Source organism: Cupriavidus sp. P-10 (genome assembly GCF_003402535.2).
GTDB lineage: Bacteria > Pseudomonadota > Gammaproteobacteria > Burkholderiales > Burkholderiaceae > Cupriavidus.
In genome coordinates this window covers 1,552,318-1,635,938 of sequence record NZ_AP025172.1, presented here as the reverse complement: position 1 = coordinate 1,635,938, position 83,621 = coordinate 1,552,318, and the positions used below count along the sequence as shown (strand labels likewise).

Here is an 83,621-nt window from a genome sequence, read left to right as displayed (position 1 = left end):
ACTCGTCTTCCCGCTCGTTTTGTGCTCGGGCACTCTAGCATGTGATGGTGAGGTCCTGTCAACACAACAAACCTCACCATCAAGTGTTGCCCTCTCGGCATCGGTCAAACGGAGTCAGCGCGCACAACGAACCTCACCGACGGCACAACCAACCTCACCTATCTCGGCTGCGCGCCGGACCCTGGCCCTTGATCAGACTAAGCCCCGCGGACTTGTGCACAGGTCCCGCACAATACATCTCACCTTGCTGGTAGCAGCACAAAGAATCTCACCTTGTTGCTAAATAGACCTCACCCTTCTCGCACAGTAAACCGCACCATCGGAGCACATAGCACCTCACCTTTGACACAATGCACCTCACCTTGTCTAGCCTAAGTCGTTGAAGAGTAAGGCGTTTGGGGTGCCTTGTTTGTAGGTTCGGTGGTTTACTTCAAAAAAAACCAAACCAACACAGACCCCCGCGACACGAAGCCGAGTACTGCGCACGGGCCGCCGTCTACAGATATGCGTACCCATTTCTGCGGGCAGCCATCTCCAAGCCACTGGCGTTAGAGCGTCGCCATAAGGTCACCACTGGCGCAATGGAATGAGCCCAACTAAGTGTGAGGTCGATTAAGTGGTTGCACGCAGTCGCTGGGATCGCGCCTTCCGGCAAACGCATGGCGGTCATGGTGAGGTTATTTGTGCATCGAATTGAAGGTGAGGTTTTTTGTGCGGAAGGTTATTGAGATCCCTGCCATCCTTGCCTCGCACAAGGAACCTCACCCTCGGCGCATGTGATTGGATGTTCGCCCAGGTGAGGCTTGTTGTGCAGCGCTGCCTTAAGGCTTTGGCGAGATGACGTGCCGCCTCGTAGACCCCCCGGCAGCGCCGGAGGCAAGACGCCGTACCGCACATAGAACCTCACCTTCCTCGAATCTCCCAGCGGCTACCCAAGCCTCACGTGTCGGGAAGGTGAGGTTGATTGTGCGACGCCGGGCCCAATGCCAACCAGCGGAGATGAAGGTGAGGTTCGTTGTGCCCAAGTAGCCGGGCGGCATTGTTCCAGTTGTGCCGAACTGCACAAATGACCTCACCTTCGCATTGCCTACCCTATCCAACGCCGATGAAGGTGAGGTCATTTGTGCCAACTCTTGAAGGCGCTATCGGCGGAGTGGTGACGCTTTCCTATACAAAGGGCACCAGGTGTACCTGAATACCCTTCGGCTCTGCCTAAAAATTAGGCAGAACTGTTGTTTTCGAATAAACTTTTGTTAGAAAACAACCATTTATGAGGCATTGCTCAAGCATTTCCTGTATTCTGAACTTTATCGATTTTTCTGGATAAACCTCAGAATGGTGAGAACAAGCCAACTTCCTGCAGTCGACCGAACTGTACCGCTGGAACAGATATCCCAGTTCGCGGAAAAGGTTTCCATTTTTACCGACGAACTTCGAGAGACGATCCTCGCGCCACGGCCCCGAAAGACGGCGCCAATCTTCAAAACGGGGGAGATTGCGGAGATGTGCAACATCTCTCACTCTCAAGTCCAGTACCTGGCGACCAAAGGCGACGGTGAGTTACCACCCGGGACCGCCGCGGGAACGGGGCGTACCCGAACCTTCACGCTGCAAGAAGCGCGTGTCTGGGTTCAAAGGGTATCCGACATTTATCAGACCCCCCTGGTCACCGGGACCAGAGAGCCCGAGGGGAAAATCGTCATCACCGCCCAACTGAAGGGTGGGTCGGCCAAGACCACGACGACCATGTGTCTCGCGCAGGGGCTGACTTTGCGCGGGCGAAAAGTTTTGGTAGTCGATCTGGACCCTCAAGCTTCCTTATCTGAGCTGTGCGGGCTGTACGCAGAAAAGGACGTGGCCCCGGAAGACACGGTTCTGCCGTATATCTACGACCAGCAGATCGAAGGCGGGCTCCTGGCACAAGCTCAGTCGACCTATTGGGACGGCCTTGACCTGATCCCGGCGCACACCGAGTTAATTGGCGCAGAGTTTCATCTGCCTGCCATGCAGAAGATCAAGCCTGGCTTCCGGTTCTGGACCGTGTTGAGGGAAGGGTTGGAGCCGCTGCGCAAGCATTACGACTACATCCTCATGGATACGTCGCCATCGCTTTCCTACCTGAACCTGAACGCGTTGCTGGCAGCAGACGCGATGGTCATGCCGATGGTCCCGGAGAACCTGGATTTCATCAGTTCGCTGTCATTCTGGCGTCTGTTCTCGGACGTTTCCAAAAGCTTCATCAAATACGAAGCGGACAAAAAATACGATTTTGTCTCGCTGCTGCTTTCCAAAGTCGACTACGGGCGTACTTCATCAGCACCGATCGTGCGCGCCTGGGCGCAGAGCGCCTATGAGAGTTGGTTGCATTCGATCGAGGTGCCGGCGAGTTCAGTGATGAGCAACGGCGCTCTGGCGTTTTCGACAGTGTTTGACGTGAGCAGCACGCATAGCGCAGCCAAGTCGCTGCAGCGAGTGCGCCAACCGATTATCGATTATTGCCGATGGTTGGATGAAATCTATGCAGAGAAGTGGAGGAACGCCCAATGAGCAATATGCGAGATCAGCTACTGGCCAAGACGGCGGGCATCCGCAAGACGTCGGCAATCCAACAGGACGAGGTCAAGCGCAACGATCGTACTCAGACGGCACCGGGTCTCACCGGCGCGCTGGCCGTGGCGCAACTCCGCGTCCAGGAACTTGAAGCAGCAGGCGTTGCGTCGCAACTGTCAGTTTCAGATGTTGTCCCGAATCCATGGCAGCCCCGGCGCGTCTTCAACGAAGGCAAGCTTTCCGAACTGGCAGAGTCGATTCGTGAAGTCGGACTCATGCAGCCAATCGTGGTGCGCCGCGCTGAAACCGGCTACCAGATTGTGGCGGGTGAACGCCGGTGGCGGGTCCATAAGATGCTTGGACTTGATACTGTCAAGGCGGTCGTCGCGGATTGCTCCGATGCGGACATGGCCGTCCTCGCTATGGTCGAAAATATCAGTCGCGATGATTTGGCCGACTATGAAATCGCCCTGTCCATTCGGCAGACCGAGAAGGAATTTCCGTCGCGTGTGCGGCTGGCGGAGGCGCTGGGCCTTTCCAAAAGCGGTCTCTACCGGTTTCTCAGCTTCGCGCAATTGCCAGAGTTTGTCGTGAAGGACCTGGACCTGCAGCCCCGATTGCTTGGGGGAAGTGCTGCGGAAGCGATCGTGACGACGATCCGCAAATATGGGGAAGCCGGGAGCGATGCGGCGAAGGAGATCTGGCCGCTCGTGGCGTCGGGCAGGATGGATCAAGGTAAAGCCGCCGGTGCCATCAAAGCCCTGGCAACACGACGGGCCTCGGAGCCGAGCGCCGCCAGTGAGCGAAGCATTGACAAGTTTTTTTCCGGCAAGGAACAGGCCGGGTCCATTACTAAGGACGTCAATGGCTTCACCGTGAAGATCAAGGTGGGGGCCATGTCGGAGGCTCTGGAGACGCAGATTCGACAGCTCATCAGCGAAACATTCCACCACCAACCAAAGTAAGATCGAGTTTCCAAAACAGCCCGCTTCCCTAAGCGGGTTTTTTTTGCCCTTGAGACGGTACCTCGACTCTGTGCCAAACCTTCCCAACTTGGGACGGTACTCGAGTGGGTGCCAAACCTTCCCAACTTGGGACGGTACTCGAGTGGGTGCCAAACCTTCCCAACTTGGGACGGCATCTCGCGTGGACACCAAACTTTCCCAACTTGGGACGGTACCTCGAGTGGGCGCCAAACTTTCCCAACTTGGGACGGTACCTCGACTGGGGTGCCAACCTTCCCAACTTGGGACGGTACCTCGACGGGGCGCCACACCTTCCCAACTTGGGACGGTACCTCGACTGGGGTGCCAACCTTCCCAACTTGGGACGGTACCTCGACTGGGGTGCCAACCTTCCCAACTTGGGACGGTACCTCGACTGGAGTGCCAACCTTCCCAACTTGGGACGGTGCCTCGACGGGGCGCCACATCTTCCCAACTTGGGACGGAATCTCGAGTGGGCGCCAAACCTTCCCAACTTGGGTCGGTACCTCGACTGGAGTGCCAACCTTCCCAACCTGGAACGGTTATCGAGTGGGCGCCAAACCTTCCCAACTTGGACGGTAGCTCGACTGGGCGCCAAACTTTCCCAACTTGGGACGGTACCTCGGCTGGGGGGCCAACCTTCCCAACTTGGGAGGTACCTCGAGTGGGCGCCCAAACCTCCCAACTTGCGACGGTACTCGAGACTGCGTGCCAGACCTTCCCAACGCGAAGTGCCACGACCGGGTGGGAGACCTTTCCCAACTTGGGACGGTGCGTTGAGACTGGTCGCCCGGACTACGCTTGAGCTGGCCCCTCGAGACTAAGTGCCAGATTTTCCCAACTTGGGACGGTCGTGGGCTGACTTGCCAGCCCTTACAACCTTGGGAGATGCCCGGACTCCTTACCGACCTTTTATCTTGTGACAATGTCGGGGGGCACCATCCCTGACCTTCGCGGCCTGGGATGGTGCCTTCATTTGCTGCCTAACCTTTCTGCCGTGGGCCAGTAGCCAGACTGCGTGCCCCGTGCCCGACCTTGCCGGATGGGAATGATGTCGAGACGCGGTTGCTCGACCTTCCCAACTTGGGACGGTCTCCATCAGTTGGTTGTTTGATGTTCCCAACTTGGGATCGCCTGCGTGCGAGCTGCGAATTGTCACCGTAGACACTGCCTTTGCAGGTAGCGGGTGGTCATTCCAATCTGGCTTCCCAGACCTCGCTGGGCATACTCCCCGGATTACGTGAGGGGCCGTCGCTGGCTCCCCCCACTCGAGGGACCTGCTGTTGGGCGCTACAACGCCCGGGCGATGTCAGTGCTGGTAACGGACATTTCGAACTATCGAGCGCACAGGGATTGGAGCCCGACTTTCCCAAGTTGGGACGGTGTCGCTCCTGCGCTGTCTGGAATGCGGGTGCCGCCGAGGGCCGGTGCAGCTCTCAGCGCTCTGACCGTAAGAGGGCTTGTCGACCTCTCAGCAAGGGATGGGGCATCGCATCCGCTAGCCGTCTCGACCGGTGCGAGCTTATGTGCCGCTGGAAATCTTTCCAGCCAAGGCACGCGCAACGTCTTCAAGCGCTTCGTGGGCGTACCTGCGGGTCGTGTTGATATCGCGATGCCTTAGTGCGCGCTGCACGTCGGTAACGGGTACGCCGGCTCGAAGCAGATGGGTAGCATGCGAATGGCGCAGCCAGTGGGTCGACGCCGCGCGAAGCCGAGCCGCATCATCTGCCCGATTTTCGGAAGTCAGGCGGTCAGCTGCCTCGTCAAACGCAATACGAACGATCGCATAAATCCCCTGGCGGGTACCCAATTGGCGGCTTAGCTTTCTTTGGTGGTCAGCAGGATTGGGACCTGGGAGCCTTGCGGGCTGTCGTCCACCGCCGAGGGCTGGGATGACAGCCATGCTATCCGCCGGGCTAGGCGTTGGGGGTAGTCCAACAAGGAGCCGAAAGCGTGCCAGTTCGCCCATCACGTTGTCGCACGGCACCAGCTGATCCTCGCCTCCTTTAACGTGCCGGATCCGTACCGTCCAGAAGGGACCTGATCGCCCAACCTGGCATTCGAAGTCCGACCACGTCAGCGCGGTTACTTCGGACGCACGCAATCCGGTCAGGAATAGCAGCGCTACGAGCCAGCGGTCCCGAGCCCTATGCAGGAGTGCCCACTCCGTAGTTGCGGCGCGACGTTCGATAGCCGCGAATACGGCATCGATCTGGTCGAACTCCAGGAAGCGTCGCTGAGAACCACGCCCCGCCGCGACACGCTCTCGCGGCACCGTGGCAAACGGATTGATGCGCAGCGCACCAACCCGCACCAGCCAGTCGAACAAGGTGCCGACAATGACCGCACTCTGGCGCCTTGAAGCCTCAGAAAGTGGCCCATGCAGCGGCCGCCAGTTCGGGCTCGTCCTGCGTGCCCGCTCCGTGCTGATTGCCGACGTTGGCGGGTTACCGAGGAAGGCAAGGTAGTCGCTGGCATGTGTCACCTGCCACGTTGCCAGCGGCCGCCCGATTGCCTTCGCGTACCAGAGCAGGCGCAGCCCCTCGAGTTCGTACTGGCTAAGCGTGGTACCCCGGAGTCCCACGCCCGGGGCCGATTTTGCATCGAGCCAGGCCCGGACCCACTGCGCATCGGAGAACTCGGCGGGAAGCACGGGGCTAGCTAGTGCGTTCGGTCCACGAGGCGCCCTTGGCGGCAAGGCGGGTGGAGCGGATCGGGCGGATGTCATGCAGAGCAAACGCGAAAAAGAGGGGCGGCTGGGCACAGTCGTGCGGCCGTCAGCATAAACGTCAGCAAGCGAACAAACGGAAGCCATTATATTCGCTTTTACTACCATTATTCGGATAATGGTAAATCATAAGAGGCGGCTATGTGCCGTTCAAACAGACCAGGATTGCAGGCCCGAAAGGCTGGAGTCGGCGTCCCGCGTCAGTGATTGAGGGCCTTAGGGGCCCGGGTGCGAAGCTGTCCGGGTGCAAAGCCTTCCGAGGGTCGTTCGCACTGATCGCAGAAGCGCCGCCACAAAGCACGCAGCATCTGATCCAGGCCGCTGGCGGAATAGCCGGCCGCCACGCCCGCAAGCTGCTTATTACGCCCGCGCGCCGTGGCCGGCTGTGCCGTCGGGGCTAATAGCGCCGCGTGTGCCGGTGGCATCATGTCTGGCCAACCGCGGTCGGCCCAATGCGCCTGTAAGGCCTGTTGGACGGTGGTATCAAGGCTCACCACCTGTTGGCGCGAACCCTGGCGGTGCAATACCGTGCCGTTGGCACTGGTCTGCACGCTGGCGCAGCGCAGCACCGCCAGCTCGCTCAGTGGCAAGCCTGCGCTGCGCATTAGTTGGGCTGCAACCAGCGCAGCACGATGTCGCGGACCGTGCCGTGCTTCCCCCAGCCAGGCAAGGAAGGCCTCCACGTCGGGTTGGCTGGACGGTGCGCGCAGCGCAGAGGGCGCAGCGGCGGGGGCTTGCCTTGGGATGAGCGGGGCGCACGGCAGGTGGCCGGCCTTGACCAATGCGCGAAGCAGCGCTCGAACCACCCGTAGGGCGGCCGCCACCGAGCTGGTCCCCAGCGGGCCTTCGAAAGGCCGCCAGTGCATTCTGTCGCGCGCCCCGCTCGGGCCGCACCAGAACGCCGCCGGCTGGGGATCCGCAAGAAACTCCTCATATGACTCAAGATCGCAGGCCTCCAACGCCGTCAACCCCTTCTTGCGCGCCGCATTCCACAACAACAGCCGCTCGGCCTCGCGCCGATAGCTGTTGCGGGTATGTGGCGCCCGGTCCTCTAGCCAGGCGCGTACGAACGCCAGATCGGCGGCGAGCGCCGGCCCTGCCGGGGTATTTGGGGCTGGCACCAGCATATGCTCGAGGGGCACCGGATACGGCATCCCGGGGGCCAAGGTCAACGGCACCAGCGCGTCGCGGTGGGCATGGGCGGCAGGCGGCAGCACATAGGCATTGACCGCCGCAGCGCCCATGACCGGGCGCTGGCGCACCAGCCAGTGCGTGATGACCTCGGCCGACTGCGCGCCGATGCGTGGTACCGCGCGCCACCAACTGCTGCCGCGCCGATTCGCCAGGGACGTGAGGTCCTCAATCCGCCGGATATTGGCCGCTACCAGCCGGCGTGCCAGACTCGGCTTGAACCAAAGCGACACATCGTGCTGTGGCTGGGGGTAGCTCTGTCCAAGCTGCTCAAGCGCCGAGACGGCGTCTACCCGCCGGGTCATGCCAACATCCGAACGCGCGCGCAGTGCTTCGAACATGCTCGCGATCTCGGGCTGGCCATGCTGCAGGGCGAACTGCACGAGGCGGTCGCGCAAGGCCAGGATGCGCTGGACCGCCTGGGCCTCGCTCAGGTGCTCGTCCTCATCCGGATCTACCAGGTAGCGGTTGGCGATGTCCACTGGCCGCATGCCTTGCGCATAGGCACGGACCACGGCAAATTCGGTGCGGGTGAGTTTGGTGACGGCGTGGGTAGTGGGATCCTGAGCCATGGAGGCGGCGCTAAGTGCTTGACCTATAACAATATTCAGCACACTCGCTCTGGAGCCGGGCGGAAATGCTGACTAAAGCGCAATGTAAATTATTTTTGTGCGGAACGCTACGCCTACCGAAGCCTGGGCTCCTGTCCCGCCTTAAGCCGCCACATGGCCGCGTGACTGCACGCCGCGGCATATCTATGACGTATCCGAGTGACGGTAGGACAGGCGAGGTGGGCCCCAGTGGCGGAATCGGCGCGCCCTGCGCACTCGAATCTCGTTCCTAAAGGCAGGTAACGGTGGGCGCCAAGTGAGCATCCCACGCTCATAGCGACGGGACAGCGGTCAGGACTGCAATCAGCAAGCCCAGCGCGATGCGATACCAGGCAAACACTCGCAGAGAATGTCGCGCCACAAGGCGAATCATCGCATTGACAACGAACAGCGCCGAGATGAAGGCAGCAATAGAGCCAGCGGCAATCGCCCAGAGGTCCTCCGTCCTGAGTAAGTGGTAGTGCCGCATCGCGTCGTAGGTTGCGGCGCCCAGCATAGTGGGGATTGCCAGGAAAAAGGAGAATTCGGTTGCGGCTTGTCGGGACACGCCAGACAGCATTCCTCCCACGATGGTGGCTCCCGAGCGGGACGTGCCGGGAATCATGGCCACGCACTGCGCGAAACCGATACCGATGGCTTGCTTCCAGCCGAAATCTTCGATGGTGTGAATGCGAGGGACTGCCTTGCGCCGCTCTACCCAGAGGATAATCAGGCCACCCACGATCAATGCCGTCGCGACGACAGCGGGATCGAAGAGTCGGTGCTTGATGGGCCCGATGAACAGTGCGCCGATGACTGCTGCAGGCAGGAAGGCGGCCAGAACCGCAGTGGCAAAGCGTAGCGCTTCCGGATCCCTCCGGACGACTCCCGCGCACAGGTGCATGATCTTGGCACGATACAGCCAGCAGACGGCCAGGATTGCGCCGAGCTGGATCACCACGTCGAACACGCGCGCCTCATGGGACGCGAAGTCGATCCAACCTCCGATCAGGATCAGGTGCCCTGTGCTTGAGATCGGCAGGAATTCTGTCAAGCCTTCAAGGATGCCGAGAAAAAACGCCTTGCCCAGGTGTATCCAGTCAATCATGTGGCTTGTACCTTTTTGGTTGCCTTGCTGTTCGGAAGGGAAGCGGTCAGCGCGCTTGAGAACCGAGAACCTGGCTCACGTCAGCGAGACGCACCTGACCTCCCACGGCATACGCGCGCACCCCGCGACGGCGAGGCCTCGAATGGGCGGCTAGAGTGGCCAGCTAGAGTGGCCAGGGCGGCCTTGACTGGCCCTCAACGGGCATCTGGCTTATGAGCGAGCGAACGAGCCACTGACGCCATAAGCAAACAATTGATCAGGCCGAACCGTCTCGTAGTCGCGAATGCGCATCGCGATGCTGGTGTACTCGTAGACGAATTCTGCGAACACCGCCTTTCGGTCCCTGCCGATCACATCGTAGATGGCTTCCTCGAACTCGGAGTCGGTCCAAACCGTACCAGCGTGGGCAATGACCTCAGCCATCGCGCGGTAGAACCTGCCCTCGTCGACGGGGTGCGCGCTGTACCAGGAGTTGTGAACGAGCCATTGCTTGAGGGCTTTGGCAATCTCGCTTTGTGCCGACATCCAGGGGTCTCCGGTACGCTCTAGGCAATCACGCTGTCAGACAGGTGATAGCCACGCTCCTCCAGGTAGCTGCGGAAATTTGCACCTGTTTCCTGGTGCTTAAGCGCATACTCGACGGTCGCTTTCAAGTAGCCCAGCTTGCTGCCGCAGTCGTAGCGCGTGCCCTGGTAGCGATAGGCCAGCACCTGTTCCTGACTCAGCAGCGACCCGATCGCGTCGGTCAGTTGTAACTCACCGCCGGCGCCGGGCTTCAGTGCGCGCAGGTGGTCAAAGATACGCGGCGTCAGGATATAGCGGCCAACCACGCCGAGGTTCGAGGGTGCCTCTTCCGGTGCGGGCTTTTCCACGATGCCAGACACCTTGATCACGCCTTCGCCCCACTCGCGCCCCTCGACCACGCCGTAGGATCGGCTCTGCTCCGGCGAGATCTCTTCTACCCCAAGCACAGAGCAGTTGTAGTGGTTGTAGGCGTCCACCATCTGCTTCATCACCGGCGGCTCGCCATCGATGAGGTCATCGGCCAGCATGATCGCGAACGGCGTGTCGCCAACCAGTTTGGCCGCACACAGCACGGCATGGCCCAAGCCGAGCGCTTCGGACTGGCGCACGTAGTAGCACTCGACGTTGGCCGGCTTGATCGAGCGCACGACGTCCAGCAGTGCCCGCTTGTTCTTGGCCTCGAGTTCCACTTCCAGTTCGAACGCCTTGTCAAAATGGTCCTCGATGGCGCGCTTGGAGCGGCCGGTGACGAAGATCATTTCGGTGATGCCCGCGGCGATCGCCTCTTCCACGGCGTACTGGATCAGCGGCTTGTCTACCACCGGCAGCATTTCTTTTGGGCTGGCCTTGGTGGCGGGCAGGAAGCGGGTTCCCAGGCCCGCCACCGGGAAGACGGCTTTGCTAACGCGACTCGTCATTTCAGTTGCTCCCTTCTAAAAATTTGAAAAAGCTGAGACGGCCTTGAAACGATGAAGCACTCCGGCAGTGCGGATGCGCATGCCTGGTTTCGACGCTGAGGGACTTCCCCGTTCCGAGCCGTTCAGATTTTCGGACTTAAAACATACTCACTTCTGGGTTAAACAAGCGTGCTGCGTCTCTCGCACACCGGCACCGTCAGGCATTTGTCTGACGGCAAAGAAAGAGGGTGTAGGCGCAACAGGGAATCGCCTACACCCTTAAGCGGCAACGGGGTGCCGCTCGGAATTGTGCTGCGTCGCAGCATCCGCGGTACCCCCCACGCGTTGGGACTGCATGCGGCAAAAGACGTGGTTGCAGGCGAAAAGGGGATCGCCAGCTTGATCAGTTCCGTCACGACCAACTCCGGTGCCGCCAAAACAGCGCAACGTTTGGCGCTTGCGAAATCGCGGTAGCAATTAGCGCAGACCATCGCGCACGCCGAACCTTCCCCATTTCGTTTCCACTCTGATGGGGGGATAGGAAACTTGCTAAAAACGCCGGTTCCGCCTTGAAGATGTAGTCCCACGCGCCATAAACTTCGCCGGTCATTGGCGAAATGACGCAGTGCAAAAAGAGCGCACCTTCGCGCCAGGTAACACGAAGCTAAAACCGCCAGGTTCAAGTCCGCAGGCAACGCCAACAAGCGGAAAGGCACCTACGTGTGCCATGTCGAACAGCGGAATCACCGCGACTCAACCCGCTAAGGAGACGGCGGGGAATGCGGATCTTCTTGCAAACAAGGGAATCATCGAGACGTGCTAAAGCTTTCAAGCAGCTTGAGGTTTGGCAGGGCCGCCATGTGCCTGGGGATCGTTCCGTTGCTGGCTTCCTGCGCACTCGCGCCGGGAATGCGCTTCGACCCACAGCGCCCACTCGATCCGGAGGACCCCGAATCGGTGCCTAAAGTCACGCAGATCACACCGGCGCTGGTGCGCACGCTAAAGGCCGCCACACCACCAGCAAACGCCGGGGTGGAGGAGCTATTCGCCGAGCCGAAGCCCTATACCGTAGGCGTCGGTGACATTCTCTCGATCGTTGTGTGGGACCACCCGGAGCTGGTATTCCCCACGCAAACCTACTCGATCGGGACCGCCTACGAGATTCCGAGCTACAGCGGGGCTGCCAACATACCGGGCTACGTCGTCAGTCCCGCCGGCACCATCCAGTTTCCTTATGCCGGTGTGCTCAAGGTTCTCGGTCAGACCCCGGACCAAATCCGCGGGCAACTGAGCACCCAGCTCAAGCCTGTCGTCACCTTGCCACAGGTCACCGTACGCGTGCTCGCCTTTCGCAGCAAGCGTGTCTACCTCGACGGCGAGGTCAAGACGCCGGGTCCGCAGAATATCGACGATGTGCCCATGACGCTGGTCGAAGCGCTCAACCGCGCTGGTGGCGTGAACGTCTTGACTGGTGACAACAGCCGCATTCGCATCGCCCGGGACGGCAAGACTTACTTCGTCAGCCTGCCTGCGCTGTTGCAGCAAGGCATCGACCCGGCCCGCATCCTGCTGCGCAACGGTGACATCGTGCGCGTGGAGCAACGTGAGGACAGCAAGGTCTTCGTGACCGGCGAAGTCGTGAAGCCGACTCCGGTGATGCCGCGAAACGGCCGGCTCACGCTGAGTGAAGCCATTGGTGAAGCTGGCGGCCTGAACCCCAACTCGGCTAACGCCAGGGAACTTTACGTGATCCGCAAGAGCACGGACGGACAAGCCGAGGTGTTCCACCTGGACGGCAAGTCCCCTGTTGCCTTTGCCCTCGCCGAAGCGTTCGAATTGCAGCCGCGGGACGTTGTCTACGTGGATGCCGCAGGCGTAGTTCGCTGGAGCCGCGTGATCAACCAACTGCTGCCGAGCGGAAACTTCTTTACGTCCACGGCGAACGCAGTCAAATGATCAAGACCGTACTCGTCGTCTGCATCGGCAATATTTGCCGCAGCCCGATGGCAGAGGGGCTGCTCAAGCGGGCGTTGCCCGAGGGCAACGTTGCCTCCGCCGGGCTGGGGGCGCTTACCGGACAGGCTGCCGATCGAGAAGCGGTGGACCTCATGACTGATCAGGGGGTGGATATTTCCGGACATCGGGCCCAGCAGCTCAGTTACGTCATGGTCAGGCGCGCCGATCTGATACTGGTCATGGACGGTGCCCAGCGGCAAGAGATTCAGCGCTTGCACCCCGCTACCACAGGACGGGTCTTCCGCTTGGGCGAACTGGGCAAGTTTGATGTGCCTGATCCCTATCGCCGGCCACGTCCGGCATTCGAGAACGCGCTGCAGCTGATCCAGCGCGGTGTGGAGTCCTGGGTGCCCCGCATCCGTGCCTTGGGTTAAACCGATACTGTCCTGCCTCCAATGAACCATTCCACTTACGTTCCTGTCGCGGCGCCCAGTCAGTCGGAAGAGATCGCACTCGTTCGCTATCTGGACGTACTCGTGGCAAGCCGCTGGCTCATTGCGGCGATCGGCCTTGCCATCCTTGCGCTTGGCGTCGCCTACGCGTTCCTGGCCCGGCCGATTTACGAGGCGAACATCCTCGTGCAGGTTGAGGACAGCCAGAACAGCCCCAATGGCCTGCTGGGCGACGTTTCCTCGCTATTCGACGTCAAGACGCAGGCGACCGCGGAAATCGAGATCTTGCGCTCGCGCATGATTGTCGGCAAGGCAGTGGACAATCTGCGACTCTATATCGATGCGAAGCCGAAGTATTTCCCTCTGCTCGGGGCCTGGATCGCAAGCCAGTCGAAGGGGCTTTCCGATCCGGGCCTGTTTGGCATGGGGGGATACGCCTGGGGTTCGGAATCCATCGCGGTTTCCACCTTCGACATACCCGAGGAGCTGCAAGGCGAGAACTTCATACTGGTGAGCCTGGGTGATGGGCGCTACAGGCTGGAGCAGGGCAGTCTTGACAAGCCTGTCGAGGGCCGTGTGGGGGAAACCGTCGAGGCCGAGCATGGCGTTGGCAAGCTCCGGCTGCTGGTGAGCGCACTGAAGGCGAAGCCCGGCATTGCCTTCAACCTTGTGCGCAACTCCCGCCTGAAGACGCTGGAGCAGTTGCAGCTTCAGTTGAATATCGCGGAGAAGGGCAAGCAGAGCGGCATGATCGGCGCCTCGCTCGAAGGCAATGACGCCAAGTTGACCGCGGCCATTCTGAACGAGATCGGTGACGCATACGTGGCGCAGAACATCAATCGCAAGGCGGCGGAAGCGGAAAAATCCCTGATCTTCCTGAACAACCTGCTGCCGCAGTTGAAGGGCGAGCTCGAACGTGCCGAAGTCAAATACAACGCCATGCGCAATGAGCGGGGTACCTTCAATCTCAGCGAAGAAGGCAAGGCATTCCTGCAGGAGAGCGTGACGGCCGAAACCTCGCTGCTGGAACTCAAGCAAAAGCGCGCCGAGCTTGTGACCCGCTTTGCGCCAGGCCATCCTTCCATGCAGGCCATCGACCAGCAGATCGCCGCGCTCGGCGCGAAGGTGGGATCGATCGCCAGCCGTGTGAAAGCCTTGCCCAATCTGGAGCAGGATACCTTGCGCCTGATGCGCGACGTCCAGGTCAACAATGACCTCTACGTTGGCATGCTGAACAATATGCAACAGCTCAAGCTGGTGAAGGCCGGCAAGGTTGGCAGTGTGCGCCTCGTTGATAGCTCGCCGGTGCCCGAAGAGCCAGTCAAGCCCAAGAAGGCCCTCGTCATCGTCCTGGCTGCGATGCTTGGCGTGCTGGCTGGCGCGGTGGTGGCCTTTGTCCGCAACGCCCTGTTCGGCGGGATTACCGATCCCAAGGATATCGAGGAGCATACCGGTCTCAATGTGTATGCCACCGTTCCCCAGTCCGAGCACCAGATAACCCTCAGCAAGGAAATCCATTCGCGTAAGCGAGGCCAGTATCTTCTGGCGGATCGCTATCCGAACGAGCCATCAGTGGAAAGCCTGCGCAGCCTGCGGACCTCGCTGCAGTTTGCCATGCTGGATGCGACCAACAACCGCGTGCTGCTGACCGGCGCGACCGCCGGGGTGGGCAAGTCCTTCGTCTCGGTCAATCTTGCGGCCTTGATGGCGTCGGGCGGCAAGCGCGTTTTGCTGGTGGACGCCGATCTGCGCAAGGGCTACCTGAATCAATATTTTGGCAAGGACCGGGACCCCGGCTTGTCCGACGTGCTGGCCGGGAAGCTTACTCTGGAAGAGGTCATTCACCGAGACGTCGTCCAGGGGCTCGACTTCATCGGCACGGGGACGATACCTCCCAATCCAGCTGAGCTCATGCTCAACGAGCGCATGGTCAAGTTGCTCGAAGGCCTCAGCGACCGCTATGACTTGCTCATGATCGACACGCCTCCGGTGCTGGCCGTCGCCGATGCGGCAATCCTGGCTGAGCGGTGCGGCACGGTCTTCCTGGTCACGCGCTTTGGCAAGAGTTCGATTGGGGAGATATCGGAGTGTGCCAAGCAACTGGGGCAGGTCAATGTGAGCGTGAAGGGGGTGATCTTCAACGGACTCGATGCCAATGCCTTCCGCTATGGCTACGGCTCCAAATATGGGCGCTACCGCTATGCCTACTACGGCTACTCCCAGAGCGAGAAATCGTGAAACCTTAACGCATTGGCCATCGGGACACTCCGATAGCAAGAGATCGAAATGCACGCCACGAAACTGGATCGCGATTGGGTGCTTGCGGAGCGTGGGCTGGCCACCGTCGCCAGCATGCTGTTGAGCCTTCTCTATCTGACGATCTATTTTTTCGGTCGCGAATCGCTTCCTGAAAAGTGGGTGACCGATTCGAACAAGATGCTGGAATTCCTCGTCACCGGCTCGTCCAACTTCGACGATTCCTTCGCCGCCACCGCAAGGGTGTTTTCCTTCTTTGGCCTGGAGTACGTGAACGTCGTCGCCGCCAGCGTTGGGGTTGCCTACCTCGTGGTGGCATCGAGCCGCGTCGCGGGCTTGCGTGACCTGGCCGCGCGCTGGCTCTTCGTCCTGCCCTGCATGCTGCTGAACCTGCTCGCACCTGGCAAGGAGACCGTCGTGATCGCCATGACGATCATTCTTGTCGCAGGCGGCATGGCCCGCTCGGTGTCTTCCCGCGGCCTCGTCGTCACGAGCATCGTGCTCTACGGATGCTATGCCCTATTCATCCGGAACTACTACGCAATGATCCTGGTGCTCGCGCTCGGCATCCGCGCGTCGGCACGGCTTACACCGGCATGGAAAGGCGTCGTGCTGGTCTGCCTGCTGGGCGCGATATTGGTAGCGCCCTCCGAGATCCTGTACATCCTCCAGTCGCCCAGGGACATCTCCAACAATTACGCGCTGAGCATCGGTAGCGACAACAGGACGATGATCTGGAACCTGTATCCGCCTACCTCGGGTGTCAACTTCATCGTCAACTACCTGTATGCCACCGCCATGTTTGTGTTGCCGGTGATCAGCTTTCGCGCGCCGGTCGATCTTGCCATGATGCTGATGCACTTTGCGATCATCCGCGTAGCCCTGCACGGCTTGTCCGGGACGCCACCTGCGGGTGAGGAATACCGCAAACGCCGCTGGTTTGCCACGCTGATTGTGGCGCATATCCTGGTGCAGTTCATATTCGAGCCGGACCTGGGAAGCTACGTTCGCCATCTCACGTCGGTCAGCTTGTTCCTCATTCCTCTGCTAGCTTTGCCCTCGGCCAATCAAGATGAAGCACGTCGTCATATGCGCGGTGCCGTTCAGTGACAACCTCGGCGATGCCGTGATCGCCGAAACACTGGGCTTCCTGATCCGTCAGACCTTGCCGGGTTGCCGCATCAGTTACCTCGACATCGCGGGGCGCACCCAGCTCGGTGAGAGCTCACTGAAGAAGGGACGCCTGATGCGAGTGTTCTCCCGGTTGCCTGGCTGGGCACGGACTCCTGCGTTGACCCTTGCCATCTGGATGAAATACCGGCGGCTGTGGCGCGCCAGATGGAAGCAGCAACTGGCCGATGCGGATATCGTCGTGATTGGCGGCGGTCAACTGCTGTGCGATGTAGACCTGAATTTCCCCTTAAAGCTCTACCTTCTGGCCCAGTGTCTCGGGAAGAACGCGAAGGTCGCCCTGGTATCGGTAGGCGTGGCGGGCAGCTGGTCCAAGGTCGGGAGGTATCTCCTCTCAAAATTCATCAGGCAGGCGGCGCCGCAATTCATCTCCGTCAGGGACGAGAATTCCCGTCGCAATCTTGTCCGCGTCGCCGGGGGCACGTGTTCCGACGTCACCATCATTCCCGACCCCGCCATCCTGAGTTCCGCCCTCTATGCAGACAAGGGGCTGGAAAAGCGCTGGGATGTGGGAATCTGTGTGTCGGACGTCGAATCACTGAACTACAACGCGGATCTTGCCACCGTATCGGAGCAGGGCCGGGGCATGGGCATGTTCGTGGAGCTGGTGACCAAACTGCGGCGTAGCGGCCAAAGTGTTGTGCTGTTCACCAACGGCGCAGAGGAAGACAATATCGCCGCGACTTCGGTCCGCGACCGGCTCGGCGCTGATGGTGTTGACTTCATCCTGCCCAGATCCCCGGCGGAACTGGTCTCGATCATCGCGGGATGCCAGAGCATGGTTGGCCACAGAATGCATGCGAACATCATCGCATTCAGTTTCGGCGTGCCGTCCGTTGGCATAGTCTGGGACACCAAGGTCGCGTCGTTCTTCAGGCTGAGCGGGCGCGGTGATTTCGCGGTGCGGCAGACGGCCTGCGCTGAGGACCTGATCGAAAGGCTGGCGTACGCTCGATCCCTGGGCGCAGCACAGTTCAAGAGATCGGCGCGGCTCGGCCACGACATTACGCAGGGCTTGTCCCTGCTTTTCGGTCAGACCCTGGCGATGCCAAGCCCATCGTCGGCGCTGCAGGCAGGGATCAAGGCGGCGCCTTCGCTTGAGGGAGGGCAATAATGCGCCGCATGCTGTCAGCGCTTGGCGCGGTGTTCGAACAGGCCGCGTACACGGCAGTGCAGTTCGGCATTAACGTGGCGCTCGCCCGGTCCATGGACGTGGCAGGCTACGGCCTGGTTGCGGTTGTGCTGTCCCTGGTGGTGTTTATCAATATCTTCTATGTCTCCTTCCTTCACGAGCCGGCCCTGATCGAGGGGGTAAAGTTCCGCGTGGGCTTCTCGATGGAGGTTGCCGTGCTAACCGTGTTTCCGGTTACTGCGGGCTCGATCCTCTACCTGTACGGGCATGGCCTGAGCACGTCGGCCTGTGCGGCGGCCGCCGTGCTGTTCGCCAGCTACACCGCATACTGGGTGCTCCGGACCGCAGGCGCGAAGGCGAGAGGCTATACCGGGCTGCTGGTTTGCCACACGCTGATCGGTGGCGGCGTTGCCATGATTGGCCTGGCGTCCGACATACAGCAGGCGCCCGCGGCGATGCTGATGCTGGCCGCTGCGATCCTGCTCCCCACGTTGCTCGGGGCCGGTGCCATCCAGCGCGATGGGCGGATCGAAATTGTCTCGGGAAGGCCGGCCTCTCCGCGGACGTGGTTGGCATTTGGTGCAAGTTCAGCGAGCGCACAGTTGATGAGCTGGCTGGTCGGCCCGGGCCTGGTCGTGCTGCTGGGCTCGCTGGGACACTTTGCCGACTCGGCAAAATTCCGGATTCTGCTGACGGTTCTGCTGCCAGCCCAATATATCCTGATGGCGCTTGGCTATCACTTGATGCCGAGGTTTGCGGCCTCATTCAAGCAGGACGACACCCTGACGCTGGCCAAGACGTCTGTCATATTCGTGCTGGGCGGCGTCGCGCTGGCCGGTGTGCTGAGCGTGCTGTTGCTGCTGTACGGCGATCACCTCGTCGTCATGCTGTTCGGCGCGGCATATGGGGATCTCGATGTGCGCTTCTTTTCGCTGTTCCCGATCGTGTTCGCCGTCGTCATGTGCCTGAGAACCTTGTTGAAATCCTTCGGCATGGCCCGCGCCATTTTTCTTGCTGCGAGCATCGGCCTGCTGGCAGGAATTGGCCTGGGGGCATGGCGCTATCCTCAGCTCGACTACCTCGTGGCAGCGCAGATCATGCTGGTGTCATTCCTCACCATTGCGCTGATCCAGACTGGTGCGCTTGCAATGGGCGTGCTTCGCAGGCATGGCCTCGATTAGGGGCTTGCCCGTGCGCGGCCGTGCGTGGGCGCGCGCGCTGGCCCTGGCGGCGCACGTGGCGGTGTCTGGTCTGTCGCTTTGCCAGCAGGCGCACGCCGAACTGCACGAGGCGCCGAGGCGGATTGCGTCGATGCCGGCCTTTGCCGTGCAGATCGATCCCGCCACGGTGTCTTATCGCGACCTGGCCACGATCAAGAGCATGGGATTCTCGCTTGTGCGCTTCGGCGTGCGGCCCGAGGTGGTCCGGGGCCATTTGACGCCGCAGCGCTACTTGCAGGTCATTGGCCAGGCGCGCCAGGCCGGCCTGCACCTGCTGGTCACGCTTTACGGCGGACGGTTTATCTGGGGGGATACTGGCGAAGACGGTTCGAGTGACGCGAATGAGGCGAGGTTCGCCGAGTTCGCGGTCCAGTTCATGCGGCGCAACAACGGGCCGGATCTGTCGTACGAGTTCTGGAACGAGCCGGACAACCGGACCTTCCTGCATCCCTCGGTACCCATCTCACGGCTGATCTCGACCGCCGGCAGGATTTGCGACGTGCTGGCGCAGCAGGGCATCGCTCCGCTGCCATCTCTTTACCTGTTCGGTCTTGCGCGCCTGCCGAAGCCAGAGAACCCGGCCGCGGAGCTGTCGTTCTCCCGCTGGCTGACAGATCCGCGCTTGAGCTGCTTTAAGGGCTTGAGCATTCACCCATACCGGGCCATGCCCGAGACGCTCGTGCAGGACTATCGGCAACTGAGCGGCCGGGTCCGCAACTCAACACGTCCGTCTGCCGAGCTGATTGTCAGCGAATGGGGCTATGCCTCGTACCTTCCGGTGCGCAGTGAGGCAACGCAGGCCGCGTTGATCGCCAGGCAGGTGCTTTCCGGCGTCATTGCCGAAGTACCCATGCTGGGCATCTACGCGTGGCGCGATCGGGGCGAGGCCCGGTGGGACCGAGAGGCAAATTTCGGCCTGCTACGGGCGGATGGGTCGGAAAAGCCCGTCATCGCCATGCTGCGCGATTTGCTGGGCGTCCTTGTTGGTGCGAAGGATGCGGAGTGGCGCGAGCGTAACGGAAGCTTCGTCCTGTCCTTGCGCAAGGAGGACGCGGTCCACCGCATCTATTGGGGACCACAAAGCAAGGCCATGATGCTTGAGGAACTGGACAAAGGAAGGGCGGAGGGGTGCAAGGTCCGGGCCTTGGGGACGTCCACCGGGGCGCGGCCTTGCCCGGCGGTGCGGCAGGCCGATGCTGAGCTTCCCAATGGGGCGATTCTGCTGGTCAGTTTGCCAGGCGGCGCGGTGCCGCCCTGACCAGCAGAGTCGGTGGCCGCGCTAGGCAAGGACTTCGCGTGAATAGAAGGATTCGAATTTCCTGGCCTGGGTCACGATATTGAATTCGGACGTCGCACGAGACGCGGCTCGCTCGGACATGGTTTGCCAGAGCCTGGCGTCCCCGACGATGGCATCAATGCAGCTTGCCATGGAGGGGGCGTCGTCAGCCGGAACGATGAAGCCGTTGCTGCCATCGACGATGATGTCCTTGATGCCGTCGACGTCGGTGCCGACCACCGGGATGGCCAGGGCATTGGCCTCCGCCAGCACGTAGCCGAAGCTTTCGTAGTGCGAGGTCAGCACCACGACTGCGGCGGAACCCATCAACGCCAGCAGATCGGAGCGGCTCATCCACGCGATGGTCGTCACATCCTTGCCCTCGACCAGGCGGCGCTCTTGCAGCAGTGCATCGAGCGTAGCCCGGTCATCCTCATAGTGGCCGTAGCCAACCAGCATGAACTCGATATCCGCGCGTCCCTGGAACAGCTTGGCCACGTCGAGGAACATGGGAATGTTCTTCTGCCGGCTGATGCGCGCCACCATGATCACGCGCTTGACGCCGGGAGCCAGCCGCCTGTCGGCCGGCGGCAGTCGTGGCTCCACGGCATTCAGTATCGAATGTGCGCGTTCTTGCGGCAGCCCAACCTCGTGGATGGCCCGATGGCGCTCCGACGGCGAGGTCGCCAGTACCGCGTCCGTCAGACGATGCAGCAACCGCTCCGCCATCAGGAACACGCGCCGCTTGATCCCGCTCAGACCGAGGTAGTAATAGGCATGGGGAGTATAGACAACGCGCACGTTCAATCCGACGCACGCCAGCCGACCCACCAGTCCCGCTTTCGAGCTGTGCAGGTGAACAATCTGCGGCGCAACGCTTTTGACCAGCGCCCGCAACCTGAGCGCCGCCTTCAAGTCGTTCACCGGCTCGAGCTTGCGGGGAATCGGCACGTAGCTGACTCCAAAGTTGCGCGCTTCTGCAATGGCCGAGATGGAGCATTGCTTCGGCAGGGCAAAGTGGAAGCTGATGTTCTCGACATTGATATGGGATGCCAGCAGGTGGAGGTAAGTCTCGACACCGCCCAGGCACTCGGTCACATGCAGGACTTTGATCATTGGGTTGCGTATTAAGGTGCGTCTTAGGGTGTGTATCAAGGTGCGTTTCAGGGGCGCATCGGATTGCGCATAGGCTTGCCTGTCCGGGATGTGGTCGCTGGCCTCAGTAAGCGTTGCTTCCCACCCAGCCCCGGAACGCGGTCCAGAAGATGATTCGCAGGTCCAGCCAGAATGACCAGTTGCGTATGTAGAAGATGTCGTGCTCCACCCGCTTGGCCATCTTGTCCAGGGTGTCGGTCTCGCCGCGATAGCCGTTGACCTGGGCCCAGCCCGTGATGCCGGGCTTGACGCGGTGGCGCAGCATGTAGAAGTCCAGCTGTTCCTTGTACATGTTGTTATGCGCCATGGCGTGGGGCCGGGGGCCTACCACGCTCATTTCTCCCTTCAGCACGTTGATGAACTGTGGCAGTTCATCCAGGCTGGTACGGCGCAGGAAGGCGCCGATTGGCGTCACGCGGCTGTCGCCTTTGGTGGCCTGCGTGACCACGCCGTGCTCGCTATGCACCTTCATGCTGCGGAACTTATAGACGTGGATCACGCGCCCATCCATGCCGAGGCGTTCCTGCTTGAAGAAGACTGGCCCCGGCGAGTCGCGCTTGATCAGAATGGCGATGAGCAGGAACAGCGGCGACAGCGCGATGAGCACCAGCGCGGAAAAGGTTCGATCGAAGATCGCCTTGATGGTGCCCCGCACGCCGAGCGAGGGTGGCTTGTTCATTTCCACCGCGGGCATGCCCAGGAAATTGCCGACGTTGTGGTTGAGCAGGTCAAAGTCGAGCACGCTCGGCATCCACTTGATGTCGATGAAGTCGTTGCGCAACGAGAAGGCGATTTCCTGCATCAGGCGATACTCACTCATCGGCAGGGTGAGCCAGATCTCGGCAATCCCGCGCTCGCGCGCGAAATCGGCGATGTGGGCGCTGTCGGTGATGCGGTGCCGTCCTTCTGGCGTGGATTCGCCTTCCGGGGCATAGATGCCGCTGATCTTGAATCCGGTGGTGTGGCTGGCGGTCGCGCGGCGGTACATCTCCTGACCGGTACGGCCGAAACCCACGATGATCACACGCTTGTTGTTGGCACCGGCAACGCGCAGCAGGTTGAGCACGGCACGGCTGACGACACGCAAGCCCAGCAGGCCGGCCAGCGAGAACGCGTACCAGTACACCATCCACAAGCGGGACAGGGAATCGGCCTGGTGAAGCAGGTAGGTCAGCAGCAGGCTCACCAGCCAGACCAGGCTCCATGCAGACAGCAGGCGCGCAGCGAGCGAGATCAGGCTGCGGCCACGCCAGGACGTGTAGACGTCGAACCCGGGCAGCACGATGAAGGCGATCGCACAGCCAAAGTACTGGATGAACTGGTGGATCGGCGCGTGCGCAGTGGCAAACCGCACTTCACTGGCCAGGATTGCCGCAAGCCAGATGGCGCCGGCGTCGAGCAGGCGAGCCATCAGCGCGAGCTGATCGTGGTGCCTGGCAAACATATCGCGATAGATACCCAATTGCTTCCCCCAGAAGCGTTCGAGTAATGGGCGCTCAAGCGAGTGCCCATGCCCTTGTTGTCTCCTCCGAACTTGCAGTCCGCGCATCGTGGCGGCCAGGCTCGTCACGTTGGCATGCATCGTCGTTGCGCATGCTCATGGTGTGAACAGAGCAGAGTCGTGCGGGACTGCTTCGCGGCAGCCGGTTCCATGGCGTGGCAGCGGTCAGCTGCTGACCGGCCACTGGCCGCATCCTTGAGGGCCGTCCATGGAATTGCAACGCTCTCTTACTGCCGGTGCGCTGATGGCCCCGGCGTGCTCCGTGTTTTCAGGAGCGAATAGTGCGGTGCAGCGAAATGCGTCGGTACCCTTCGTCAGAAGGGAAAGCGCGGGCTTGGTCGGGTTGCCTTTGGGTTGAAGCTGTCCCCTGCCATTCGCGATGGCCCTCGTCGATTTTCGCGCGCGAAGATGCCGTGCAACTGACTTGAGCGTTACCCCGCTCAAGGAGGGAAGCGAGAGGGCAGCGCACCCCTCGCACTGGGGGTGAGAATAAAAAAGTTCGCGAGCAGATTCGGGACCGCCGACGTTCGTGGGATGCGCATGGCAAGTTGATGCGGCTCGGCATCCGGGCATCCTTCACTCAACCGCGGTAAAGAAATGAGAAAGAAGACAGTGCCACATACGGTATTCACGCGGGAGCAGCTGGATTCTTATTTCGCGTCGTACGTAGGGATGGAAGGCGGGAACCCGGGCGCTGCAGTGTGGTTCTGCGATAGCGCCCCGCATCAAAGCGGGCCGTCGCTATTGGCCCCGTTGGTTCCGCATGCTCACCCTGGCGCGTGGGATGCTGCATACCGCTACAAGTATCGCCATCACATGGAGCGCTGGCAATCACACCAGAAGATTGCCAGGATCATGTCGGCAGCGCGCGCACAGGTCTTCAAGAAGACCATAGGCGAGCAGGACTGGAGGCATTACTTCGATCATCATCTGTACGCGCCGCACGGCGCCGAGTTCAAGCTCAGTCTGTTTCCGCTGCCCACGCGCCTGATCAACCAGACGTCGTGGTCGAAGGCGTTTCGCGGCCAGCCGGAGCTCTTGCCCAGGCAGCGTTACCTTGACCTCTGCCGCGATGGTCGGCGCTTCGCCTTCATCGATGCGATGCGCCGACGCTGGAAGCCAAAGGTGGTGATTTGCCTGGGCGAGCGGCACGCCGACGACTTCGTGCAGGCGTTCGCCCTTGCGAAGGCGCGCGCGACCGACCACGTGCTGCAGCCCGCCGATCAGCCCAAGACCTTGCGCGTGCTTGAGCGAGACGGCACCACATGGCTCATCTGTCCGCCCCTGGCAGGCGCAGCGGGACTGATGTCCGATGTGTTGCTTGACGCGATGGGGCAGTACATCACGCGCTGGCTGCTGCCGGACGATTTTCCCGGGCGCTCCACTGGCGAAGTCGAACCGGTAGCGAGGCCGTCATGAGTCATGGCGAGCGTGGGTCGTTGATCGCGCCGGCCTGTCAGCGGGATCTGCGCCGGCAACGGATTGGCTTTCCCCCGCCAAGTAGGGGTGACACGGTTTGGTGGATGCGTTTATCTGCGTGCTGCCGCGATTTGCAAGCGGCTGCTGCAGGATCCGCTCACAAATTCGTGCGTGGCACCAGAGGCAGCGTAGGTCGCTGGAGGCTGTGCGCGGGAGTATCCCGTCACAGGATTCCCCACCATGTTTCGTTGTATCGAAGTATCGATCTCAGGAGAGCAGCGTGCAAACCAAAACCCGGAACATCTTCATCCTTGGCATCATGGCAGGCGCCGCAGCAACGCTGGTTGCATGCGGTGGCGGCGGTGACGATCCGCCTCCCCCTTCCCAGCCTTCTGCGACCGTGAGTGGCAAGGCCGTGGACTTCTACCTGTCCGGCTCGACTGTCACCTTCCTCGATTGCGACAACAAGACCGTGGCCACGAATGCAACCGGAGACTTTACCTTCCCGGCAGGTTGCACCAAGAGCGCGCTGAGAGTGACCGGCGGCACCGATATCGGTACCAACCAGCCGTTCACCGGGGTGCTGCAGGCACAAGCGCTGGATTATAGGGAGGGCGTGATTCAGGTGGTCTCGCCGCTGACCACGCTGGCGGTCCAACTCGGCTCGGGCCAGGCCGTACCGCTCGCGACGGGGCTCGGCCTGGCAGGCAAGGATCTGGCTACGCTCGACCCGATGCAGGACGCCACCGCGCTGCGGGCGGCGGTCGTGGTTCAGCAACTGGTCGACCACGTCGCCAAGACACTGACGGGTCTGGGCACTGGCGGAACGCTTACTCCCGCGGATACGGCCGCAGCGGCCTCCAAGGCGGTCGCCGGCGCCGTGGCCAGCGCGTCGGGCACAGCTGATCTGACCAGTAGCGCGTTAGTTACGAACGTGGTGTCCAGCGCTGTACAAAACGCCCAATCCGGCCTGCCCGCCAGCCTGCAGTCGGACATTGGCGCCGTGGCAGCCAATGTGGCCGCACTGGCCGCCCCGGTGATCACGAGCCAGGTAACAAGCGTGAGCACGGCGCTGGAGGCCGTCGATCTGAGCAGCAGCCCCGCCGAGACGTTGTCGGCCCTGACGGAGAGCGGATCGCTCAATATCGTGAGCACAAGCGCCCAGTCGACGACGACCACGGCGCTGGTCCAGGCAGTGACGACTGACGGGCTGACGGATGCATCTAACACGACCAGGCTGGCTGAACTCGGCGATGCCGTGTCGACCGGCAATACCGCCGAGATCCAGCAGGCGGCCGTGGGCCTGGGCAGCGCGGTGAGTGTCGGCGCAATCAACAACGTGGCAAATGCTGTCAGGCTGAACAACTCCCTGCTGCTGTCAAACCTGACGATCAACGGCGTGGCTTACCCGATCACCGACACGATCTCGGCCACGGGTGGCACGCTGGGCGCGATCCAGGTCGCGCTGACGCAGAATGGTGATGCGTTCAACGGCGGCCCGTCGCAAGTGCGCGCCGGGCTTAGCTATACCTACGGCGGCAATCAGGTCGATGTCATCATCGAGAACGTGACGCTGACGTTTAACGGGTCGCAACTGGTGGATGCGGTGGTGCCGGCCAACACCGCGTATTCGTTCCGGATCAGCGGCAACCTGTCGGCCGCGGCAAGCCTGACCAATAGCGTCGCCGACAATCTGTTCTCCAGCGCCAACGGCGGCTCGCTGAACCTGCCGTTCACGGTGTTCCTCGGCAAGCTCCGGTCTGCTGGCGCGCTGAGCCAGGCGCAGGTTGACGCGCTCACGCCAAAGGCGGTCAGCACGTTCCCCGTGACGTTTGCGACAACTGCCGGTGTCAACGGCAGGGATGTGAGGCTGGGCATGCTGGTCAACGGCGGCGTGGAGTTCGCCAAGACGGCGTTGGTGAAGACTGACTCCGAGATGGTGGTCGGCGACGGCCTCAAGACGACGGTTACGCTCAACCCGTGACCGGCGAGTAGTGGCGCCGGGGTGCCTTCCGCCCGGATGGGGAAGGGCCCGGCCCCCGGGCATCCGAACACGTGTCTCAAGGCCGTGCCGCGGGTGACCGGGTTCCTTTTGTGTCTGCGTCGAGCGCCTCCGCGGAGCGCGCCACGCATGAGGCTTGCCCAGTGGCCTCGGAGTTTCCTATGCAGCTGATACGCAAGCGCCGGTTTGACCACGCCTGCGCCCTCGTGCTGGGCCTGTCGTGCGCGGGTGCGGCCAGTGCGGCCCCGGACGATGTGTTCATGCAAGCCGAGCCCACCACCGGCGAATTCACCTCGGTGCGGGTGGAGGCCAGCTACGACATGGTCGATCGCACGGTAGATGTCTTCAACCTGCGCGGGCGGCAGGGGCCTGTGTCGGAGAACGCCGGCGATTATCGCGGTGGCAAACTGATGCTGGGCTATAAATTCTCGCCGCACTGGTCGGGGTCGGCCACCTACTGGCGCCGTGGCATCGACTACGGGCAAGACCACAACCAGATCGATACCTGGATGCTGGCGATGCACTACGACCCGCTGGCCGAGCCCGGTGCTCGCGATCGCATCATGCTGCGCTTCTCGCTATGGGGCGACCACTCCGGCAGCCTGAACCGCTCGTCGCCAGTGCTGGTTCGCAATACGACGTTCAACAGCCTCACTGTGAATAACGCGAATGATGTCCAGGCCCAGGCGGACGTCATCTTCTCCGGCGAGTTGACCGAGCGCAACCAGCTCACCGGCTTTATCGGGCTCGGCATCAGCCGCGTGACGATCGGCAGCATCAATACGCGCCTGCAGCGAGGCAATTGCAATTTCAATGTTGCCATCGGCTCCGACAATCTCGCCAATGGCCAACTGGCCGCGCCGTGCAACGTGGGCAACGCTACCCTGCAGTCGGCGTCCTTCGCGGTCGACGCCAGCCAGTTCGGGCTGAATTTCAACGACGATTTCAACTACACGGCCGGCTATCTGAACCTGGGCGGCTCATGGCGCTGGAGGTACGAGCGATTTTCGGCGCGGCTTGGATACCAGTTCCAGTACCTGCTGCGCAGCAATGTCGATAGCCGCACGCAAACCTATGGCAACTCGCCGATCCGCTCCAACCATACGCTGGGCCTGGAACTATCGTATGCGGTAGTGAAGAACGTGGAGGTGTTCCTGCGCGGCCAGGCGTCGATGTACAACTTCGTCGGCACTATCCCATTCCTCTATAACGCGACGACCGCAGGCAAGCTGGATCGGAACTACGGCTATGGCTCGATCGGCATCCGCTTCTCCGGGTTCTGAATTTGAGATCCTGAAGGTCTTTGCAGCACTGATGCAGCTTGCGCCCCAGGGCCTGTGGGCACATTTCGATCCCCTCTGGTGAGGGGATCGAAAACAGAAATTCCCCAAAATATTGCATCGCAGCAAGACCACTTATGTCAGACCTTAGAAGATTGAAATTCCTAAATCAGGAAGATTTGGTTAGAATTAATTCAATCGAAAAAAGATATAGGTAGTTATATTAGTGGAATGAAAGTCGCGGATCTGCACGTTTGGATGAATATTAACTTCATCGTTAGCGGCAATCGTCGCTGAGCGTGCAATGCCAAGGAAGGCGGTTTTTTCCATGGCAAAGTTCAAATAAGGGAAAGAATTATCCTGATTACAGGATAACGCCGGCTCGCAGTTTCCTCTCGCGTCTTGGTTGTACTCCGCCGCGCCATGACTGGATTTTCATGTCAGGCGGGGCCGCATGCGAGTACGAGTCTAGCCCCGTCATTCAAGCGGGCAGTTCCGGGCATTTGAAAAGACCCGATCGGCGCATGGATGCCGCCCTGGTGGCGCATTGAATCCTTCGCACCCTGCCTGCGCAATAAAGACTTGTGAAAGACCACAGCAGCACGTTCGCCCCCGAGGCGACGGCATGCCGTGGCATTGATTATCGGGGGTCCCACCAAGCAGCAAGGGATAATATGCAGCATTCACAGGTGTTCGCGCGCCAGGAACTGGACCGTTATTTTGCCTCCTACGTTGGCATGGAAGGAGGCAATCCAAGGGCTCCCGTCTGGATATGCGACCGAAGCCCTGCGTGGTCGGAGGCACTCGTGGCACCGCTGGAGCCGCGTATGGCACCACCCGCCTGGGACGCCGTGTTCCGCCACCAGCACCGGGAAGACATGGGCAAGTGGTTCGGCCATCAGTGCGTGGCACGCATCATGGCCGCAGCGCGCGCCGAAGCGCTGCGCGTCCGGCTCGGGGACAACGACTGGGAACAATACTACTGGCGCCATCTCTACTCGCCACGGGGTGCCGAGTTCAGGCTCAGCCTGTTTCCACTGCCTGCCCATGTCGACGGGCGAACGACGTGGTCCAAGGCGTTCCGCGGCCAGCCTGAACTTATCCCACAGTCGCGCTACCTGAATCTGTGCCGAGATGGGGAGCGCTTCCGGTTCCTCGGCAAGACTCGCGCCCGCTGGCGCCCGAAGGCGGTCATTTGCCTGAGCCATCGCCATACCGACGAATACATCGAAGCATTCTCGCTAGGCGGGCTGGCCAGCGAAGAGTATGCACTCCAGCCTGCAGACCAGGTAAGGCGCCTGCGCCTTTTCACCAAGGACGGCACGACGTGGATCATCTGCCCGGCCATCGGCGGTAGCGCCGGAATGACGTCGCAGGTTCAACTCGATGCGTTCGGAAAGTTTCTGGGTACGTGCCTGGCAGAGAGCGACTTCCAGCACTGTGTCGATCTCGATGCCGTCGAACACACACCGCCGGCGCGGCCAGAGCGCTTGCCGGAGCCATACCAGATGAGGCTGCCTGCCGAGGCAGTTGGATGTCGTACGGGGGAAGCGCGGGCGGGCAATTGCGAAACCTTTGCCTAGGGCTACACCAGGAAAAAACTGATGTAAAAAAATTTCAGTTTTCTCGAGTCAATCTATTTGACACAATTCCCGCACTTCATTCATTTGAATTTCCCATTGGAGGCACCGTTAGCGCGGTGCTTTTTTTTTTGCTCAGCGGAGGGGAAGCAGTCAGTTGAGCTGACCTATAAGCGTCTTGCCATGCTCGAACCAGGCTTTGCGCACATCCGACGCCAGTCCGCCAGGCCTTCTGTGACCACTGGCATGACACTGTCAAAAATCGAATTGCACGGCATAGCGATGTACGCTGTCCCGGAGCAACTGCAGCAATCCCGCACGCCCGGCGTTGAGGGTCGATGCCGTCTACTGGGAAGCGCTGCGCGGCCGGAAATTGCTGCTCAAGCGTTGCCTGAGCTGCGCGCGCCACCACTTTTACCCGCGCGTGATCTGTCCGCATTGCCATTCGATTGAGGTCGAATGGAGCGAGGCCACCGGCTTGGGAGAGATCCATACCTATACCGTCGCGCGGCGGCCGGCGGCCCCGCGTTCAAGGATATGACGCCGTATGTGGTAGCCATCGTCCAGCTCGATGAGGGAGCAAGGATGATGACCAACATCGTCTGCAACGACCCGGGGGAAGTCCGTATCGGGCAGCGCGTCGCGGTCGAGTTTGACGATGTCACGGAGACGGTCACGCTGCCGAAGTTCAGGATCGTGCCCGCACCGGCGACAGGAGGCGCTGGCTAGGCGTCCCAGCGCGCTTCTTCCGCTACGGCAAGCTGCAAGGCAGCGGAAGAGGGATTTTCAAATGGGCTCTCAGTTCAGCAGCCCATACCGGCGCGCCTCAAAGGTGGCCTGCGTGCGCGTCTTGACGCCCAGCTTCTTGTGGATGTTCTTGACGTGCGACTCGATGGTCAACTTGGACAGCGACAGCGCGGCGGCGATTTCGCGGTTGGTCGCGCCGCGGTCGATGCAGCGCAAGATATCAAGCTCGCGGGCGCTCAGCGGCCCGCTGGCTGCGGCGCGGGTGCGGCCGGTCGGCGGGCTGCAGGCGGCTTGCGGCTCGGCAGCTACCAGCGACTGCAGCACAAGCCTGGCGATAAAGGGATCGATCGGCATGCCGCCGCGCAGGGCACTGCGCAGGCAAACCGAAAGTTCAGTGTCGTCGCTCTCCTTGAGCAGGTAGCCGCTGGCCCCGGCGCGCAAGGCGCCGATTACGTCGGCTTCGGCGGCCGGATCGGAAATCACCACGATCGGCAGGCGCGGATCGCGCGCATGCATCGCACGGATCAGGTCTATGCCATTAACCGTGGACATGCTGCTGTCGACCAGGGCCATGTCGAACGGGCGCTCGACCAGCAGGGCATTAACTTCGTCGGGGCAACTGGTGCAGGCGAGTGCGTCTGCCGTGTAGGCGAGATCCGAGAGGATCGCGCAGAGGCGGGCGCGCATGCGTTTTTCGTGGCCGACCAGCAAGAGGCTTCCCGACAGTGCAGGCTTCTTGTTGGCAATCGTTGGATTCATGTGGAAATGAGGGTTACCGGGCGAACCATACTTTGCTGTCCACGCCGCGGCCAGCAAATTGACACAGTTGCATCGCTCTTAGAATACCCAAAATTGGGTATTTGGATGTCATCAACCTGCCACGTTCCCGGCAACTTTGCGCGATCGACTGAAAATACCGGATTACAGGTATTGTCGTGTCCAAGTGGCACAGCGTAAATTTCGCCTGACTTCCGTTGCGCAACCAACAGAAACACAAAGATTTAGGGGTCAAAAGCGCGGAAGTAGGGGTTTTCCCGGGTGTGTCGTGTTGTTTCTGACACAACACGTTCCGGGACAAAAAGAGAGCCTGACGGGGCGAACGAGCTGGCAGCGCCCGCTGCCTGTGCACGAAGTCCCGATAGGAACGGGTAGCTAAAACACAGAGATTGCCAAAAAAGGCTTGCCTTGCGGCTGATGCGGCGTAGGCCGTCTTCGACCTCGGCAGTGGGACGATTATTTCGTCTTCGCCGGGGGGCTTTGCCGTGCGCACGATATTTGTGCGAATTCGATGATTGTTCGGACGCATTCAAGTCCTTCCGGAGAGTTCCATGTCCAATAGCCTGCAGAAGTGGGTCGGGCGCAATCGCCCGCCCCGTGTCCAGATCTCGTATGACGTCGAAGTTGGTGATGCCATCGAGAAGCGTGAATTGCCCATGGTGGTCGGCCTCCTGGCCGACCTGTCGGGCCATCCCGCTGAGCCGCTGCCCAAGCTGAAAGAGCGCCGCTTCGTCGAGGTCGATCGCGACAACTTCGACGAGATCATGGGCAAGATCGCGCCGCGCCTGGAACTGTCGGTGCCCGACACCATGAAGGACGGGCAGTCCAACCTGAAGGTCGAACTGAACTTCGAGAAGTTCAGCGACTTCCATCCGGAAAGCCTGGTGGGGCAGATCCCGCGCCTGGCCAAGCTGCTCGAGGCGCGCCAGCAACTGCGCGACCTGCTGGGCAAGCTCGACGGCAACGACGAGCTCGACTCGCTGCTCGAACGCATCGTGCGCGATGCCGATGAGCTGAAGCAGGTGCGCAGCGAAGCCGACGCCGGCCAGCCGGCCGCAGCGAGTGAGGAAGCCGCTCAAACGCCGGCCGACGCCAGCTAAGTCCGAAGCATAGGAAGCAACGAATTCCCTGAGGGTGATCCAGATGGCAAGCAATCCTATCGCCGAAGCGGCGACCGAATCGAAGGCGGCCGCCGCCGCCGGCGCAACCGAACTGACCCTGCTCGAGCGTATCGTTCAGGAAGGCAACATGGCCGTGGAGCCGTCGCAGAGCGTCTACGCGAAGAAGCTGATCGGCCAGCTGGCCTCGCAGATTCTCGACGAAGGCATGCGCACCAGCCCCGACAAGAGCCTGGTGGCGACCATCAACGAGCGCGTGGCCGAGATCGACCAGCTGATCTCCGACCAGCTCAACGCGATCATGCACGACCCGGACTTCCAGGCGCTGGAAGCGTCGTGGACCGGCCTGCATGACATGGTGTACGGCACCGAGACCGGCCAGAACCTGAAGCTGCGCCTGCTCAACGTCAGCAAGCGTGACTTGCTGAAGGACCTGGAGTCGGCGGTCGACCACGACATGAGCGTGCTGTTCAAGAAGGTTTACGAAGAGGAGTACGGAACCTTCGGCGGCTATCCCTACACGGTGCTGATCGGCGACTACAGCTTTGGCCGCCATCCGCAGGACCTGGCGCTGCTGGAGCGTGTGTCGAAGGTGGCCGCAGCCGCCCACGCGCCCTTCATCGCCTCGGCCGCGCCGAGCCTGTTCGACCTCAAGACCTTCACCGACCTGGGCGTGGCGCGCGACCTCTCGAAGATCTTCGAGAGCGCCGAGCTGGCCGCCTGGCGCTCCTTCCGCGAGTCGGAGGATTCGCGCTATGTGTCGCTGGTGCTGCCGTCCTACGCGGCACGCCTGCCGTACGGCGCCAGCACCAACCCGGTCGAGAGCTTCAACTTCGAGGAAGACGTCGACGGCACCGATCACGGCAAGTACCTGTGGGCCAACTCGGCCTACCAGCTCGGCCTGCGCATCACCGGCGCCTTCGCGCGCTATGGCTGGGCCACCGCGATCCGCGGCGTGGAAGGCGGCGGCAAGGTGGACGGCCTGGTCGCCCACGCCTACAAGACCGACGAAGGCGACGTGGTGCTCAAGTGCCCGACCGAGGTGACCATCACCGACCGTCGCGAGAAGGAGCTCAACGACCTCGGCTTCATCGCCATCGTCAACGCCAAGGGCTCCAACAGCGCCACCTTCTTCGGCAGCCAGACCGCCAACAAGCCCAAGGTCTACAACAAGGACACGGCCAATGCCAACGCGCAGCTGTCGGCACGCCTGCCGTACGTGCTGGCGGCCTCGCGCTTCGCGCATTACCTGAAGGTGATCATGCGCGACAAGGTGGGCAGTTTCCAGAACCGCGCCGACGTGGAGAACTTCCTCAACAACTGGATCGCCGACTACGTGCTGATCAACCCGTCCGCGTCGCAGGAGGCCAAGGCGCGCTTCCCGCTGAGCGAGGCGCGGGTCGATGTGACGGAAGTGCCCGGCAAGCCGGGCGCCTATCGTGCGACCTGCTTCCTGAAGCCGCACTTCCAGATGGAAGAGCTGACCGCATCGATGCGCCTGGTGGCCGAATTGCCGGCCGCAGCCGCCTGATCGACACCGCCGCGCGGTGCAAGGCTGGCGGCGCTGCCGCCGCCTTGCACCGCAGCCAGCCTGCTGAACCTACCCGAGTTTCTCCGGAGCCAAACAAGCCATGGACACCATCATCCTCGAGATCACTGATATCAAGGGCAACACCAAGATCACCGGCCACGAAGACAAGATCCAGATCATGTCTTTCAGCAACGGTGTGTCGATGCACATGAACCGGGATGTCGCCAATTCCGAGCGCACCATGGGTCGCCCGGACTTCCAGAACATCACCCTCAGCAAGATGACCGACCAGGCCACCCCGGGCCTGTATGGCGCCTGCGCCGGCGGCAAGGACCTTGGCGTGGTCAAGCTGCTGATGGGCCGCAACGAGGGCGACACGTTCATGCCGCTGATGACCTACACGCTGAAGAACACCATGGTCAGCAACATCAACACCGGCGGTGGCGGCAGCGATGCGGTGGACACCTTCTGCCTGGACTTCACCGAGATCAAGGTCGAGTACACCAAGCAGGGTTCGGACTCGAAGAAGCAGGGCACGGCCGCTTTCGGCTGGGACCTGGCCACCAACAAGGCCGTTTCCTGAGCGGCAGGCCTGCCTGGCGGACCTGAGCCCGAGGCGATCCCATGGCGACGATCATCAGCGGCGCACCCGTGCCCCTGTTCGAGCGGCTGGCGTCCGGCGGCACCGAGCCGTCGGCGCACCTGCTCGACGGGGCACAGTTGCGCCAATCGGTGGCGCGCGAACTGGGACGCCTGCTCAATACGCGCTCGCGCCTGTCTGCCGAGGCTTTCCTCGCCAGCGAGGGCACGGTGCTTGACTACGGCCTGCCCGACTGCTCTTCGCGTTCCCTGCAGTCTGGCCCGGACCGCGCATTGATCGCCGCGCTGGTGCGGCATGCCGTGACCTTGTTCGAGCCGCGGCTGCGCAACGTGAATGTAGAGTTTGTGGGTACCCCTTTGAACTCCGCGTTGACCCAGCCGGTCCTGCTGATCGACGGTGAGCTTTGTCTTGGCCAGGCGCCCGAGCGGGTTTCGTTCGAGCTGGCCGCAGGCGACGAGACGGCCACGCTGCGCGGGACCGATCATGGCTGAGCCGGGCGAAGGCGACATCCTGCACTACTACAAGCAGGAGCTGTCCTATCTGCGCACGCAGGGCGCGGCCTTCGCCGAACGCTATCCCAAGGTGGCGTCGCGCCTGGCGCTGCACGGCACCGAATCGCTGGATCCGCATACCGAACGCCTGATCGAGGCGACGGCCTTCCTGGCCGCGCGCGTGCACCGCGATCTCGACCAGTCCTTTCCGCAGGTCGCATCGTCCCTGCTGGAGAACGTCTGCCCGGCTCTGGTGCAGCCGCTGCCCTCGATGACCGTGGTGCAGTTCGCGCTCGACCCCAGCCAGGGCAAGGTCACCGCGGGCTACCGGGTACCGCGCCATACCGGGCTGCAGGCCCGTACCGAGGACGGTGAGACCTGCCGCTTCCGCACCAGCTGGGAAACCACGCTGTGGCCGCTGACGGTCGAGCAGGCCCGGCTCGACCAGGACCATACCCTGCGCCTGACGCTGGCCTGTGCCGACGGCGTCGACTTCTCCGAGCTGGAGCTCACCACGCTGCGCCTGCACCTGCACGGCGACTGGATGGTGACGATGCCGCTCTACGAACTGCTGGTGAGCGGGGTGGCCAGCGTGCGCATCGAGCCGTGCGACGGTGAGGCCTCGCTGCTGCCGGCTTCGGCCTGGCGCGAGGTCGGCTACGGTGCGGACGAGGCGGTGCTGCCGCAGCCGCCCAATGCGCAACCGGCTTATGGGTTGATGCAGGAGTACTTCGCCTTTCCGCGCAAGTTCCACTTCTTCGACCTGGCGCTGCCCGCGGGCCGGCTTGGGCGCGGCACGCGCTGCGATATCGTGCTGCGCCTGGCGCGCATGCCGCGCGGCATGGCGCGCATCGGCGCCGGCAATTTCCGCCTCGGCTGCGTGCCGGCCATCAACCTGTTCTCGCAGACCAGTGAGCCGATCGTGCTCGACCAGCGTCACTACGAGTACCGGCTGGTGGCGGACCAGCGGCGCGAGGCCGCCACCGAGATCCATTCGGTCAGCTCGGTGGTGCTGTCCGACCCGGCCAGCGATCGCACCCAGGCGGTGCCACCGGTTGCCGCGGCCAGCGGCGACGCGGCCGCCGACGGGGTGTACTGGTGGACCCGCCGCGAGGCGACCCTGCGGCCCGGCCTGTCCGGCACCGACACCTACCTGACCTTTGTCGATGCGGGCAAGGCCTCCGGCCAGCCGGCAGCGCCGGTCGCCTACGCCAACGTGCTGTGCACCAACCGGCGCCTGGCCGAGCAGGTGCCGGTGGGGGCGCGCATGCTGGTGGAGAACGTCTCGCAGAACGCGCGCGTGCGCTGCCTGTACGAGCCGACGGTTCAGCGCAATCCTCCGCTGGGCGGCGAATCGCTGTGGCGACTGGTGTCGCTGCTGACGCTGCATCACGGCACGCTGTCCAGCGGTGCCACCGGCCGCCACGAGGTGCAGCAGATGCTGCGCCTGTTCGCCGCCGACGGCAGCCGCGAACTGGAACAGATCCGTGGCATACGCAGCGTGCAGTCGCGCGGTGTCACCGCGCATATCGGCGGCGATGCCTGGCGCGGCTTCTGCCGCGGCACCGAGATCGGCATCGAGTTCGATGCCGACGCCTTCGCCGGGGGATCGCCGCTGTTGATGGGCGCCGTGCTGGCGCGCTTCTTCGCGTTGTACACCTCGGTCAATTCCTTTGTGCGGCTGGTGGTGCGCCGCGGAGACGAGATATGGAAGCAATGGGAGCCGATGACCGGCTGCCAGACGCTGCTGTGATCGACCGTCTCGCCGCCAACCCCGCCGCGTTCAACCTGTTCCAGGCCATCGGCCTGCTGGAGCGGGCCACGCCCGGTGCGCGTCCGCTCGGCCACGGCGACGGCAGCGGCGAGGCCGTGCGCCTGCGCGGGCTGGTCTCGCTGGCCTTCCAGCCGCGCGACGTGGCATCGGTGGCTGCCGGCGCACCGCACGATGGCGACCATGCCGACCATGCGCTGCCCCCCGGGGCCGGCCAGCCGCCCTACACGCTGACCACGCCGGCCCTGTCGCTGGCGGGGGCGAATGGGCCGCTGCCGCTGCCTTACACCGAGCTGCTGCTGGAGCGGCGCGCGGCGCGCGACCATGCCATGGCAGAGCTGCTCGACATTTTCAATCACCGCTTCCTGTCCTTCCTCTATCGCGGTCGCGCCAAGCACGCGCCGGGGCTGGGCGCGCAGGCGCCTGCCACCACGACGCTGGCCACTTGCCTCGATGCGCTCAGCAACCTGGGCCTGCGTGCCGGCCTGCGCGGTCCGGCCGGCGCAGCGCCCTGGCTGCGCCACGCCGGCCTGCTGGGCGCCGCGCCGCGCTCGATGGAAGGGCTGCTGGCCCTGCTGGGCGACCGGCTGGGGCTGCGGGTGCGCGGCCGCCAGTTCGTCGGCGGCTGGCTGGCGGTGGAGCGCACCGACTCGGTCCGCCTGGCCGGGCGTGGCACGCCGGGAACGCAGCTGGGCGGCGGCGCGGTGCTGGGCCGGCGGTGCTGGGACCAGGCCGCAGGCATTGGCCTGGACCTGCAGGTGCCGGACGCGCGGCGGCTGGAAGCGCTGCTGCCCGGCGGTCCCGATCACGACCTGGTGGCATGGCTGGTGCGCAGCCATGCGCCGCAACCATTCGACGTGCAGCTCGCGCTGCAGGTTGCCGAGCAGCCAGCCACGCGCCTGGGCGGCGGCGCCCGCTTGGGCTGGACTGCGTGGCTGGCCGGTGGTGCTGCCGCGCAGCCCGCACCGGTGCGGCTGTCGCTGCGTGCCTGCGCCGATGCTGCCGGCGCCAGCGCGCTTTCATGATCCGAGACAAGCATGGACATCGATATCCGCACACTGCTGAGCCGGCTCAATCCGGAATGCCGCCAGGCGATGGAGGCCGCGGCGCAGCTCTGCGTGCGCCACACCCACTACAACGTCGATGTCGAGCACCTCTTGGTGCAACTGCTGGAGGCCGAAGCGCGCGACCTGCACGTCATCCTCGAGCACTTCGGCATTGGGCGCGAGACGCTGCTGGCGCAGCTGCACAAGGCCATCGACGGCTTCAAGCGCGGCAATGGCCGCACCCCGGCGCTGTCGCCTAACTTCTCGCCGCTGTTCCAGGAGGCCTGGCTGCTCAGCTCGATGCTGCTGGGCGAGCAGCAGGTGCGCACCGGCACGCTGGTGCTGGCGCTGCTTGAAGTGGAAAGCCTGCGCGGCTTGCTGCTGGAATCGGCGCCGGCCCTGCTGAAAATCCCACGCGCGGCGCTGCGCGAGGCGCTGCCCGCGCTGCTCGGTGCCGGCGCCGGCGTGCCGGCCGATGGCCCCGGACGCGCCATGCCGGCGATGCCGCAGGCCAGCGCCGGCGGCGCACAGAAGTCCGCGCTGAACCAATTCACGATCGACCTGACGGCGCTGGCGCGTGAAGGCGCGATCGACCCGGTGCGCGGGCGCGACGGCGAAATCCGCCAGCTTGTGGACGTACTGCTGCGCCGCCGCCAGAACAACCCCATCCTGACCGGCGAGGCCGGCGTCGGCAAGACCGCGGTGGTGGAAGGCTTTGCCCAGCGCATCGTGGCCGGCGACGTGCCACCGGCGCTGCGCAATGTCTCGGTGCGCTCGCTCGATCTGGCCCTGCTGCAGGCCGGCGCCGGCGTCAAGGGCGAGTTCGAGAACCGGCTCAAGTCGGTGATCGCCGAGGTCGCAGCCTCGCCGGTGCCGGTGATCCTGTTCATCGACGAGGCCCACCAGCTGATCGGCGCGGGGGGCAGCGAAGGGCAGGGCGATGCCGCCAACCTGCTCAAGCCGGCGCTGGCACGCGGCGAGCTGCGCACCATCGCCGCAACCACCTGGGCCGAGTACAAGAAGTACATCGAGCGCGACCCGGCACTGGCGCGCCGCTTCCAGATCGTGAAGGTGGAGGAGCCTAGCGAGCCGGTGGCTGTGGAGATGCTGCGCGGCATGGTGAAGAAGCTGGAAGCGCACCATGGCGTGGAGATCCTCGACGATGCCGTGCGCGATGCGGTCAAGCTGTCGCACCGCTATGTGTCAGGACGCCAGCTGCCGGACAAGGCGATCAGCGTGCTCGATACCGCCTGCGCGCGCGTGGCGATCGCGCAGAACGGCGTGCCGGCAGAGATTGAATCGCTTGGGCGCACCATCGAAAACACCGAGAACCAGTTGCGCATCCTGCGTCACGAGGCGGCCACCGGCGCCAGCCGCGCCGACGAGATCGCCGCCGCCACGCGACAGCTCGAGGAGGCGCGCAGCCAGCATGCGCGCCTGTCCGACAAGCTGGTGGTGGAAAAGCGCGTAGTCGACGAGATCCTGGCGTGGCGGCGCAGGATTGCCGCTTACCTGGCCGGCCAGGTGGATAGCGAAGCCGGCGCGGATGCGGAGGACAGCGACGACAGCGCCGAATCGCTAAGCGCCAACCTGACGCGGCTTGAAAAGGGCCTGGAGGCGGTGCAGTGCGACGAGCCGATGGTGCCGGTGTGCGTCAGTTCGGCGGCGGTGGCCGAGGTCATCTCGAGCTGGACCGGCATCCCGGTGGGCCGCATGCTGGCCGACGAGCTCCACACCGTGCTCCACCTGCACGACAAGCTGGCCGAGCGGGTGGTCGGCCAGGACGAGGCGCTCGACGCGATCGCGCGGCGCATCCGCACCTTCCGCGCCGACCTAGACGACCCCGGCAAGCCGGTGGGCGTGTTCCTGCTGGTTGGCCCGAGCGGCGTTGGCAAGACCGAGACCGCCTGCGCGCTGGCCGACCTGCTGTACGGCGGCGAGCGCAACATGATTACCGTCAACATGTCGGAATTCCAGGAGGCGCACAGCGTGTCGGGGCTCAAGGGCGCGCCGCCGGGCTATGTCGGCTACGGGCGTGGCGGCGTGCTGACCGAAGCGGTACGGCGGCGCCCCTATAGCGTGGTGCTGCTCGACGAAATGGAGAAGGCGCACCCCGACGTGCTGGAGTTGTTCTTCCAGGTGTTCGACAAGGGCATGATGGAAGACGGCGAAGGGGTGCCGATCGACTTCCGCAACACGGTCATCCTGCTGACCTCGAACGCGGCCCAGGACGTCATCACCGAAGCCTCGCACGGCGGCCGGCGCCCGCCCCCGGAAGAACTGGTCGAGCGCCTGCGCCCGGCGCTGCTGCAGCGCTTCAGCCCGGCCTTCCTGGCGCGCATGGTGCTGGTGCCGTACTACCACCTGGGCGATGCGCAGATCACCGCCATCGTCGACCTCAAGCTGGGCCGGATGGCGCAGCGCTTCGAGCGCAACCACAACGCCCGCCTGACCTGGGACGATGCGTTGGCGCGCGCCATCGTGCAGCGCTGCAGCGAGGTCGACAGCGGCGCGCGCAATGTCGACCATATCCTGACCCAGTCGGTGCTGCCGGAACTCGCGCATCAGGTGCTGGAGCGCATGTCGATCGCCGAGCCGTTCGGCGGCGTGCATCTCTCGCTTGACGCGCAGGGCGGCCTGGACTTCCGTTTCCTGCCGCCGGCGGAGGCCTGAGGCCATGATTCCGGCGACCTCCACCCAGTCCGACAGCTTCGCCACAGTCACCACGCCGTTTGGCGACAACGTGTTGCTGCTCGACGGGTTTGCCGGGCGCGAGGCGCTTTCCGAGCCGTTTTCCTTCCAGCTGCGCATGCGCTCGGCGGACAAGGCGCTCGATGGCAGCCGCATCGTTGGCCAGAAGGTCACTGTCAGGCTGCAGCGGCCGGGCGGCTTCTTGCGCTGTTTCAACGGCATCGTGACGCGCTTCGCCCATACCGGCGCCGACCCCAGCCATGCGTTCTACAGCGCCGAGCTGGCGCCGCGCCTATGGCTGCTGACGCTGGCGCGCGACCGCAGGATCTTCCAGAACCAGAGCGCGCTCGACATCATCCGCAGCGTGCTGGGCGAGTTCGAGGTAGCGTTCGACGCGCGCGTCACCGCTTCGCGCTACCCGGTGCGCGAGTACTGCGTGCAGTACGACGAAAGTCCCCTGCAGTTCATCGCGCGGCTGATGGAGGAAGAGGGCATCTTCTACTACTTCACCTTCGCCGACGGCGCACACACGATGGTGCTGGGCGACAGTCCCTCGGCCCACGCCGCGCTGCCCCACGAGGCCGAGCTGTGGGGCGGGCAGCCGGGCGAGCAGGCGGCGGGCCTGCCGATGCTGGCGGCCTTTCGCATGGAACAGGGACTCGGCCCGGCCAGCCACGTGCTGGCCGACTACGACTACGTGCAGGCGCAGACCAGCCAGGGCAGCGCGCAGCCGGCCTCGAGCGCACCCGGCGCGCGCCAGTACATTTTCCCGGGGCGGCACAAGGATGCCTCGGACGCCGCGCGCAAGGCGGCGGTACGGGTGGCCGCACAGCAGGTCGAGGCCCGCTGCGGCAGCGGCGAGAGCAACTGCCACGGCCTTGCCGCGGGCGGCACCTTTACCCTTGGCGGCCACGTCAACGCGGCGCTGAACGCCGAGTACGTGGTGCGTGCGGTCGAGCACTCGGTGGCCGGCAGCCACTATGCCAACAGCTTCACGGTGTTCCCGCTGGCGGTGCCATTCCGCGCGCCGTTGGTGACGCCGCGTCCGCTGGTGGCCGGCACCCATACCGCAACCGTGGTCGGCTCGCAGGGCGAGGAAATCTGGACGGACCAGCACGGCCGCATCAAGCTCAAGTTCCACTGGGACCAGGCTCCCGGCGCCGACCAGGACAGCTCGTGCTGGGTCCGGGTGGCGCAGGGCATGGCCGGCCATGGCTGGGGCCAACTGTTCCTGCCACGCGTGGGACAGGAGGTGGTGGTCAGCTACGTCGACGGCGACCCCGACCGGCCGCTGGTGACGGGCAGCGTCTACAACGGCCAGGTGACGCCGCCGGTGACGTTGCCCTCGATGCAGACCCAGAGCGTGATCCGCTCGCGCACCTCCAAGAACGGCAGCGCCGGCAACGAGCTGCGCATGGAGGACAAGGCCGGCGCCGAGGAGCTCTACCTGCACGCGCAGCGCGACATGAACGTGGCGGTGGAAAACAAGCTGTCCACCACCGTGGTCGGCGCCGGCGAGTCCCATGTTGTACAGAAGGGCGACCGGCTGGTCGAGGTGCAGTCGGGCAACGAAACCCACAAGGTGAGCGGCACCCGCAGTCTTGAGGTAGGCGGTGATGAGACCCGCACGAACGGCGCCGCCTTCACCCAGGAGGTCAGCGGAACCTACACGCTCAAGGTGTCGGGCGACCTGGTGATCGATGTGACGGGCGCCATCACCATCAAGTCGGCAGGCTCGGTGGCGCTCGAGGCCGGCACCTCGCTGAGCAACAAGGCGGGCACCACCCTGGCAAACAAGGCGGGTACCACGCTGAGCGGCGAGGGCATGACCGTGCAGCAGAAGGCATCGGCCTCGCACACGGTGGAAAGCGGCGGCATGCTCGAGCTCAAGGGCGCCATGGTGAAACTGAACTGAAGCCGCCGATGCACGCCACCGCCCCCCTGGACACTGCCGCTAACGCCAACGCCGCGCCCACCGACACGCAAGTCGTCGAGGAACGCGACGCCGCGGGCCGGCTGCTGTCGCGCTGTGGCCTGGCCGGCGGGCTGCCGCAAGGCCGCATGGAGCGCTTCGCCCCGCACGGTACGCTGTTGCTGGAGGCGGACTATGTGGCAGGCAAGCTGTCGGGCTGGCTGCGCAGCTATGACGCCGCCGGCGAGCCGGTGCTGGCTTCGCACTATGCCGGCGGCCTGCGCCACGGTCCCAGCCAAAGCTACCAGCAGGGCCGCCTGGCTTGCCGCGAGCACTACGTGAACGGCGTGCTCGAAGGCGAGCGCAACTGCTATGGGCCTGCGGGCGAGCTGGTGGCGCAGGCAGTGTTTCGCCAGGGCCTGCTCGAAGGCGAAGCGATCTGGCTGCACGAAGGCGTGGTGGTGCGGCGCAGCCGCTTCCGTGCCGGCAAGCTGGACGGCGAGACCCGCAGCTATGCGGCGGACGGGACCCTGACGCTGTCCGAGCCCTTTCGCGCCGACCTGCTGCATGGCACCGCACGCCGCTTCGACGAGGCCGGCCGTGTCAGCTGGCAGCGCGACTACATGGAAGGCAAGCCGCGCGGCGAATGGCGCGCTGCGGCCGCGACCGACAACGGCGCCGCCGCGCCGAGTTTTTCCCGGCGCCTCGAGCGCTGGGTCAGGGGCTGAAACGATGGGCATCCAGGTCAATACCGGCACCACCATGCAGTGCAGCTTTGGCGCGGCGCCGTCGACGTTGTGCGTGCTGCCGGTCAATCGCGTCATGGCCGGCGCGCCGGCGGCCAACGTGATGGACAACAAGCCGATCGTCAATATTCCGCCATTCGGCAGCTGCAACTCGATGGCCAATCCCGTGGTGGCGGCAGCCACCGCGGCAGCGTTGGGCGCGCTCACGCCGATGCCCTGCGTGCCGGTGACCACCGCACCCTGGATTCCGGGCTCGCCCACCGTGCTGATCGGCGGCATGCCTGCCCTGCAGAACACATCCAAGCTGATGTGTGCCTGGGGGGGCGTGATCCAGATCGTGGCGCCGGGCCAGACCACCGTGATGACTGCCTGAAACCAATATGACCTACGTCTTTTCCATGACTTCGCGGATGGTAGCCATCGCCGTGAGCTGCGCGGTGGTGCTGTGCGTGCTGTTGTTCCTGATGGGTATCGAGATCGGCGCCCGCCTGGCGCATCCGGCCGCCGGCCCCGTGCTGATGCCGGGGCAGACACCGGCGCCGGAGCCAGGCCAGATGCCCGTGCAGGCTCAGCCCGCCGCGCCCGGGGCCGTCGCCGAGGTGGCGACCGAAGTGCCGACCGATGTGGCAGCTATTGCCAGCCCCCCCAAGATTCAATGAAACCGAACGGATTTCGCCCCATGTCATTTGCTGACTTTCCCGTTGCGCCGAGCTTGTCAGGCGCAGTCTCTTCCCGCCTGAGCCGCGCCGCCGCGAGGCTGCGCGCCCCGCTGGCCTGCATGCTGGCCGCAGTGGCGGTCGGCCTGCCGGTAGCGGTCGGGGCAGCCGGCACGCCGGGTGCCGCCCGTGCGCTGCCGGCCAGCGCGTCGGCCAGCGCGTCGGCCACCACGCCGGCCCCCGCCGCGTCGCCGGTGGTGACCTCCACCGGCCTGGTGCAGATGCCTGACGGCCGCCTGCTGGCGCCGGAGTTCGCCCGCATCTACGAGCGTGGCGAACTGGTGGTGGCGGTGCTCAAGGTCGACCAGCCGCCCTTCTTCCAGGAGCGCAACGGCCAGCTGGTCGGGCTCGATATCGACCTGGCCCGTGAACTGGCCCAGAAGCTGAACGTCCGGCTGCGCTTTAACCGCGATGCCACCACGTTCGACGGTGTGGTCAGCCTGCTGGCGCAGGGCAAGGCCGATATGGCCGTCAGCAAGCTGTCGCGCACGCTGCCACGCACCCAGATCATCAGCTTCAGTTCGCCCTATCTGCGCCTGAACCGCGCACTGCTGCTCAACCGCGTCAAATTCGCCCAGCTGGCGCGCGGCCGGCCGGTGCCCGACGTCATCCGCGCCTATGACAGCTCGATCGGCGTAGTCGGCAATTCCTCCTACTCCGAGTACGTGATGAGCAATTTTCCCAAGGCCTATGTCACCCGTTACCCGACCTGGGACAGCGCGCTCAAGGCGCTCGACGCCGGCCAGGTGACCGCGGTCTACCGCGACGAGTTCGAGGTCAAGCGCGTGCTCAAGGCCGACCCGACCGCGGCGCTGCGCCTGCGCGTGGTGACCCTGCACGACCTCGAGGACACCCTCGGCATTGCCGTTAACGTGTCTGCGCCGGCGCTGCTGGCCTTTGTCAACCAGTTCCTGGCGGAGCGGCCCAAGCACCTCGAAGTGGCTGATGTGCTGGCAGCCGCCGCTCAGTAAGCACCAGGAGAAAAACCAAGATGAACGCGACCAAGCTATATGCCTTTGCCCTCAACCCGTGGGTCGTGATCGGGAGCCTGACGCTGGGCGGTGCCATGGGCCTCATGTGGCCCGCGATGGCGCAGCCGCTCGGCGTGGTGGGTGATCTCTATGTGGATCTGCTCAAGATGACCACGCTGCCTTTCATGGTGTCGGCGGTGATCTTCAGCCTGCAGCGCCTGTTCCGCGACGGCGGCGCTTCGCGCCTGCTGATCCGGGTGGTGACGGTGTTCGTCGGCGCCTCGGTGCTGGTGGCGCTGGTGGCCGCGGTGGTGCTGATGCTGCTGAGCCCGGGCACCAACCTGTCCGCCGCCACCATGCAGACGTTTGGCGCCATGGTCGGCCATGACAGCAATTCCAGCGATACCGTCATGAACCTGTACGGTGCCGACATCCCGGAGAAGTCGCTGCGGTTTTCCGATGTGCTGACCAGCCTGATCCCGACCAATATCTTCGCCGCGCTGGCCAACGGTGACGCGCTCAAGGCGCTGGTGTTCGCGCTGCTGTTCGGGCTGGCGGTGGGACGCGTGCCGGAACGCATTTCTATTGGCCTGAGCCTGTCGCTGGAGACGATCTATCACGCCTGCCAGAAGCTGATGCACTGGCTCAGCTACCCCCTGCCGGTGATCCTGTTCTGCATGAGCGCGGCCCAGCTCGGCAAGTCCGGCTTCGAGCCGCTGCAGGCTATGCTGCAGTTCGTCATTGCCTTCTTCGTGGCCTCGGTGCTGCTGCTGGCGCTGGCGGTGGCCATCATCTGGAAGCGTTCCAACCAGAGCCTGAGCGAGACCCTGAACGCGCTGCGCGCGCCATTTGCGCTGGCCCTGGCCACGCGCAACAGCGCTGCCTGCATGCCTAGCATGATCGAAAGCCTGGTCGACAGGCTGGGGTTTGCGCGCGCGCGCGTGGAACTGCTGGTGCCGCTGGCGGTGTCGCTGCTGCGCGTGGGCCCGATGGTCTACTACGTGTGCGCCACGCTGTTCATCGCCCAGCTCTACGGGCGCGCACTCGGCCCGGTCGAGATCGCCACGGTGGTGATGGCCTCGGTGCTGGCGGGCTTTGCCTCGGCTGGCATGACGGGCCTGGTCACGGTGTCGCTGGTCGGCATGACCTGCGCCTACCTCGGCCTGCCGTTCGAGGCGGCCTTCATTCTGTTCCTGGCGGTCGATCCCGTCTGCGACATGCTGCGCACGCTGATCCTGGTGATCGGCAACGCCGCCGCAGTCTCGGTGATCTGCCCGCGTCCTCTCAAAATCTAACAGCAAGCGGCGCGTCATGGCGATGATCGGCATTCTGGGCGGCATGGGGCCGCTGGCGACGGTGGATTTCATGGACCGTGTGGTCCGGCTGACGGATGCCTCCTGCGACCAGGAGCACCTGCCCATGGTGGTGGCGCACCTGCCGCACACGCCGGATCGCTCGCGATCGATCCTGGCTGGCGACGGGGCGCCGCTGCCGCACCTGCTGGCGGGAATCGACCTGCTCAACCGCAACCAGGTCGGGCTGGTGGTGATTCCGTGCAATTCCTCGCATCACTGGTACCGCCAGTTGCGCGAGCGCAGCAGCGCGCCGATCCTGCATATCGCCAGCACCTGCGTGGCGGCGCTGCCGCACGGCACCCGCCGCGTGGCGGTGCTGGCCACGCGCGGCGCGCTGGCTTCGCGCATCTACCAGGACGCGCTGGCCGAGCGCGACATCCAGCCGGTGGTGCCGGACGAAGCCGTGCAGGCCCAGGTCGACACCTGCATCCGCGCGGTCAAGGCCGGCGCGCTCGAGGCCGCCGGCGAAGCCCTGCAGGCTGCGCTGGCGCCCCTTGCCGCGCGCAATATTGACGTGGCCATCATGGGTTGCACCGAAATCCCGGTAGCGCTGCGCCAGCTCGGCCTGGCGCCGCTGACGATGATCGACAGCACCCTCGAACTGGCGCGCGCCACCGTGGCCTTCGCCATGGAGCGCGGCTGGAACAAGGCCCAATGAAAGCCCTGCGCTGGCTCTCCAACTCCTTTCCGGGCCTGCTGCTGTGCCTGGTGGCCGGCGCTGGCGCGGGCATGGTGATGCCTCCACTCGGCACGCTGGCATGGCTGTTCGGGCAGCTCTACCTGTCGGTGGTCAACATGGCGTCGGTGCCGCTGCTGGTGGTGGCCACGTTCTTTGGCCTGCGCCAGGTGCTGACGCTGCCGCGGCCGGGCCTGCGCACCGGCACCCTGCTCGGGGTTGGCGTGGCGCTGCTGGCCCTGTGCGCGGTGGCAGGCACGCTGGCCGGCGTGCTGATGGCGCCCGGTGCCGGGCTGACGCAAAGCGCCGGGGGCGAACTGGGCCAGCTGATCCTGAAGCGCGTGGCCGACGGCGGCGAGGTCCGCATGGACCTGGCCGGGCGGGGCGCGGACGACAGCACGGCAGCCATTGCGGGGGTGCCGGTGGCGGAGCTGGAAGACATCGTGCCCGACAACTTCTATCGCGCGCTGGCGCAGGGCCACACGCTCGGCATCCTGACCGGCACCATCCTGTTCGGCCTGGCGTTCGCGGCCCTGTCGCGCGAGCAGACCAGCATGCTCAGCAACGTGTTCGAGGGCATCTACCGCACTTTTGAAAGCATCATCGCCCACGCCAACCTGCTGCTGCCGGTATTGGCGTTCGGGCTGGCTGCGCACCTGGCCATGCACACCGATTCCGCCACGGTACAGGCGATGGCAGGGGTGCTGTCCAGCTTTACGGCGCTGTGCCTGCTGCTGAGCGTGGCCGCGGCGCTGGCCATCGCGCGCTGCGCGCGGCTGCCGCTGGCGCAGGTGATGACCGAGCTGAAGGGGCCGATGATGGTCGGCCTGGCTTCGGGCAGCGCGACGGCGCCGATCCCGCATGCGATCGAGGTGATGAGCACGCGCCTGGGCTTTCCGCGCGGGCTGGTGGAACTGACGATGCCGTTCGGCTCGGTCTTCCTGCGCGCCGGCTCGGCGCTGTATTTCGGGCTGGTGGCGGTGTTCGTGGCCAACCTGTACGGGCGCCCGGTCGGTGCCGGCGAACTGGCCTGGATTGCCGGCGCCGCCACCGTCGCGGCCTGCCTGTCGGCCGGGCAGAACGGCGTCGGCACGGTGGCGTACTCCGGTGTGGTGCTGTCCGGCCTGCAATTGCCGATGGAAGCCGCCGGCGTGCTGCTGCTGGCGGTGGACCCGATCTGCGACGGTCCGCGCAACGCGCTCAGCCTGATCTGGACCTGCGCAGTCGTGGCGCTGGTGTCGGTGGGCCTGCCCAGCGAACGCCCGGCGCCGCAGTCGGTGCAGATGGAGGAGCGCGGCGGTGTGGTGCTGCGGCTGGTGTTTACGCGCGCGCAAATGATGCTGCTCGGCGCCTGCGGGCTGGCCGCGGCGGCGCTGATCGTGCTGATGGGAATCGGGGTGGGCGCCAAATGATGGCCGTCCGCCGACAGTCTGGAGACATGCAATGAAGGTAGTGTCGATCTGGCGTGGCAGCGCGGGTCGGGCCGGTGCGCTGCTGCTGGCAGGCACGCTGGCGGCTTCGACAGTGCTGCTGGGTGGCTGCTCGGCGCCGTCGTTCCTGGGTTTCAAGGGCGACCGCGTCAAGTGGAAGCAGGTCGTCCTGAATGCTGCCGACGACGCCAACGGCAACAGCCCGGTGGCGGTCGACGTGGTGCTGGTCAGCGACGAGGCGCTGCAGGGCCGGCTGGTCGAACTGCCCGCCTCTAAATGGTTCGCGGGCCGGACCGACCTCAGCAATACCTATCCTGGAAGCCTGCGCTTCCGTAGCTGGGAACTGGTGCCGGGACAGCGCCTGGAAGTCCCGCCTCAGGAATTCGAAGGCCCGCGCGTGACGGCCGTCTTCGTGTTTGCCAACTACCCGGAACCGGGCGCGCATCGCGTCCGGATCGATCAATTCAGCGGCACGCTGGCAGTCCAGCTCAGCAGCAGTGCCGTCAGCGTCTCGACAAGCAAATGAGTGTTCTGCAATCTTCTTCCCGGGGCCGGCATCGCGCCGCGGCCGTGGCAGCCCTGACAGCCGCTGGAGCCATCCATGCGTGACAACCTGACACTGGTTGACCGTGTCGAATGGCACGAAGGCATGCTGCTGGCACCGCAGCATTTCCAGTTGCTGGGGGCACGCCTCGATTCGCTGGTGGCCTGGCAGACGCTGGCAGCGGCCCCGTTCAGCTGGGGGGTCCGGCGCCTGGTGTTCGACACCGGCCTGCTGCCGGTGGGCATCGTGCGCGTGCTGCAGCTCGACGCGGTGATGCCGGACGGCACCGCGGTCTCCTACAGCGGCGACGATGAGCGGCTGGGGCCGCTGGAGCTGTCGCTGGCACCGTTTGCCGAACAGCTCGCCGCCGGCACGGTCGATATCCACCTGGTGCTGCCGGTGGCGGGGACCATGCGGCGCGATGCGCAGGTCCGGCGCTTCCGCTCGGTGCTCGGGGCCCCGGTCGAGGACGAGGTGTCGCAGGCACCGCCGGCGGACATCGCACGGCTGGTGCCCAACCTTGCCCTCAGTGCCGGCGCGCAGCCATCCTCGCTCTATGTGTCGCTGTGCCTGGGCACGGCCTACAAGGACAACGAAGTGGTGCGGCTGGGCGAGCGCCTGCCGCCGCTGCTCGAGGTGGGTCGCGACACCCCGCTGTGGACGGCGGTGGCGTCGATGCTCGGGCAGTTGCGCAGCAAGGCCGCATTCGTCGCCAAGCAGACCGCGGTGCCATCCTCCAAGGCCGACGACCGCCTGACCCAGCTCGAGCTCAGGGACCGGCTGCGCTGCCTGCTGACCGACCTGCCGCTGGTCGAGGCGGTGCTGCGCACGCCCCACCTGCATCCGCTGGCCCTGTACCTGGCGCTGGCCTCGCTGCTGGGGTCGCTCAGCATGCTGCGCCCGGGCGCGCTGCCGCCGGTGCCGCACGATTACGACCACGCCGACCCGATGAGCGCGTTCGCGCCGCTGCTGCGCGCGGTGCGCGAGTCGCTGGCAGAGGTCAGCGAGGCCTACCGCGAGCACAAGTTCGAGTTCCGCCACGGCGCCTTCGAGATCGCGCTGCAACCGGACTGGATCGGCGAACACCTGGTGGTGGGGCTGCGCGGGCAGTCCGAGCGCGATCTGCGCGCATGGATGGATGGCGCCATGGTGGGCTCGCAGTCGGCCTACCCGTCGCTGCGCGCGCACCGCGTGCTCGGCGCCGCGCGCCGCGTCGTCGAGCATGCCGACGAGCTCGGCGTGCGCGCCGGCTCCGGCTATGTGTTGTTCGAGATCGAGGCCGATCCGGCGCTGATCCACGGCAACGAGGCCATGGTGATCGGCAATCCGAACGAGGGCGCCAGCGCGCAGCGGCCGCAGGAAGTCCTGCTGTTCGTCAAGGGATGACAGACCACATGAACGCAATCTGAACATGGCACGCTATCGACCCGAAGCCGAGGACGACGACCTCGCCGGCGAGCAGTTCCGCGCCTTCCTGGACGAACTGGTCAATGCCCAGGTGCGCTTGTCCGAGAGCGCCGATGCCACGCCCGAGGCGGTGGCGCAGGGCATGAGCCGCCACCTGCTGAACCTGCTGGAGCTGCAGACCCTGCAGTCGCGCCGCGACAGCACGCGCTTCGAGATGGAGGACGTCGCCGACGCCCGCTACCTGAAGGCGGTGCTGGCCGACGAGATCCTGCTCAACACCGAGTGGGCGGGACAGGCGCAGTGGCATGCCCACCTGCTGGAATCCACGCTGTTCCGCACCAATATCGCCGGCGACGAAGTGTTCCGCCGCATCGAGCAATTGCTGCTGGATCGCGAGCCATCGCGCCGGAAACTTGCCCGGCTGTACCTGTTTGCGCTGGCGCTGGGCTTCCAGGGGCGCTTTCGCGGCGCCGATGCCGACGCGCGCCTGCGCAGCCTGCGCGAGGAGCTGTATGAGTTTGTCTACCAGCGCCGTCCCGACATGAGCGGGCGCGACCGCGTGGTCAGCGAGGCGGCGTACGCGCACACGCTGTCGCATATCGCGCCGCGCAAGCTGCCCACCATGACCCGCTGGACCGTGGTGTTCGCACTCAGCCTGGTCAGCGTGCTGGCCCTGTCCGAGGTGCTGTGGCTGTGGCAGTCGTGGCCGCTGCGCCAGGCGTTGCGCGCCGATACGGTGGTGGGAGCCAATCCATGAGCCGCATCCAAGCAGAAGCTGGCAAGGGAGCCATGGCATGCTGACCAGCAATCTCTTCCTGCTCTCGATCGGCGTGCTGACGCTGGTCGCATTCGCCGTGCTCGGCCTGGTGCTGTACTACGCGGCACAGGGCGGGCGCGCCAAGCCCGCCGGCGAGCGCAAGATCGTGCGGTTGCGCACCGATACGCTGCGCGCGGCGTTTCGCCAGGCGATCGAGCTGATCGAGGGGAATCTCGCCTCGCGCGCGGAGCGCTACAACATCCCCTGGATCATGGTGCTCAACGAGGGCGACGACGCCCGGCCGCTGCCGATCGCCCAATCGGGCGTGTCCAGCGCGCTTGGCACCGACGCCGCCAACGCGGCCGCCACCCAGGGCATCTCGTGGCACTTCTTCGACCGGGGCGTGGTGATCGACATCAACGCCGGCTACCTCGGTTCGCCCGATGACGATGGCGATGAAAAGCCCTGGGACGAGTTCCTCGGGCTGTGCCGCAACTACCGTCCGCAGCGTCCCTTCGACAGCGTGGTGGTGACGGTGCCGGTGGCGAAGCTGCTGGCGGATGACACCGACGCCCAGCTCGAACTGGTGCGGCGCGCCAAGCTCGTGCACCGGCGCCTGTGGCTGGCGCAGAACCGCTTCGCGGTGCGCTTCGCCGTCTACGTGGTGGTGACCGGCGCCGAAGCGCTGCCGGGCTTCGCCCAGTTCGCGCGGGACCTGCCCGAGCCGATGCGAGCCAGCATGCTGGGCTGGTCCTCGCCTTACGACCTGTCCGCCACCTACCATTCGGACTGGGTCGAGGCTGCCATGTCGGCGATCGTGCGCAGCGTGTCCGACAGCACCGCCGAGCTGCTGGCAGCGGCGCCGCCCGACCTCGACGCGCGCCAGCTGCTGCTGTTGCCGGCCCGCATCGAGGCGATGCGCGCGCAGCTGCAGCGCTATATCGACGAGTTGCTGCGCCCGAGCGCCTATCACGAGCCGTTCTTCTTCCGCGGCGTCTACCTGACCGGCGACAGCGGCGAGCTGGCGGCGCAGGGCCTGAGCGATGCGCCGCGGAGTGAGCCGGCGCCGGAACGCGAAGACAGCGGGAGCCTGCCGGAGCGCATCGAGCCGGTGCTGGATGCCGGCGACAGCGTTGTCGGCAACGCCGGCGGCACGCGCCTGACCGAGCTGATGCTGCAGCCGGCCTTCCTGCGCGACCTGTTCGACAAGAAGATCTTCCTGGAATACGGCCTGACCCGGCCTTCGCGCTCGCAGCACCTGGCCCGTCCGCTGGTGCACCGCGCGCTGCGCTGGGGCGGCGTGGCGCTGGTGGGGGTATGGGGTGTCGGCCTGGCGGTGGACGCCTGGCAGCTCGGGCAACGCAAGGCGGAACTGCTGGCAGCGCTGGATGGGCTGCGCACTGCCGGCCAGCAGCGCGCGCAGGCGGCGCAGGCCGGCCAGGACCTCCCGCCCGAGTGGTACCGGCGCCAGACGCTCGGCCTGATCGACATGAACCAGCGCCTGCTGGCGCAGTCGACCTGGTCCGTATTCATGCCGGGTTCCTGGAGCCTGTTCGACGATCTGGACGGGCGCGTGCGCGAGCACTTCCAGCGCGACTTCGGCAAGGTGGCACTGCCCACGATCCACCGCGAGCTGCTGGCGCGCGTCAGCCAGCTCACCGGTGTCGCGCGCGACCCCAGCACCGGCGAGCTGGTGATCGGCGACGACTGCGCGGCGCCCGCGGGCGCGCGCGGTGATGCGGGCAGTGGCGCGGGTGGCGCGGGCCGTCCGCGCAGCCTGGCGATCGAAGACCTGACCGAGATGCGCGCGCTGCAGCAGTATGTGGCGGCGGTCGACCAGTTCGAAGCCGCGCTGTCGGCGCTGCAGCGTCTGGAACGCGGCGGTGAAGGGCGCAGCGAGGCGCTGCGCACGGTGGTGCGCTATGCGCTGGGCGCGGAGCTGCATGGGGACGTCTCCGGCACCTTGTCATATTTCCGCACCGACGGCGGCGCCGGGCGCGGCGCGCAGGCCATGACCGGCAGCGCGCCCGCGGTAGGCCCGGCGCAGGTGCTGCAGCCGCTGCGCTGCAGCTACGACAAGGGCGCGCGCCAGCTCGAGGCGCGCCTGTTCAGCGACAACGCGCTGCTGGTGGCAGAACGATCGGTCCGGGGCGGCCTGGAGGCGCTGGGCGGCGCCGGCACGGACTTCAGCCATGTGCTGGCCGACTATCGCGAGATCGTGGCGGGCATCGGCACGCAACAGGAGCTGCTCGCGGGCGGCAAGGCCGGCTGGCTGCGCCAGCCGCAGTTCGCGCCCGGCCAGGCCTACGAACGCCTGCTGGCACAGGCCGCGCGCAGCCGCCTGCTGGGCGAGGACCTGGTGGCGCGCCAGCGCGAGCGCGCGCGGGACGGCTTCGCGGCGCTGCGCGAGGAACTGGCGCAGCGCTTCAGCGGCCCCGAGCCGGGCATCGTCTGGCAGGACAAGGAGGGCCGCTACACGGTGGCGCCCGAACGGCTGGCGCTGCGCGACCGCCTGGCCGCGCTGGTCAACCAGCCCTTCATGGCCGCGCCGCGCGACCTGCCGCTGCCCGCGCTCAGCGCGGGCACGGTGGTGAACTGGGACCGCCAGCAGCTCGACCAGGCGATGGCCCTGGCCGAGACCCGCAAGCGCTTCGTGGGCGAGGGCCTGGCCGACCTGCCGGGCGCCTCGCGCGATACGGTGGCCCGCACCATCGACGCGCAGTTCGCCCGGCTGGTGATGGACCAGGTAGCGGCCGCCGCGGTGGTCGCGCCGGCCGGCGCCGGGGGCAGCACTGGCAGCACTGGCAGCGACAGCGCCGCCTTCGAGGCCGCGCTGGGCCGGCTGGCGAAGATCAAGGCCGCGCTGGCCGAGATGCACGCCACGGCGCGCGTGGAGGATCTCGATTCGCTGGTCTCGCGCGATGCGCTGGCGCACCTGCGCGCGGTCGACGAGGCACTGCAACAGTCCGAGCTCTATGCAATCCGCCAGTCCGGCGGCGATGCCCGCGGCCGGTCGCCGATGCTGGCGGCATTCGGCCTGAGCGACGCGGCCGGGCTCGGCCCCTACCTGGACCAGCAGTCGGGGCGCGCACTGGCGCTGGGGCGCGAGGCCTCGGTCTACCTGGGCGTGCTCAACTCGGGCGATGCCGCTTCGCCGCTGGCGCAGCGCTGGCTGGCTATCACGCGCGACCTCGAGCGCTACCGGCTGAAGAACCCGAACAGCCATCTGCTGATGCTTGAGCAGTTCATCCAGGGAATGGCCGCCGATGGCGGCCGCGGGGGCTGCTTTGCCCGCTTCGCCAGCCGCCTGCCGCGCGGTGCCGACGACTACTTCGCCACGCTCCAGGCTCGCGTCTACGAGGGCTTGCTGGCGCGCTGCGCGCAGGGGTACTTCGCCGAGCTGCAGCGCCAGTGGGACGGCTTCTCCGCGACCTTCAACGAACGCGTGGCGGGGCACGCGCCCTTTGGCGCGGCCGTGCAGGGCGGGGCCAGCCCGGCCGAGCAAACCATGGCGGACTACGGCGAGCTCGGTCGCGTGCTCAAGCGCTACGAGCAGGTCTCGGCGGTCTATCGCGAGCCACGCGGCGACGGGCCGCTCAAGGGCGTGTCCGCAGGCATGCCAGTGCACCAGTTCATCGACAACTTCGAGCAGGTCAGGACGCTGCTTTCACCGCTGTATCCGGTGGATGACAGCACGCCCGGCGGCTACGACGTCAACGTCGACTTCCGTGTCAATCGCGGTGCCGAACTGGCCGGCAACCAGATCATCGACTGGAGCCTGAGCATCGGCGCGCAGAGCCTGTCTCAGCAGGAGGCACCGCGCTCTCTGCGCTGGGAGTACGGCATGCCGGTGATGCTGACACTGCGCTTCGCCAAGGATTCGCCGCTGCAGGCCACGGCGGACCCGCGCCAGCGCGCGCTGTCCACCGACGGCAGGTCGATGACCTGGCGCTTTGCCGATCCCTGGGCGCTTATTTCGTTTATCGGGCGCCAGCGCGTGGCGGATCCTTCGCTGCGCGCCGAGGGTGCCGCGTCGCTGCTGCGCTTCGATTTCCCGCTGGCGTCGGCCACGCCGGCAGATCTGAGCGCCGTGCCGAAGCAGGGGCAGGGCCGCGTGTTCCTGCGCATGGCACTGACCCCGGCCGGCAAGAAGACGCCGCTGCCGTGGCCGCGCAGCTTCCCGACCAAAGCTCCCGACTGGACCCCGCTGTGAGATCGCTATGACCATGAGACCGCCGAATCTTGCCGAGGCCGCGGGCATGCCGCCGCTGGACCTTGAAACCCTGATCAGCCCGGTCCCGGGCGACGCGCCTGCCGGCATCTCGCTGCGCTACGACCCGCTCTATCCGGCAATCCGCGCCGCGCGGCACCAGGATGACGCCACCCTGCCCATGGGCGAGTGGGAGCGCCCGCTGGCCAAGGCCGACTGGGGCCGTGTGGCCGCGCTGTGCAGCGAGGCGCTGGTCGGGCGCAGCAAGGACTTCCAGCTGGCCGCCTGGCTGTGCGAGGCCTGGACCCACATGCACGGCGTGGCCGGGTTTGTGGCCGGCACGCGCGCGCTCAGCGCGCTGGCGCAGCACTACTGGGACGACGCCCATCCCGCCATCGAGGATGGCGACAGCGACGCGCGCTGCGCGCCCTTCGCCTGGCTCAACGAAATGCTGCCGCTGGTGCTGACGCTGCACGTGCCGCTGCTGACCTTGCCCGACCTGGATGTGCCGGCGGTCTCTCTGGAGCGCTGGGAACGGACGGCCACGGGCGGCGAGGAGGGGCTGAGCCGCGACAACCTGGTGCGGCGCGCCGGCGAGGGGCGCAACCAGGCTGCGCTGGTGGCAATGCGGCGCCAGCTCGAGGATGCCATGCAGCGTTGGCACGAGTTCGATCTCGCCATCGATGCCCGGCTTGGCGGCGATGCCCCCAGCCTGCGGCGCGTGCCGGAAGCGCTGCAGCGCCTGCAGCGTGCTGTCGCCGCGTTGCTGCAGGGGTATGACGAGGTGCCGCAGGCACAGGCGCCGGACGCCGGCGCGCCGGCCGTCATGGATGCCGCGGCGGACATTGCAACGGAGGCCAGCATGAATGAATGGCAGGAGCCGATACGGGCTGCGGCCCAACCCTTGCCCGCGGTCCCGGGGGCTGGCGCCGGGTTGGCCGCCGGCCACCCGGCGAACGGCATTGCGAACCGGGCCCATGCCTACCGGCTGCTCGAGGAAGTCGCGGATTTCCTGGCGCAGCACGAGCCGCACAGCCCCACGCCCTACCTGCTCAGGCGCGCGGTGAGCTGGGGCCAGATGCCGCTTGCGGAGCTGATGCGCGACATCCTGCGCGAGGACGGCGACGTCCATCGCTACCTGGCGTTGCTGGAACAGCAATAGCCGGAACCGTCGAATCCATGCGGAAACACCGTTTTTCTTAAGGACAACAACCATGCCGACAACTCGCGACATCTGGGTCTATGCAGCCGAGAAGGTTTCCAACAAAGGCGTTCTGGCCCGGATCGGGCATTCGTCTCGCTTCCATGGCCTGCGCAGCGCGATCAACTCAAAGGGTTCTTTTGCCTCCAAGGCGCTGGGCGGGCTGACTGCGATCGGCCGGGCCTCGCTGAGCCTGATCCCAATCCCCGTGATCGGCGGCCTGATCTCGCAGGCCGAGACGGCTGTCGAAGGCAAGCTGCGCAGCTACCTGCATACCCGCAAGCTGAACAGGGGAGGGCCGATCACGGTGGAGGAGCATGTCAAGTTCTCGCTCAAGGAAGCGAGCGTCGCCGACATGGACCGCTACCGTTTCAAGGTGACCCATTCGGTGGAAGAGATGAAGATCGCCGGCGACGCGTGGAACGCAACCGGACGCGTGGGCACGGAAAACGGCACCGCGCGCTGCGCCGGCAAGCTGGACCTGGCCCTCAAGGTCGCGCAGGCTGAGCGGCGCCTCGATATCTTCGACACCAAGGTTGCCGAACTCCAGGCGCTGCTGAGCGCCTGCTCGACCTGGTCGCAGCAATGCCGCAGCAGCGTGACCGACTACAAGAACCAGGTGCGCGAGCACTTCCTTGAGTCCGCCAGGGCCGAGGACTACCTGGCCAACTCTGCGGCGACGCCGGCCGCCAAGACCCAGGTGGCCGCCATCATCATGTCCCACCACAAGGACTGCGGCGACTTCTGCGTGCATCACGACAACAAGCTCAACACCACCTGGGACCGCCTCCGCTCGGGCGGTGCCGACGTGGTGCGCGAACTGCAGGCACCGTTTTCCGCGGAGTCCTTCCTCAGCCTGAACCGCGCCAGCTTCGAATCGGCCAACCAGGTCGACAACTACAAGCCCAAGGACCAGCGTTCGTCCTGAGGCCTACCAACCCGCCGGGTTGCGGACACGCGGGCCCATGCCGACGGCATCGTCCGCCGCACCCGGTGGGGAGCGTTAAAAACCTCAGACTTGTCGAGAGGGGCGGCCTTCACCAGCTCTTGCGCCTGATCGAGATGGCGCGACACTCCCGCTTCCGCTTCCGCTTCCGCTTCCGCTTCCGCTTCCGCTTCCGCTTCCGCTTCCGCTTCCGCTTCCGCTTCCGCTTCCGCTTCCGCTTCCGCTTCCGCTTCCGCTTCCGCTTCCGCTCCCGCTTCCGCTTCCCTTCAATGCTGGTTCTGGGAAGCGTTCGATCGTACGCCTGGAAGGGGCCCTGACGACCGGCTTCCGTCCAGCCGCCGCCCTCCGTCCTCCGCCCTTCGTCCTCCGCCCTTTTTTCGGCGCCATCGTCTCAGGGAAGACCCTCAATTCATAAATACACAACTAATATATTATGAGTCGACAACAGTGATGTCAGATAGGGAGGCGGACGATGAAGCCAGAGCGTCGCAACATGTTGCGTTTTCTGGGGGCGGGGGCCACATGGCTTGCGCTACCTCACGCGCAGGCCAGATCCTGGCCCAGCAAGCCGCTGAAAGTCGTGCTTGGCTATGCCACCGGAGGCTCCACTGACGCGACGGCGCGCATCATCTGCCGTCGGCTGGAGCAGTATCTGGAACAGCCTGTGGTCTGCGACTACAAGCCCGGCGCGGGGGCTTCCATCGGTGCCGAATCCGTCGCGCGATCCGCTCCGGATGGCTACATCCTCGGGCTGACCGACTCGGGGCCGATGAGCATCATGCCCAACCTGCGCAAGCTCGGCTACGACCCGCTCAAGGACTTCACCTACCTGTCCTACGTCTGCACCACGGGCCTCGCCCTGATCGTCAATCCGAATGTCCGCGCCAGCAGCGTGGAAGAGCTTGTGGCGCTGCTCAGGAAGGCGAAGCCGGGCGAGTACAGCTACGCCAGCTCGGGGGTTGGGTCAGTGCACCATCTGGCCGGCGAACTGTTCAAGCGCAAGGCCGGCGTCGCGCTCGACCACATTCCGTACCGTGGCGCCGGCCCTGCCATGACGGACCTGATCGGCGGACAGGTGCCCGTCATGATGGCCACGATCGGGCCCGCGTTGCCGATGATTGCGGCAGGCAAGGTGCGTGCACTCGGCGTGACATCGGCAAAGCGCTCGCTTGCCTTGCCGGAGGTCCCTACGCTTGCCGAACGCGGCCTGCCGGGCTACGAGGCGACGTTGCGCTTCAGCATGGTCGCGCCAGCGGGCTTGCCCAAGGAGGCGGCTACCCGGCTACAGGGCGAACTACAGAAAGTCATGGCGGACCCGGCGGTGATCAAGGAGCTGGCGCAACTGGGCAATGATGAGATCAGCGCACGTTCCCCAGCGGAAGTCGCGCAACTCACGAGAGACGACCTGAAGAAGTGGGGCACCGTCATCCGCGAAGCCGGCATCACACTAGACTCCTGACCAGGCGGCCGACCATGAATCCGACACCACAGGTCGCGCCGCGCGCCTGGAACACGCTGGCCGACGACAAGGCCTCCCGATTGGCCCTGGCCGCCCACCTGGCACGGGGCAAGCACGTCGATGCGGCTGACGCCGTCGCGCTGATCGAGACCATCCTGCGCCCGGGCGACCGCGTCTGCATCGAAGGCAATAACCAGAAGCACGCCGATTTCCTGTCCGCGTGCCTGGCAAAGGCCGACCCGCAGCGCGTGCACGACCTCCATATCGTGCAGTCCAACCTGGCGCTGGCCTCGCACCTGGATGTGTTCGAGCGCGGCATCGCCCGCGACCTCGACTTCTGCTATTCCGGCGACCAGGGCGTGCGCATGGGCCGGCTGATCAAGGAAGGCCGCATCCGCGTTGGCGCGATCCACACCTACCTCGAACTGTACAGCCGCTACTTTGTCGACCTTACGCCCCGGGTGGCGTTCGTCGCCGCGCAGAGCGCCGACGCACAGGGGAACCTCTATACCGGGCCGAACACCGAGGACACGCCGGCAGTCGTCGAAGGCACCGCCTTCAAGAATGGCATCGTGATCGCACAGGTCAACGAGATCGTCGACGTCTTGCCCCGCGTCGACGTGCCATCGGACTGGGTGTCGTTCGTCGTCAAGGCGCCGAAGCCGCACTACATTGAGCCGATATTCACGCGTGATCCGGCGCTGATCAGCGAGGTGCAAGTCCTGATGGCGATGATGGTCGTCAAGGGGCTGTACGCGCCGTATCAGGTGCGCCGGCTCAACCACGGTATCGGCTTTGATACGGCGGCCATCGAGCTGATCCTGCCGACCTACGCCGAGTCCCTCGGCCTGCGCGACAAGATCTGCGAGTACATGAGCGTGAACCCGTGCCCGACACTGATTCCCGCCATCGAGTCGGGCTTCGTCAAGGGCATCCACTGTGCCGGGTCGGAGCTGGGCATGGAGCGGTACGTCGCGCAGCGGTCCGATGTCTTCTTCACCGGGCCGGACGGCTCGATGCGGTCGAACCGGGCGTTTTGCCAGCTCGCCGGCCATTACGCGGACCTGTTCATCGGCTCGACGCTGCAGATCGACCTGGAAGGCAACTCATCCACCGCAACGCTTAACCGCATTGCAGGCTTCGGCGGCGCGCCGAACTTCGGCAGCGAGTCGCGCGGGCGGCGGCACAGCAGTCCCGGATGGCTGAAGGCGGGGGCGGAGGGCCGGGCGGGACTGTCCCGCATGCCGCGCGGGCGCAAGCTCGTCGTGCAACTGGTGGAGACCTTCCGCGAGAAGATGCAGCCGACCTTCGTCGAGCGGCTCGACGCCTGGCAACTGCAGGAGGACTTTGCCCTCGACTTGCCGCCGGTGATGGTCTACGGCGACGACGTGACGCATATCGTGACCGAGGAAGGCATCGCCCACCTGCACCGGTGCGCGACCTTGCGCGAGCGGGAGCAGGCCATCCGGGGCGTGGCGGGATATACGCCGGTCGGCCTGGCACGGGACCGCCGCGAGGTGGAAAACCTGCGCGACAAGGGCATCGTGCAGCGGCCGGAAGACCTCGGCATCGACCCGCGCCTGGCGACCCGCGACTTGCTGGCCGCCAGGTCGGTCAAGGACCTCGTGCGCTGGTCCGGCGGCCTGTATGACCCGCCCAAGCGTTTTCGTCACTGGTGAGCGGACATTGGAAATCCTATGCAACGTCTTGAATACGAATTCGGCCCGTTCCCGCCGTACCAGTCCCGCGGGACGCAACCCACGCTGGTCGGTGTGGTCGGCTCCGGCAACCTGGAGGCACTGGTGGAAGCAAAAGAACTGGGCGGCCGCATGCGTTTCGTGGTCGATACCTCAATCGCCGGGTTTGACACCACGTGGGAAGCGGTGCTGCGCGACTTCGCGGACCGATATCGCAAGGGCAACCTGATTATCACTGTCAACGACGCTGGCGCCACGCCGTCCGTGGTATCGCTGAGGCTGGCACAGGCGGCCGAGGAGTTGGGCTTATGACAACGCAGACACTTGCCGCCAGGGCTGACGGGTCGCGCAGCTACTATGAAGCCACTGCACGCCAGCGTGTGGCCGGGTTGTTCGACGCCGGCTCGATCCGGGAAATCCTGCCGCCGCAGGAACGTGTGGTCAGTCCGCACCTGCCGACGCTGGGCATCCCAGTTGCTTTCGACGACGGCGTCATGATTGGCCGGGCCCGCCTGGACGGGAGCGACGTGCTGTTTGCTGCCGAGGAGCCGGGCTTCATGGGAGGATCGGTCGGCGAGGTCCACGGCGCCAAGCTGACCGGACTGCTGAAGCTTGCCGCCCGCGACAAGCCGGCCGCCGTGGTGCTGCTGTGGGACACCGGCGGCGTCAGGTTGCATGAAGCCAATGCGGGACTGATCTCGATTTCCGAAATCCAGCGGGCGGTGTTCGAAGTCCGTGCCGCAGGGGTGCCCATCATTGTCGTCTGCGCCGGTGCCAATGGCTGCTATGGCGGCCTCGGCATTGTCGCGCGATGCTGCGACCACATTGTCATGACGGAGGAGGGGCGGCATTCCGTGTCCGGTCCCGAGGTCATCGAATCGCAGAAGGGCGTGGAAGAGTTCGACGCGCGCGACCGGGCGCTGGTCTGGCGCACCATGGGCGGCAAGCACCGCTACCTGCTCGGTGAGGCCGGCACATTCGCACGCGACACGATGGAAGACTTGCGCGGGGCGATCGGCGGTCTGCTTGGCCAGTCCGTCCCGCTATCGCTGGATGCCGTGTTGCGCGAGCACCGGGCGCTGGCGCGTCGGCTGGAACGCTTCGGCGCGACGCAGGATGCCATGGAGATCTGGGGCGCACTGGGTGTTGAAGATCCGGCCGCCGTGCCAATGCTGGACACGGAAGCCTTTGTCGCCATGGCCAACACCGTACGGGAGCGTGCCGATGCCTGACGTGATCTCATTGTGCGAGCAGCTTTTCCCGCAAGGGCATGATGTCGCGTTGCATGGCGAACTGGTGCGCGGCACCGGGCTGAGCGGGGACATGCCTGTCGCGGTGGTTGGCACCGCGGGGCACGCGGCAATCGGCGTCGACCTCGCTTTCGCACTGGCGGCTGAGGTGCTGAACGTCGTCGCGCATCACCCCGGCAGGGCCATCCTGATGCTCGTCGACACGCAGGGACAGAAGCTGGCCCGGCGCGACGAACTGCTCGGCAATGGCGGCTACCTTGCGCATCTCGCAAAGTGTTTCCAGCTTGCGCGGGTGCAGGGTCACCGGCTCCTGAGCCTGGTCTATGGCGAAGCGGTCAGCGGTGGCTTCCTCTCGCTTGGCATGATTGCCGATCGCACCTATGCAATGAAGACCGCGCAGATCCGGGTGATGGCCTTGCCGGCGATGTCGCGCATCACGCAGATTCCACTGGAGGATCTCGAACGCCTTTGCCAGACCTCGGCCATCTTCGGCCCGGGCGTGGAAAACTATGCGCGGCTCGGCGCCGTCGACGCGGTATGGGACAGCGCGGATGGCGAACTGGCCAGCCAACTGGAACGTGCGCTGGCACAGCCGGCAGGCCCGGATGCCAGGGCACGGCAGGGCATGGAGCGCGGCGGGCGCACGCATGCGGACCGCGTCATCGCCGCAGTCCTGGCAGATGGTTGACGGGAGCCGCGTGATGCAGGAGCTCCATGGACCATGGCGGCACCGCCGGGTCTGGCTGAAGCCGGACGTCGAAGCCCGCGAACTGGCGGTGGGCGGGGATGAGCGCGCCGCGGCCGCCATCATTGAGCGGGCGAGGCAGGGACTGCCATTCGTTGGCCGCAGCGCCGGCGTCCACGACCGCCCGGGATGGCCAACGCTCGGGCTGGCCTTGGCACGCACTGCCGGTGAGCGCATCCGGTTGTCATGCGGCGTGCCGCGTCATGTACTGGCCCGCGTCGAGCCGCCGCTGACGTTGAGCGAAGCGCTTCCCACGCTGCCAGCAGAGGCTGGGCATTTCGCCGCGGCGCTGGTGACGCAAGCTGCCGAAATCGACATGACCCTTTGGGTGTACGGTTCGGCTTTCTGGCAGCACGCCGGCGGCGGCAACTATTGGCGCGACACGTCCGACCTCGATCTGTTGGCTCGTCCGGCTAGCGCCGCGCAGGCCAGTGAATGGCTCGACTACCTTGAGAAGATCGAGGCTACAGCGCCGCTGCGCATGGATGGCGAAATCGAGCTTCCTTCCGGGGGTGGCGTCTCGTGGCGCGAACTCGCCGGGAAGAGTCGCAAGCTGCTGGTGAAGACGGTCCGGGGCCACGCCTTGCTGCCACGCGCTGAAATCCTGGAATCGTGGGAGGCTTCATGCTGAAACAGCCCGCGCTGGCTTCGCCGGCTTCCCCGGCGATCGCCGCCCGCAATGCCGCCGTGCGCGCGCTGCTCGGCGAGCTGGTCACCTATCCGAAGCCCGGTCTGGTCAGTCTCGTCGATACCGGCAGCCATGCCGACATGGACAGCGCGACCTTTGTCCGCAGCACGCTGTCGCTACGGCACTATTTCTTCGACATGGCGCGCGCCGGGGCTGCTGGCGAGGCATTCCGGACGCTGCGGGACATCGCGATCGAGGCGGAGGCGCGCATGCTTCGCGCGACGGGCGGCATCAACACGCATCGCGGCGCGATCTTCCATATTGGCTTGCTGGCCGCGGCTGCCGGCTGGCGCGAGCAGCGGGACGCCACGCGGCGGGAACCGCTGGGAAGCCTGGTCCGGCACCGCTGGGGCGAAGACATCGCCCGGCACGGCCGACGTGCCGACGCCCACGGCAACCGCGCCAGCGACCGATACGGCGTAGGCGGCGCGCCGGCGGAAGCGGCCGCGGGCTTTCCGTCGGTCTACCGGCTGGCGTTGCCGGCCTATCGCTTCGCGCTGGCGCGCACGGGCTCGCCCAACCACGCCAGGGTGCAGGCCTTCTTTGCCTTGATGAGTGCGCTGGACGACACGAACCTGTTGCACCGTGGCGGCGCCCAGGGGCTCGCGTTCGCAAGGGCAATCGCGCGCAGTTTCCTGCAAGCCGGCGGTGTGCTGGCACCAGGCTGGCAGGATTGTGCCGTCCGCATACACCACGCCTTTCGCGAACGGTGGCTCAGTCCCGGCGGCAGTGCCGACCTGCTGGCGGTGTGCCTGTTTATCCATGCGATGGAAGGGTGAACGAGCATGCAGGAACTAGCGATCCTTTGTCCAGGGCAGGGCAGCCAGTCGCCTGACATGTTCCATCTGGTCATCGGGCATGCTCGCGGGCGAGAAGTGTTGGAGGCGTTCAGTGACGCAGGTGCCTGCGACCTGGTGGCCCGGGCCCGCGCGGGCGATCGGCTGTTCGACAACGACTATGCCCAGCCGGCGCTCGTGGCACTAGCCTGCGCCACATGGGCAGTGCTCGAGCCGTGGGTGCCGCCGCCGGCGCTGTTTGCCGGCTACAGCGTTGGCGAGGTATCGGCCTGGAGTTGTGCGGGTGCGATCGACTACGCGGACGCCGCGACCACCGCGCAGGCCCGCGCGGCAATCATGTCCGCACACGCGCCGCCGGACTGCGGCATGCTGGCCGCCGGCGGGCTGCCCATACCGGTTTTGCTCTCTCACGCCAGCGGCTTGCACCTGGCCATCGTCAACAGCGACGATCATGTCGTCCTGGGAGGAAGAGTGGACGAAATGGTCGCCGCGCAGGACCGGCTATCCAGCCACGGCGCATGGACTCGTCGCCTGGACGTTCACGTTCCATCGCATACGCCATTGCTGGAAGCTGCCTCATCCGAGTTCGCGGCGTGGCTGCAGCGGATACGCCCGCGGCCAATTTCGGCGCCCGTCATCCGTGGTACTGACGGGCGCCGCTGCCTGCGTCCGTCGGACCTGCTGGAAGCACTGCCGCGCGCTATTGCGCAGCCGATCCGGTGGGGCGATTGCCAGCGCGAGATAGCGGAATGCGGGGCTGGCGTACTGCTGGAACTCGCCCCGGGGCGTGCGCTGGCGCGGCTTGCCGACAGCGCGGAGCGGCACTTTGTGGCACGCTCGGTAGCCGACTTCCGCTCGCTCGAGGCCGTGGCCGAATGGGTGAGGAATCGTCTTGCCGACTAACGATAGTCACCCAGGACCGTGGCCCGCGTGAACTCTTCGATGTTGTCCAGTAGTGCGTCGAGCGCATCGCCGGCGCCGTCCACCTCGCCGCGCGCAATCGCCGATGCCACGGCGGCGTGCAGCTTCGACATCGTGGGCAGGTCCGCTGCTTCCTTGTAGTGCAGGTACCAGAACCGGCGCGACAGGCCGTGCATCAGCCGCATGGCGCCATCGGCGAATTCATTGCGCGCAGCCACCAGGCAGAGCTCGTTGAATTCGCGGTCGGCACGTACGAACGCGACGTCGTCGCCGTTGCGTGACGACTGTTCGAACTCCTTGGCCACCCGCTTGAAATGGTCGCGTTGCTCGGGCGTGGCGCGCCGGGCGGCGCTGCGGCAGATCAGGCGCTCTACCTCGCGGCGAGTCTCCAGCAGGCGCAGCTGTTTGCCGACGTCGATCGGCGCGATCAGCAGGCCGCGCTGCGGCAGCACCATGATCAGGTGTTCCCGCGCCAGCCGCTGGATCGCTTCGCGAATGGGCGTGCGTCCGATGCCGGTCATTTCGCTCAGCTGCAGTTCCGATACCGAACTGCCTGGCGCCAGTTGCAGCGTCACGATGGCTTCCTCGATCTGCTCATAGGCCAGGTCGGTCAGCTTGCCGCGCTGGCCGGCAGCCTCTTCAGTCTCTGGTACAGCCGCGGGGCGTGTGCGGGTAGCGGTTTTAGCGGTCATGGCCAACTGTCTGGGAACATGGAAAGCCCATTGTATATGAGCCGTACGCATCTTTTGTACACAGCGGATTCCATGCTTGCCTGCGCGCTGTTTTCTGCTACTATCCGACTAATATATTAGATGTGTGCGGAGACGGCATGACGGACGATGACGTATTGGTCGTGGGGCAGGGTCCGGTAACGGTGGTCGCCGTGCATGGCATCCAGGGCACGCGCGGCGCGTGGTCGCCGCTGGCGGAGCAACTGGCCGACCGGTGCACTTTTGTCCTGCCCAACCTGCCGGGACGAGGGGAAGCGATGCCCCCAGCCGCCGCGCAGGCGTGCTCGCTCGAAGCCTACGCGCAAGTGCTTCGCCGCACGCTTTCCACCCACGTGCGCGGACCTTTCGTGCTGGCCGGATGGAGCATGGGCGTGTCTGTCGTGCTGGCCTATCTTGCCGATGACCGCAAGATGCCGGGCCAGCCGCTGCCGGCAGAGCTATTGCTGGTGTCCGGAACGCCGCAGCTCAACGCGGTGCAATGGTTTGAGCCTGCGGCACCCAAGGCGTTGCTGGAAGCGATTGCCATGCGCGAGAGGCGATTGGGGCTGCGCGAGGCAGCGGACCATCGCACCGTGGCCTGGACCTGGGAATCGATCCGCCACACAGACCAGCGCCCAGGGCTCGGCCTGGTGCGGTGCCGGACGCTCGTCATCCACGGCAGCGAGGACGACGATTGCCCGCTCACGCATGGCGCGATGCTGGCCAACGGTATCCCCGATGCCGAACTGGTCGTGCTCCACGGTGCGGGCCATAGCGTGCTGACCCAATGCACGCCGGAAATCGCCCGTCACCTGCGTGAGCGCTGGCCTGCGCAGGTGGTATAGCCGCGCCATCCCCCGCCATCCCCGATCCGCCGAAATCACCCCACAGGAGACAGCATGAGAGTGGAAGACCTCGTATATTTCTGCGCGCCGGCGCGGCTGGTCATGGGCGCCGGATGCCGCGCCCAGTTGCCCGCGCTGCTGCGCCGGCTGGGCTATCGTCGCGGACTCGTGGTGACGGACACGTTCTTCACCGGTGCCACGCCGTGGGTCGAAGAACTCGTCGCCGGCGCCCGTGCGCAGGACGTGGAATTGCTGGTCTTTGACGGCGGCATACCCGATCCCACCACCACGCTGTGTGACGCGGCCACGACGACAGTCCGCGAACGGCTTGGCGGCCTGCCAGTCGACCATGTCATCGCGCTTGGCGGCGGCAGCAATATCGACCTGGCCAAGGCGCTCTGCCTGACCCTGCCCGGCGGCAGGCCCGTGCGCGCCTTCCTTGGCAGCATCGATGCCGGCACCCCCATCCTGCCGCTGGTCGCCCTGCCCACCACGGCCGGCACCGGCTCGGAGGCGACGCCAGGCGCGATCCTGGTCGATCCGGACAACGCGACCAAGGTGGCGGTCATGGACAACCGGCTGCGCCCCGCCGTGGCCTTGGTCGATCCTGAATTCACCTACACGTGTCCGCCGCGGGTCACCGCGGATGCCGGCATCGATGCGCTGACCCATGCGATCGAGTCCTACCTGACGCTTGATTCCGCCAGCTTTGACCGCGGGGGCGAACCGGATCCGGGCTACAGCGGGCGCAATGCGCTGACGATGCTGTTCGCGCACGAATCGATCCGATTGTGCGGCCAATACCTGTTGCGCAGCTATCAGGACGGGAGCGATACCGAAGCGCGCATCGGCATGAGCTACGCCAGCGTCTACGCGGCGCTGTCATACGGCAGCGCGGGACTCAACGCCGTGCATGGCATCGCCTACGCCGTCGCGGGCCTCTCGCACCTGTCGCATGGCACCACCAATGCGGTGATGCTGCCGTATGTACTCGACGCGCTGGGCGACGTGCGCCGCGAGGAGTTGCTGGCCGTTGCCCGCCTGCTCGGCATTGCGGCAGGCGATCCCGATGCCGCGGTGGCCCGCGTGCCTGGCGTGGTGCGCGACCTGGTGGGAGCGGTCGGCCTTCCGACCACGCTCCAGGCGTGCGGCATCGGGCAAGGCGACCTCGATATGCTCGTGAACGATGCGTTGGGTGTAACCCGGCTGGCCAAGGCTTTCCCCGTGCCGGACGTGCCTGCCCGCTACGCCGCCATTGTCCGCAATGCCTGGGCGGGCACGCTGTCCGTTGATGCGTTTGCCATGGCCCCGCAGCCCGAGGTGGTCTAGGTGGCCTAGCGCTTACCGGGGGTACTTTCCCGGCACTTGGCGGCATTATTTCCTCCAGCGGCCCGACCGAACTCGCGGTAAACCATTACTTGAACATCAGCGATGTACAACTAATATATTACGAAGCGCGCCATCACAGAGCGCGTCTCATCTACACAGGAGACAACCATGGATATGTCTGCAGGCGCCCTCAAGCTGGAGGCGGGTATTGCGGCGCGGCTGGAACGATTGCCGATGACCGGCTACCAGCGCTCGCTGTTCGGCATCATCGCCACGGCGTGGTTTTTCGATTCGATGGATCTGGGCCTGATGACATTCGTGCTTGGCTCGATCAAGGCGGAATTTGGCCTGACCGCCGCGCAGGCCGGACTGCTGGCCAGCTCCAGCTTCCTGGGCATGTTCCTGGGTGCCGCGATCGCTGGCCTGCTCGCCGACCGCTTCGGCCGCAAGCCGGTGTTCCAGGTCAGCATGATCTTCTGGGGCGTAGGCAGCCTCATGTGCGGACTGGCGGACAGCGTGACGTCGCTGATGATTTATCGCGTGCTGCTCGGGTTTGGCATGGGCATGGAGTTTCCCATTGGACTGTCGATGGTGTCGGAGATGGTGCCGGCCAAGAGCCGCGGCAAGTATGTCGCGATCCTGGAAGGGTTCTGGCCGATCGGCTTTATCGCGGCCGGCGCGCTGACCTACCTGCTGTTGCCGGTCATCGGCTGGCGCGGCATCTTCATCGCGCTGGCAGTGCCGGCCGTGTTCGTGTTCGTGGTGCGCCGCATGGTGCCCGAGTCGCCGCGCTGGCTGGAGGATGTCGGCCGCAAGTCAGAGGCCGATGCAGTGATGGCCGGCATCGAGCAGCGCGTGGAACGCGCCTGGGGCCGCGCGCTGCCGGCGGTATCCGCCACGTTTGGCGGCACGCAGGCGCCCAGCCGCAAGGCCCGCTTCATGGAGCTGTGGAGCGGCCCTTATGCGCGCCGCACCATCATGCTGTGGTCGGTCTGGTTCTTTGCGCTGCTGGGCTACTACGGGCTGACCACGTGGCTCGGCGCGCTGCTGCAGCAGGCCGGGTACGCCGTGACCAAGTCCGTGCTCTACACCGTCTATATCTCCCTGGCCGGCATTCCCGGGTTCATCTTCTCGGCATGGCTGCTGGAAAAGTGGGGCCGCAAGCCGACTTGCGCGCTCATGCTGATCGGCAGCGCCGTGGCCGCTTATGCGTATGGCCAGGCGGCCGTGCACAAGGTGCCGGTGGAACAACTGATCGCCGCCGGCTTGTGCATGCAGTTCTTCCTGTTCGGCATGTGGTCCGTGCTCTACGCCTATACGCCGGAGTTGTATCCCACCCGCTCGCGCGCGACAGGCTCCGGCTTTGCTTCGTCGATCGGCCGCGTCGGCTCGCTGGCCGGACCCTACCTGGTCGGCGTGCTGCTGCCGGTGGCGGGGCAGGGCGGTGTGTTCACGCTCGGCGCCTTGTCCTTTGCGGTGGCCGCCGCGGTAGTACTGCTGCTGGGCGTCGAAACCCGCGGCAAGGCGCTGGAAGAAGTGTCGCAATAACGGTTCGCCGCGCGGCCTACCAGCCGCGCCTGCATTGGCGCCCCTGGCCACCAGGGGCATTTTATGGGTCGCCGCGCTTTTATATCCAACTAATATGTTAGTGCGGCGTTGTTTTCCGGAGATGCAATCATGATGACGGAACGTCAACGCAAGTTCAGGGAGCAGTACAAGGCCGATATCAGCCCGCTCTACAACGGGTTGCTGCATATCGCCGTGATCTACGGCGTCGGCGCTGGCGCGCTCTGGTGGTCAATCCAGCGGCTGCACAACGTGACCTGGGAGTGGGCGCTGATCCTGCCGGTATTCCTGGCCGGCAACTTCGTCGAATGGTTCATGCACAGCTATGTCATGCACCGCCGGATCAACGTCTTTGCGCTGCGTGCCATCTATGAGCGGCACACGCGCCAGCACCACCAGTACTTCACCGACCAGGAGCCGACCATCGACACCACGCGTGAATTCCGCATCGTGTTCTTCCCGTGGCGCGTGCTGGCAACGCTTGGCGTGGGCGGCGGCGGGCTGGGCTACCTGGCATCGCTGATCTTCAATGCCAACGCCGGCTATTTTGTCTTTATCACGATGGTGGCGCAGTACCTGATCTATGAGACCTTCCACTATTGCTGCCATGTGCACGACAACTGGTTCGTGCGCAACATGCCCTTCATCAACACGATCCGGCGTCATCACACGGCGCATCACAACATGGGCATCATGATGAAGTACAACATGAACCTCACGTTCCCGATCGCTGACTACATCATGGGCACTTCGGACCTGCGCCGGGGCCTGGTCGGTCATCTGTTCAATGGCTACAGCGAAGCGCACGTCAAGGAAGAGCTGAAGCCGATCATCCAGAAATTCCGCACGGACCATTCGCGTGTCAACCTGGATGGCCCCATGCTCGATGAGGAGGAGCGGCGGGCAATGGCCGCCTAGTCGGCTAGCCCATCCGCACGCCTGTTCGCGCGATCTCGTAGTTTCCCTCTTGCCCCGAAATGTCAACGATGCAGAGCGCTTTAGCATTTCGGGGCGGAGGGGAGAGAAGGCGACGGGGGAAGGGGAGGGAGTTCCCAATCATTCTGCTCGGGTACAGCGCCTTCCGAGATGACGCGCGTATGTGCCTTGACGGTTGCTCATTGGACTGGGTCGTGATGTTGTCATGAATGGTTAAGTGCGAGACATCCAGCGTAAAGCGGAAAGTGGCGGGGGGTCGGATGATTCACTCGTTGTCCCAAGACTTCGACATCCACCGATTAGAGAGACTTGCTTAGGAAAGCCCGCGCAACATCGTCCCTGCGATGGTGCTGCAACCGGGGGTCTAAAGCCTTCTCATCTAGTTCGACGCGCTCGATATTCGCATTTCCACCTAGAGATCCGACATCATGAACTTTCTTGACGGCCACCTGTACCCGGAGAACCAGCAGCCTCTGATCATCACGGCCGCTCCCTATGCGCCGGGCTGGATTCCTTCCGATTTCCCGGAAGATATCCCTATCACAATGGAGGAGCAGATCCAGAAAGCGGTGGACTGCTACGAAGCAGGCGCCGCGGTGCTGCACCTCCATGTGCGCGAAGCCGATGGCAAGGGCAGCAAGCGCTTGTCCATGTTCAATGAACTGATCGCCGGGGTACGCGCCCGTGTGCCGGAAATGATCATTCAAGTTGGCGGCTCCATCAGCTTCGCTCCCGAGGGCGACGGCGCGGAGGCAAAATGGCTCTCCGACGACACGCGACACATGCTGGCTGAACTTGATCCGAAGCCCGACCAGGTGACGGTGACCGTCAACACCACGCAGATGAACGTGACGGAGCACGCTGGCGTCGATGACTTCAAGGGGGTATCGCGCGGATTCCCGCACCTCTACGGGACCTACAAGGACATGATCGTGCCCTCGAATCCCAGCTTTATCGAGGAGCACATCCGTCGCCTGACGGCTGCCGGCATCCAAAGCGAGTTCCAGGTCTACAACATCAACAGCTTTGAAACGATTGAGCGTCTGATTCGCCGCGGCGTCTACAAGGGGCCGCTGGTGATGAACTGGGTGGCGATCAGCGGCGGCATGGATCAGGCGAACATCTACAACCTGGCCAACATGCTGCGGGCCGTGCCCGATGGTGCAGTGGTCACAGTGGAAAGTTCGGTGCTCAATGTGCTGCCCATCAATATGATTGGCATGGCGTTGGGCCTGCACGTGCGGTGCGGCATCGAGGATGTGCTGTGGAACCAGACTCGCACGGGCAAGATGAGCTCCGTGGAACAGATCAAGCAATTGGTACGTATCGCCGGCGAATTCGGTCGCCCGATAGCGACAGCGAAACAGGCACGAGAGATCTGCAAGATCGGCGTTTTCTACGACACGGCGGAGGAGACGCTGCAGGCCAATGGCTTCGCGCCCAACCGGAACGGTGGCAACCAGGGCTTCCTGCGCAAGCCGGACTAAAGCCTCTGCGGAGAATTGACCGGGGTCGGACAGTTACTACAGTTCGGCCATACGCAGCCCGAATGTCGGGCATTGCGTGATCCGCGCGGACTCCTCTGGCAAGGCAACGGCCCCACTTCCGGGGGTGCAACGCGGTATGCCCGCGCCAGAAGGTTGTTCGCGCCAACCACGTCGGCACGTTCCTCATGGCCGCCTCACGCGGCGTCCGGCGCCCCCACCAGCGCCATCAGCGGCGCCATGCACGGGCTGGCCGCCGCCAGCACGCGCTGTTCGTCGAGGATGTCCTGCAGGATGGCAGGCGTCGTATCCGGGTTGGCCAGCACCATGCGGAAAACGGCAATCGGTCGGCCACCCCACTGTGTCGACGTCAACTGCGTGCGCGATACGAACGAGCGGCCGGCATCGCGCTGCATTTCCTGAATGCTGATGGTCAGCGCATCCAGCGCGTCCAGGATCTTCTCGCGCCTGTCGGCCGAAGCCGTTGCCAGCGCGGCACGCACGGTCTCGGGCACATGGCGATAGGTCAGGATGCAAAGCTGCGGGTGGCTGTCGAGCTCGAAATCCGGCTGCTGCGCAATCAGCGATGCAAAGTAGCGGGCGTTATCGATGCTACGATCGATCAACTGCGCCAACCCCTTGCGACCAAGCAGATGAAAGTTCGCATAGAGCATGACCGCCGCCGCGCCGCGCGATCCTTCGAGCGTATGGCGCCCCAGGTCCACCGAGCCCTTGCGCACGATGTAGTTCGCATGCTGGATGATTTCCTGCGTCCACGCCGGGCTCCGGAATAGCACCATGCCGGCACCCATCGGCACGTAGAACTGCTTGTGCGCATCGATGACGACGGAATCGGCGCGCTCGATGCCCGCGAAGCGCCAGCGCTCGCGCTCCGACAGCAGGGTTGCGCCGCCCCATGCGGCATCCACGTGGAAATGGCAGCCGGCCTCCTGTGCAACATCCGCGATCGCGTCGAGCGGATCGACCGCGCCCGTCTCTGTCGTCCCCGCTATGCCGACGATCGCCATCGGCCGGATGTTGCGCTGCTGCAGGTCACGCATGGTGTCGCGCAGCAGGTCGATGCGCATGCGACCGTCTGCATCGACCCCGACCGGCACGAGATTGTCGCGTCCGATGCCAAGGACATCGGCTGCCTTTCCCAACGAGTAGTGCCCGCGCTCCGAGACGACGATTGCAAGCCCGTCATGGCCGTAATGGCGCAGCGCAGCCATCAGTCCGGCCCGATGGATGCCGGCGAAGCCATCACGCGCGCCCAGCAAGTTGTTGCGGCTCGCCCATAGCGCGGTGAGGTTGGCGACCGTGCCGCCAGAACAGATCGCGCCGAGCGCGTGATCGGCATCGTGCAGCCATCTCGCATAGAACGCGCTGTCCTGGGCAAACACCAGCTTGTGCAGCATGCCGATGACCTGGCGCTCGAGCCCTGTCAGCGCGCCCGACGTCTCGAGCTTCACGACGTTCTGGTTCAGCGCTGCCACCACCTTGGCCAGCGAGGGCATGAACGACGGCAGTGACGACGTCATGTGTCCGACGAAAGTGGGCGATGCCACGGGCATCACGTGCCTAAACACTTCGTTGAGCAGATGATCGGCATGCGCTTGCGGCGATGTCGGATTCTCGGGCAGCTCAACCGACGCGAACACCGCCTCGCGTGTGGCGCACGCGCCAACCGGGTCAAAACGCTCGCCCGCAAAGAAATCCGCCGGATGCTCGGCGATCAATCGCTCGAGCGATTCGAATGCACCAAGATCCGCGTCGAACCAGCGCAAGGGGCAGTCGTCGCCCCCGTCCGTGCTTTGTGAGGTCTGTTCGCGAAAGCTGTCCGGTTTCATTTGCATCATCCAGTTCAATCCCGTAGCGCCATGGTGCGCCGGGCATTATGCCGGATCGGAAGGATGTCGAGGGCCGAAGGCACCGACCGGCACTTTTGACGACGTTGCCACTGCCTGTTGACGACCTGCACGGCTCAATCCAGCCAGGGATTGGCCAACACAATGCCAACCCCTTCGAAGTCCTGGCCGTTGCGTGTAGCCAACGCGGCGGCGTGGTGCCGACAGATGGCTGCAATCTGCGCGTCCGCCATGCTGATCGGGCAGCCTGCGCGTTCGCGCTGGGACACTAACGCGGCGTAGTGCACCGCGGCATCCTCGTCGAAAGGCAGTACCCGGCCCTCGAATTCCTGGTCGAGCATCTGTAGCGCGGCTTCCTGTAACCCGGTTTTGCGGTGCCCGTCGGGCAGACGGGCAATGCTATGCAACAACTCGGCAACCGTCACGGCGGTGATGACCAGGGAATCTTGTGCCTGTCGATCGAGCCAGTCGACGACGGCGGGCTCAGGCTGGCCCCGCATCAACTCCGACAAGACATTGGTGTCGAGCACGATCATTCGGGCAAATCCGCGGACCGCGGTTGCTCGGCGCGCGAGGGCAGGTCCAGCCCCGGATCGGCCAGCGTGGCAAAGCGCTGTTGCAAACGGCTGCCCAGGCCGCCAAGGCCAGACGGTTTGCTTAGCGCGCGCCGCAAAATCTCGCGCACTTCCTCTTCCATGGAGCGCCCGTGCTGGGCCGCCTGGAGCCGCAGCCGTGCCTTCACCTCTTCATCCAGGTTGCGGATCGTCAACGTTGCCATGACAGCCTCCTCAGCCGCATGCTTGCATTGACAGCAATGCTAGCACATCCATGCAGGCCGAGCTCGCCGGTTTCGGATTCAGTTGCCGGAAGCCGCTAACAAGCCCGAAACGGGTTTCGCAAGGGCGAGGGAGCTATCAGAAAATCTGAAAGATTCCATCAATATTATTCGATTTTCTTTTTGAGTGCGGTGCAGCAAAGTCTGGGCAAGGAGTTAAACATGAATGCACGAGCGCCCCTGACTACGCTGGCTCTTGCCGGTGCCTGGCCACAACCTTCTTTTGTCTCCATTGCCTCCGGCACCCCCGTTCCCTATGTGGAAGCCGGGAGCGGCGACCCAATGGTATTCGTGCACGGGTCGCTGTGCGACTACCGCTATTGGGAGCCGCAGATCGCTTCTCTGTCGAAAGACTTCCGCTGCTTCGCTCCGAGCCTGGGCCACTATTGGCCGCAAGCCAGTGCGTTCGGACGCGGCGACTTCAGTTGGGAGGCGCACGTCGCGGAAGTTGCGGAGTTCATCGATGCGTTAAGTCTGGGGCAGGTCCATCTGGTCGGCCACTCGCGTGGCGGTTGCATTGCGTTTCATCTGGCGTGCAAATACCCTCACTTGGTGAACACGCTCACGCTCGCGGATCCAGGCGGCCCACTTCAGGCAACGCCGCAAGCAGGGGCCGGAAAATTGCCGCCGGCCACTCATGCGTTGAGAGAGAAGGCCGCGGCATTGATTGAGCAAGGTGAATTCGATGCCGGTCTGAATCTGTTTGTAGACTCGGTAACCATGCCTGGTTTTTGGAGCAAGAGTTCCCAGAGCTTCCGCAGGATGGCGCTCGATAATGCGCTCACACTGCCGAAGCAGCTGCGTGACCCCTTGCCCGCCTACACTCGCGAAGCGGCCGGTAAAATCCAGTGTCGAACGTTGCTGATCGATGGGCAAAAGAGTCCGCGCATGTTCCGTAGCACGGTCGAGAAGCTTCACGAATGGATCGTGCAAGCCAAGCGTCAGACAATTGCCGGAGCCTCTCACGGCATGAATATTGCCAACCCAGGCGCGTTCAATCGGGCGGTTGCCGAGTTGGCTAGCTAGCGGGGCCCTTTCTCGCAGAGTTCGTGGCCATCAGCTTGTGCGGGCCTTGCTCTACGTTCCAGTCGACACGCCGAGACCCGCGAAGTGCAACACCCATTGGCTTTGCCCATCGACATCGATCAGGGCCGCCGCTTCGTCGTCGTAAAACCCGCCCACCGGACAGGCCGCCAGGCCGCGGGCAACCGCGCCGAGCAGCCAGCGCTCGCCCAGCATGCCCGCCTCGAGAAAGGCATGGCGATAACCACGCGCACCTTCCGCCAGCATGTGCGCGCGATCGGCGGAAAGCACCAGCACCACTGCGGCGTTGCCGATCACGTCCTGCGATAATGCGGCCGCCTGGGCCGCAGCGGCGGAATCGCTGTCGCGCACGCGTACCAGCGCGTGCTGAGGCAGGTAGCGATACACGCCCGGGCGGAGGCCCGCGACACGATTGACGACCAGATTGATGCGGATGGCGCCCGATAGCTGGGGCGGCAGCGCCATGTCGGCCAGCATCGATGACAGCGTCGCGAGCGGCACCGGCTCGTCGAGGAAGCGCCGCTGGCTGCGCCGCTGGACGATCGTGTCGGTCACGCCTGCGGCGGTGGGCTCAGGCGGCGGTAGCGCGATGTGCCCGGCGCTCACCTCGTCGGGCAACCGCTGCAGCGACGTGGCCAGGTGCACCATGCCTGTCACGCCGGTTGTCACGCCGGTTGTCACTCCGGTTGTCACGCCGGCGGGAACCGGCGGCGCTGCGAAGCGCGCGCGCGAAGCGTCGCCGGTGGACACCACGCCGCTGGCTGCGGGTCGCAGATCCATGATGGCAAGCACGCCTTCCTCGAAGCCATCGACACCGATGGCCTTGGCGGCCAGCATCTCGTCAAAGCGCGCGACGAGCGTCGCCTGCATTCCCGCCTGATGCCCCGCGAGCCGCAGATTCTCGAGCAAGTGGCCAGCGTCCGCGACCGCATAGCGGTAGGCCCGGTCGCGGTACTTGTAGCCGGTGCGGCGGAACACCGCAGTCAGCACCACGGCCGCGTCGGCGCCATCTGCCTGAGGCGCGCCGAGCGCGGCCGGTGCAGCGCCCAGCGCGTCGAGCCGATTGTGCTCCGGGTCGTAGTGATAGAGCCCGGCCGGCAAGCCCTCGACCTTGTGCGCCAGGACATAGAGTTCGCTGGGAAACAGCGCGCCGGAAGAGGGCGAGGCGCGCAGTGCCAGGCCACCACGCCGCGCCGTGATGCCGGCCGACAGGTACAGCATCTCGCCCAACTCGGCAACGCTCAGGCGCTGCTTGCGCGGCGAGGGCGAGCGCAGCGCATCGCTCAGGCCGCGCTCGCGGGCACCCTTGCAGCGCTGCATGCAGCACCTGCCGGCGCCGTCGGTGCCAGCGTGGCTGACTCAGGACATGCCTGAGCTGGCGATGGGATGAGCGACAGGTGTCTCCCCCGTTACGCCGGCGGTGGCCCCAGCGGCTGCTCCGCCTGGCTTTCCAGCCATTCGCGCCATACGGCGAGCAGCACCGCGAGGATCACTGGCCCGATGAACAGGCCTATCAGGCCGAATGCGGCGAGTCCGCCCAAAACGCCGAACATCACCAGCAGGAACGGAATCTTGGTGGCCCCACTGATGACCAGCGGACGAACGACGTTATCGACCCAGCTCACGGCCGTAGCGCCCCACAGCAGGAGCCCGATCCCCGCCACCGTGTGGCCGGTAATGAGCAGCCATGCGCCGATGGGGACCCAGATCGCGAGCGCACCAAAGGGAATCAGTGCCAGGATGGCAGTGGCAATGCCCCAGAACACCGGCGCTTCGACACCTGCCGCCCAGTAGCCGATTCCGGCGAACGACCCCTGGGCGACCGCGGCGAGGAAGAGGCCAAACACCACGGCCCGCGCGGTGTCTCCCACTGAAATGAAGTACCCGTGCGCGCGGGGCCCGAGAATCCCTTGCAGGACCAGGCGCAACTGCGCGAGCAATTTCTCGCCGTCGCGGAAGAAAAAGAATGCCGTCAGCAGCGTCACGCCAATGAGCCCTGCGTTGAGTCCCACACCGCCGGCCAGCCTTGCAAGGGCGCCGCCCCACCGTTCGATCAGCGCCGTGACCTGGGCACGCAGGGCTGCGCGGTCACCCAACAGCACTGACAGCCATTCCTGCAACCATTCGCCGACCCAGGGCAGGCGTGCGAGCGAATCCGGCAGTTCGACGCCCGCGTTCACAATCTCTGCCGCCTCACGGTAGGCGGCGACCATCTCGGCACGCAGGAGGATGGTGAGCCCGATGAGCGGTACGCCCAGCATCGCGGCAAGTACCAGCGTGGAGGCCAGCGCAGCCCAGGTTCGCCGCTGGCGCAGCACGCGGCGCAGCCACGCATTGAGCGGCCAGGTGACATAGGTGAGGATTGCGGCCCAGGCAAGAGGCACAAGGAACGGCCGCACTATGACGAAGGAAAGGGCGAGCAGCCCGCCGAGCAGGCATACCAGAAGAGTCCGGCGTACCCATACGGCTGCTTGGAAATCGGTCATGGAAGGGCACCTGGGCACGGCATCCGGGACGATGCGCGTTGCCAATATGCTAACCGCGGTGCATCACGCAGCAAAGGAGGCAGCAGCATCGCGCGCGTGATGGGCGAGTTCACAAGGGCTTGGCGCTGACGCATAATCCCTGGGCATGCGAATAAGAACGCAGCGGCTGCTCAAGCCGCGCCGCATCGAATCCGGACCCGACGAAGCTTCCGGAGAACAAGAAAACGGAGTCGCCTTGCCAACAGATCAGGTGCAACGGGGTCATGACGGGAACTGGATAGTCCCTATCCCCGGTCACAGTCCTTACCCATTCACCCGCATGAAATGCGGTTTCGACGCCCCCGACTCGCGCCATAAGGTGGTCGTGATCAACCTGGCGAAGCTGCTCGCTTGCGCAGATCGCGACAAGACGGACTATGTCCTCCAGGCTGCGCAGTACTGGCATGCGGGCAAGGTGCGTGGCATTCGCGAGTTCCTGGCGCCCGGCCAGGAACGGATTCCGGAAGTTCCCTATGTAACGTTCACAACCCGGCGCTGCCGTACGTTATCCGGACTGATTGGCATCGCCAGCGAAGGCGTAGTGTCCTTTCGAAACGGCCAGCATCGCGCCCGTTATCTGGCGTTTGCAGGCGCATGCAGCCTGCCGGTCGAGGTCCATGAAACCGAGGCGGAATTACTCGAGCGTTTTTGCGGGTGGGGTCGCTAGCAAACTCCGAGTGCTTGAAACGGTGGTGCGCGCAGGCTCCTTGCTCAGAATTGATGAAATTGCGCGCCGATGGCTGCCGCGATCCATCCGTAGATCGCCCGGAGACGGCGGGCGACGCCGCGCACCCGCAATTTCCGCCACGTGTCTGCCCTCTGGCCTTTGTCATCAGACTGGACATGCGCAAGGAGCGCCAGCCGTGCGCCGGCTTGAACTCGCCCTGGTTTGGCACTAAGTTGGATTCGTCCCTGATCCTCCATTCAAGTTCGCCACCGCACAAGAGGAGTCACCATGCGCATGTCACCTTTTCTGTTTGGCATCTTGATGGCGGGTTTGATGGGACTCGGCAGTTGCGCGATGCCGGATCGGCCGCAGCGGGCCGCGCCTTCGGATATGCCAAAGCAGTCGTTATACGAACGGCTTGGCGGCAGCCAGTCGATCACAGCGGTCGTGGACGACTTTGTTGCCAATGTCGCAGCCGACACGCGCATCAATGCAAAGTTCGCCAATGCCAATATCCCACGCCTGAAGATGAGGCTGGTTGAGCAGATTTGTGCGGGCACAGGTGGGCCATGCACTTATCAGGGCCGTGACATGCGCAGCGCGCATGCCGGCATGGGGATCACCAACAGCGAGTTTGACGCGCTGGTGGAAGATCTGGTGAAGTCGCTCAACAAGTTCAAGGTGCCGGCACAGGAGCAGAAGGAATTGCTCGGCATACTCGGGCCAATGAGAAAGGATATCGTCTCGCGCTGAATCCTCGACGCGGCCGTCACACAAAGCCTCGTTTTGCATGCGGTGGTGCTTCGCACTGCATGCGTGGCATGTCTACTTTTCGCCGAGACGACCCAGTGTCTCCGGCACGATTGCGGCGCCCACCAGATAGACCAGCGTGACGACTGCAAGGAAAACACCAAGGATAAACGGCAGGTCGGCGGGCGTGCCTGCGGCGAGCGAGGCGAGCGTCGGCATCATTCCGCCGATGGCGAAGCCGATGTTCCACGACAAGCCCGTGCCGGAGGCGCGGATGCTGGTGGGAAACCGCTCGTTCAGGAAGATGAGGATCGGCGCGAATCCGGCGCACCCGAGCATGCTGAGCGCCACCGCGTAGACGCCGCGCAGGGTGGCGCTTGGCGCGGCCGGCATCCATTGGTAGAGCAACGGCATCAGCACCAGGCTGACCGCGCCGATCAGCAGGAAGGCCCGCTTGCGGCCGACCAGCGTGCTGAAATGCCCCGCTGCCACCGACGCGACGATCACACCGAGGCTGCTCAGCATCAGGATGGCCGAGGACTCGCCGGGGGACGCCTTGATCACGACCTTGAGGAAAGTGGGAAGGTAGCCGGAAGTCAGGTAGTAGGCGCTGCCTGCGCCCACGGTCAGCAGGATGTTGACCAGCAGGATGCCACGGTACTCGCGCGAGAACAGCGTGCGCAGCGGATGCGCTTGCGGTTTGGCGTGGCCGCTGGCGGCCTTTGCCGCCTGCAGCTGCTTCCACAGCGGCGACTCTTCCAGCGAGTTGAAGATGACCAGCCCCAGCACCGAGCTGACAATGCCGGCGAAGAACATGCAGCGCCATCCCCAGACCTCGAAGGCGTCACCGGGGAACAGCGCCGTCATCGCCATGTACGTGATCGACGCCAGCAGCGCGCCGATGCCCGCGCCGCCGCCGCCGACCAGGCCGGACACCGCGCCGCGCCACGACGGCGGCACCGATTCCGTGCCGATTGTATGCGTCGAAGCGACCACGCCGCCGACGAATACGCCCTGCACCAGCCGCAGCAGGATGAACAGCGCCGGCGCGAAGAGGCCGATCTGGGCAACCGTCGGCAGCAGTCCGAACGCCGCCGTCGACAGGCCGACGCCGGTCACGGCCACCACCATGGCACCCTTGCGCCCGTGCCGGTCCGCGTAGGCCCCGAAGATCGCCGAGCCGAGCGGCCGCATCAGCAGCGTCACCGCGAACGACGCATACACTGCCGCCAGCGACAGCATCGCATGCCTGGACGGAAAGAACAGCTTGCCGATCACCGGCGCCACGAACAGCAGGATAAACAGGTCAAACAGGTCGAGCGCCCATCCCATGCACGAAGCGGTCACCGCGCCCAGCACCTGCCGGTTGTTCGCGGCCACGGGCGCGCCGCTGGTCGGCACCTTGTCATTTGCCAGCACTTCCATCGTTGTCTCCTTGTCATTTTGAATGAACGGCTCCCGGCGATGCCCGCCGGGGGCATCGTCGATGCGTCCGTCTCTCCGGCCCGGCAGGCGGGGCAGCCCCGCCCGCCCCCGCGGTCAGCTGCCGCGGAAATCGGGGTTGCGCTTCGCGTGGAACGCTTCCACACCCTCGCGGAAGTCATCTGAGCTGCGCAGGCGGCTGTAGCAGTGCCCCTCGAGTTCGATGGCGATCGACAGCGGTGCGTCCTCGGTGTCGTTGAGCAGCTTCTTGGCGGTGCGCTGGGCCAGCGGGGAGAAGGCGCGGAGTTCGTCGGCCAGTGCGTCGGTGGCGGCTTCCAGCTCGGCGTCAGCCACGCAGTCCACGGCGATGCCCCACTCGTAGGCCTGGCGGCCGGCGATGCGGCGCGAGCGCATGACAATGTCCTTGGTGCGGCCCACGCCCACCATCTTCTGCAGCCGCGCCGAGCCGCCCGAGCCTGGAATCTGGCCGAGCTTCTGCTCGGGCAGCGCGTATTCCGTGGTGGCGGTGGCGATGCGGAAGTCGCACGCCAGCGACAGTTCGAAGCCCACGCCGAAGCAGTAGCCCCGGTTGGCCGCGATCACCGGCTTGCTGCAGCGCGCCGGCGCTGCCACGTTCCACGCCAGGTTCGACACATGCTCCGGCGACGCCTCCAGGAAGCCGCGGATGTCGCCGCCGCTGGAGAAATGCTTGCCCTGCGCGCGCAGCACGATGACGCGCACGCGGTCATCGGCGTCCAGAGCCTCGAACACGGCGCGCAACTGGTCGCGGGCCGCCATCGAGATCACGTTGTAGGGCGGGCGATGCAGGATGATGTCCGCGCGCTCGCGGGCCGGATCAATCTCCACGGAAAAGCCGTCGAGATCCTGCAGGCGCTGCTGGTCGGGATGGGTCAATGCGAGGGGCTGGGTCATGTCGCTACTCCTTGATAGGTTCGCTTTGGGGAAGAGAGGAAATCACGTTGTATTCGCCCGCCGACAGCTTGCGGCGCAGGATCTTGCCGACCGGCGATTTCGGGATGTCGGCGACGAATACGTAGTCGCGCGGGCGTTTGAAGTTGACGAGGTCGGAGCCGCGGCAGTAATCGTCCAGGGCCCCGGCGTCGACGCAGCCGCGCGGCTTGACGAATGCCACCACCTTCTGGCCCCAGCGGGCGTCGGGCACGCCGGCCACGGCCACCTCGTCCACGGCGGGGTGCAGGGACAGCACCGATTCGATATCGGCGGGCGAGATGTTTTCGCCGCCGCTGATGATCATGTCGTCGACCCGCCCGGTGACGAACAGGTCGCCGTCGGCGTCGAGGTAGCCGATGTCGCCGGTGAAATACCAGCCGTCGCGCAGAGACCTGGCATTGGCGTCGTCGCGGTTCCAGTAGCCCTCGAAGGCCTCGTCGCCGCGCAGGTCGGCGATGATCTGGCCTTCCTCGCCGGGCGCGGCCAGTTCGTCCGGCGAGGCCGCGTCAAGCCGCGCCACGCGCAGCCGCGTGTTGAGGCCGGCGCGGCCCGCACTGCCGGGTTTGCGCGCCGCGTGCTGGTCGACGCTGAAGGTGTACACCTCGGACGAGCCGTAGTGGTTGACGAACAGCTCCGGGCGGAACGCCTGCTCGAGCCGGGTGAGCAGCCCGTCATTCATGGCGGCCCCGGCAAAGCCGAGCTTGGTGACGGTGCGCACGTGCGTGCTGTCGAAACCCGGCTCGGCCAGCAGGTCATGGTAGAGCGTGGGCACGAGATAGAGGCAGCTCACGTGATGGCAGGCGATGGCCTGCAGCGCCTGCGACGCGCTCCAGCGCCGCACGCAGACCAACAGGCCATCCACCAGGGCCATGGCCAGCAGGGACCGCACGCCCATGGTGTGGTACAGCGGCATCACCCCCAGCGTCCGCTCGCCGCGCCGGTACAGGTTTTGCGCGACATGTGCAAGCGCGGCCGCGCGTTCTTGCCGGTGGCGGCGTGGCACACCTTTCGGCCTGCCGGTGGTGCCGGAGGTGTACAGCATGAGCGAGATGTCGCCGGCTTCGGCCTGCGTGCTGTCCCGGCGGGGCGTGGCGTGGAGCAGGGTGTCGAACGAGAGCGAGCCGCCGGGCGCGCCGTCCAGCGCGATGCAGGGGATGTCCTGCGCGGCGGGGCTGTCCAGCACGGCGTCGGCGCTGACGGGCTCGAACACCAGCACTTTCACGCCGGCGTCGCGCACGCAGTAGTCCAGCTCGTCCGGCTTGGCGCGCCAGTTCAGTGGGACGATGACCACGCCGGCGAACTGGCAGGCCCAGTGCAGGGTGGCCATCTCCCAGCGGTTCTGCAGGATGGCGAGCACGCGGTCGCCCGGCCGCAGGCCCAGGTCGAGCAAGCCGGCGGCCACGCTGCGGATGCGCGCGAGCCATTGCTCGTAGGTCAGCAGCAAGTCACCGTCGACGATGGCGGGGGCGTGGGGGCTGCGCTCCACGCTCTGCAGGAAGGTGCGGCCGAGGTCAAGCATGGCAGCGCTCCTCGGCAACCGGGGCGGCGGGCCGGCGCGTCCGCGCGCGGCTGGCAGCCACGTCGAGCACGGCAGCGACGATCGGCGTGTAGCCCGTGCAGCGGCACAGGTGGCCGGACAGCATGTCGCGCACCTGCGCCTCGGTCGGCTCGGGCACCCGCTCCAGGTAGTCCGCGCACGACATCAGGATGCCGGCCGTGCAGAAGCCGCACTGCAGCGCATGGTGGCGGCGGAAGGCTTCCTGCAGGTCGCCCAGGCCTTCGCGCGGGGCGAGTCCTTCGACGGTATCGATGGCGCCGCCATCGGCCTGCACCGCCAGCATCAGGCAGGAACGCGCGGCCACGCCGTCCACCCGTACCGTGCACGCGCCGCAAACGCCGTGCTCGCAGCCGACGTGGGTGCCGGTGGCGCCGAGCTCATGGCGCAGGAAGTCGGACAGCAGCTCGCGCGGCGCGCACAGGCCGCTGCGTTCGGTGCCGTTCAGGGTCAGGGTGACGCGCTGGCGCTCGTCGCGCCGCATCACCGGGGGCGCACCCGAAGGTGCGCCATTAGGGGTCTTGCTCATCTTGCCTCCTCGATTGCGCGCATGCCCAGTTGCCGCACCAGGTGGCGGCGGTACTGCGCGCTGACATGGGCGTCGTCCTGCGCGCCCAGCTTCCAGCTGAAATCGTTGATCGCCTCGGCCAGCGCCTTGCCCTGCAGGCGTGGCCAGGTCTCAAGCATTGGCCGGTCGGCCACGCCGCCCACGGCCAGCACAATGGCGTCGTCCGTGACGATGGCGGCGCAGGCCACCAGCGCGAAGTCGCCATGGCGGGCGGAGAACTCCGTAAAGCCGTAGCGCGCGCCGGGCCGCCTCAGGGGGAAGCGCACCGCTTCCACCAGTTCGTCGGGCTCGCGCGCCGTCATCAGCATGCCGCGGAAGAATTCGGCGGCCGGCAGCACGCGGCGGCGGCG

General features: G+C 65.0%; 73 protein-coding genes (1 of these 73 running past the window's edge). 53 read left to right on the top strand and 20 right to left on the bottom strand.

Going from position 1 to position 83,621, the window contains the following annotated elements:
• Positions 1–1,335: 1,335 nt before the first annotated feature.
• Positions 1,336–2,547, top strand: coding sequence for a ParA family protein (locus CTP10_RS37505; protein ID WP_116318371.1), 1,212 nt, complete (start codon positions 1,336–1,338; stop codon positions 2,545–2,547).
• Entirely contained in the window at positions 2,544–3,515 is a 972-nt protein-coding gene (locus CTP10_RS37500; protein WP_116318370.1) for a ParB/RepB/Spo0J family partition protein, read from the top strand. The genes CTP10_RS37505 and CTP10_RS37500 overlap by 4 nt, the downstream gene beginning before the upstream one ends.
• A gap of 1,543 nt (positions 3,516–5,058) precedes the next feature.
• On the opposite strand, the gene CTP10_RS37495 is transcribed toward CTP10_RS37500, so the two are convergent.
• From CTP10_RS37495 to galU, 5 genes are all read right to left on the bottom strand, one after another.
• Complete coding sequence (locus tag CTP10_RS37495; RefSeq protein ID WP_233528003.1) at positions 5,059–6,189, bottom strand: tyrosine-type recombinase/integrase; 1,131 nt, start codon at positions 6,187–6,189, stop codon at positions 5,059–5,061.
• 275 nt (positions 6,190–6,464) lie between these two features.
• Positions 6,465–8,027, bottom strand: a complete 1,563-nt coding sequence (locus CTP10_RS37490; RefSeq protein ID WP_116318368.1) for a phage integrase family protein — start codon at positions 8,025–8,027, stop codon at positions 6,465–6,467.
• A gap of 310 nt (positions 8,028–8,337) precedes the next feature.
• Positions 8,338–9,153 (bottom strand): undecaprenyl-diphosphate phosphatase, encoded by an 816-nt coding sequence (locus CTP10_RS37485; RefSeq protein WP_116318367.1) that lies wholly within the window; start codon positions 9,151–9,153, stop codon positions 8,338–8,340.
• Between the two features lie 210 nt (positions 9,154–9,363).
• Entirely contained in the window at positions 9,364–9,678 is a 315-nt protein-coding gene (locus tag CTP10_RS37480) for a hypothetical protein (protein WP_116318366.1), read from the bottom strand.
• A 20-nt stretch (positions 9,679–9,698) separates the two neighbouring features.
• On the bottom strand, positions 9,699–10,595 hold the full coding sequence (gene galU / locus CTP10_RS37475) for a UTP--glucose-1-phosphate uridylyltransferase GalU (RefSeq protein WP_116318365.1): 897 nt from the start codon (positions 10,593–10,595) through the stop codon (positions 9,699–9,701).
• A 795-nt stretch (positions 10,596–11,390) separates the two neighbouring features.
• On the opposite strand from galU, the gene CTP10_RS37470 reads away from it, so the two are divergent.
• From CTP10_RS37470 to CTP10_RS37440, 7 genes are read left to right on the top strand one after another with little or no spacing between them, the layout of a single operon-like run.
• The gene (locus CTP10_RS37470; protein ID WP_116318364.1) at positions 11,391–12,530 is read left to right on the top strand and encodes a polysaccharide biosynthesis/export family protein; all 1,140 of its coding nucleotides are present in this window, start codon (positions 11,391–11,393) and stop codon (positions 12,528–12,530) included.
• Entirely contained in the window at positions 12,527–12,964 is a 438-nt protein-coding gene (locus CTP10_RS37465; protein ID WP_116318363.1) for a low molecular weight protein-tyrosine-phosphatase, read from the top strand. The genes CTP10_RS37470 and CTP10_RS37465 overlap by 4 nt, the downstream gene beginning before the upstream one ends.
• Before the next feature lie 21 nt (positions 12,965–12,985).
• Positions 12,986–15,220 carry a polysaccharide biosynthesis tyrosine autokinase gene (locus tag CTP10_RS37460; protein ID WP_116318362.1) on the top strand — a complete coding sequence of 745 codons (2,235 nt, stop codon included), beginning with the start codon at positions 12,986–12,988 and terminating at the stop codon, positions 15,218–15,220.
• Positions 15,221–15,268: 48 nt separating this feature from the next.
• The gene (locus tag CTP10_RS37455; RefSeq protein ID WP_116318361.1) at positions 15,269–16,348 is read left to right on the top strand and encodes a hypothetical protein; all 1,080 of its coding nucleotides are present in this window, start codon (positions 15,269–15,271) and stop codon (positions 16,346–16,348) included.
• A complete protein-coding gene (locus CTP10_RS37450) occupies positions 16,311–17,543 on the top strand; it encodes a polysaccharide pyruvyl transferase family protein (RefSeq protein WP_116318360.1) in 1,233 nt (410 codons plus the stop codon). Before CTP10_RS37455 ends, CTP10_RS37450 begins: the two co-directional genes overlap by 38 nt.
• Positions 17,543–18,742 carry a lipopolysaccharide biosynthesis protein gene (locus CTP10_RS37445; RefSeq protein WP_116318359.1) on the top strand — a complete coding sequence of 400 codons (1,200 nt, stop codon included), beginning with the start codon at positions 17,543–17,545 and terminating at the stop codon, positions 18,740–18,742. The genes CTP10_RS37450 and CTP10_RS37445 overlap by 1 nt, the downstream gene beginning before the upstream one ends.
• A 10-nt stretch (positions 18,743–18,752) precedes the next feature.
• Positions 18,753–20,039, top strand: coding sequence for a hypothetical protein (locus CTP10_RS37440; RefSeq protein WP_233528031.1), 1,287 nt, complete (start codon positions 18,753–18,755; stop codon positions 20,037–20,039).
• 21 nt (positions 20,040–20,060) lie between these two features.
• On the opposite strand, the gene CTP10_RS37435 is transcribed toward CTP10_RS37440, so the two are convergent.
• Both CTP10_RS37435 and CTP10_RS37430 read right to left on the bottom strand, forming a co-directional pair.
• The gene (locus tag CTP10_RS37435; RefSeq protein WP_233528002.1) at positions 20,061–21,212 is read right to left on the bottom strand and encodes a glycosyltransferase; all 1,152 of its coding nucleotides are present in this window, start codon (positions 21,210–21,212) and stop codon (positions 20,061–20,063) included.
• Between the two features lie 64 nt (positions 21,213–21,276).
• Positions 21,277–22,656 carry an undecaprenyl-phosphate glucose phosphotransferase gene (locus CTP10_RS37430; RefSeq protein WP_116318356.1) on the bottom strand — a complete coding sequence of 460 codons (1,380 nt, stop codon included), beginning with the start codon at positions 22,654–22,656 and terminating at the stop codon, positions 21,277–21,279.
• A 654-nt stretch (positions 22,657–23,310) separates the two neighbouring features.
• Between CTP10_RS37430 and CTP10_RS37425 the strand changes: the two genes are divergently transcribed.
• The 4 genes from CTP10_RS37425 (at position 23,311) to CTP10_RS37410 (ending at position 28,997) form a co-directional block, all read left to right on the top strand.
• Positions 23,311–24,132 (top strand): transcriptional regulator, encoded by an 822-nt coding sequence (locus CTP10_RS37425; protein WP_116318355.1) that lies wholly within the window; start codon positions 23,311–23,313, stop codon positions 24,130–24,132.
• Positions 24,133–24,412: 280 nt separating this feature from the next.
• Entirely contained in the window at positions 24,413–26,116 is a 1,704-nt protein-coding gene (locus CTP10_RS37420) for a hypothetical protein (protein ID WP_116318354.1), read from the top strand.
• A 179-nt stretch (positions 26,117–26,295) separates the two neighbouring features.
• On the top strand, positions 26,296–27,417 hold the full coding sequence (locus CTP10_RS37415) for a hypothetical protein (RefSeq protein WP_116318353.1): 1,122 nt from the start codon (positions 26,296–26,298) through the stop codon (positions 27,415–27,417).
• Between the two features lie 824 nt (positions 27,418–28,241).
• Positions 28,242–28,997, top strand: coding sequence for a transcriptional regulator (locus CTP10_RS37410; protein ID WP_233528001.1), 756 nt, complete (start codon positions 28,242–28,244; stop codon positions 28,995–28,997).
• A 150-nt stretch (positions 28,998–29,147) separates the two neighbouring features.
• Here the strand turns inward: CTP10_RS37410 and CTP10_RS41490 are convergent, their stop codons facing one another.
• Positions 29,148–29,201, bottom strand: a complete 54-nt coding sequence (locus CTP10_RS41490) for a hypothetical protein (RefSeq protein ID WP_411860295.1) — start codon at positions 29,199–29,201, stop codon at positions 29,148–29,150.
• 121 nt (positions 29,202–29,322) lie between these two features.
• Between CTP10_RS41490 and CTP10_RS41485 the strand changes: the two genes are divergently transcribed.
• On the top strand, positions 29,323–29,535 hold the full coding sequence (locus CTP10_RS41485) for a Zn-ribbon domain-containing OB-fold protein (RefSeq protein WP_442875254.1): 213 nt from the start codon (positions 29,323–29,325) through the stop codon (positions 29,533–29,535).
• Positions 29,454–29,723: a Zn-ribbon domain-containing OB-fold protein gene (locus CTP10_RS37405; protein WP_334223332.1), complete on the top strand. Its 270-nt coding sequence runs from the start codon at positions 29,454–29,456 to the stop codon at positions 29,721–29,723. The genes CTP10_RS41485 and CTP10_RS37405 overlap by 82 nt, the downstream gene beginning before the upstream one ends.
• A gap of 69 nt (positions 29,724–29,792) precedes the next feature.
• Here the strand turns inward: CTP10_RS37405 and CTP10_RS37400 are convergent, their stop codons facing one another.
• Positions 29,793–30,500: a LuxR C-terminal-related transcriptional regulator gene (locus tag CTP10_RS37400; RefSeq protein ID WP_116318351.1), complete on the bottom strand. Its 708-nt coding sequence runs from the start codon at positions 30,498–30,500 to the stop codon at positions 29,793–29,795.
• Between the two features lie 569 nt (positions 30,501–31,069).
• Here CTP10_RS37400 and tssB point away from each other — a divergent pair.
• The 30 genes from tssB to CTP10_RS37250 all read left to right on the top strand — a co-directional run bounded on the left by tssB (position 31,070) and on the right by CTP10_RS37250 (position 64,177).
• The gene (gene tssB / locus CTP10_RS37395) at positions 31,070–31,618 is read left to right on the top strand and encodes a type VI secretion system contractile sheath small subunit (RefSeq protein WP_116318350.1); all 549 of its coding nucleotides are present in this window, start codon (positions 31,070–31,072) and stop codon (positions 31,616–31,618) included.
• 43 nt (positions 31,619–31,661) lie between these two features.
• Complete coding sequence (gene tssC / locus CTP10_RS37390; protein ID WP_116318349.1) at positions 31,662–33,167, top strand: type VI secretion system contractile sheath large subunit; 1,506 nt, start codon at positions 31,662–31,664, stop codon at positions 33,165–33,167.
• 100 nt (positions 33,168–33,267) lie between these two features.
• Positions 33,268–33,750, top strand: coding sequence for an Hcp family type VI secretion system effector (locus CTP10_RS37385; RefSeq protein WP_116318348.1), 483 nt, complete (start codon positions 33,268–33,270; stop codon positions 33,748–33,750).
• 41 nt (positions 33,751–33,791) lie between these two features.
• The gene (gene tssE / locus CTP10_RS37380; protein WP_116318347.1) at positions 33,792–34,259 is read left to right on the top strand and encodes a type VI secretion system baseplate subunit TssE; all 468 of its coding nucleotides are present in this window, start codon (positions 33,792–33,794) and stop codon (positions 34,257–34,259) included.
• Positions 34,252–36,012 (top strand): type VI secretion system baseplate subunit TssF, encoded by a 1,761-nt coding sequence (gene tssF / locus CTP10_RS37375; RefSeq protein ID WP_116318346.1) that lies wholly within the window; start codon positions 34,252–34,254, stop codon positions 36,010–36,012. The genes tssE and tssF overlap by 8 nt, the downstream gene beginning before the upstream one ends.
• The gene (gene tssG, locus CTP10_RS37370) at positions 35,967–37,055 is read left to right on the top strand and encodes a type VI secretion system baseplate subunit TssG (RefSeq protein WP_233528000.1); all 1,089 of its coding nucleotides are present in this window, start codon (positions 35,967–35,969) and stop codon (positions 37,053–37,055) included. Before tssF ends, tssG begins: the two co-directional genes overlap by 46 nt.
• 12 nt (positions 37,056–37,067) lie before the next feature.
• The gene (tssH, locus tag CTP10_RS37365; protein ID WP_116318345.1) at positions 37,068–39,749 is read left to right on the top strand and encodes a type VI secretion system ATPase TssH; all 2,682 of its coding nucleotides are present in this window, start codon (positions 37,068–37,070) and stop codon (positions 39,747–39,749) included.
• A gap of 4 nt (positions 39,750–39,753) precedes the next feature.
• Positions 39,754–41,682: a type VI secretion system Vgr family protein gene (gene tssI, locus CTP10_RS37360; RefSeq protein ID WP_116318344.1), complete on the top strand. Its 1,929-nt coding sequence runs from the start codon at positions 39,754–39,756 to the stop codon at positions 41,680–41,682.
• 8 nt (positions 41,683–41,690) lie between these two features.
• Positions 41,691–42,407 (top strand): toxin-antitoxin system YwqK family antitoxin, encoded by a 717-nt coding sequence (locus tag CTP10_RS37355; protein WP_116318343.1) that lies wholly within the window; start codon positions 41,691–41,693, stop codon positions 42,405–42,407.
• A gap of 4 nt (positions 42,408–42,411) precedes the next feature.
• Positions 42,412–42,798 carry a DUF4280 domain-containing protein gene (locus CTP10_RS37350; RefSeq protein WP_116318342.1) on the top strand — a complete coding sequence of 129 codons (387 nt, stop codon included), beginning with the start codon at positions 42,412–42,414 and terminating at the stop codon, positions 42,796–42,798.
• Between the two features lie 7 nt (positions 42,799–42,805).
• Positions 42,806–43,084 (top strand): hypothetical protein, encoded by a 279-nt coding sequence (locus tag CTP10_RS37345; RefSeq protein ID WP_116318341.1) that lies wholly within the window; start codon positions 42,806–42,808, stop codon positions 43,082–43,084.
• Positions 43,085–43,104: 20 nt separating this feature from the next.
• Complete coding sequence (locus CTP10_RS37340; protein ID WP_233527999.1) at positions 43,105–44,112, top strand: substrate-binding periplasmic protein; 1,008 nt, start codon at positions 43,105–43,107, stop codon at positions 44,110–44,112.
• A gap of 20 nt (positions 44,113–44,132) precedes the next feature.
• Positions 44,133–45,407, top strand: coding sequence for a dicarboxylate/amino acid:cation symporter (locus CTP10_RS37335; RefSeq protein ID WP_116318339.1), 1,275 nt, complete (start codon positions 44,133–44,135; stop codon positions 45,405–45,407).
• Between the two features lie 16 nt (positions 45,408–45,423).
• Positions 45,424–46,125, top strand: coding sequence for an aspartate/glutamate racemase family protein (locus CTP10_RS37330; RefSeq protein ID WP_116318338.1), 702 nt, complete (start codon positions 45,424–45,426; stop codon positions 46,123–46,125).
• Positions 46,122–47,555, top strand: coding sequence for a dicarboxylate/amino acid:cation symporter (locus tag CTP10_RS37325; protein WP_116318337.1), 1,434 nt, complete (start codon positions 46,122–46,124; stop codon positions 47,553–47,555). The genes CTP10_RS37330 and CTP10_RS37325 overlap by 4 nt, the downstream gene beginning before the upstream one ends.
• Positions 47,556–47,586: 31 nt before the next feature.
• Positions 47,587–48,099, top strand: coding sequence for a hypothetical protein (locus tag CTP10_RS37320; protein ID WP_116318336.1), 513 nt, complete (start codon positions 47,587–47,589; stop codon positions 48,097–48,099).
• Positions 48,100–48,174: 75 nt separating this feature from the next.
• Complete coding sequence (tssK, locus tag CTP10_RS37315) at positions 48,175–49,503, top strand: type VI secretion system baseplate subunit TssK (RefSeq protein WP_116318335.1); 1,329 nt, start codon at positions 48,175–48,177, stop codon at positions 49,501–49,503.
• Positions 49,504–49,528: 25 nt separating this feature from the next.
• Positions 49,529–50,281, top strand: coding sequence for a DotU family type IV/VI secretion system protein (locus tag CTP10_RS37310; RefSeq protein WP_116318334.1), 753 nt, complete (start codon positions 49,529–49,531; stop codon positions 50,279–50,281).
• Between the two features lie 37 nt (positions 50,282–50,318).
• Positions 50,319–54,494 carry a type VI secretion system protein gene (locus CTP10_RS37305; protein WP_116318333.1) on the top strand — a complete coding sequence of 1,392 codons (4,176 nt, stop codon included), beginning with the start codon at positions 50,319–50,321 and terminating at the stop codon, positions 54,492–54,494.
• A 7-nt stretch (positions 54,495–54,501) separates the two neighbouring features.
• On the top strand, positions 54,502–55,653 hold the full coding sequence (gene tssA / locus CTP10_RS37300; protein ID WP_116318332.1) for a type VI secretion system protein TssA: 1,152 nt from the start codon (positions 54,502–54,504) through the stop codon (positions 55,651–55,653).
• A 52-nt stretch (positions 55,654–55,705) separates the two neighbouring features.
• Positions 55,706–56,620 carry a hypothetical protein gene (locus CTP10_RS37295; RefSeq protein WP_116318331.1) on the top strand — a complete coding sequence of 305 codons (915 nt, stop codon included), beginning with the start codon at positions 55,706–55,708 and terminating at the stop codon, positions 56,618–56,620.
• Between the two features lie 134 nt (positions 56,621–56,754).
• Complete coding sequence (locus tag CTP10_RS37290) at positions 56,755–56,955, top strand: hypothetical protein (RefSeq protein ID WP_147316193.1); 201 nt, start codon at positions 56,755–56,757, stop codon at positions 56,953–56,955.
• Between the two features lie 155 nt (positions 56,956–57,110).
• A complete protein-coding gene (locus CTP10_RS37285; protein ID WP_116318329.1) occupies positions 57,111–58,097 on the top strand; it encodes a Bug family tripartite tricarboxylate transporter substrate binding protein in 987 nt (328 codons plus the stop codon).
• A gap of 14 nt (positions 58,098–58,111) precedes the next feature.
• Positions 58,112–59,776, top strand: coding sequence for a malonate decarboxylase subunit alpha (gene mdcA / locus CTP10_RS37280; RefSeq protein ID WP_116318328.1), 1,665 nt, complete (start codon positions 58,112–58,114; stop codon positions 59,774–59,776).
• 18 nt (positions 59,777–59,794) lie between these two features.
• A complete protein-coding gene (mdcC, locus tag CTP10_RS37275) occupies positions 59,795–60,106 on the top strand; it encodes a malonate decarboxylase acyl carrier protein (protein ID WP_116318327.1) in 312 nt (103 codons plus the stop codon).
• Complete coding sequence (locus CTP10_RS37270) at positions 60,103–61,026, top strand: biotin-independent malonate decarboxylase subunit beta (RefSeq protein WP_116318326.1); 924 nt, start codon at positions 60,103–60,105, stop codon at positions 61,024–61,026. Before mdcC ends, CTP10_RS37270 begins: the two co-directional genes overlap by 4 nt.
• Positions 61,019–61,732: a biotin-independent malonate decarboxylase subunit gamma gene (locus CTP10_RS37265; RefSeq protein WP_116318325.1), complete on the top strand. Its 714-nt coding sequence runs from the start codon at positions 61,019–61,021 to the stop codon at positions 61,730–61,732. The genes CTP10_RS37270 and CTP10_RS37265 overlap by 8 nt, the downstream gene beginning before the upstream one ends.
• A 13-nt stretch (positions 61,733–61,745) precedes the next feature.
• Positions 61,746–62,420: a malonate decarboxylase holo-[acyl-carrier-protein] synthase gene (mdcG, locus tag CTP10_RS37260; protein WP_158577639.1), complete on the top strand. Its 675-nt coding sequence runs from the start codon at positions 61,746–61,748 to the stop codon at positions 62,418–62,420.
• Positions 62,414–63,256, top strand: coding sequence for a triphosphoribosyl-dephospho-CoA synthase MdcB (gene mdcB / locus CTP10_RS37255; protein ID WP_116318323.1), 843 nt, complete (start codon positions 62,414–62,416; stop codon positions 63,254–63,256). The genes mdcG and mdcB overlap by 7 nt, the downstream gene beginning before the upstream one ends.
• A gap of 57 nt (positions 63,257–63,313) precedes the next feature.
• The gene (locus tag CTP10_RS37250; protein ID WP_233527997.1) at positions 63,314–64,177 is read left to right on the top strand and encodes an acyltransferase domain-containing protein; all 864 of its coding nucleotides are present in this window, start codon (positions 63,314–63,316) and stop codon (positions 64,175–64,177) included.
• Here the strand turns inward: CTP10_RS37250 and CTP10_RS37245 are convergent.
• Positions 64,174–64,887, bottom strand: coding sequence for a GntR family transcriptional regulator (locus CTP10_RS37245; protein ID WP_116318321.1), 714 nt, complete (start codon positions 64,885–64,887; stop codon positions 64,174–64,176). The genes CTP10_RS37250 and CTP10_RS37245 overlap by 4 nt on opposite strands.
• A 137-nt stretch (positions 64,888–65,024) precedes the next feature.
• Between CTP10_RS37245 and CTP10_RS37240 the strand changes: the two genes are divergently transcribed.
• The 5 genes from CTP10_RS37240 to CTP10_RS37220 all read left to right on the top strand — a co-directional run bounded on the left by CTP10_RS37240 (position 65,025) and on the right by CTP10_RS37220 (position 71,068).
• Positions 65,025–65,750: an alpha/beta fold hydrolase gene (locus CTP10_RS37240; RefSeq protein WP_116318320.1), complete on the top strand. Its 726-nt coding sequence runs from the start codon at positions 65,025–65,027 to the stop codon at positions 65,748–65,750.
• A 54-nt stretch (positions 65,751–65,804) separates the two neighbouring features.
• Positions 65,805–67,079: an iron-containing alcohol dehydrogenase gene (locus CTP10_RS37235; RefSeq protein ID WP_116318319.1), complete on the top strand. Its 1,275-nt coding sequence runs from the start codon at positions 65,805–65,807 to the stop codon at positions 67,077–67,079.
• A 168-nt stretch (positions 67,080–67,247) separates the two neighbouring features.
• Positions 67,248–68,627: an MFS transporter gene (locus CTP10_RS37230; RefSeq protein ID WP_116318318.1), complete on the top strand. Its 1,380-nt coding sequence runs from the start codon at positions 67,248–67,250 to the stop codon at positions 68,625–68,627.
• A gap of 129 nt (positions 68,628–68,756) precedes the next feature.
• On the top strand, positions 68,757–69,563 hold the full coding sequence (locus tag CTP10_RS37225) for a sterol desaturase family protein (RefSeq protein WP_116318317.1): 807 nt from the start codon (positions 68,757–68,759) through the stop codon (positions 69,561–69,563).
• Positions 69,564–70,009: 446 nt separating this feature from the next.
• Entirely contained in the window at positions 70,010–71,068 is a 1,059-nt protein-coding gene (locus CTP10_RS37220) for a 3-keto-5-aminohexanoate cleavage protein (RefSeq protein ID WP_116318316.1), read from the top strand.
• 194 nt (positions 71,069–71,262) lie between these two features.
• Here CTP10_RS37220 and panP read toward each other — a convergent pair whose 3' ends face one another.
• The 3 genes from panP to CTP10_RS37205 form a co-directional block, all read right to left on the bottom strand.
• Positions 71,263–72,915: a pyridoxal-dependent aspartate 1-decarboxylase PanP gene (gene panP, locus CTP10_RS37215; RefSeq protein ID WP_116318603.1), complete on the bottom strand. Its 1,653-nt coding sequence runs from the start codon at positions 72,913–72,915 to the stop codon at positions 71,263–71,265.
• Positions 72,916–73,049: 134 nt separating this feature from the next.
• Positions 73,050–73,469 (bottom strand): type II toxin-antitoxin system VapC family toxin, encoded by a 420-nt coding sequence (locus CTP10_RS37210; protein WP_116318315.1) that lies wholly within the window; start codon positions 73,467–73,469, stop codon positions 73,050–73,052.
• Positions 73,466–73,711, bottom strand: a complete 246-nt coding sequence (locus CTP10_RS37205; protein ID WP_116318314.1) for a FitA-like ribbon-helix-helix domain-containing protein — start codon at positions 73,709–73,711, stop codon at positions 73,466–73,468. The genes CTP10_RS37210 and CTP10_RS37205 overlap by 4 nt, the downstream gene beginning before the upstream one ends.
• A 219-nt stretch (positions 73,712–73,930) precedes the next feature.
• On the opposite strand from CTP10_RS37205, the gene CTP10_RS37200 reads away from it, so the two are divergent.
• The gene (locus CTP10_RS37200; protein ID WP_116318313.1) at positions 73,931–74,794 is read left to right on the top strand and encodes an alpha/beta fold hydrolase; all 864 of its coding nucleotides are present in this window, start codon (positions 73,931–73,933) and stop codon (positions 74,792–74,794) included.
• 51 nt (positions 74,795–74,845) lie between these two features.
• Here CTP10_RS37200 and CTP10_RS37195 read toward each other — a convergent pair whose 3' ends face one another.
• Both CTP10_RS37195 and CTP10_RS37190 read right to left on the bottom strand, forming a co-directional pair.
• Positions 74,846–76,132 (bottom strand): SagB/ThcOx family dehydrogenase, encoded by a 1,287-nt coding sequence (locus CTP10_RS37195; protein ID WP_116318312.1) that lies wholly within the window; start codon positions 76,130–76,132, stop codon positions 74,846–74,848.
• An 89-nt stretch (positions 76,133–76,221) separates the two neighbouring features.
• Positions 76,222–77,298 carry an AI-2E family transporter gene (locus CTP10_RS37190; RefSeq protein WP_116318311.1) on the bottom strand — a complete coding sequence of 359 codons (1,077 nt, stop codon included), beginning with the start codon at positions 77,296–77,298 and terminating at the stop codon, positions 76,222–76,224.
• A 235-nt stretch (positions 77,299–77,533) separates the two neighbouring features.
• Between CTP10_RS37190 and CTP10_RS37185 the strand changes: the two genes are divergently transcribed.
• Complete coding sequence (locus tag CTP10_RS37185; RefSeq protein WP_442875267.1) at positions 77,534–78,004, top strand: plasmid fertility inhibition factor family protein; 471 nt, start codon at positions 77,534–77,536, stop codon at positions 78,002–78,004.
• A gap of 288 nt (positions 78,005–78,292) precedes the next feature.
• Positions 78,293–78,757: a group I truncated hemoglobin gene (locus CTP10_RS37180; RefSeq protein ID WP_116318309.1), complete on the top strand. Its 465-nt coding sequence runs from the start codon at positions 78,293–78,295 to the stop codon at positions 78,755–78,757.
• Between the two features lie 72 nt (positions 78,758–78,829).
• Here the strand turns inward: CTP10_RS37180 and CTP10_RS37175 are convergent, their stop codons facing one another.
• From CTP10_RS37175 to CTP10_RS37155, 5 genes are all read right to left on the bottom strand, one after another.
• The gene (locus CTP10_RS37175; protein ID WP_116318308.1) at positions 78,830–80,179 is read right to left on the bottom strand and encodes an MFS transporter; all 1,350 of its coding nucleotides are present in this window, start codon (positions 80,177–80,179) and stop codon (positions 78,830–78,832) included.
• 114 nt (positions 80,180–80,293) lie between these two features.
• Complete coding sequence (locus CTP10_RS37170; protein ID WP_116318307.1) at positions 80,294–81,109, bottom strand: enoyl-CoA hydratase/isomerase family protein; 816 nt, start codon at positions 81,107–81,109, stop codon at positions 80,294–80,296.
• 4 nt (positions 81,110–81,113) lie between these two features.
• Complete coding sequence (locus tag CTP10_RS37165) at positions 81,114–82,667, bottom strand: AMP-binding protein (RefSeq protein WP_116318306.1); 1,554 nt, start codon at positions 82,665–82,667, stop codon at positions 81,114–81,116.
• The gene (locus CTP10_RS37160) at positions 82,660–83,232 is read right to left on the bottom strand and encodes a (2Fe-2S)-binding protein (RefSeq protein ID WP_116318305.1); all 573 of its coding nucleotides are present in this window, start codon (positions 83,230–83,232) and stop codon (positions 82,660–82,662) included. Before CTP10_RS37160 ends, CTP10_RS37165 begins: the two co-directional genes overlap by 8 nt.
• Positions 83,229–83,621: the 3' end of an FAD binding domain-containing protein gene (locus CTP10_RS37155; RefSeq protein ID WP_116318304.1), read on the bottom strand. The gene runs 423 nt beyond the window's last position; the window shows 393 of its 816 coding nt (coding positions 424–816); its start codon lies off the right edge, out of view; the stop codon is at positions 83,229–83,231. The genes CTP10_RS37160 and CTP10_RS37155 overlap by 4 nt, the downstream gene beginning before the upstream one ends.

Excerpts from the sequence above, each read along its gene's own strand:
- CTP10_RS37455 (WP_116318361.1), top strand. The coding sequence starts at position 15,269 with ATGCACGCCACGAAACTGGATCGCGATTGGGTGCTTGCGGAGCGTGGG.
- CTP10_RS37350 (WP_116318342.1), top strand. The coding sequence starts at position 42,412 with ATGGGCATCCAGGTCAATACCGGCACCACCATGCAGTGCAGCTTTGGC.
- tssE (WP_116318347.1), top strand. The coding sequence starts at position 33,792 with ATGGCGACGATCATCAGCGGCGCACCCGTGCCCCTGTTCGAGCGGCTG.
- CTP10_RS37235 (WP_116318319.1), top strand. The coding sequence starts at position 65,805 with ATGAGAGTGGAAGACCTCGTATATTTCTGCGCGCCGGCGCGGCTGGTC.
- CTP10_RS37335 (WP_116318339.1), top strand. The coding sequence starts at position 44,133 with ATGAACGCGACCAAGCTATATGCCTTTGCCCTCAACCCGTGGGTCGTG.
- CTP10_RS37320 (WP_116318336.1), top strand. The coding sequence starts at position 47,587 with ATGAAGGTAGTGTCGATCTGGCGTGGCAGCGCGGGTCGGGCCGGTGCG.
- CTP10_RS37290 (WP_147316193.1), top strand. The coding sequence starts at position 56,755 with ATGGCGCGACACTCCCGCTTCCGCTTCCGCTTCCGCTTCCGCTTCCGC.
- CTP10_RS37505 (WP_116318371.1), top strand. The coding sequence starts at position 1,336 with ATGGTGAGAACAAGCCAACTTCCTGCAGTCGACCGAACTGTACCGCTG.
- tssK (WP_116318335.1), top strand. The coding sequence starts at position 48,175 with ATGCGTGACAACCTGACACTGGTTGACCGTGTCGAATGGCACGAAGGC.
- CTP10_RS37385 (WP_116318348.1), top strand. The coding sequence starts at position 33,268 with ATGGACACCATCATCCTCGAGATCACTGATATCAAGGGCAACACCAAG.
- CTP10_RS37270 (WP_116318326.1), top strand. The coding sequence starts at position 60,103 with ATGACAACGCAGACACTTGCCGCCAGGGCTGACGGGTCGCGCAGCTAC.
- CTP10_RS37180 (WP_116318309.1), top strand. The coding sequence starts at position 78,293 with ATGCGCATGTCACCTTTTCTGTTTGGCATCTTGATGGCGGGTTTGATG.
- CTP10_RS37170 (WP_116318307.1), bottom strand. The coding sequence starts at position 81,109 with ATGACCCAGCCCCTCGCATTGACCCATCCCGACCAGCAGCGCCTGCAG.
- CTP10_RS37415 (WP_116318353.1), top strand. The coding sequence starts at position 26,296 with ATGCAGCTGATACGCAAGCGCCGGTTTGACCACGCCTGCGCCCTCGTG.
- CTP10_RS37355 (WP_116318343.1), top strand. The coding sequence starts at position 41,691 with ATGCACGCCACCGCCCCCCTGGACACTGCCGCTAACGCCAACGCCGCG.
- CTP10_RS37490 (WP_116318368.1), bottom strand. The coding sequence starts at position 8,027 with ATGGCTCAGGATCCCACTACCCACGCCGTCACCAAACTCACCCGCACC.
- tssB (WP_116318350.1), top strand. The coding sequence starts at position 31,070 with ATGTCCAATAGCCTGCAGAAGTGGGTCGGGCGCAATCGCCCGCCCCGT.
- CTP10_RS37340 (WP_233527999.1), top strand. The coding sequence starts at position 43,105 with ATGTCATTTGCTGACTTTCCCGTTGCGCCGAGCTTGTCAGGCGCAGTC.
- mdcC (WP_116318327.1), top strand. The coding sequence starts at position 59,795 with ATGCAACGTCTTGAATACGAATTCGGCCCGTTCCCGCCGTACCAGTCC.
- CTP10_RS37450 (WP_116318360.1), top strand. The coding sequence starts at position 16,311 with ATGAAGCACGTCGTCATATGCGCGGTGCCGTTCAGTGACAACCTCGGC.
- panP (WP_116318603.1), bottom strand. The coding sequence starts at position 72,915 with ATGAAACCGGACAGCTTTCGCGAACAGACCTCACAAAGCACGGACGGG.
- CTP10_RS37265 (WP_116318325.1), top strand. The coding sequence starts at position 61,019 with ATGCCTGACGTGATCTCATTGTGCGAGCAGCTTTTCCCGCAAGGGCAT.
- CTP10_RS37205 (WP_116318314.1), bottom strand. The coding sequence starts at position 73,711 with ATGGCAACGTTGACGATCCGCAACCTGGATGAAGAGGTGAAGGCACGG.
- CTP10_RS37445 (WP_116318359.1), top strand. The coding sequence starts at position 17,543 with ATGCGCCGCATGCTGTCAGCGCTTGGCGCGGTGTTCGAACAGGCCGCG.
- mdcB (WP_116318323.1), top strand. The coding sequence starts at position 62,414 with ATGCTGAAACAGCCCGCGCTGGCTTCGCCGGCTTCCCCGGCGATCGCC.
- CTP10_RS37245 (WP_116318321.1), bottom strand. The coding sequence starts at position 64,887 with ATGACCGCTAAAACCGCTACCCGCACACGCCCCGCGGCTGTACCAGAG.
- CTP10_RS37225 (WP_116318317.1), top strand. The coding sequence starts at position 68,757 with ATGATGACGGAACGTCAACGCAAGTTCAGGGAGCAGTACAAGGCCGAT.
- CTP10_RS37500 (WP_116318370.1), top strand. The coding sequence starts at position 2,544 with ATGAGCAATATGCGAGATCAGCTACTGGCCAAGACGGCGGGCATCCGC.
- mdcA (WP_116318328.1), top strand. The coding sequence starts at position 58,112 with ATGAATCCGACACCACAGGTCGCGCCGCGCGCCTGGAACACGCTGGCC.
- galU (WP_116318365.1), bottom strand. The coding sequence starts at position 10,595 with ATGACGAGTCGCGTTAGCAAAGCCGTCTTCCCGGTGGCGGGCCTGGGA.
- CTP10_RS37430 (WP_116318356.1), bottom strand. The coding sequence starts at position 22,656 with ATGTTTGCCAGGCACCACGATCAGCTCGCGCTGATGGCTCGCCTGCTC.
- CTP10_RS37210 (WP_116318315.1), bottom strand. The coding sequence starts at position 73,469 with ATGATCGTGCTCGACACCAATGTCTTGTCGGAGTTGATGCGGGGCCAG.
- CTP10_RS37485 (WP_116318367.1), bottom strand. The coding sequence starts at position 9,153 with ATGATTGACTGGATACACCTGGGCAAGGCGTTTTTTCTCGGCATCCTT.
- CTP10_RS37405 (WP_334223332.1), top strand. The coding sequence starts at position 29,454 with ATGGAGCGAGGCCACCGGCTTGGGAGAGATCCATACCTATACCGTCGC.
- CTP10_RS37480 (WP_116318366.1), bottom strand. The coding sequence starts at position 9,678 with ATGTCGGCACAAAGCGAGATTGCCAAAGCCCTCAAGCAATGGCTCGTT.
- CTP10_RS37160 (WP_116318305.1), bottom strand. The coding sequence starts at position 83,232 with ATGAGCAAGACCCCTAATGGCGCACCTTCGGGTGCGCCCCCGGTGATG.
- tssH (WP_116318345.1), top strand. The coding sequence starts at position 37,068 with ATGGACATCGATATCCGCACACTGCTGAGCCGGCTCAATCCGGAATGC.
- tssG (WP_233528000.1), top strand. The coding sequence starts at position 35,967 with ATGGAAGCAATGGGAGCCGATGACCGGCTGCCAGACGCTGCTGTGATC.
- CTP10_RS37195 (WP_116318312.1), bottom strand. The coding sequence starts at position 76,132 with ATGCAGCGCTGCAAGGGTGCCCGCGAGCGCGGCCTGAGCGATGCGCTG.
- CTP10_RS37325 (WP_116318337.1), top strand. The coding sequence starts at position 46,122 with ATGAAAGCCCTGCGCTGGCTCTCCAACTCCTTTCCGGGCCTGCTGCTG.
- CTP10_RS37410 (WP_233528001.1), top strand. The coding sequence starts at position 28,242 with ATGGCACCACCCGCCTGGGACGCCGTGTTCCGCCACCAGCACCGGGAA.
- CTP10_RS37240 (WP_116318320.1), top strand. The coding sequence starts at position 65,025 with ATGACGGACGATGACGTATTGGTCGTGGGGCAGGGTCCGGTAACGGTG.
- CTP10_RS37465 (WP_116318363.1), top strand. The coding sequence starts at position 12,527 with ATGATCAAGACCGTACTCGTCGTCTGCATCGGCAATATTTGCCGCAGC.
- CTP10_RS37165 (WP_116318306.1), bottom strand. The coding sequence starts at position 82,667 with ATGCTTGACCTCGGCCGCACCTTCCTGCAGAGCGTGGAGCGCAGCCCC.
- tssI (WP_116318344.1), top strand. The coding sequence starts at position 39,754 with ATGATTCCGGCGACCTCCACCCAGTCCGACAGCTTCGCCACAGTCACC.
- CTP10_RS37190 (WP_116318311.1), bottom strand. The coding sequence starts at position 77,298 with ATGACCGATTTCCAAGCAGCCGTATGGGTACGCCGGACTCTTCTGGTA.
- tssC (WP_116318349.1), top strand. The coding sequence starts at position 31,662 with ATGGCAAGCAATCCTATCGCCGAAGCGGCGACCGAATCGAAGGCGGCC.
- tssA (WP_116318332.1), top strand. The coding sequence starts at position 54,502 with ATGACCATGAGACCGCCGAATCTTGCCGAGGCCGCGGGCATGCCGCCG.
- CTP10_RS37285 (WP_116318329.1), top strand. The coding sequence starts at position 57,111 with ATGAAGCCAGAGCGTCGCAACATGTTGCGTTTTCTGGGGGCGGGGGCC.
- CTP10_RS37460 (WP_116318362.1), top strand. The coding sequence starts at position 12,986 with ATGAACCATTCCACTTACGTTCCTGTCGCGGCGCCCAGTCAGTCGGAA.
- CTP10_RS37250 (WP_233527997.1), top strand. The coding sequence starts at position 63,314 with ATGTTCCATCTGGTCATCGGGCATGCTCGCGGGCGAGAAGTGTTGGAG.
- CTP10_RS37200 (WP_116318313.1), top strand. The coding sequence starts at position 73,931 with ATGAATGCACGAGCGCCCCTGACTACGCTGGCTCTTGCCGGTGCCTGG.
- mdcG (WP_158577639.1), top strand. The coding sequence starts at position 61,746 with ATGCAGGAGCTCCATGGACCATGGCGGCACCGCCGGGTCTGGCTGAAG.
- CTP10_RS37345 (WP_116318341.1), top strand. The coding sequence starts at position 42,806 with ATGACCTACGTCTTTTCCATGACTTCGCGGATGGTAGCCATCGCCGTG.
- CTP10_RS37400 (WP_116318351.1), bottom strand. The coding sequence starts at position 30,500 with ATGAATCCAACGATTGCCAACAAGAAGCCTGCACTGTCGGGAAGCCTC.
- CTP10_RS37425 (WP_116318355.1), top strand. The coding sequence starts at position 23,311 with ATGAGAAAGAAGACAGTGCCACATACGGTATTCACGCGGGAGCAGCTG.
- CTP10_RS37220 (WP_116318316.1), top strand. The coding sequence starts at position 70,010 with ATGAACTTTCTTGACGGCCACCTGTACCCGGAGAACCAGCAGCCTCTG.
- CTP10_RS37230 (WP_116318318.1), top strand. The coding sequence starts at position 67,248 with ATGGATATGTCTGCAGGCGCCCTCAAGCTGGAGGCGGGTATTGCGGCG.
- CTP10_RS37310 (WP_116318334.1), top strand. The coding sequence starts at position 49,529 with ATGGCACGCTATCGACCCGAAGCCGAGGACGACGACCTCGCCGGCGAG.
- CTP10_RS37175 (WP_116318308.1), bottom strand. The coding sequence starts at position 80,179 with ATGGAAGTGCTGGCAAATGACAAGGTGCCGACCAGCGGCGCGCCCGTG.
- CTP10_RS37305 (WP_116318333.1), top strand. The coding sequence starts at position 50,319 with ATGCTGACCAGCAATCTCTTCCTGCTCTCGATCGGCGTGCTGACGCTG.
- CTP10_RS37330 (WP_116318338.1), top strand. The coding sequence starts at position 45,424 with ATGGCGATGATCGGCATTCTGGGCGGCATGGGGCCGCTGGCGACGGTG.
- tssF (WP_116318346.1), top strand. The coding sequence starts at position 34,252 with ATGGCTGAGCCGGGCGAAGGCGACATCCTGCACTACTACAAGCAGGAG.
- CTP10_RS37295 (WP_116318331.1), top strand. The coding sequence starts at position 55,706 with ATGCCGACAACTCGCGACATCTGGGTCTATGCAGCCGAGAAGGTTTCC.